Source organism: Pseudoduganella sp. jia 12 (assembly GCF_055502675.1).
Map to the genome: position 1 here is coordinate 397,365 of NZ_JBUXKP010000004.1, position 114,052 is coordinate 511,416.

At 66.3% G+C, this 114,052-nt stretch carries 103 protein-coding genes and 1 pseudogene (2 of these 104 only partly in view); 44 read left to right on the forward strand and 60 right to left on the reverse strand.

Annotation, left to right across the window (positions count from 1 at the left end; translation table 11 throughout):
- From ACY65G_RS11000 to ACY65G_RS11015, 4 genes are all read right to left on the reverse strand, one after another.
- Positions 1-1,014 carry the 5' portion of a voltage-gated chloride channel family protein gene (locus ACY65G_RS11000; RefSeq protein WP_464997389.1) on the reverse strand. Its footprint begins 243 nt before the window's first position, so the window shows 1,014 of its 1,257 coding nt (coding positions 1-1,014); its start codon is at positions 1,012-1,014; the stop codon falls past the left edge of the window.
- Positions 1,015-1,134: 120 nt separating this feature from the next.
- Positions 1,135-2,523, reverse strand: a complete 1,389-nt coding sequence (locus tag ACY65G_RS11005) for a multicopper oxidase family protein (RefSeq protein ID WP_464997390.1) — start codon at positions 2,521-2,523, stop codon at positions 1,135-1,137.
- Positions 2,507-4,066 carry a TolC family protein gene (locus tag ACY65G_RS11010; protein WP_464997391.1) on the reverse strand — a complete coding sequence of 520 codons (1,560 nt, stop codon included), beginning with the start codon at positions 4,064-4,066 and terminating at the stop codon, positions 2,507-2,509. The genes ACY65G_RS11005 and ACY65G_RS11010 overlap by 17 nt, the downstream gene beginning before the upstream one ends.
- Before the next feature lie 78 nt (positions 4,067-4,144).
- Positions 4,145-4,573 carry a hypothetical protein gene (locus ACY65G_RS11015; protein WP_464997392.1) on the reverse strand — a complete coding sequence of 143 codons (429 nt, stop codon included), beginning with the start codon at positions 4,571-4,573 and terminating at the stop codon, positions 4,145-4,147.
- 121 nt (positions 4,574-4,694) lie between these two features.
- Here ACY65G_RS11015 and ACY65G_RS11020 point away from each other — a divergent pair, with 121 nt between their 5' ends.
- A complete protein-coding gene (locus tag ACY65G_RS11020) occupies positions 4,695-5,564 on the forward strand; it encodes an EamA family transporter (protein ID WP_464997393.1) in 870 nt (289 codons plus the stop codon).
- Between the two features lie 13 nt (positions 5,565-5,577).
- On the opposite strand, the gene trbK is transcribed toward ACY65G_RS11020, so the two are convergent.
- Both trbK and ACY65G_RS11030 read right to left on the reverse strand, forming a co-directional pair.
- On the reverse strand, positions 5,578-5,802 hold the full coding sequence (trbK, locus tag ACY65G_RS11025; protein ID WP_464997394.1) for an entry exclusion lipoprotein TrbK: 225 nt from the start codon (positions 5,800-5,802) through the stop codon (positions 5,578-5,580).
- Between the two features lie 32 nt (positions 5,803-5,834).
- On the reverse strand, positions 5,835-7,292 hold the full coding sequence (locus ACY65G_RS11030; RefSeq protein WP_464997395.1) for a M20/M25/M40 family metallo-hydrolase: 1,458 nt from the start codon (positions 7,290-7,292) through the stop codon (positions 5,835-5,837).
- Between the two features lie 131 nt (positions 7,293-7,423).
- Between ACY65G_RS11030 and ACY65G_RS11035 the strand changes: the two genes are divergently transcribed.
- Both ACY65G_RS11035 and ACY65G_RS11040 read left to right on the forward strand, forming a co-directional pair.
- A complete protein-coding gene (locus ACY65G_RS11035) occupies positions 7,424-7,975 on the forward strand; it encodes a GNAT family N-acetyltransferase (RefSeq protein ID WP_464997396.1) in 552 nt (183 codons plus the stop codon).
- 137 nt (positions 7,976-8,112) lie between these two features.
- Positions 8,113-8,493, forward strand: a complete 381-nt coding sequence (locus ACY65G_RS11040) for a glycine zipper 2TM domain-containing protein (RefSeq protein WP_464997397.1) — start codon at positions 8,113-8,115, stop codon at positions 8,491-8,493.
- Here ACY65G_RS11040 and ACY65G_RS11045 read toward each other — a convergent pair.
- Positions 8,481-8,651, reverse strand: a complete 171-nt coding sequence (locus ACY65G_RS11045; protein ID WP_464997398.1) for a hypothetical protein — start codon at positions 8,649-8,651, stop codon at positions 8,481-8,483. The two genes, ACY65G_RS11040 and ACY65G_RS11045, sit on opposite strands and share 13 nt — an antisense overlap.
- Before the next feature lie 140 nt (positions 8,652-8,791).
- On the opposite strand from ACY65G_RS11045, the gene ACY65G_RS11050 reads away from it, so the two are divergent.
- The 8 genes from ACY65G_RS11050 (at position 8,792) to ACY65G_RS11085 (ending at position 19,067) form a co-directional block, all read left to right on the forward strand.
- Positions 8,792-9,805: a protein kinase domain-containing protein gene (locus tag ACY65G_RS11050; RefSeq protein ID WP_464997399.1), complete on the forward strand. Its 1,014-nt coding sequence runs from the start codon at positions 8,792-8,794 to the stop codon at positions 9,803-9,805.
- A complete protein-coding gene (locus ACY65G_RS11055; RefSeq protein WP_464997400.1) occupies positions 9,802-12,156 on the forward strand; it encodes an FtsW/RodA/SpoVE family cell cycle protein in 2,355 nt (784 codons plus the stop codon). Before ACY65G_RS11050 ends, ACY65G_RS11055 begins: the two co-directional genes overlap by 4 nt.
- Positions 12,157-12,159: 3 nt before the next feature.
- Positions 12,160-13,863, forward strand: a complete 1,704-nt coding sequence (locus ACY65G_RS11060) for a hypothetical protein (RefSeq protein ID WP_464997401.1) — start codon at positions 12,160-12,162, stop codon at positions 13,861-13,863.
- A 10-nt stretch (positions 13,864-13,873) separates the two neighbouring features.
- Positions 13,874-14,377 (forward strand): SH3 domain-containing protein, encoded by a 504-nt coding sequence (locus tag ACY65G_RS11065; RefSeq protein WP_464997402.1) that lies wholly within the window; start codon positions 13,874-13,876, stop codon positions 14,375-14,377.
- Positions 14,378-14,540: 163 nt separating this feature from the next.
- Positions 14,541-16,070 carry an FHA domain-containing protein gene (locus tag ACY65G_RS11070; protein ID WP_464997403.1) on the forward strand — a complete coding sequence of 510 codons (1,530 nt, stop codon included), beginning with the start codon at positions 14,541-14,543 and terminating at the stop codon, positions 16,068-16,070.
- Positions 16,071-16,211: 141 nt separating this feature from the next.
- The gene (locus ACY65G_RS11075) at positions 16,212-16,775 is read left to right on the forward strand and encodes an imm11 family protein (RefSeq protein ID WP_464997404.1); all 564 of its coding nucleotides are present in this window, start codon (positions 16,212-16,214) and stop codon (positions 16,773-16,775) included.
- Between the two features lie 215 nt (positions 16,776-16,990).
- The gene (locus ACY65G_RS11080) at positions 16,991-18,097 is read left to right on the forward strand and encodes a GTP pyrophosphokinase (RefSeq protein WP_464997405.1); all 1,107 of its coding nucleotides are present in this window, start codon (positions 16,991-16,993) and stop codon (positions 18,095-18,097) included.
- A gap of 241 nt (positions 18,098-18,338) precedes the next feature.
- A complete protein-coding gene (locus ACY65G_RS11085; protein ID WP_464997406.1) occupies positions 18,339-19,067 on the forward strand; it encodes a DUF6602 domain-containing protein in 729 nt (242 codons plus the stop codon).
- Between the two features lie 837 nt (positions 19,068-19,904).
- Here the strand turns inward: ACY65G_RS11085 and ACY65G_RS11090 are convergent.
- From ACY65G_RS11090 to ACY65G_RS11135, 10 genes are all read right to left on the reverse strand, one after another.
- The gene (locus ACY65G_RS11090; protein ID WP_464997407.1) at positions 19,905-20,222 is read right to left on the reverse strand and encodes a YdhR family protein; all 318 of its coding nucleotides are present in this window, start codon (positions 20,220-20,222) and stop codon (positions 19,905-19,907) included.
- Between the two features lie 22 nt (positions 20,223-20,244).
- A complete protein-coding gene (locus ACY65G_RS11095) occupies positions 20,245-21,138 on the reverse strand; it encodes a pirin family protein (protein ID WP_464997408.1) in 894 nt (297 codons plus the stop codon).
- Positions 21,135-21,539 (reverse strand): OsmC family protein, encoded by a 405-nt coding sequence (locus ACY65G_RS11100; RefSeq protein WP_464997409.1) that lies wholly within the window; start codon positions 21,537-21,539, stop codon positions 21,135-21,137. Before ACY65G_RS11100 ends, ACY65G_RS11095 begins: the two co-directional genes overlap by 4 nt.
- A gap of 86 nt (positions 21,540-21,625) precedes the next feature.
- A complete protein-coding gene (locus ACY65G_RS11105) occupies positions 21,626-24,019 on the reverse strand; it encodes an SUMF1/EgtB/PvdO family nonheme iron enzyme (RefSeq protein ID WP_464997410.1) in 2,394 nt (797 codons plus the stop codon).
- 18 nt (positions 24,020-24,037) lie between these two features.
- Complete coding sequence (locus ACY65G_RS11110; RefSeq protein WP_464997411.1) at positions 24,038-26,323, reverse strand: SPFH domain-containing protein; 2,286 nt, start codon at positions 26,321-26,323, stop codon at positions 24,038-24,040.
- 70 nt (positions 26,324-26,393) lie between these two features.
- Positions 26,394-27,431, reverse strand: a complete 1,038-nt coding sequence (locus ACY65G_RS11115; RefSeq protein ID WP_464997412.1) for a hypothetical protein — start codon at positions 27,429-27,431, stop codon at positions 26,394-26,396.
- Complete coding sequence (locus ACY65G_RS11120) at positions 27,428-28,465, reverse strand: hypothetical protein (protein ID WP_464997413.1); 1,038 nt, start codon at positions 28,463-28,465, stop codon at positions 27,428-27,430. The genes ACY65G_RS11115 and ACY65G_RS11120 overlap by 4 nt, the downstream gene beginning before the upstream one ends.
- Positions 28,462-28,992, reverse strand: a complete 531-nt coding sequence (locus tag ACY65G_RS11125) for a hypothetical protein (RefSeq protein ID WP_464997414.1) — start codon at positions 28,990-28,992, stop codon at positions 28,462-28,464. The genes ACY65G_RS11120 and ACY65G_RS11125 overlap by 4 nt, the downstream gene beginning before the upstream one ends.
- A complete protein-coding gene (locus ACY65G_RS11130) occupies positions 28,982-30,211 on the reverse strand; it encodes a hypothetical protein (protein WP_464997415.1) in 1,230 nt (409 codons plus the stop codon). The genes ACY65G_RS11125 and ACY65G_RS11130 overlap by 11 nt, the downstream gene beginning before the upstream one ends.
- 89 nt (positions 30,212-30,300) lie before the next feature.
- Entirely contained in the window at positions 30,301-33,414 is a 3,114-nt protein-coding gene (locus tag ACY65G_RS11135; RefSeq protein ID WP_464997416.1) for a penicillin-binding transpeptidase domain-containing protein, read from the reverse strand.
- 211 nt (positions 33,415-33,625) lie between these two features.
- Here ACY65G_RS11135 and ACY65G_RS11140 point away from each other — a divergent pair, with 211 nt between their 5' ends.
- Entirely contained in the window at positions 33,626-34,249 is a 624-nt protein-coding gene (locus ACY65G_RS11140; protein ID WP_464997417.1) for a YXWGXW repeat-containing protein, read from the forward strand.
- Positions 34,250-34,335: 86 nt separating this feature from the next.
- Positions 34,336-34,821, forward strand: a complete 486-nt coding sequence (locus tag ACY65G_RS11145; RefSeq protein WP_464997418.1) for a ribonuclease HI family protein — start codon at positions 34,336-34,338, stop codon at positions 34,819-34,821.
- 38 nt (positions 34,822-34,859) lie between these two features.
- Here the strand turns inward: ACY65G_RS11145 and ACY65G_RS11150 are convergent, their stop codons facing one another.
- Positions 34,860-36,449, reverse strand: coding sequence for a methyl-accepting chemotaxis protein (locus tag ACY65G_RS11150; protein ID WP_464997419.1), 1,590 nt, complete (start codon positions 36,447-36,449; stop codon positions 34,860-34,862).
- Positions 36,450-36,462: 13 nt separating this feature from the next.
- On the reverse strand, positions 36,463-36,936 hold the full coding sequence (locus ACY65G_RS11155) for a chemotaxis protein CheW (protein WP_464997420.1): 474 nt from the start codon (positions 36,934-36,936) through the stop codon (positions 36,463-36,465).
- Positions 36,937-37,116: 180 nt separating this feature from the next.
- Here ACY65G_RS11155 and ACY65G_RS11160 point away from each other — a divergent pair, with 180 nt between their 5' ends.
- The 6 genes from ACY65G_RS11160 to ACY65G_RS11185 all read left to right on the forward strand — a co-directional run bounded on the left by ACY65G_RS11160 (position 37,117) and on the right by ACY65G_RS11185 (position 45,029).
- Complete coding sequence (locus ACY65G_RS11160; RefSeq protein WP_464997421.1) at positions 37,117-37,776, forward strand: HD domain-containing protein; 660 nt, start codon at positions 37,117-37,119, stop codon at positions 37,774-37,776.
- A gap of 4 nt (positions 37,777-37,780) precedes the next feature.
- Complete coding sequence (locus tag ACY65G_RS11165; protein WP_464997422.1) at positions 37,781-39,679, forward strand: DUF3857 domain-containing transglutaminase family protein; 1,899 nt, start codon at positions 37,781-37,783, stop codon at positions 39,677-39,679.
- On the forward strand, positions 39,676-40,938 hold the full coding sequence (locus ACY65G_RS11170) for a TCR/Tet family MFS transporter (RefSeq protein WP_464997423.1): 1,263 nt from the start codon (positions 39,676-39,678) through the stop codon (positions 40,936-40,938). The genes ACY65G_RS11165 and ACY65G_RS11170 overlap by 4 nt, the downstream gene beginning before the upstream one ends.
- Before the next feature lie 274 nt (positions 40,939-41,212).
- The gene (locus tag ACY65G_RS11175; RefSeq protein WP_464997424.1) at positions 41,213-41,938 is read left to right on the forward strand and encodes a hypothetical protein; all 726 of its coding nucleotides are present in this window, start codon (positions 41,213-41,215) and stop codon (positions 41,936-41,938) included.
- 120 nt (positions 41,939-42,058) lie between these two features.
- Entirely contained in the window at positions 42,059-42,817 is a 759-nt protein-coding gene (locus ACY65G_RS11180) for a hypothetical protein (RefSeq protein ID WP_464997425.1), read from the forward strand.
- A gap of 268 nt (positions 42,818-43,085) precedes the next feature.
- Positions 43,086-45,029, forward strand: a complete 1,944-nt coding sequence (locus tag ACY65G_RS11185) for a metallophosphoesterase family protein (RefSeq protein ID WP_464997604.1) — start codon at positions 43,086-43,088, stop codon at positions 45,027-45,029.
- Between the two features lie 160 nt (positions 45,030-45,189).
- Here ACY65G_RS11185 and ACY65G_RS11190 read toward each other — a convergent pair whose 3' ends face one another.
- Together ACY65G_RS11190 and ACY65G_RS11195 are read right to left on the reverse strand one after the other, a co-directional pair.
- Positions 45,190-45,804 (reverse strand): hypothetical protein, encoded by a 615-nt coding sequence (locus tag ACY65G_RS11190; protein WP_464997426.1) that lies wholly within the window; start codon positions 45,802-45,804, stop codon positions 45,190-45,192.
- Positions 45,805-46,047: 243 nt separating this feature from the next.
- Positions 46,048-46,671, reverse strand: coding sequence for an SDR family oxidoreductase (locus tag ACY65G_RS11195; protein ID WP_464997427.1), 624 nt, complete (start codon positions 46,669-46,671; stop codon positions 46,048-46,050).
- 170 nt (positions 46,672-46,841) lie between these two features.
- Here ACY65G_RS11195 and ACY65G_RS11200 point away from each other — a divergent pair, with 170 nt between their 5' ends.
- Positions 46,842-47,786 (forward strand): AraC family transcriptional regulator, encoded by a 945-nt coding sequence (locus ACY65G_RS11200; RefSeq protein ID WP_464997428.1) that lies wholly within the window; start codon positions 46,842-46,844, stop codon positions 47,784-47,786.
- A gap of 142 nt (positions 47,787-47,928) precedes the next feature.
- On the opposite strand, the gene ACY65G_RS11205 is transcribed toward ACY65G_RS11200, so the two are convergent.
- Positions 47,929-49,857 carry a CocE/NonD family hydrolase gene (locus ACY65G_RS11205; RefSeq protein WP_464997429.1) on the reverse strand — a complete coding sequence of 643 codons (1,929 nt, stop codon included), beginning with the start codon at positions 49,855-49,857 and terminating at the stop codon, positions 47,929-47,931.
- A gap of 154 nt (positions 49,858-50,011) precedes the next feature.
- On the opposite strand from ACY65G_RS11205, the gene ACY65G_RS11210 reads away from it, so the two are divergent.
- Positions 50,012-50,470, forward strand: coding sequence for a YXWGXW repeat-containing protein (locus ACY65G_RS11210; protein WP_464997430.1), 459 nt, complete (start codon positions 50,012-50,014; stop codon positions 50,468-50,470).
- 465 nt (positions 50,471-50,935) lie between these two features.
- Here the strand turns inward: ACY65G_RS11210 and ACY65G_RS11215 are convergent, their stop codons facing one another.
- The 4 genes from ACY65G_RS11215 to ACY65G_RS11230 form a co-directional block, all read right to left on the reverse strand.
- Positions 50,936-52,084 (reverse strand): hypothetical protein, encoded by a 1,149-nt coding sequence (locus ACY65G_RS11215; protein WP_464997431.1) that lies wholly within the window; start codon positions 52,082-52,084, stop codon positions 50,936-50,938.
- Positions 52,085-52,086: 2 nt separating this feature from the next.
- Positions 52,087-52,662: a hypothetical protein gene (locus tag ACY65G_RS11220; protein ID WP_464997432.1), complete on the reverse strand. Its 576-nt coding sequence runs from the start codon at positions 52,660-52,662 to the stop codon at positions 52,087-52,089.
- Positions 52,659-53,225 (reverse strand): hypothetical protein, encoded by a 567-nt coding sequence (locus tag ACY65G_RS11225; protein ID WP_464997433.1) that lies wholly within the window; start codon positions 53,223-53,225, stop codon positions 52,659-52,661. Before ACY65G_RS11225 ends, ACY65G_RS11220 begins: the two co-directional genes overlap by 4 nt.
- A 427-nt stretch (positions 53,226-53,652) precedes the next feature.
- Positions 53,653-55,458, reverse strand: a complete 1,806-nt coding sequence (locus tag ACY65G_RS11230) for an SIR2 family NAD-dependent protein deacylase (protein WP_464997434.1) — start codon at positions 55,456-55,458, stop codon at positions 53,653-53,655.
- Between the two features lie 303 nt (positions 55,459-55,761).
- Between ACY65G_RS11230 and ACY65G_RS11235 the strand changes: the two genes are divergently transcribed.
- The 3 genes from ACY65G_RS11235 to ACY65G_RS11245 all read left to right on the forward strand — a co-directional run bounded on the left by ACY65G_RS11235 (position 55,762) and on the right by ACY65G_RS11245 (position 57,819).
- Positions 55,762-56,091, forward strand: coding sequence for a hypothetical protein (locus ACY65G_RS11235; RefSeq protein ID WP_464997435.1), 330 nt, complete (start codon positions 55,762-55,764; stop codon positions 56,089-56,091).
- Between the two features lie 348 nt (positions 56,092-56,439).
- Positions 56,440-57,504, forward strand: coding sequence for a tryptophan--tRNA ligase (gene trpS, locus ACY65G_RS11240; protein WP_464997436.1), 1,065 nt, complete (start codon positions 56,440-56,442; stop codon positions 57,502-57,504).
- Between the two features lie 12 nt (positions 57,505-57,516).
- Positions 57,517-57,819 carry a DUF1294 domain-containing protein gene (locus ACY65G_RS11245; RefSeq protein WP_464997437.1) on the forward strand — a complete coding sequence of 101 codons (303 nt, stop codon included), beginning with the start codon at positions 57,517-57,519 and terminating at the stop codon, positions 57,817-57,819.
- Positions 57,820-57,922: 103 nt separating this feature from the next.
- Here ACY65G_RS11245 and ACY65G_RS11250 read toward each other — a convergent pair whose 3' ends face one another.
- Positions 57,923-59,275: an erythromycin esterase family protein gene (locus ACY65G_RS11250; protein WP_464997438.1), complete on the reverse strand. Its 1,353-nt coding sequence runs from the start codon at positions 59,273-59,275 to the stop codon at positions 57,923-57,925.
- Positions 59,276-59,380: 105 nt separating this feature from the next.
- Here ACY65G_RS11250 and ACY65G_RS11255 point away from each other — a divergent pair, with 105 nt between their 5' ends.
- On the forward strand, positions 59,381-60,325 hold the full coding sequence (locus ACY65G_RS11255; protein ID WP_464997439.1) for a DMT family transporter: 945 nt from the start codon (positions 59,381-59,383) through the stop codon (positions 60,323-60,325).
- Between the two features lie 45 nt (positions 60,326-60,370).
- On the opposite strand, the gene ACY65G_RS11260 is transcribed toward ACY65G_RS11255, so the two are convergent.
- On the reverse strand, positions 60,371-60,979 hold the full coding sequence (locus ACY65G_RS11260; protein WP_464997440.1) for an LON peptidase substrate-binding domain-containing protein: 609 nt from the start codon (positions 60,977-60,979) through the stop codon (positions 60,371-60,373).
- A gap of 137 nt (positions 60,980-61,116) precedes the next feature.
- Between ACY65G_RS11260 and ACY65G_RS11265 the strand changes: the two genes are divergently transcribed.
- Positions 61,117-61,503 (forward strand): VOC family protein, encoded by a 387-nt coding sequence (locus tag ACY65G_RS11265; protein WP_464997441.1) that lies wholly within the window; start codon positions 61,117-61,119, stop codon positions 61,501-61,503.
- Positions 61,504-61,928: 425 nt separating this feature from the next.
- Here ACY65G_RS11265 and ACY65G_RS11270 read toward each other — a convergent pair whose 3' ends face one another.
- Positions 61,929-62,225: an H-NS histone family protein gene (locus ACY65G_RS11270; protein WP_464997442.1), complete on the reverse strand. Its 297-nt coding sequence runs from the start codon at positions 62,223-62,225 to the stop codon at positions 61,929-61,931.
- Between the two features lie 499 nt (positions 62,226-62,724).
- On the opposite strand from ACY65G_RS11270, the gene ACY65G_RS11275 reads away from it, so the two are divergent.
- Positions 62,725-62,850, forward strand: a complete 126-nt coding sequence (locus ACY65G_RS11275; protein WP_464997443.1) for a hypothetical protein — start codon at positions 62,725-62,727, stop codon at positions 62,848-62,850.
- 12 nt (positions 62,851-62,862) lie between these two features.
- Here the strand turns inward: ACY65G_RS11275 and ACY65G_RS11280 are convergent, their stop codons facing one another.
- The gene (locus ACY65G_RS11280; RefSeq protein WP_464997444.1) at positions 62,863-65,082 is read right to left on the reverse strand and encodes a TonB-dependent receptor plug domain-containing protein; all 2,220 of its coding nucleotides are present in this window, start codon (positions 65,080-65,082) and stop codon (positions 62,863-62,865) included.
- 174 nt (positions 65,083-65,256) lie between these two features.
- Between ACY65G_RS11280 and asd the strand changes: the two genes are divergently transcribed.
- Positions 65,257-66,111: an archaetidylserine decarboxylase gene (gene asd / locus ACY65G_RS11285; protein WP_464997445.1), complete on the forward strand. Its 855-nt coding sequence runs from the start codon at positions 65,257-65,259 to the stop codon at positions 66,109-66,111.
- Between the two features lie 99 nt (positions 66,112-66,210).
- On the opposite strand, the gene ACY65G_RS11290 is transcribed toward asd, so the two are convergent.
- A complete protein-coding gene (locus ACY65G_RS11290) occupies positions 66,211-67,107 on the reverse strand; it encodes a LysR family transcriptional regulator (RefSeq protein WP_464997446.1) in 897 nt (298 codons plus the stop codon).
- 122 nt (positions 67,108-67,229) lie between these two features.
- Between ACY65G_RS11290 and ACY65G_RS11295 the strand changes: the two genes are divergently transcribed.
- The 4 genes from ACY65G_RS11295 (at position 67,230) to ACY65G_RS11310 (ending at position 70,212) form a co-directional block, all read left to right on the forward strand.
- The gene (locus ACY65G_RS11295) at positions 67,230-67,826 is read left to right on the forward strand and encodes an FMN-dependent NADH-azoreductase (protein WP_464997447.1); all 597 of its coding nucleotides are present in this window, start codon (positions 67,230-67,232) and stop codon (positions 67,824-67,826) included.
- A gap of 36 nt (positions 67,827-67,862) precedes the next feature.
- Positions 67,863-68,747, forward strand: a complete 885-nt coding sequence (locus ACY65G_RS11300; RefSeq protein ID WP_464997448.1) for a pirin family protein — start codon at positions 67,863-67,865, stop codon at positions 68,745-68,747.
- Positions 68,748-68,779: 32 nt separating this feature from the next.
- Positions 68,780-69,244, forward strand: coding sequence for a hypothetical protein (locus ACY65G_RS11305; protein ID WP_464997449.1), 465 nt, complete (start codon positions 68,780-68,782; stop codon positions 69,242-69,244).
- A 320-nt stretch (positions 69,245-69,564) separates the two neighbouring features.
- Positions 69,565-70,212, forward strand: coding sequence for a PEPxxWA-CTERM sorting domain-containing protein (locus tag ACY65G_RS11310; RefSeq protein ID WP_464997605.1), 648 nt, complete (start codon positions 69,565-69,567; stop codon positions 70,210-70,212).
- Between the two features lie 64 nt (positions 70,213-70,276).
- Here the strand turns inward: ACY65G_RS11310 and ACY65G_RS11315 are convergent, their stop codons facing one another.
- Positions 70,277-71,413 (reverse strand): acyltransferase family protein, encoded by a 1,137-nt coding sequence (locus ACY65G_RS11315; RefSeq protein ID WP_464997450.1) that lies wholly within the window; start codon positions 71,411-71,413, stop codon positions 70,277-70,279.
- Between the two features lie 70 nt (positions 71,414-71,483).
- Here ACY65G_RS11315 and ACY65G_RS11320 point away from each other — a divergent pair, with 70 nt between their 5' ends.
- The gene (locus tag ACY65G_RS11320) at positions 71,484-72,437 is read left to right on the forward strand and encodes a M14 family metallopeptidase (protein WP_464997451.1); all 954 of its coding nucleotides are present in this window, start codon (positions 71,484-71,486) and stop codon (positions 72,435-72,437) included.
- Between the two features lie 31 nt (positions 72,438-72,468).
- Here ACY65G_RS11320 and sugE read toward each other — a convergent pair whose 3' ends face one another.
- A complete protein-coding gene (sugE, locus tag ACY65G_RS11325; protein WP_464997452.1) occupies positions 72,469-72,789 on the reverse strand; it encodes a quaternary ammonium compound efflux SMR transporter SugE in 321 nt (106 codons plus the stop codon).
- Positions 72,790-73,039: 250 nt separating this feature from the next.
- Between sugE and ACY65G_RS11330 the strand changes: the two genes are divergently transcribed.
- Both ACY65G_RS11330 and ACY65G_RS11335 read left to right on the forward strand, forming a co-directional pair.
- Positions 73,040-73,345: an ArsR/SmtB family transcription factor gene (locus tag ACY65G_RS11330; RefSeq protein ID WP_464997453.1), complete on the forward strand. Its 306-nt coding sequence runs from the start codon at positions 73,040-73,042 to the stop codon at positions 73,343-73,345.
- A 31-nt stretch (positions 73,346-73,376) separates the two neighbouring features.
- A complete protein-coding gene (locus ACY65G_RS11335) occupies positions 73,377-74,432 on the forward strand; it encodes an alkene reductase (RefSeq protein WP_464997454.1) in 1,056 nt (351 codons plus the stop codon).
- A 160-nt stretch (positions 74,433-74,592) separates the two neighbouring features.
- Here the strand turns inward: ACY65G_RS11335 and ACY65G_RS11340 are convergent, their stop codons facing one another.
- The 8 genes and pseudogenes from ACY65G_RS11340 to ACY65G_RS11375 all read right to left on the reverse strand — a co-directional run.
- A complete protein-coding gene (locus ACY65G_RS11340; protein ID WP_464997455.1) occupies positions 74,593-75,540 on the reverse strand; it encodes an MBL fold metallo-hydrolase in 948 nt (315 codons plus the stop codon).
- An 85-nt stretch (positions 75,541-75,625) separates the two neighbouring features.
- Positions 75,626-77,134, reverse strand: a complete 1,509-nt coding sequence (locus tag ACY65G_RS11345) for a serine/threonine-protein kinase (protein ID WP_464997456.1) — start codon at positions 77,132-77,134, stop codon at positions 75,626-75,628.
- 32 nt (positions 77,135-77,166) lie between these two features.
- Entirely contained in the window at positions 77,167-77,628 is a 462-nt protein-coding gene (locus ACY65G_RS11350) for a hypothetical protein (RefSeq protein WP_464997457.1), read from the reverse strand.
- 11 nt (positions 77,629-77,639) lie between these two features.
- Positions 77,640-78,461, reverse strand: a complete 822-nt coding sequence (locus ACY65G_RS11355) for a C39 family peptidase (RefSeq protein WP_464997458.1) — start codon at positions 78,459-78,461, stop codon at positions 77,640-77,642.
- Positions 78,458-78,955, reverse strand: coding sequence for a hypothetical protein (locus tag ACY65G_RS11360; protein ID WP_464997459.1), 498 nt, complete (start codon positions 78,953-78,955; stop codon positions 78,458-78,460). Before ACY65G_RS11360 ends, ACY65G_RS11355 begins: the two co-directional genes overlap by 4 nt.
- 94 nt (positions 78,956-79,049) lie before the next feature.
- On the reverse strand, positions 79,050-81,005 hold the full coding sequence (locus ACY65G_RS11365; RefSeq protein ID WP_464997460.1) for a hypothetical protein: 1,956 nt from the start codon (positions 81,003-81,005) through the stop codon (positions 79,050-79,052).
- 434 nt (positions 81,006-81,439) lie between these two features.
- Positions 81,440-82,513, reverse strand: a complete 1,074-nt coding sequence (locus ACY65G_RS11370) for a sigma-54 interaction domain-containing protein (protein ID WP_464997461.1) — start codon at positions 82,511-82,513, stop codon at positions 81,440-81,442.
- Between the two features lie 34 nt (positions 82,514-82,547).
- Positions 82,548-82,814 (reverse strand): annotated as a pseudogene (locus ACY65G_RS11375) (hypothetical protein); the annotation flags it as partial.
- 287 nt (positions 82,815-83,101) lie between these two features.
- On the opposite strand from ACY65G_RS11375, the gene ACY65G_RS11380 reads away from it, so the two are divergent.
- A complete protein-coding gene (locus tag ACY65G_RS11380; RefSeq protein WP_464997462.1) occupies positions 83,102-83,752 on the forward strand; it encodes a 1-acyl-sn-glycerol-3-phosphate acyltransferase in 651 nt (216 codons plus the stop codon).
- A 116-nt stretch (positions 83,753-83,868) separates the two neighbouring features.
- Here ACY65G_RS11380 and ACY65G_RS11385 read toward each other — a convergent pair whose 3' ends face one another.
- The 12 genes from ACY65G_RS11385 to ACY65G_RS11440 form a co-directional block, all read right to left on the reverse strand.
- On the reverse strand, positions 83,869-84,435 hold the full coding sequence (locus ACY65G_RS11385) for a HupE/UreJ family protein (RefSeq protein WP_464997463.1): 567 nt from the start codon (positions 84,433-84,435) through the stop codon (positions 83,869-83,871).
- 15 nt (positions 84,436-84,450) lie between these two features.
- Positions 84,451-85,086: an urease accessory protein UreG gene (gene ureG, locus ACY65G_RS11390; protein ID WP_464997464.1), complete on the reverse strand. Its 636-nt coding sequence runs from the start codon at positions 85,084-85,086 to the stop codon at positions 84,451-84,453.
- A 30-nt stretch (positions 85,087-85,116) separates the two neighbouring features.
- Positions 85,117-85,797: an urease accessory protein UreF gene (locus ACY65G_RS11395; RefSeq protein WP_464997606.1), complete on the reverse strand. Its 681-nt coding sequence runs from the start codon at positions 85,795-85,797 to the stop codon at positions 85,117-85,119.
- Complete coding sequence (gene ureE, locus ACY65G_RS11400) at positions 85,797-86,321, reverse strand: urease accessory protein UreE (protein ID WP_464997465.1); 525 nt, start codon at positions 86,319-86,321, stop codon at positions 85,797-85,799. Before ureE ends, ACY65G_RS11395 begins: the two co-directional genes overlap by 1 nt.
- Positions 86,322-86,334: 13 nt before the next feature.
- Positions 86,335-88,035, reverse strand: a complete 1,701-nt coding sequence (ureC, locus tag ACY65G_RS11405; RefSeq protein WP_464997466.1) for an urease subunit alpha — start codon at positions 88,033-88,035, stop codon at positions 86,335-86,337.
- A gap of 14 nt (positions 88,036-88,049) precedes the next feature.
- Entirely contained in the window at positions 88,050-88,388 is a 339-nt protein-coding gene (locus ACY65G_RS11410) for an urease subunit beta (RefSeq protein ID WP_464997467.1), read from the reverse strand.
- Between the two features lie 8 nt (positions 88,389-88,396).
- Positions 88,397-88,699 carry an urease subunit gamma gene (locus ACY65G_RS11415; RefSeq protein WP_464997468.1) on the reverse strand — a complete coding sequence of 101 codons (303 nt, stop codon included), beginning with the start codon at positions 88,697-88,699 and terminating at the stop codon, positions 88,397-88,399.
- 23 nt (positions 88,700-88,722) lie between these two features.
- Entirely contained in the window at positions 88,723-89,595 is an 873-nt protein-coding gene (locus ACY65G_RS11420; RefSeq protein WP_464997469.1) for an urease accessory protein UreD, read from the reverse strand.
- Between the two features lie 128 nt (positions 89,596-89,723).
- Positions 89,724-89,954: a hypothetical protein gene (locus ACY65G_RS11425; protein ID WP_131146250.1), complete on the reverse strand. Its 231-nt coding sequence runs from the start codon at positions 89,952-89,954 to the stop codon at positions 89,724-89,726.
- A gap of 208 nt (positions 89,955-90,162) precedes the next feature.
- Entirely contained in the window at positions 90,163-91,923 is a 1,761-nt protein-coding gene (locus ACY65G_RS11430; RefSeq protein WP_464997470.1) for a DUF885 domain-containing protein, read from the reverse strand.
- The gene (locus tag ACY65G_RS11435) at positions 91,920-93,557 is read right to left on the reverse strand and encodes a SulP family inorganic anion transporter (protein WP_464997471.1); all 1,638 of its coding nucleotides are present in this window, start codon (positions 93,555-93,557) and stop codon (positions 91,920-91,922) included. Before ACY65G_RS11435 ends, ACY65G_RS11430 begins: the two co-directional genes overlap by 4 nt.
- Before the next feature lie 111 nt (positions 93,558-93,668).
- Positions 93,669-94,244: a TetR/AcrR family transcriptional regulator gene (locus tag ACY65G_RS11440; RefSeq protein ID WP_464997472.1), complete on the reverse strand. Its 576-nt coding sequence runs from the start codon at positions 94,242-94,244 to the stop codon at positions 93,669-93,671.
- A 106-nt stretch (positions 94,245-94,350) separates the two neighbouring features.
- Here ACY65G_RS11440 and ACY65G_RS11445 point away from each other — a divergent pair, with 106 nt between their 5' ends.
- The 3 genes from ACY65G_RS11445 to ku all read left to right on the forward strand — a co-directional run bounded on the left by ACY65G_RS11445 (position 94,351) and on the right by ku (position 97,712).
- Positions 94,351-95,403 (forward strand): aldo/keto reductase, encoded by a 1,053-nt coding sequence (locus ACY65G_RS11445; protein WP_464997473.1) that lies wholly within the window; start codon positions 94,351-94,353, stop codon positions 95,401-95,403.
- 243 nt (positions 95,404-95,646) lie between these two features.
- Positions 95,647-96,639, forward strand: a complete 993-nt coding sequence (locus tag ACY65G_RS11450) for an SDR family oxidoreductase (protein WP_464997474.1) — start codon at positions 95,647-95,649, stop codon at positions 96,637-96,639.
- An 8-nt stretch (positions 96,640-96,647) separates the two neighbouring features.
- On the forward strand, positions 96,648-97,712 hold the full coding sequence (gene ku, locus ACY65G_RS11455) for a non-homologous end joining protein Ku (RefSeq protein WP_464997475.1): 1,065 nt from the start codon (positions 96,648-96,650) through the stop codon (positions 97,710-97,712).
- 97 nt (positions 97,713-97,809) lie between these two features.
- Here ku and ACY65G_RS11460 read toward each other — a convergent pair whose 3' ends face one another.
- Positions 97,810-98,487: a hypothetical protein gene (locus ACY65G_RS11460; protein ID WP_464997476.1), complete on the reverse strand. Its 678-nt coding sequence runs from the start codon at positions 98,485-98,487 to the stop codon at positions 97,810-97,812.
- Between the two features lie 406 nt (positions 98,488-98,893).
- Here ACY65G_RS11460 and ACY65G_RS11465 point away from each other — a divergent pair, with 406 nt between their 5' ends.
- The 3 genes from ACY65G_RS11465 to ACY65G_RS11475 all read left to right on the forward strand — a co-directional run bounded on the left by ACY65G_RS11465 (position 98,894) and on the right by ACY65G_RS11475 (position 101,743).
- On the forward strand, positions 98,894-99,355 hold the full coding sequence (locus ACY65G_RS11465) for a carboxymuconolactone decarboxylase family protein (protein WP_464997477.1): 462 nt from the start codon (positions 98,894-98,896) through the stop codon (positions 99,353-99,355).
- A 53-nt stretch (positions 99,356-99,408) separates the two neighbouring features.
- Complete coding sequence (locus tag ACY65G_RS11470; RefSeq protein WP_464997478.1) at positions 99,409-100,818, forward strand: HD domain-containing phosphohydrolase; 1,410 nt, start codon at positions 99,409-99,411, stop codon at positions 100,816-100,818.
- A gap of 112 nt (positions 100,819-100,930) precedes the next feature.
- Positions 100,931-101,743 (forward strand): isocitrate lyase/PEP mutase family protein, encoded by an 813-nt coding sequence (locus tag ACY65G_RS11475; protein ID WP_464997479.1) that lies wholly within the window; start codon positions 100,931-100,933, stop codon positions 101,741-101,743.
- Here ACY65G_RS11475 and ligD read toward each other — a convergent pair.
- Positions 101,728-104,511: a DNA ligase D gene (ligD, locus tag ACY65G_RS11480; protein WP_464997480.1), complete on the reverse strand. Its 2,784-nt coding sequence runs from the start codon at positions 104,509-104,511 to the stop codon at positions 101,728-101,730. The genes ACY65G_RS11475 and ligD overlap by 16 nt on opposite strands.
- Positions 104,512-104,722: 211 nt before the next feature.
- Here ligD and ACY65G_RS11485 point away from each other — a divergent pair, with 211 nt between their 5' ends.
- Both ACY65G_RS11485 and ACY65G_RS11490 read left to right on the forward strand, forming a co-directional pair.
- Positions 104,723-105,094 (forward strand): hypothetical protein, encoded by a 372-nt coding sequence (locus ACY65G_RS11485; protein WP_464997481.1) that lies wholly within the window; start codon positions 104,723-104,725, stop codon positions 105,092-105,094.
- Between the two features lie 210 nt (positions 105,095-105,304).
- The gene (locus tag ACY65G_RS11490; protein WP_464997482.1) at positions 105,305-106,573 is read left to right on the forward strand and encodes an MFS family transporter; all 1,269 of its coding nucleotides are present in this window, start codon (positions 105,305-105,307) and stop codon (positions 106,571-106,573) included.
- 7 nt (positions 106,574-106,580) lie between these two features.
- Here the strand turns inward: ACY65G_RS11490 and bla are convergent, their stop codons facing one another.
- The 5 genes from bla to ACY65G_RS11515 all read right to left on the reverse strand — a co-directional run.
- Positions 106,581-107,432 (reverse strand): subclass B3 metallo-beta-lactamase, encoded by an 852-nt coding sequence (gene bla / locus ACY65G_RS11495; protein ID WP_464997483.1) that lies wholly within the window; start codon positions 107,430-107,432, stop codon positions 106,581-106,583.
- 90 nt (positions 107,433-107,522) lie between these two features.
- A complete protein-coding gene (locus ACY65G_RS11500; RefSeq protein WP_464997484.1) occupies positions 107,523-108,179 on the reverse strand; it encodes a purine nucleoside phosphorylase YfiH/LACC1 family protein in 657 nt (218 codons plus the stop codon).
- 146 nt (positions 108,180-108,325) lie between these two features.
- Entirely contained in the window at positions 108,326-109,819 is a 1,494-nt protein-coding gene (locus ACY65G_RS11505; protein ID WP_464997485.1) for an efflux transporter outer membrane subunit, read from the reverse strand.
- 8 nt (positions 109,820-109,827) lie between these two features.
- A complete protein-coding gene (locus ACY65G_RS11510; protein ID WP_464997486.1) occupies positions 109,828-113,022 on the reverse strand; it encodes an efflux RND transporter permease subunit in 3,195 nt (1,064 codons plus the stop codon).
- A gap of 33 nt (positions 113,023-113,055) precedes the next feature.
- Positions 113,056-114,052, reverse strand: partial view of an efflux RND transporter periplasmic adaptor subunit gene (locus ACY65G_RS11515; RefSeq protein WP_464997487.1) — the 3' portion only. 221 nt of this gene lie beyond the right edge of the window; only the last 997 of its 1,218 coding nucleotides appear in the window; its start codon lies beyond the right edge, outside the window; the stop codon is at positions 113,056-113,058.

A 114,052-nucleotide genomic window follows, 5' to 3' on the forward strand; every position in this document is an offset into this window, starting at 1 on the left:
GTCCAGCAACGGCGCCATCGCATTGCCGAGCGTCGCGCCGATGTAGAACAGCGGCGTCACCTCGCCGCCCTTGAAGCCGGTGCCCAGCGACGCCACCGTAAACGCCAGCTTGCCCAGCGCATCCCCTATCGGCAGCGGATGCGCGAACGCTTCCATGATGACGGGAATGCCCAGCCCCACGTAGCGCTGCGTGCCCAGTGCCCATACCGCGCACGCGACAACGGCGCCGCCGATCAGCGGCCGCAACGGCGCGTAGGCGACATGGCGTTTCATGAACGCCGACAGCGCATGGGTGGCGCGGGCAAACAGCATGCCGGCCAGGCCGAAGGCGACGCCGGCGGCGAGGATCGCGGCGATCGTCCACGCCGTCAGAGGCGGCACCGCGGTCACAGCGTAATGCGTGTGGTGCACGCCCCAGGCGAGCCCCACCTGGTCGGCCAGGATCGCCGCGGCCATGCAGGGAAAGATCGCTTCGTAGCGCATGCGGCCGATCACCAGCACTTCGAGGCCGAAGATCGCGCCCGCCAGCGGCGTGCCGAACACGGAAGCAAAGCCCGCGCTGATGCCGGCCATCAGCAGGATGCGGCGGTCCGCGATGCCCAGTTTCGCCGCCTTCGTCAGCTGGTCGGCCAGCGTGCCACCCATCTGCACCGCCGTGCCTTCGCGGCCCACCGAGGCGCCGAACAGGTGCGAGATGACGGTTCCGCCGAGCACCAGCGGCGCCATGCGCAGCGGCACCACGTTCTTCGGGTCGTGGATCTCGTCGATCAGCAGGTTGTTCCCCGCCTCCACGCCGGCGCCCCAGCGCAGGTAGACCCAGCCCACCGCGAAACCGGCCAGCGGGAGCAGCCAGATGATCCACGAGTGGTGCTCACGCCAGGCCGTTGCGGCGTCGAGGGAGAACAGGAACAGGGCGGAGGCGGTGCCGGCCAGGATGGCGATCAGGAGCGAGACCAGGGACCATTTGACCAGGTAGCGGAGGGCGAGGACGAAGGAGTCGAGGTGGGCTTTCATCGGCCGGCCAATATAGCATGGGGCATCGCTGGCGTGGGAGAACCGGTGTCTGACACCGGTGTTCGGCAGCCAACAGCTACAGGCTGAAGTTACCGGTATGCGTGCGCACAACAGCAAGCATCAATGATGCTCATGCCCTCCCCCACGCTTCAATTCCAGCGGCTTGCCCTGCGCCGGCGCGAGCGCGGGCATGCCGGGGGCCTGGGGCGCGGGCGGCAACTCGCCCGTGTACTCGCGGGCGACCGTGCCCTTCGGATGCCGGTAGTGGCCCGGGTCGCGGTAGTCGCCGCGCGCCTGGCCTTCCCGCACCTTGACGAGAGTGAACATGCCGCCCATCTCGATCTCGCCGTACTGGCCGGTGCCGGTCATCATCGGCAGCGTGTTTTCCGGCAGCGGCATGCGCATGCTGCCCATCGAGCCGCCCTTGTCGCCCATCACCATGTAGCCGGGCACGAGGTTGTTGATCTTCTCGGCCACGCCGCGATGGTCAACGCCGATCAGCGTGGGCACGTCGTGCCCCATCGCGTTCATCGTGTGGTGCGACTTGTGGCAGTGGAAAGCCCAGTCGCCCGGGTTGTCGGCCACGAATTCGATGGCGCGCATCTGGCCCACGGCGATGTCGGTCGTCACCTCGGACCAGCGCGCCGACGGTTTCACCCAGCCGCCATCGGTGCCGGTCACTTCGAACGTGTGGCCGTGCAGGTGGATCGGGTGGTTCGTCATCGTAAGGTTGCCGGCGCGGATGCGCACGCGGTCGCCCTGGCGCACCACCATCGGGTCGATCGCCGGGAAGACGCGGCTGTTCATGGTCCACAGGTTAAAGTCCAGCATCGTGTTGACCTTGGGCGTATAGCTGCCCGGCTCGATATCGTAGGCGCCCAGCAGGAACACGAAGTCGCGGTCGACGGCATGCCGGCGGATATCCTTCGGGTGCGTGACCCAGAAGCCCATCATGCCCATCGCCATCTGCACCATCTCATCGGCGTGCGGGTGGTACATGAACGTGCCGGCGTGCTTCGCCACGAATTCGTACACGAACGTCTTGCCCGGCTGGATCGAAGGCTGCGTCACGCCGCTCACGCCATCCATGCCGTTCGGCAGGATCTGGCCGTGCCAGTGCACGCTCGTGTGCTCGGGCAGTTTATTGGTCACGAAGATGCGCACCCGGTCGCCCTCGACCACTTCGATCGTGGGGCCGGGGCTTTGCCCGTTGTAGCCCCACAGGTTCGCCGTCATGCCGGGCGCGACCTCGCGCACGACCGGTTCGGCCACGAGGTGGAACTCCTTGACGCCGTCCTTCATCCGCCACGGCAGGCTCCAGCCATTGAGCGTGACGACGGGGTTGTACGGCCGCCCATTCGGCGGCACGAGCGGCGCGGCGGTGGCGGCCGATGGGCCGACCGGCGCTTCCGGCAGCGTGGCGGCGCCGGCGCGGCTCACCATGCCGGCGCCCAGCAGCGTGGTGGCGCCGGCCAGGAAGGAGCGGCGGGAATTACTGGACGTGGTCATGGTGTGCTCCGTGTTCGTTGGCGGCCGGTGTTGCGGGTGTCGCCGGTGTTGCGGGTGTCGCGGGTGTGGTGGGTGCATCGGGTGTTGCGGGTGTCGCGGGTGTGGTGGGTGCATCGGGTGTCGCGGGTGTGGTGGGTGCATCGGGCGTCGCGGGTGTCGCGGACCTTGCAGCGGGCGTGGCGGGAACGGCGGGCGGGCGCCCGCCGATGGCGGTTTCCAGGCTGGCGTCGGCGATCCAGAACGCTTTCAATGCCTCGATCGCGGCGGCCACGGCCACCCGTTGTTCGCGCGCGTCGGCCAGCAGTTCGAAGGTGCTGAGCAGCATGCCGTTGTAGCGCAGCAGCGTCTCGTCCGAAAGCTGCTTCCTCAAGGGGATGACGACATCGCGGTAATGCCTGGCCAGCGCGTGGGAGGTGCGCCAGGCCTGGACTGCTTCGCGCGCCTCGCTGCGGGCGTCCACGGCCGCCTGTCCCAGCCGGTTCACCGACTGCATGTACACCGCTTCGGCTCGCCGCGTGCGCGCGGTGCCCCAGTCGAACAGCGGGATTTCCAGGGTCAGCTCGTAGCCGCGCTGTACGGGTTCGCCCCCTTCCCGCTCGCGCACGGCGCCCAGTTCGAGCACGTTGACGAAGCGGGTTGCGCGCACGAGGCCAAGCGACGCGGCCGTGTGCTCGACATCCCTCTTTGCGGCCTGCACATCGAGGCGGTCGCGCAAGGCCAGCGCTTCGACGTCGTCCAGGTGGGGCACCGCCGCCGGCAGGTCCGGCAACCGGTCCGGCAGCTGGTACCGGGCCTGGGCGCCGTCCAGCCCCAGCAGGCGCGTGAGCCGTTCCCTGGCCGACGTGGCGGCCTGCGACGCGCGCGACACGTCGGCCATCGCCTCCGCATGGAACGCCGCTTCGCGCGCCTGGTCGAAGGCGCTCCAGTTGCCGGCCTTGCGCATGCGTTGCGCCAGTTCGGCGCTGGCATCGGCGGCGCCGGCCACCTGCTTCGCATAGTCGACGGCCTGGGCGCCGCCCACCGCTTCATACCAGGCGCGCCGCGTGTCGGCCGCCACCTTCAATGCCTCGGCGGCCACGCGCAGCTTTGCTGCTTCGAACAGGCGGCCCTCGATGCGGGTCGCGAGCGGCGCCGTGATCAGGCTGGCCAGGTTGACGGCCAGCGAGCGCTCGATCGACGTGGTGCCGCCGCCGCGCTTGTGCTGGTAGCCGAACGCGGGATTCTGCAGCCGGCCGGCCTGCACCAGGTCGGCCTCGGCGATGCCGAGTTCCCAGTAGGTCGCCTGCAGGCCGCGGTTGTTGAGCAGCGCGATACGCACCGCGTCGTCCACCGCGAGCGGTTGCGCCAGCATCGGCTCGAGCTGCTCCGCCAGCGCGGCGCGGTCGGCATCGCCGCGCAGCAGTTTCGTGGCCGCGCCGGCGCGTGCCTGCGTGGCCCGTTCGACGGCGTCCATGCCGCCATCGGGAGAAAACGTGGCGCAGCCGGACAGGGCCAGCGCCAGGATCGGGACGGCAACAGCCGTCGCCATCGGGGATGATGTCATTGTTACCTCGTGCTTGGATTTTCCGGGACGACCCGCATGGTGCGGGCCGGGGGCCGGCCATGGTGGCCGGCGCTGGAATCAGGCGGAGGCGGATTTCGGCGGCCGCTCGAGGCCGGCCAGATCGACGGCGGCGGGTGCCGCGGGAACGAAGGGAACGGTGGCGCAGCGGCCATCCTGCAGGGGCGGCGCCGCGGGCAGCGCCGGCGCCAGCGGCGCCCCGGTGCAACAGGCGCCCGCGCTGGCGCACTTGGCATGCCCGGCGTGGGAAGCATCGCCATCGTGATGAGCACCATCGTGATGCGGCGCAGCTGCTTCCTGCTGCGCGGCGAGCATGGCCGCGTGATCGTGTTGGCCAGCCGCCTGCATCGGCTCCGGCATCGCTTCGTGGCTGGCCGCAGCCCGCGAAGGCTGCGGGCCGCACAGCAGCATCGTGGCCGAGGCGAAGCCCTGGAAGGGCACGCCAGCCAGCAGGAACCACAGCAGCAATGTACGGAGCAGCGCTTTCATGGGGCGCCATGGTAGCACGGGCAAGCGCCGGATGGCGGCGGGCGGGTATACTGTCCGGCCATCCCTGTCGCGCAGTCTCCCTGGACTGCGCATCGATCCGAGCGCACCACCCGCACGCCTCATGCAGCCAATTCCCCAATCCTCGCCCCGTTCCGACGCCCTTCCCTACGCCGCCCTGCTGCTGTCGCTCGTGTCGCTGACGGCCGGCGCCTCGCTTGCCAAGCAGCTGTTCCCGCTGATCGGCCCTGCCGGCGCGACGGCGCTGCGGCTCACGTTCGCCGCGCTGATCCTGTCCGCCGTGTTCAAGCCGTGGCGCATCCGCCTCGACGGCGAATGGCGTCCGCTGGCGCTGTACGGCGTGTCGCTGGGCGTGATGAACCTGACGTTCTATTCGTCGCTGGCCTATATTCCGCTGGGCGTGGCGATCGCGGTCGAGTTCATCGGGCCGCTGGCCGTGGCCGTGTTCACGTCGCGCCGGCGGCTGGATTTCGCCTGGATCGCGCTGGCCGTCGCGGGGCTGGCGCTGCTGCTGCCGATCAACCGGTCGGCCGCGGCGCTGGACTGGCGCGGCATCGCGCTGGCGCTGTGCGCGGGTGCCTGCTGGGCCGTATACATCCTGGCCGGCAAGCGGGCCGGCATGCGGCACGGGCCGGCCGCGTCGGCCTGCGGCATGTGGATCGGCGTGCTGGTGGCGGCGCCGTTCGGCTTTTACCAGGCCGGCGCCGCCATCCTGGCGCCGCACGTGCTGGCGCTGGGCCTGGGCGTGGCCATCGTGTCCAGCGCGATTCCGTATTCGCTGGAAATGGTGGCGCTGCGCCGGCTGCCGGCCAACACGTTCAGCATCCTGCTGAGCGCGGAACCGGCGTTCGGCGCGCTGATGGGCCTCGTGCTGCTGGGCGAGCGGCTGGCGCTGAACCAGTGGGCGGCCATCGGCGCGATCATCGCCGCCTCGGTGGGCGCGGCGATGAGCAGCCGCTTCGCGTCGAAGTGACGGGGCGACGCGGTCAGTTGGCGGGCGCGGCCGGCTTGAACTGTTCGCGGCGATCGCACCGTTCCTGGAACGCCTTGCGCACGGCCTCGTCGGCGATCTTGCCAACCTCGGCAGGCGCGCACGTGGCATCCGTCATCGTCATCTGCTGTGCCGTCAGCTGCGGGTCGACCTTGCTGCCGCAGCCGGCCAGCAGCAGGGCCATGGCGCACAGGGCGCCAATCGAATTCATGTGGTTCATCGCTATTCCATTCCGGGAGTGAGTGGGTGCCGTCAGTCGGCCTGCTCCGGCGCGCGGCCGATCGGCTGGTCCATGTTGGCAAGGTACCACGTCAGCGCCGACATCACGGCGACGTGCCGCTTCAGGTGATCCGGATCGACCTTGTCGAACGTGTCGGCCGGCGTGTGGTGATAGTTGAAGTAAACGCTCGAATCGACCAGCGGCGTGAACGACGGCACGCCATCGGCCTCCATCGCGTGCAGGTCGCCGGCGCCGATCACGTCGCGGCGCTGCAGCACGCCCGCGCCGATCGGCACCAGCGACGCCTGCAGCGGCGCGAACAGCTTTTCATATTGCGGGCGGATGCCGGCCTGCACGCCGAACGTGCGGCCTGCCACGCCGCCGTCGCTTTCGATGGCGGCGAACTGCTTGTCCAGCGAGGCCTTGTTGGCCTGGTGGTAAGTGGCCCCGCCGCGGCCGCCGTTTTCCTCGTTCATCCAGGCGATCATGCGGATCGTGCGGCGCGGCTTCAGGTTCAGCTTCATCAAGGTATCCAGCACGCCCATCGACGCCGTGACGCCCGTGGCGTCGTCATGCGCGCCGGTGGCCAGGTCCCACGAATCGAGGTGGCCGGACACGATGACGACCTCGTCGGCCTTGTCGGTGCCGGGCAGGTCGGCGATCACGTTGTAACTGTCCGCATCGGGCAGCGTTTGCGGCGTGAGCACCAGTTTCATCGTGACCGGGCCGCGCTTGCCCAGGCGGGCGATCAGCATAGCGTCTTCTGCCGTCACGGATGCGGCGGGGATGCGCTTGCCGTCTTCCAGGCGCGTGGTGCCGGTGTGCGTGAGGCGGTAGTCGGCGCCACCGACGGCGCGCACCAGCGCGGCGGCCGCGCCCAGGTCCGCCGCCATGGCGGGCCCGCGGGTGCGGAACGCGGAACCGCGGCGGTAGGCCGGGCCGCCCAGGCCCGCGTCGGCCATGCCCTGGTCGAACGCCACGTCGAACAGCACGATCTTGCCCTTGATCTCGGCGCCGCGTGCCTTCAGTTCATCAAGGTCGCGCACGATGACGACGGGCGCCGTCAGTCCTGCCGCCGGCGTGGCGCCGGAGCCGCCCAGCGCCGTCAGCACGATGTTCTGCACCACGCCCTGCGGCCGGCCCGTGTACTCCACCAGCTGGGCTTTTTCCTCGCCGCGCACCCAGTGCGGCACCTTCACGGGCTGCAGCGTGACCTTCGCGCCAAGCTTGCGCATCGTGTCGGCCACCTGCTGCACGGCCGCCGCGGCGCCCGGCGAGCCGGACAGGCGCGGGCCGACCAGGTCGGTCATGTCTTCCAGCTGGCGGTATGCCCAGTCGCTGCCCATCGCGGTATCGCGGATCTTGCCCAGGGTTGCGGGCGCATTTGCGTCGGCTCCGGCGCTGGCGGCATGCGAAAAGCCGGCGGCGAAAAGGCTGGACGTGAGGAGACTGGCGGCGATGGCGGTCAGCACTGGCTTGCGGATGTTCATGCGAAGTACCTGGATGAAGGTTCGAAGAAGCAGGACGATATCATTCGACAATATTGCAAAGCAACTTATAACTGGACTGTCGAATAAAGGTCTTGTTTGACCTTGCGGTTTTCCTCGCATAGCATGTGGGCATGCTGAAAGGACCACTCTGCACCGTGCGGCATCTGCTGAACACGGACCTGAACACGTTCATCGCGCTCGTGAACGACCTGCCGTCGCGCGGGGATTATTTTTCCAGCCAGTTCAAGTCGCCGGAAACGATGCGCAAGGAATTCATCCAGCATGGCTTCGTGACCGACGACAGCGAACTGTTCGTCGTCGAAGACGCCTACCGGCACATCGTCGGCGTCATCACCCACTTCAAGAGCCGCACGCCGACGACGCGCGAGATCGGCTACCGGCTGTTCGACACGGCCCTTGCCGGCCAGGGCTACACCACCGAGGCGCTGCGCATGGTGACGGATCACCTGTTCCGCGCACACACGTGGCATCGGCTCGAAGTGCTGGCGGCACCGGGCAACGTCGCTTCCGCGCGCGTGGCGCAAAAATGCGGCTTTACCGGCGAAGGCGTGCTGCGCGAGGCGTTCTTCATCAATGGCCGCTACCAGGACGTGCAGGTTCTGAGCCTGCTGCGGCACGAGTGGGAGCGGCTGCGGGCGCCCGCGAGAGACGCAAATCTGTAACAGTCCTGTTACCGGTCCGGGCCGGTTTGTAAGAATCTGTGTATTGACTGGCAATTGCGTACCGACCAGATAAAGTACACCTACATCAAACGGCAGACATCATTTCGGTGATGCCGGGCATAAGAGGGGGAAATAGCATGTTCATCAAAAAAATCATCGGAGTCGTCCTGCTGGGTGCCGCGGTCACGACGTCGTCCGCCGCCCTTGCCGCCGGCGACCGTGCCTTCAATACCGCCGCCGGCGCCGTCGTCGGTGCCGCCCTGGGCAGCCAGACCGGCAACGGCACGACCGGCACCGTGGTCGGTGGCGTGGTCGGTGGCCTGGTCGGCAATGCGCTGAGTTCCAAGGACCGCGACCGCCACGAGCGCGATTACTACCCCCGCGAGCGCGTGTATGTGCAGCAGCGGCCGGTGTACGTCGAGCGCCGCGTGGTGCACGAATACCGTGACGGCCACCGTGGCCGCGGCCATGGCCACGGCAGGGGCCATCGCAAGCATCGCCATCATCACCACGACTGATCCTGGATCGTTATCGAAAAAAGCCCGGCAAATGCCGGGCTTTTCGTTTGTGCCACGCCGGCACCGTGATTCGCATTGCCCGCAAGCGTATACAGCTCCATCGGCCCATTCGCCAGCGCATGGCGAACGACGTCGTACCACGACAGGTCGGCCAGCAAGGCCCCGATGACGTGGCGACGAAGCCGTGCACCAGCGGCACGGCACTGCAGCCTGCGAAGTCGCGCTGCACGACCGGCGCCACCGGTGGCCTTTCCCCCTCCCCCCGCTAGCCGGCAACGGACCATTCGACACCGACACCATGCCAGCTCGCGACACCACCATCGCCCTCGCCAGGGGCCACTACCGCCTGCGGGAGCAGGTCGGCGGCTCCGTCTACGGCACGATCTGGCGCGCGACATCGACAACGGCTGCAGCATCGGGCCACGCCGGCGCTCCGAACGTGGCGTTGAAATTCGTGAACGCGGAGCAGATGGCGCAGGCATTGCCGGCGCAGCGCGAACGGTGGATCGCCAGCGCGTGCAGCGAGATCGCGTTCCTCGAAGCGCTGCAGCCGTGGGATGGCCGCCACATCGTGCGCCTCGTCGACACGGGCTGGCATGACGGCTTGCCGGTACTGGCGCTCGAGCTGATGAGCGGCGACCTGGGGCGCCATGTCGCGCGGCGGCGGGCCCAGGGCGATGCGCCGGCGCTGCCCGAGGTGCTGGGCTGGATCGGCCAGTTGAACGGTGCGCTGGCGAAGGTGCACCAGCATGGCTGGCGCTACCTGGACCTGAAGCCCGCGAACGTGCTGGTGGATGGGGCGACCGGCACGGTGAAGCTGGCCGATTTCGGCACCAACCGCCTGCTCGCGGCGACGCAGTCGCACAGTTACTGCGGCACCGCGAACTGGCAGGCGCCGGAACAGTTCTTCCCCGCGCCCGGCGGCGGCTATGCGACGGGACGCCACAGCGACTACTTCGCGCTCGGTGCCCTGTACTTCTTCCTCGTGACGGGGACGGCACTGCGCTGGTGCACCGCATGTGGCCAGGCCTACCGGGAGCACCTGTCCGATGGCGCCACGGCGATGCTGGAAGCGGGCCCGCTGCCGCCCGTGCTGGCCGACGACGAAGCGGCGTGCTTCGCCGATGCGGTGCCGGCCATGGCGCGCGTGCCTGCGCTCCACCTGCTGTCGCTGCTGCTGGCCCGCGCGCCGGACGAACGCCCGCGCAACGCATTGCACATCAGCCGGATGGTCGATGGGGTGCGCGCCGGGCTCGGTGGTCGCGCGGCGCTCGTGCGCGCCAGCGCCGCCGCGCTGGAGGGGCGGCTGTGAGCGGCGCGATGGGCCGGCGCCTGCTGCTCTCGCTGCTGGCGGCGCTGTTCGCACTGCAGGTCCTGGCACTGCTGCGGGCGCCGGCAGCGTGGCTGCCCGCAGCCATCGCGATCCGCCTGGACAGCCCCGGTGCCGTCACGCTCGATGCCGCGCAGCTTGGCGCCGTCGGGGCCGCCGGTACCCGGCTCGCCGTCAGCCGGCATGCCGATGGTGCCTGGCGCCTGCGGGCTACCGGCCCGGCGCGGCCGCTGCTGCGGCGCGACGGCGCGGACGAACGCCTCGGCACCGCCGATCCGGCGAGTCTCCCGCACTTCCGAATCGACACCCGCGACTTCTACGTGCGGCCCGCTCCGGCCGGCAGCCTTGTGTTCACCGATGGCACAATCAATTGGCGCTTCGATGGCGCCACGGTGTTGCGCGACGGCGAACCGCAGCCGCAATGCCCGGGTGCGCCGTTGTCGGCGCATGCGGTGGCGCTGTGGAACCGCCTCGCTCCGTCCGCGCTGCAAACGGTCCGCCCGCTTGTCTTCGGCGGCAACCTACACTGCGGCAACCGGATCGGCGTCGCCGGGGTCGACGTCGGCGGCGCGTACGTGGCGCGCAACCGCGCAGGCCTGGTGCTGTCGGCAGGGTCGGCCCTCGTGCATGCCGGTGCCGCGAGCCTGCGCGACGACGAACGGCAACTCGAGGGCGTGCAGGCGCTGATCCTTGGCCGTACGCGTTACGACGTATCGTTCGCAGGGGGAACCCTGGTGCTCGCGCCGGCCCGGCGGGTGGCGATGTTCCCGGTACCCGAAACGACATTGCCGCCGCCAGTGGCGTGGCAGTGGACGCAGCGCAGCCTGTGGCAAGGCGGCACGGTTCCCTGGATACTCGCCGCCACCGCTGCGGCGGCCCTGCTGGCCGTGGCCCGGTTCGGAACACCAGCCCTTCCGCGGCGCGGCAATATCCTCGGTTCCCTCGTGGTTGCGCGCCGCCAGCACGCCGCCTTATATCGCCTCGGTCGGCGCTTGCACGGCCCGGCCGCCGCGCTGGTGCTTGCCGCGGGTTGCACCGCCCTGCTGCTCGAACGGGGTGGCGCTGTCGCCACCACCACCGTGCCCGCGGGCTGCTCGCTGCTTCTCGCGGCCTGCGCGGTGGGCACGTGGCTCGCGCAACCCGGTCGCCTTTCCGCCGCCACCGGCGCGGCACTGCTGCTGGTCGGCGCCGGCCTTCTCTGCCAGCTGAACCTCGGCCTGGCGGGCATGGAAACGGGCTGGCTGCGCCACTACGGCAAGACCGCCGCGCTGCTCGCGATCGGCAGCGGAGCGATCGGACTGTGGCGGCTGTATGGGGTGGCCGGGGTGGCGGGATCGACCATTTCCCAGCGCCACATCGAATGGCTGCTGGCCGGTGCTGCCGTCGGCGCACTGCTGCTGCTCGCCGCGCAGGTGCTGTGGGGCGACGAAACCGGCGTGTTCGACATGCAGCCGGTGGAAGCGGCCAAGCTCGTGCTGGCCTTGCTGACGGCGCACTGCCTCGCGCTGCGCATGGGCTGGCGCGCCGACCACCGCGAGCAGCCGGGTCATGGCGCGCGCTGGCTGCGCCTGGCCGCGCCGGCGCTGGTGTTCGTTGCGCTGCTGGGCTTCGCACTGGTGCAGGTCGACGATTATTCGCCGCTGATCCTGCTGCTGCTGTGGGCGGGCGCGATGACGCTTGCGTATGCGCTGGCGGCGCGACGCTGGGTGGTGGCCGGCCTGGTGGCCTGCGTGGCGCTGGCCGGCATCGCCGGCGTGACGGTGCTGCGCACCGGCGACCCGGGTCAGTTGCCGGCCACGTTCTATGGCGACCGCTTCCAGGTGTGGCTGGAGCCGGCACGCCATCCGCACACCGGCCAGCAGGTACAGCTGGGCGCCGCCGCGATCGCCGCCGGCGGCTGGCTGGGCGCGGACGGCATGCTGGGCCTCGCCTCCCTCGGCCATGCGGGCGGCGCCGTGATGGCGCTGCCCGCCGTGCAGGACGACTTCGCGCCATCGTTCCTGCTGCACCGGCACGGCTTGCTTGCTGCCTTGCTGCTGTGGTGCGCGCAGGCGGCGCTGGTGGCGGGGCTGGTGCTTGCCGGGGTGCGTTGCGGCCGGGCCGGCGCCGCGGCACGCGGCTTCCGGCAGGCCTGGCTGCTGCGCCTGCGGGCCTTCACGCTGTGCGGTGGCGCGGCCTTCGTGGCCGGGCACCTGCTGCTGTCATGGGGCACCAACCTGGCGATCCTGCCAGTCATGGGGCAGCCGATGAGTTTCCTCTCCGCGGGCGGCAGCCACCTGCTGTTTTTCCTTCTCCCCCTGCTAGGAATGGATGCCGGTTCAACACAGGAGTAAGCCATGCCGATCTATGTCCAACACGAAGTCCTGGGCCGCATTCCCGACGTGTTCAACGCGGAGGCCATCTGGCAAGCGCCGGGGCTGGCCCTGTTCGCGCGCCGCCCGCTGCTGCGCGACCTGCTGGAACGCTGCCCCCGCGAACAGCGCGGCAAGGCCGCCACGCGCTGCTTCACGCATGTGACGCTGCGGCTGCCGCAGGAGGATGTGGACGACGATTACCACCTCACCCGCGGCAACCGGGCGCGCGACCTGGCGCAAACGCTGGCCACGCTGCACCAGAAGGACTTCGGCGATTTGCTCGGCGCCGACCAGGTGCGCTACCACGTGACCGGTGGCGACGACCTGCAGCCCGGCGAGATCGAGGTGCGCTTCGGCCATGCCGTCTACCTGCCGGGGCCGGACGAGAAGGTGCTGTTCCACGTCAGCGCATCCACCGACCCCGCGGTATGGAAACCCGTCTGCCCCGTCTATCCGGACCAGCGGCTGGCCGTGATCGATGAAACGAATGCTGCCGGCTGGCCGTTCGGCGCGGCGGGCACGCTGTTGCTGATCAACGACGGCCCGGATGCGCAACCGGTGCTGCAGGTGCGCCCGAAGGATGCACTGGAATGCCGCGTCGACGAACGCCATGGCTGCTACAGCATCACCCGCAAGGGCGACCCCCAAGGCAGGCGCCTGCTGCTGAAGGTGGTGCGCGCCGGCAGCGCACCGGAGGCGCGGCAGGGCATGCAGCCGCGCATCGATCCAGCCATGGATCCCCGCATCGATCCAGTCCAGCCACCGATGGGCAAGCCCGCGGTCTGGCAATCGCGGCCCCGGCCGGCCGCGCCGGTCCGCGCGCGCGCCGGCATCGACGTCCGTCCCGCGCCCGACGATGGGACCGCCCTGCCCCAGGCTGCCGCGGTGCGCACGGCATTCGCCAGTGGCCAGACCGATGCCACGTTCGCACCCGGTACGCGCCAACGCCTGGTGCTGGCCGCGCTCGCGCTTCCCCGGCTCAGCCGCTACCGCGGAACGGGCGCCACGGCGCTGTCCGTGCCGTTCGACCGCACGCTGGCCGTGGCCATACATGACGAACATGCGGACGAACATGCGGACGCACATGCCGACGAACATGGGGGCGAACATGCCGAAGCCAGCGTGCTGACGCTCGTCGTGGATGCCGACGATTCGCTGCATGCCGTGACGCCGGCCGGCCGCGAACGCGTCGCCTTGCCGGCCACCTTCGCACCGGCCGGCGAGCGCAGCATCCAGGTACGGGCGGTACCGCCGCAACTCGCGGATCGCTACAGCGCGCTCGTTGCGCTGCCGGTGCCGGTGGCGGTGCCCGTCACGCAGGGCAGCTTCGGTCGCGGCACGCCCGAGCTGGGGGCGCTGCGCGTGCTCGACGTGCCCCGCCTGCTGGCAAGCGACCATGCTGCCGCGCCGGCCACGCCGGACCGCCTCGGCCTGTCGCGCAGCGCATTCGCGTTCGACGCGGGGCCTCAGGGCCTGTCGATCACGCGGCAATCCGCCACGCAGGCGCTGTTCCACCTGGACGAGGCACTGGGCTTCGTGGGCATAATCGGGGGAAACGCGGACGGAAACGCGGACGGAAACGCGGAAGGAAACGCGGACGGCACGGCGGACGGGAATGCGCCGTTCGTGCTGCCACCGGGGCACCACGTGGTGGCGGGCCACTACATACTGCGCTTCGACGCCTGAGGAGCGGCCGATGTCGTTCAACGATTTCCACGGCGCGCCAGCCTATGCGCTCGCGCTGGCGCTGACGCTGGTGCTGGCCGCGTTCCTGACGCCGGCGCGGTGGTGGCGGCGGCCCACCGTGCGCGGCGCGGTCATCCTCGGCGGCGGAACCTGGGCATTCGGCGCGCTGCTGCTGCATCTTGTCGCCGTGCCACCGATGGCTCGCGCCGGGCTGACTGACGTGTCGATGCAACAAGCTGCGTTGTCTTCGCCGGCGAATGTGCCGGCGAATTCGCCAACGCATTGGCCGAACGCGGGGCAGCCCTATCGTGTCCACCGCGACCTGAACGTGCGCGATGCGGCCGGTGTCGGCGCGGCGCGCATGACGGTGGTACCGGCCGGCTCGATCGTCATGCCAACCGGCGCGCACCGGGGCGACTGGTGGCAGATCCGCTATGGCGGCGCCGGCGGCGCGCAAGGCATGCGCACCGGCTGGGCCAGCAGCCTGTGGCTGCGGCGCGCGGCCGAGCAGTGACCGGAACGTTCCGGCAAGGTTGAGCAATCGCTACGGCGTGGCGGGGCCCGGCGCGATTGGGCGGGGAATACGGGGCGAAAAGTAGCGCTGTTCGGGGTAACGCCGAGTTGCCAACAGGATGCAAAAGCGCGTAAAGTCTCCCTTGTCCCATCCCTGGCCCCCCATGAACACTTGCCGCAACACCGATCACCCGCACTGCACCTTCTGGGTCGCGCCGGGCCAGCACGCCTGCGAGGCCGGCCATGACCAGCCGGCGGCGGCATCGGACGGGGCATCGAGCTACGAACTGCTGGCCGCCATGCGCAATGCCCGGATGCCGCAGGCCGGCGGGCAGGCCGATGCGCGGACCGCGGCGCCATCGAATACGGCCGGCAGCTACGCCTCGCCGATCCGCGTGCGGCCGCAGCTGCACATCAGCGGCTTCGATCCGCGCGCGGCCGGTGGCCGCCAGACACTCAAGATGGAACTGCGCGGCATGCCGGACGAGTGCGCGCCGCAGCTGGCGATCCGGCTGTCCTCGGAACTGATCCGGAACGGCGTGTCGGACCAGCGCTTCGTGCGCTCCGTCGATGGCGACTGGCGCCCCGTGTTCGCCGAATTCTCCTCGCGCGACCGCGAGCATGGCCAGTACCAGATCCACGCCGAGGTGCTGAGCCGCCATCCGGGCCAGCCGGGCCGCAAGTGGGAATGCACGTTCGTCATCCTGGTGCCCAGGCTCGACGCCACGCTGACCGAGATCCACCGCATCTTCCTGTCCACGCACAAAAACGTGCGCGTGATGGCGGACGACGCGTCGATCGCCCGTGTTTCGGGCCAGGGCGGCGACAGCATGGACATCGACGTCACGGCCCGCAATGCCGGCATCGCGCACCTGGACCTGGGGACACCGCAGGGCAAGGTGGACCTGGGCTTTTCCACCATCGCGTGGGATGAAGACCTGATCGAGATCGACATGCCGCATGCCGGCCCGTCGCACCCGCATCCGAGCCGCGCCGCCACGTTCGTGAACGCGGCACCGGAAGCCGGCGCGCAGCGCCACGTGCGCCTGTTCGCGCTGGACGAGTGCGTGTTCGGCCGCATGGAGATCGTCGACCCGGAAGCACACGCACTGTTGAACCACTATGGGACGGACGGCATCGACAGCGCCGGCCTGACGCGCCGCCTGTCCGGCAGGCACGCGGTGATCCGCCGCGGCACGCAGGGCTTTGAAATCGAGGACGTGTCGCGCTATGGCCTGCTGCTGGATGGCGTATGGCCCGGCAAGCACAAGCCGGTGCCGCTGCGGCTCGGCATGAGGATCGAGCTTTCCGCCAGCATCAAGGGCATCGTCATCCTCGAAGTGACGGCGCTGATGCCGCACGGCGTGATCCTGCACCGCATCGACGAAGGCGCGCACGCGGAATGTTTCGTCGTGCTGGCGCCGGACACGCATCCCGGCTACCCGCTGCGGCGCATGCAGGCGGCACCGGCTGCCGCCGCGCTGCCGCAGCTGTTCCACCATGACGGCGGCTTCTGGCACCTGGACGCGGTGACCGGCAAGGAAACCGCGCTGGGACCGCAGGCGCAGCTGGACAAGCTCAGCCGCGTGCCGGGGCACACCCGGTTTGCCGCCGAACCGTATCCCGAGACTTACATCATCCGCACCGGCGGCGTGGCCGCCGCGACGGTGGCCGGGGAAATGCATACCGCCTGATGGGAATGGGTCAGAACGCCTGACAACATCTCGTGATTATCCTGGTCCAACAACTACATACACTTTCATGATGCGACCGGCCGCTATCGGCCAATAGCGGTCTTTGGCAAGCGTTGTGCGATGGTCTTGGGGAGTCGAAAAATGATCAAACTTTTGCAGGTCGACACTAGTGGAAACGTCCCCTGTCCGGAGGCACACAACCCGATGCTGTCAGCGCTTCGTGGTTTGAAGACGATCGGCGGGACAAGTTTGGCAGGGAAGTTTCCTGACGTCTCATTGATCCTCACAGATAGTTATGAGTGCCCGCCAGGTTTAGTTGACTATTTCCGAGTCGGTTTGCTAAACGTCGTTTCGTCCAAGCTGAAAGATGTACTGCAGGCGATGAATGCTGAAATCGAATGTTTTCCAGCAACTGTCTTCTATCGCGATGTACCCTTGAGCGGCTACTTTGTAGCACACCCCCTGAAACGGTTCCAAGCGGTCGATCTGACGGCTTCAGACATCGAATTTAATGATGAGCTTTCAGCGGGGCCAGCACTGTCTGTGCGACGTTTAGTGCTGGACGAGTCGAAGTTTCTCGGGACTCGTCTTGCCGTTATCTCAGAGATTCAGCAAATAGGAGTGTCTGGTGACGTGTCCGCAGCAATCGTCGCCGCCGGTTGCATCGGATGTACATTTGTTGAGCCAGAAACGGTGCGTTACTAGAGTTTTTTAGCATCTGGGTTTAACGTCTGCTCTGGGTCGATTCCTGTCATACACTGGAGGGCAGCAATCGGCCAAGAGCAGCCGCTCGTACAGCCGCCAGTCCTTCAATACCGTCACCACATGCGTCCGCAATATGATGAGGCCCCCCGTGATACGACGCAAGTTGCCGAACGGTGGCTTGATTGTATTCTTGATAATTTTTTGATGCAGCGAAAATGACAGATAACCCAGATGCGATACCGGGTTGGTACCGCGATAACTCACCGGTCTACGAGAGTCTTGGTGGAGTTGTCGCAACAACGATCTCGGCCCTACTGAAATCGGAAAAGTTGGCTTACTTAGCCGTCTCCTCTCGTATCAAAACGTTAGAAAGCATCGTTGAAAAAGTAGAACGTAAAAATTATCAAAGCGTTCAAGAGATAACGGATATCGTTGGCGCCAGGATAATTACCTACATAGAGTCGGATGTGGCGAAGGTGTGCAAGTTGATCGAATTGGCTTTCAAGATCCATCTAGAGAAAAGTGTAGACAAGTCTAAAGAACTTCAAAGTAACGAGATCGGCTACAGATCTATACACTATATTTGCGAGCTCGGAGCTGAGCGGATTGCTTTACCCGAGTTGAAACAATATCAAGGCATACTGTTTGAGGTACAGGTCAGGACGGTTTTACAACATGCTTGGGCTGAGATCGAGCACGACCGCAGCTACAAGTTTGCGGGGGAATTACCGGCGGAGATTAAGCGCAGGCTAAATCTGCTGGCCGGCACACTTGAAATAGTGGACGGCCAATTCGACTCATTGGCTAAAGAGGTAGACGAGCACGAAAAGGCTAGCAAGAGATTAGCCGAATCTGGTGTATTACGTGGCGTCGAGCTTACATCGGCGGGCGTAGTTGAACTTCTACGCAGTATGCCGGATATACTTCACTTAGATGGTTTCGTAGCTAGTCGCGGAGCTTTCCCATCAGATGCTGTCGAAGAGCTACGCGCTTTCGGCATTGAGACTCTTGAGGAATTCAAACAATTGCTCACCCCAGATTTTCTAGAAAGTTATCAGTTGCATTATGAGAATCGCTGGGTTAGCGGGACCGTGTTCGTTCGTGCTGCTCTGACATTTAGTGATGTGGAACGATACTTTAAGCGCATCAAAAAGAGGGGATGGACTGGAATCAGCCCTAGAATGGCTGCATTGCTTGATGCACGTTATGGCGTGAAAAAGATTGACGAAATTTTAAAGGCGGAAAAGCTTGCTAGAGTGAGTTCAAAAGGTCCAGTTCGGCGTATGAAGCCGCCGCCACCTCTTCCAGAAAAGAAGATCTAGGTGTTGGCTCGAATGCGGCAGCGCGTTGGTCCCAGTTTTCATTCGACGTAAAGACGCGATTGCACAGCTAAAAACGCGACCAATGTCCCAGTCGCGCCGGTGGTTTTGAAGGCACCAGGTCCGTACCCTAAACCAGTGTGGTTGGCCGCTTTCGGCAACAGCAGACGTTAGGGGCCCAGCCTCTCCGTCCTGTGAAACTATAGGACCATTCATTTATATTGTATATCATGAAAGCTGACAAATGGACCCGGTAAGCCTTTTCAGTAGTAAGCTTAAGAACATTCATACAGTGCTCATGCAGGCGTACGAAAATACGAATGGCTTTACTACCCCTGTACAAGGTGACGAACGAGAAGTTGTGATTCGTGAGTTATTAGCACTGGTCTTACCCCAAAGCTATCGCTTGGGGAAAGGCCCGATTATCGATTCTTCAGGCGCAGAGACTGGACAGGTAGATGCGGTATTCGAAAAGCCTTTTTCGCTAAGCTTCCCTATCTCTTCTGATACCAATCGGTTGTATCTTGCAGATAGTGTAGCGGCAGCTTTTGAAATAAAATCGAATCTTTACCAACAAGCAGACGCATCCATGGCGAAAGCTGCTGAAATAAAAAAACTACGTCGGGAGCCGACCGAGGGTCCGATCGTACTTTATGACGAAATTTTTGTTCCAGTCTTTATTATCGGGTTTAAAGGCTATAAAAAAGTTATTGGCGTTCTAGAAAAATTTTTCCCGGATGCACGTGCCGCAGACCAGGTCAACGGGGTACTGATCATCGAAGATGGAGTGTTTGTTGGTCATTCACCTATGCGAGTTGTTGAAGGAAAAACTATTGACGCGGTTTATTACGAGTTGGAAAATGATCCGGCAGGAGCGCTACTCTGTTTTTTCTCATGCTTATCAGACACGCTGAGGCATCTTGAGGACAAGGAGATCAATTTGCTGAGTTATTCGAAATTACTAAAGCGTTGAAAAACGTGCCAAACAAATCCTTTAGCGGGCTCTGAGGAAAAGCAACGTACGCCGAGCTCTTATGAACGACCGCAACCGGTCAGAAGAGGACCTTCATAAGGGCTCGAATTGCCAGAAGCGGACTTCGCACCACGTAGCCTTTACCGTATGAAGTGGAAAAAGAATGTCGATCGACCCCTTGCTTGCTAATCTCAATGCTTTTGTGTCAAGCGAGGGGGTGAAAATGTCGAACAGCTCTATCAGTTTCTGGCGCCATTAGCTATCTTAACCCCCGGCTGAGCGCTTGCCTGCGGCACAGGCAATTTTTAGCTTGATTGAACGTTTTCCTGACGCTGAATTGGGCTCGCCTGGGCCACTGGTTCATGAGCTTGAGGCGATTCCAGGATATGAAGATTTTCTTATGGGCTCGCTTCAGCGACAACCTGAAGTTGTTACCGTCCGGATGGCGAACCGAATTCTTAACTCAGGACTTGCGCCCAATGCGCGGGCGACGTGGTTAGCGGTCCTTACTAGAGTACTGCGCCACCCAAATGCATCTGAGGTCATAAAGGAAGTAACTGCGGAATTCCTAAAACACCAGACTGCTTGAGCGTTTGAAAGTCCGCGAGTATGCCTGAAGCTCGAACGTCCGAAATGGGGCGTAAGCGGAAGTACATGACCGAAGTCCGGGCATAAGCTGACGGCGGTGTTCGCAGCCGGCAATGGCCCGAGCACATCTTCCTAACCACCTTTGGTCGCTTTTGGAAGCTCATCTTCCCCCTCACAGTCGCTCGCCGGAAGGCGGGCGGCTGCGAATCAACGATCTTGCAGCCCTGACGGGCCCTGTTCGACGACGCCTCAGCGATCTTCCGCGAAAACCTGCTGCGCCAGGTTGTCGACCGTCACCGGGCTGTCGAAGAATGACACGGTGGGATCGGTGCCGTATTTGTCGCCGACGAATGCCCGCCAGGCGTCGGTGTACAGCGCCTCGGCTTCTGCCCGCGAATTCCACAAGTACACGCCGCCGGCCGTCGCGCCGTCATCGGACAGCACGTAATGCTTCTTCAATAGCCCGGGAACGCCCTGGTATGTCGGCGCGGTGCCGAGGAAGATGCGCCGGGCTTCCTCGCGGGTGATCGGTTGCGGCAACTTGAACGCGGTGATGGCGATGATCATGTCGGCCTCCTTGTGGATTGGACTAAAGGTAGGTGCCCTGCGGCTTCGGCCGGTTCGGCAGCGGAATGCGCTCCGTTTCGCCCGGCACCTTGTCGAAACGGTCCGCCTCCCAGTCGTCCGCCGCCTGTGCCAGCCGTTCCTTCGAGGACGACACGAAGTTCCAGAACATGTAGCGGTGCCCGTCGAGTGGCGCGCCGCCGATGACGACGAAGCGCGCGCCTTCGGCCGATGTGACCCGGGGAGCGGCCGACGTGTCGAGCAGCGCCATCGCATTCGCGGCGACCGCGATGCCGTCCACTTCCACGCTGCCGGTGACAGGGTAGATCGCCGCCTCGGCGGGCAATGCGTGCAGCACCAGTTCCCGGCCGGGTTCCAGCGCCACGTCGAGGTACAGCGTTTCCATGTACGTGGGCACCGGCGACGTTTGCCCGAACGCAGTGCCGATCAGCACGCGCACGGTGGCGCCGTCGACCGGCAGCTCGGGAATGCCGGACGCGGGCGTGTGCGAGAAATTCGGTTCGTCTTCCTCGTTCGCCTGCGGCAGCGCGGCCCACAACTGCAGGCCGTGCATGCGGTGCGGATGCCCCTTGAGATCCGTGGGTGCGCGCTCGGAGTGGACGATGCCGCGGCCGGCCGTCATCCAGTTGATCGCGCCGGGCTCGATGCGCTGGTATGTGCCGATGCTGTCGCGGTGGTCCATCGCGCCTTCGAACAGGTACGTTACCGTGGCCAACCCGATATGCGGGTGCGGGCGCACGTCGTGGTTGGCATCGAGCGGCACGTCGAGCGGGCCGAAATGATCGAAGAAGATGAACGGGCCGACGGCCTGCTTGATGACGGAAGGCAGGTAGCGGCGCACGATGAAGCCGCCGCCCAGGTCCTTGTCGTGGCCCTTGATCAGGTGCGCGATGTTCATAGCGATCCCAGCGTGGTGGTCACTTCGGTCGTCACGGCCGTCATCAGCTTGTGCACGGGGCACTTCTCGGCCACGGAAAGCAGTTCGGCCCGCTGCGCTTCGGACAGGTCGCCCGTGAGGTGCAGCGTGACGGCCAGGCGGTATGTACCCTTCCGTTCTTCGCTGTCGTCGCGCGTGGTGGTGACCTGGATATCGTCGACGGGGATGTTCTTGCGCTTCGCATACCACAGCACCGTGAGCGCCTTGCACGAGGACAGCGCCGCGTCGTACAGGTCGTGCGGCGACGGGCCTGCATCCGCGCCGCCCTCTTCCTGCGACACGTCGGCCGGGATCAGGTGGTTACGCACGTGGACGATGTGGCGCATCGGTTGGGTGGCATCGCGGCGGACGGTGATGGTCATGCTGTTCCTTGCGGGAGGTTGAACTTCGTGCAATGTACACCTTTTCAGGCGTGCCTGCCCATCACCGAAAAGATGGACCCGACGGGTTACCCGAGCCGCCGCGCCACCCTGAAGCCCACCACATCATTGGCCAGCACGGCCGAGAAACCGTTCCGCACGGCCGAGCGCACATAGCGCGGCGGATACAGCCATGCGCCGCCACGTACCATGCGCCGGTCCGGGTCGCCGCCCCCTTCGCCCGCGCCGTTTCCCCCTGCCCACTCGCTGCCATCGAGGGGAGCGCCATCGTAGTCGTCATGCGCCGCGTCCTGCGTCCATTCCCAAACATTGCCGTGCATGTCGTACAGGCCCCATGCGTTCGGCTGGAAGCTGCCCACCTTGGTGGTGCCGCCGCGGAATTCGCCGCGCACTCCGTCGCCGAAGGTGAAGTGGCCGTCGTAGTTGGCCTGCGCGGTACCGATCGTGTCGCCGAACGAGAACGCGGTGCGCGTGCCGGCGCGGCACGCGTATTCCCATTCGGCTTCGCTTGGCAGGCGGTACAGGGCGCCCGTCATGATCGACAGCCAGCGCACGTATTGCTGTGCGTCGTGCCAGCTCACGTTGACGACGGGGTGCCAGTCGTCCTGCTCGAAGCCGGGCGACATCCAGTCGACGCCGAGCGCAGACTCCCACGCGGTGGCGCGCACGAAGCGGCGCCACTCGCCCACTGTGACGGGGTAGCGGCCCAGCGCGAACGAGCGCTCGATCGCCACCCAGTGCGTCGGCAGCTCGCGCGCCAGCCACGAAGGCTGCGACCCCGCCTTGCGCGCCATCGCGTGTTCGTGTTCGGTACCGCCCATCTGGAAGCGGCCGGTTGGAATCAGCACCAGGTCCGGGCCGACGGCGGTGCCGTCCAGGAAACGGTCGCGCAACACGCCGCTGGGGTCCGCCACGGGGCTGGCCGCCGTGGGCATCAGCGCCGCCAGCTCGGCGGCGTTGCGGGCCGCCTGGTCGCGGCGCGCGCGTTCCTGTTCCGCCTTGTAGGCCGCCTGCGCTTTCAGCAGCGTGGCTTTGCGCTGCCTTTCTTCCTCGATGGCGCGGGCCTTGGCGGCATCGGCTTCGCGGCGCGCCAGCAGTTGCTGGCGCAGCTGTTCCTTGCGCGCCTGGGCCGCCGCTTCCGCTTCGAGCCGGCGCTGCTTTTCAAGCTCGCGGCGCGCTTCGTCCTCGCGCAGCTTCTTCACCGCCGCGGCCTGCGCCTCGGCGCGCCGCCGTTCCGTCAGTGCCCGCTCCTGCGCCATCACCTGCTGCATCGCCAGGCGCCGCTGTTCCTGGGCCTCGGCGGCACGGGCCTGCTCCATCGCGCGCTGCTCGGCATGCAGCCGCTCCTGCGCTTCCTTCAGTTGCGCGCGCTGGCGTTCGTGCTCGCGCCGCTCGGCCGCCAGCTGCGCCGCGGCCGCCTGTGCCGCCAGCTCTTCCGGCGACGGGCCTGCAGCGCGGCGCAGCGCATCGAGCAATGCCGTCACGGTGGCGCAGCGCTCCTCGTGGTCGAACGCGAAACCCTGCTGCAGCACCTGCCACTGCGCGTCGTTCAAGCCGGGAGGCGCCGCGATCGACACCTGCGCGGAGCGGTTATCATCGAACGGCAGTGCGCCGGCCAGCATCTGGTAGACCATCACCGCCACCGCATACACGTCCAGTTTCGGCGTCGGGCTGGCTTGCGCGGTGCCGATCTCCGGTGCACGGTAGCCCGCCGTGCCGGCATTCGGCACCTGCGGCAGGCCGGCCCCGGCATCGCGCGAACGGGCGGCAATGCCGAAGTCGAGCAGCTTGATGTCGCCTTGCGCCGTGAGGAACACGTTGCCCGGCTTGAGGTCGCGGTGCACGAGATGGTGCCGGTCCCACGCGTATTGCAGCGCGCTGGCGACGGGCCGCAGGATGCGCTCCACCTCGCCGAACGGCACGGGGCCGTGCTCGGCCAGCCAGGCATCCAGGTCTTGCCCGTCCAGGCATTCCATGATGATGAAGTAGCTGGCCGTGGCCGGGTCGAGCGCCCATTCGTAGACGCGCACGATGTTGTCGTGCGCCAGCCGGCGCGCCTGGGTGGCTTCTTCGACCAGCAGGCGGGCGTGGGCGGGATTCTGCGTCAGCTGCGGCGGCAGGATCTTCACGGCCACCTGTTCGCTGTGACCCAGTTCGGCATGCGTGGCCAGGTCGGTGGCCTGCCACACCTGGCCCATGCCGCCCATGCCGATAAGCCGCTCGATCCGGTAGCGGCGGTGCTGCGGGCCGATTTCCTGGCCGGCCATCAGCCCCAGCTCGGTGCCCTGGCGTGGCTGCCCATGGGCATGCGGATTGCCCGGCACCTGCGGCGGCGCCGTGGCGCCGGGCGTGTACTCGGCGTCGAGGATCGCGTTCTTGCGCCGCTCGAATTCTTCCGCGGAGAGCAGCCCGTCGTCATGGAGGGCGCGCAGTTCGCGGATTTTTTCCCTTGCCGTCTGCATCGATATGCTGCCGTTCCTTCAGCGCCGTAGCGGCACGCCGCATTCCGCACAGAATTTGCCTCCCGGCTGGCCTGCCGGTACCGGGTGGCCGTTCACGCAGGCCGAAGGCCCGGCCGGCTGCGCCGGCGCGTGGTGGTGGTGCACCGGCGCGCCGGCCTGCGCGACACCCACGCCCAGCTGCATCTGCGACGCCAGCGCATTGGCGTGCGTGGCGTTCTGCAGCTTCAGCAGCTCGAGCTGGTGCTGGCGGTCCTTGTCCTGTTGCGCATCGGCGCGGGCCCGCTCTTCCGCCAGGCCCTGCTGCGCCATGCGCATCGCCTCGAGCGGGCTCACGCTGTTTTCGGCGCCCACCACCAGCGCCAGCGCCTGCAGCTGGTCGGCGCCCATGCCGGCCTGGGTCTGCACTTTCAGCAGTTGCGCCAGCGCCTGGGCATTGGCGGTGGGTGCCAGCGCCACCTTGCCCGTATCGGACAGACCGCCGATCGTGCCGATGCGCTCGATCTCGATGCGTGCCAGCTCGGCCGCATGGTCCTGCTGGGCCACGAGCGTTTCGTAGGCGGTGCGGGCACGGGCATAGCGCTCCTCGCGCTCCAGCTCCATGCGGCGCAATTCCTGCTGCCACTGCGCCTCGTGCTCGCGCAGTTTCAGCATCAGCCGGCTTTCTTCCGCCTCGTGCGCGATGGCGTGCGCCTGGCGCTGGGCGACGCCGTCGGCCTCGATCGTGCGCAGCAGCTTCTCATGCTGCGCGATCGCCTCGACGCTCGCGCCGTTGCGGCGCAACTCGTCCAGCCGCGCGGCGATGCCGGCCACTTCCACCTGCGACGACGCCTCCTTCACGGCCTCGCCGCGCGCCAGCTCGCGCGCTTTCGCCACGTGCAGCTCTTCCTCCCATTCGCGGATGCGCTCGGCCTCGCGCTTGCGCGCCAGGTTGGCCAGTGCGACCGCCTGCGTGCGGCCCTCGTGGTGCGCCGCCTCGATCTCGGCCTCGCGGCGCTGTGCCTCGAGGTGCGCCCGCTGCAGGCGTTGCGTTTCGGCGCGGCGCCGCCCTTCATCCTCGATGGCCAGCGCCGCGTCCATCTGGTTGCGGATCTGCTGCACGTGCAGCTGGTGCGTGAAGCGCTGTTTCGCCAGCGCGCGCTGTTCCACGGCTTCCTGCTGGGCCACTTCGAGCTCGGTGCGCATGCGGATCTGGGCCAGCCGCCGCACCTGCTCCCAGTCGGCCGCCTCACCGGAACGTGCCCCCGCCGTGCGTGCCAGCTCGTGTTCCAGCCCGGCGGCGGCAGCGCCGGCGCCCCGCTCCAGTGCGGCCTCCCGCGTGCGCGATTCGACGATGCGGGCATACAGGTCGATTTCACGCGCGCGGATCGCCTGCAGCCGCTCCGCCTCGCGCAGCGCCAGCTCGGCATTGTCCACGGCGGCCTCCTGCCGCAGCTCGGCGCGCCGGTAATCGTTGCGCGCCTGCTGTTCGACGCGGGCCAGTTCGCGCCAGGCTTCCTCGTCATACAGCTCGTCGAGATGCTTCGCATGCTCGAGCTGCACGTGGCGCTCGTCGGCCACCAGCCACAGGCTGCCCACGCGTGCGCGGTTGGCATCGTATTTGTCGTGGCGCAGCTGCAGCGTTTCCACCTGCACGGCGGCCAGCCCGAACTCGGCCAGGCGCAGCTTCAGCGCCGACTGCAGCCGCTCGTCCAGTTGCGCCCGCAGGTCCGGGTTCGCGCTCATTTCGCGGATCGACCGGGCGCCGATGAACTCGGCGGCGATCTGCCACACGGATTGCTGCAGCAATTCCTGCAGGTGGCGCGTGGTGACGGTGCCCGGCGCCGTCATGAAATGCTGGGCGAACGCGGCCACGTGCTCGACCTTAATGCCGACCGTGAAGTCGGCGCTCACGGCCAGGTGCTCGGCGGTATGCAGGTCGGAGAGATGGAACGTGACCGGCAGCGGCATGGTGCGGGTCACGAGGATTTCGGCATGCTGGTCGCGCAGCAGGTTGTTCAGGCGCTGGAAAAACCCTTCCAGCTCGTATTCGCCCTGCGGTACTTCGGTGGCGGTGCTGCCTTGGAGGATGTAAGCGCGCGTGGTGGGCGGCACGCGCAGCGTTTTCGTGAAGATGCCCGACAGTTCGCGCACGCCGAAATACACCGCCAGCTCGTCGGCGGCGGGAACCCAGCGGTTGTCGAGCAATACCGGCTCGCTGCGCGGCGCACCCAGCGACAGCCCGCATTGCGAGCAGTAGCCGGCGGCGCCGTTGCGTTGGCCGCAGCGCGGGCACTTCGCGCCGCCGATACCGAACATCTTGAACATGTTTCCTCCCATTTCCACCATGAGCTCCAGCCGATTCTAACAGGCGCCGGGATCCCCCCTGCCCCTGTTCCTATATGAGGCCGATCCGCTCCACGCAGGCGCACGAAGCCCCCTTTGCCCGCAGCGCGTCGCGCCAGCCCGGCGGCAATGCCTCGCGCCATGCGTCCGGCAGCAGGACCCGGTCGCCGGCACGGGCCTCGGCCAGGATCAGGGCCAGCTTGGCGTCGCGCCCCGCCACGGCATCGACCTGGCCGGCATGCCATGCCGCCGAGCAGCCCGTGGCGATCAGCCGGCCGCGCGGCACGAAGTCGCGGCCCCGCGCCAGGCGGTCGGCCATCACGAGTGCCAGCTGGTAGGAGTCGCCGGTAAAACGCGGTTCGCCGAAACGTACGGCGGTACGCCAGCGGCCCAGGCCACGGCCGTCGAAATGCCGGGCGCCCGCCAGCACGCCACGCACGCCCACCTGCACCGCCGCGTCGACGCCCGTCACCGCGATCGTGTCCTCCTCGTCGATACCGGCGTCGTCCAGCGGGCTGACGGCGACTTCGACCCACGCCAGCGCATCGTTGATGCCGCCGCTGTGGAGGGGGAACCAGCAGCGCACCGACGACACGGACGCGCCGGGGTCGGCATGCCCGGTCAACGCGCCGAGATGCGGCAGCCCGGAGCCGCCGAGCAACGGCTCCGTGTGCGCCGGCAGCGCGGCCGGTGCGTCGTGCCCGTCGATGCGGCCGAGCTGCCACGCATCCGACCAGCCCAGCGCGCAAGCCGGCTCGCTGGATGCCGGCGGGTGCGGGGACGACGACGGCAGCCATACGCCCCGTACCATCCGGTCCGCCAGCACGGCGGCCAGTTCCCAGTTGCGTTCGCCGTTGCCCGGCACGCCGTCGATGCCCAGCACCACCTGCACGCGGCTGTCGAGCCGCGCTTCGGTCAGGCGGGCCAGGCGCACCACTTGCGCCATCCGCTCGCCCAGCACGGGTGCGCCGGGCACCGCGCATTTGACGTCGGCCCGGTTCGCGCGCGGACGCACGGTGGCGGTCACGGTCAGGATGCTGCCGTCGCGCAGCACCGTGCGGCACGTGGCGGTGTCACGGCTGCCGTTCATGGTGCCGGCTCCCGGTGCTCGTCGGGCATCGCGCCGCGGCGTGCCGCCAGGTGGCAGGCGAGGTTTGCCAGGATGCGATCCAGGTCGTCGGCCCCTGGGCCGACGCGCATCCCGGCCAGCGCCGCCCACAGCTCGTCCAGCGCCTGCACGGCGGCCGCGCTGGCCACCGCGAGCCGATGCTGTTCGTCCATCGTGCGTGTCCGGCCGGGGGCCAGCCACGCCAGCGCGGGCATCGTGCTGACGTCCAGCGCCGCCAGCGCGAGCTGCCGGAGCTGCGCCTGCCGGGCCGCGAACGCCGGCGCCGGCAGCAGCCGCAACGCGCGCGCCACGTCCGGCAGTTCGAGGAACAGGCGGCGCAGCGCGACGGCATCGTCCGGCTTCGCACCCGCCGCGGGGGCCGCCGGCCATGCGGCAAGCGGTTCGGGTTCCGGAACGGGCGACACCGGCACGGATGCGGCACGGCGCCGCAGCACGGCGGCGAAGTCGACGTCGTCCAGCTCGACCGGCACGCAATCGTCCACCGTTACGCCGAAACGCATGTAGAGCAGCTCGTCCAGCCCGGCGCGGAACGCATGCCACTCATCGAGCGACGTGCAGGGAGGCAGCTCCAGCGTGCCCTGGTCCAGCGCGGCGCGCAGTGCCGCTTCGATACGTCCGGCAAATTCGGCCAGCCCAAGGCTGGCTGCCAGTTCCGCCACCTCACTGAACAGGAAGAGGTCGAAGCGCTGGCGCACGAGGCGCGAATCGGGCGCGTCGACGACGAATACCAGCCGCAGGCCCACTTCCGGCGCGCCCGCGAACGGCACCAGGACGACCGCGTGCGGGCCGGGCCGGAACCACCATGCCTGTTCTCCCTTGCCTGGCGCGGGCATGAGGGTTCCAGCCCCGCCGGGCGCAGCCGGGCGGCGCGCCTGGCCGTCCGCGCCGAACGCGATGACGGTCGCGCCGGGCGGCACAGGCCCGCCATCGCAGCGCGCCGCGACCGCATCGACGCCGCCATGCAGCGACGGCTCGCGCTTCGTCGTCACGGTCATCCGACGGCCGTCACCGCAAACGTGCCGCCGTAGCGCTGGAAATGCCCGGCCGGTGCCGCGTCGAACGGCCAGGGGCGTTCGCACTCGCCGTCCGCATCGAGCCGGCCCTGCAGCACGGTGGCGCCGTCGCCGTCCGTTACGCGCAGCAACGCCCGTTCGCGCAGCAGCCGGGGTGCCGCCGGCGCCGCCGCGTCCAGCGCCAGCACGACCTGCCAGCCGTCGCCGGCCGCAAGGAAGTGCAGCGTCCACAAGCCGTCGTCCGTCGCCAGCGCCGGCAGCGCGCCGCTGTCGGCCGCGCGCAGCATGCCGGTCGACGATTGCCATGCCCCGCGGCGGCGCGCCAGCGCCAGGTGCCGGAAACGCCGCAGCGTGACGGGCGAGCCGTTCAGCGCCGCCAGTTCGCCCTCGCTCAGGGGCCGGGTGCCATCCAGCGCCGCCAACAGCGTGCTGTCGGCCAGCATCAGCCGGTCGCCCGGCACGGCACGCGCCAGCAACAGCCGTTCACGCAGCCTGGCATCAAGGTTCATCTTCTTCTCCAGTGGGACTTGTCACGCCATTCAAGCCATATAACAGATCGAGGGCGGCATTGCGACGCTTGCGCAGCGTGGGCACGGACATGCCGCTTCGCTGCGCCAGGCGCTGCAGCGTCGGCAGTTCGCCCGTCTCCTCGTCCAGCCAGCCGTCGGGATAGCTGTCGTCCGCGGGGCCCAGCAGCTTCAGGCAGACGGCCAGCCGTACCGGGAGCGGAAGGCCGTCCAGGGTCGCCATGGCCGCCGCGCGCCCCGGCAATGCCTGGTAGCCGGGGGCGCCGGAAACGTCCTCTTCATCGTCCTCGCCGGGCGGAGGCTGGATGCGGTCCTCCTGGTCATTGCCCCCTTCGTTCGCCTCGTTCGCCACCCGCTCCAGGTCTTGCAGCCATGCCGCCGCATCTCCGCTGTCGTGCCGCCACCCGGCGTCGTCCCGGTTGCCGGACAATTCCTCGTAGTCGCCGATCTCGGCCAGCATCGCGGCGATCTTGTCGACGCTGTTGCGCAGGCTCGCGAAGCGCTTCGATTTCGTGTGCAGCGGCCCCGGTGCGCCGCGAAAGCGTTCCAGCGTGGCGCTCCAGTTGATCACCCACGCGGCCTTGCATTGCCCGATCGACTTCAGCTGGCGCACTTCGATCGGAATACCCTGCGCTTCCCGGCCCAGGATCGCCGCCACCTGCTGCGCGGTGCCCGGCCAGCCGGCAAACACCTGGGCGATCGCGGCATAGGCCATGTCGAGCATGCGATACGTCTGGATGCGGTTCGGCGTGCACGGCTGGCCGGTGGCGGCCATGTAGTGATCGGCATCGACCTTGTCGCGCAGCGTGGCGAACATGTCGTTGACTTTCTTGCGCAGCAGCGCATCGCCGGCGGCGTGTCGCCAGAACGGGCCGGCTTTCGCATGCTCGGCCGTTACTGCGGCCGCGAACACGGAAAAATACGCGGGCTGCGCCTGCAGTTCGCACAGCAGCGCGAATGCCAGGTCGGCCACGCTGTCGCCATAGCTGTTGCCGGCGGCGATGCCGCGCAGCGAGCGGCCGGCACCGCGCAGGGCATGCGCCACCACGTCGGTGTACCAGTCCAGCATGCCGGCATGCCGTGCCGGATCGAGCAGGTGCGCCAGCTCGCACTGCCGGAAAGCCAGCAGCGACGCATGGCCGAGCAGCTTCCTCACCTGTTCCCAGCCGGGTTCCTGGTAGCGCGTTCCTGGCAGCCTCATGTCATTGCTCGGCAAATCGATCGTTCGCCATGATGACATGGATGAGTGCCGCGCATTCGCCCGTGGATGCCCCGGTTTACCCGTTTCCTTTACCGTTTGCGCCCGTCCTCGCCCGCCAGTGCGCCCAGCAGCGCGGCCACGGCGGGCGCCGCGTGGCCGCCACCCGTACCGTCCGAATGGCTGGCGTAGACGGCAAAGGCCAGCCGGTGGCGCTGGCCCGGCAGCGTGCCCGGCTCCAGCCAGCCCATGAACCACACCGTGGCCGTGTCGTCGCCCGTGGGGGCGGTCCCCGTCTTGCCATACAGGCCGGCACGCACGGCGCGTGGCAAAGCCTGGAAAGCACCTGCCGCCGTGCCCGTGTCGATCACGCCCTTCATGCCGGCGCGGAGTCGGTCGAGCCGCACGTCCAGCTTTTCCGGGGATGCCGGGGCGGCGGTACGCCCGTCCAGTTCCACCAGCAGGCGCGGCGCGACGGTGGCGCCCTGCCCGACCGCGGCTGCCGCCAGAGCCATCTGCAGCGGCGTGGCCTGCATCCGCAAGCCGATGCTCATCTGGCGCAGCTCGTGGCGCGTGTGGATCGGGTCGATGCGCGCCGGCGTCGCCTGCAGGGCATCGTAACCGGTCCAGTGGAAATCCGGCGGCAGCAGGCCGCCGTCCAGCCGCAGCGGGCGCTCGAAGCCGAGCCGGCGCGCAGCGGCCAGGATCGGGCGGGCACCGTCGAGCGCGCCCGCTTCGAGCGACTGCAGGCCGGGCGCGCCGCCATCGGCACGGCCGAACAGCGTGCGGTCGGACAGTTCCCCCGTCCAGGCGAACCACGTGTTCAGGCTGAACGCCAGCGCCTGGGACAGGCCGAGCCGCCCCGCGTGAGCGCGGCGGTCCATGCCCTGTTCGCGGTAGTTCGTCACGTTGGCGCCAGGCGCGGTGGCGGGATACGTGGGCGCGCCGGTGGCGAAGTCGAACTGGCGCTCGCGCGCGAGCGCATTGATGGCCGGCAGCGGCAGGCCCGCCAGCAAGGCATCGAGCTGGCGATCCTCGCGGGCGGCCAGTTCCAGGCCCAGTGCGCTGACGACCTTGAACGTGGAACCGGGGCTGTGGTGGGCGCCGCCGTCGTGCTGCCAAGCCGGCAGGCGCAGCGCGCTGCCGGCCGGGTTGGCGCGGTCCAGCGCGCGCGCTTCCTGCCAGTTGCCGGCATCCACGCGGGGCTGGCCCGCGCCGGCGGCGGCCAGGATGTCGCCATTCTCCGCATCGAGCACGACAAAGCCGGCCCGCCGCTGCGGCGGTGCCGGCATGGCGCCTTCGCAGCGGCCTCCGTGCCATGCGCCTTGCCGCAGCGCCGTGCAGTCGAGCACCCGCCGGGCCAAGGCCTGCAGCGGCAGGTCGAGCGACAGGCGCGCGCGGGCGCCCGCCTGGCCAGCGCGCGCCAGCATGCCGGCGACGCCCGCTTCGTGGTCCGCCGCGAGGCCGAGCAGCGGTGCGAGGCCGGCATGCGTGGCAACCGCGGTGGCGGTGTCGCCGGTCCACAGCGGCGTGCCGTTGCGGTCCGCGACCAGGGCCGGAGCAGTGGCGCCGCGCGCCGGTTCCGCCGGCACGGGACGCGGCAGCGGTTGCCAGACGATGCGGTTCGCCACGACGCGCAGGTGCCGGTACTGGCGTTCGCCCGGCCGGTCCAGCGCGTGCGCATCGAGGGGGCCGACAGTCAGCACGATGCGCCGCGTGCCCGGATGCGGCTGCAGGCGCAGTTGCTGCACGTCGTCCGGCGCCGTGCAGGCGCGCCCGTCGCACGCGGCGCGCGCCTCGACCGTGGCGCCGTCGGCCCGCGCGAGGCGCCCTGCCAGCATCAAGTTCACCGTTTCACGGCCGGTTGCCGGTTGCGGCAGGTCGAGCGACAGCCGGCCCGTTGCGGCGCCGGCCGGCATCGACGCCAGCCGGGTCCATGGCTGCCAACCCTGCGGCAGCGCGGCAAACAGGCGGGCTGCCTGTGGCGGCGCGGCTTCCGTCACCGGGCCGTCGGCACGCCAGCGGTTTGCATCGCCGCTGCGCGTGCGCCAGGCCAGCAGGATGCGCTCGCTGTTGTACAGCGCGACCTGCTGGCGCAGGTAAGTGCCGTCCGCCTGCCGGTACAGGCGGCGCAGCAGCATCGACGCCGTATCGTCGAGGGGCACGTGGCGCCATGCGCCGAGGTCGGCCGCGCGCTGCCGTGCCGGCGCCGCCCGCCACGCCGGCAGGTCCTGGGGTGCCAGCACGATGGCGCCATCGTCCGCGAGCCGGACCAGGCCACGGGCCTGCAATGCCGCGAACAGGGATTCGTCTTCGAGCACCGGCGCCGGCATGGCCGGCACCGTGTAGCTGCCGGGCGCCAGCCATGCCGTGGCGGCGGCGCCGTGCAGGCCGAATGCCGTGATCCGGGCCCGGCCGCGCTGCGACGTGTCCGGTGCATACAGGCGCGCCACCAGTTCGCCGGCGCCGGAACATGTGGCGCCCGGCCGGCGCACCAGGTGCAATGCGCCGCCGGGCCAGGCCAGCCAGCCCTCGTCGCGTAGTGCCACCCTGCCGGCTGCGCCATGGACGACGCCTTCTCCGCCATCGCCGAGCCAGCGCGCCTGCCTGCCGGTCCACGTCAATTGCAGCGGCAAACCCGCAGTTCGCGCCAGCTGCAATGCCGGCATGGCCACCGTCGTGGCCGATGCGGGCGCCACCAGCAACTGTTGTTTACTTCTCACCGCGCTTGCCATCGTGCCTGCCGCCGTGCGCAGCGCCAAGCCCGGTCCAGCCGCGCGCTCCCACCGCGCCACGTCGGCGAAACGATACCCCAGGCTTACCGGCAACTGCCGCGCCGACGGGCACAGGTCGATCCGCACCGGGGAGCCCGGCTGCATGCGGCTCGCGACAGCGATCCCGCCGCCCGGCCGCGCCAGCAGCACGACGCCGGGCGTGGCCGCCACATCGAAGGTCGCACCCGGAACGATGGGCTGCAGCACCGCGGCGGCGCGCAGCGCATCGGCGCCCGCTGTCGCCGCCGCCGCCGTCGCGCCCAGCCTCGAGGCGTTCACGCCCAGCACCGCCGCGCCCAGCAGGACGAACGCCGCCACCACCAGGGGAATCCACGGCACCGCACGGGGGCCGCGCAGGTTCCTGCCACGGCGCCATGCGCGGCGGCGATGCTCGGCATATTCCCTGAACGGGGCGGTCGACGGTTGGGCCATGCCGGCCGCTAGCCGGGGGAAGCGGAAAGCCCGTGCTCGGGCCGGCGGAAACATCCTGGAAACATGCCGGAAACATGCAGGCCCGATCCTGCGTCATTTGTAAGAATCTGAAATGGCTTTTTGCCCTGGGACCCGCGCACGCTATAGTGGTTTCAACGGGGCGCCGGACGCCCGACACGGATAACAGATCCATACCATGCGGAGAAATACCATGATCAGGACTTCCTTCATCGCAGCAGCCGCCATCGCCCTCGGCGCCGCCGCCTTCGCGCCCACGCAGGCGTTTGCCCAGGTCGGCGTAAACATCGTCATCGGCTCGGCACCGCCGCCGCTGCGCTGGGAAGCGCAGCCCCAGCCGCGCCGCGGTTATGTCTGGGCCCCTGGTTACTGGGACTGGAACGGTCATCGCCACGTGTGGGTCGGCGGCCGCTACCTGGCGGAACGCCCGGGCTATGCCTATGCGTCGCCGCGCTGGGTGGAGTACGGCGGCAACTGGCGTTATGAACAGGCGCGCTGGAACCGTCACGGGCCACGTGGCGACCTCGATCGCGACGGCGTGCCGAACCGCTTCGACCGCGACCGCGACGGCGATGGCCGGGCGAACTGGGCAGACCGCGATCCGAACCACTACAACCGTGACCGCGGCTATTACGGGAACAACGGGCGGGGTCACGATCGCGGCTGGGAACGCGACCGGGGCCATGCGTACTACGGCCATGGCCCGCGCCGCGACCAGGACCGCGACGGCGTGCCGAACCGCTACGACCGCGACCGCGATGGCGACGGTGTACCGAACCGTTACGACCACCGTCCCGAAAATCCGCATCGCCGCTAGGCCGGGATAACGAAAGGCGCCACGGGCGCCTTTTTTTCGCCCGCCGGTGCTGGAATCGGCCTAGAATCGCCGCTTTGCTCGCGCCGATGACCGCTCCTTCGTTGACTCCCCGTTCCCTCGCCCAGGCCCGCGCCGCCGCCGAAAAGCTGGCGCGCCAGCCGGTGCCGCCATCGCCGTCCGCCTGGCACGGCTGGTTCGACGGTTCGGCCACGCCGAATCCCGGCCGCCTCGGCATCGGTGCGCTGCTGCTGGGGCCCGGTGGCGAACGGATCGAGATCAGCCGCCGCGCCGGCGAAGGCACCAGCGGCGATGCCGAATACCTGGCGCTGGTCGCGCTGCTGGAAACCGCGGTGGAAACGGGAATACGGGAACTGGCGGCCTATGGCGACAGCCAGGTGGTGGTGCAGGATGTGCTGATGGGCGACGTGCCCGGCGCGAAGGGACTCGAGGCGCACCGCGCACGCGCGCTGGAATTGATGGCGCGGCTGGAACGGGTGGCGGTGCGCTGGCTGCCGCGGCACCGCAACGGCGCTGCCGATGCGCTGTCGCAGCGTGCCATTGCCGGCGCCTGACGGGGCAGGAAAACCGCTCCGCCTCGCCCGGCTCTCTGCTACACGCGCGCCGGCAAGCGCGGCACCGTCCGGGCGGGCGCAGTCCCCGTATTGAACACGCTGACCACTTCGGACAGCGCATTGGCCTGGTGCTGCATCGATTCGGCGGCGGCAGCCGATTCCTCGACCAGCGCGGCGTTCTGCTGCGTGACCGCGTCCATTTGCACGATGGCGCCGTTCACTTCTTCGATCCCCGCACCCTGCTCGACGCTGGCGGCGGTGATTTCGCCGATCACATCGGACACGCGCCGCACGCTGGACACGATCTCGTCCATGGTACTGCCGGCCTGTGCCACGAGGCGGCTGCCTTCGGCCACTTCGGCAACGGAATCGCCGATCAGTTCCTTGATTTCCCGGGCCGCCGCGGCGCTGCGCTGCGCCAGGTTGCGCACTTCGCTGGCCACCACGGCGAAGCCACGTCCCTGTTCGCCCGCGCGCGCCGCCTCGACGGCCGCGTTCAGCGCCAGGATATTGGTCTGGAACGCGATGCCGTCGATCGTGCCGATGATGTCGACGATTTTCTTCGATGCCGTATCGATGGAAGTCATCCGTCCCACCACCTGCTGGACCACGTCTCCGCCACGGGCCGCCGCGCTGGCCGCGGCGGCGGCCATGCCGTTGGCCTGGCGCGCGTTGTCGGCATTGGTGCGCACGGTGGATGTCAGCTCTTCCATCGACGAAGCGGTTTCCTCCAGTGCGCCGGCCTGCTGCTCGGTGCGGGCCGACAGGTCGTGGTTGCCCGCTGCGATCTCGGTCGATGCCACCTTGATGCTCTCGGTACCGTTGCGCACCTCGGTCACGATGTTGAACAGCGCGGTGTTCATCTCGCCCAGCGCGCGCAGCAGCATGCCGGTCTCGTCGCTGCCGCCCGCCTCGATGCGGCCGGTCAGGTCGCCGGAAGCCACCCGCGTGGCGGCATCCACGGCCTGGCGCAGCGGGCGCGTGATGCCGACCGTCAGCCACCAGGCGCTGGCCGAGCCGAAGACCAGCGCAGCCAGCGCCAGCGCGATCACGATGGTACGGCTGCGCTCGTTGATACGGTCGATGTCAAGCGCCGTTTTGTCGATCTGGGCGCGCTCGAGCTTCAGCAGGTCCTTGACCATTTGCTGGTATTTCGCGGCGCCGGGCACGAACACGGTCTCGAACACCTTGCCGGCCTCGTCCAGCTGGCCGGCCGCTTTCAGCTTCGCCACCTCGTCGCGCGAGCCCAGGTAGATCTTGCGCTGTTCCATGATGCCCGCGAAGAGTGCCTTCTCGGCATCGGTGACGAGCAATGCCTCGATATTCTTCTGCAGCTCGGAAGAGGACGACGACGAACGCTTGCTTTCGCCGGCGAAATAAGCGACCAGCGATGTATCCGTGGACTTAGCGATCGCGGTCGTGCGGCGAACGGCGCTGTCGATATTGCTGTACCAGTCGCTGATCATGCGCTCCTTCGCCAGCGGCGAAGCCATCATCGCGTGCGTGGCCTGGGCCACGTCGTTGAGCCGCCACAGCGCGATGGCGGAGATGACGATCGCCAGGGCGATCGTTACGGCAAAGCCCAGTCCGAGCCGTTTGCCGATGGGAAGGTTGCGCAGGATATTCATGGCCAGGCTCCGGTCAGGCGGCGAGGCGCTCGACGAGACCCATTTCCTCGCTCGACATCATGCGGTCGATGTCGACCAGGATCAGCATGCGGTCGTCGATCGTGCCGAGGCCGATGATGTGCTCCGTGTTGAGCGACGAACCCAGGTCCGGCGTCGACTTGATCTGGTCCGGCGTCAGCGTCGTCACATCGGACACCGCGTCGACAACCATGCCGACCGTGCGGCCGCTGATGTTGAGGATGATGACGACCGTGAACGCGCCGTACTCCGGCGTGCCGAGCGCGAAGCGGATGCGCATGTCCACGATCGGCACGATCACGCCGCGCAGGTTGATCACGCCCTTCACATAATCCGGGGCGCTGGCGATGCGCGTCGGCGCTTCATAGTTGCGGATCTCGCTGACTTTCTGGATGTCGATGCCATATTCTTCCTTGCCCAGCGTGAAGGCGAGGTATTCGGCAGGATTGGTACTTGCGGTATCGGTCATTTTTATTCCTGTTCGGGACTAACGCAATGAATATGCGTCGATGCGAAATGTTACCGCATGAAAATTTTTACCGCATCAAAAATTCCACAAGGCAACTCAATCGAGCTCTTGAAATTGCCCAAATTACAGCTAAAGCGTTTCATTCATGGCACAATGGGCGCCCGCCGTATCGATTCGACCATGACAAAAACAACTTCACCGTTGGCCAGCTGGCACCCCAGGCTGGTCGCGCTCGCTGCCGCCATGCCCGGAGACGATGGCGCACATGACACCAGCCACCTGCATCGCGTGTGGCGCAACGCCACCGGGTTGCTGTCCGATCACCCGGAAGCCGATGCACTGGTGGTGATGGCCGCGTGCTACCTGCACGATATCGTCAATCTGCCGAAGAACCACCCGGAACGCCATTTCGCTTCGCGCCAGGCCGCGCAGCAGGCAACGCGCGAACTGGCCGCGGCGGGGTTCCCGGCGGAGCTGCTGCCGGGCGTGGGGCACGCCATCGAAACGCACAGTTTTTCCGCCGGCCTGGTGCCGGCGACGATCGAAGCGAAGATCGTGCAGGATGCCGACCGGCTCGATGCGCTGGGCGCCGTCGGACTGGCCCGCATGTTCTATACGGCGGGCCGCATGGGTTCCGCCCTGGCCCACGGCACCGACCCGGCCGGCCTGGCACGCCCGCTGGACGACAAGGCCTATTCGCTCGACCATATCGCCGTCAAGCTGGCCACGCTGCCCGGCACGATGCAGACTGCCGCAGGCCGGCGCCTCGGCGAGGAGCGCCTGCGCGCGCTGGTGGCGTTCCGCGACCAGTTCGTGGACGAATGGGCCCCGCCGGCCTGATTCCGTGACGACTCCCTTCGCCCGCCTGCTGCTTGCTGCGTCGCTCTGCATCGCCGCCCAGTGGGCGCACGCCGATGGCCAGGGCCATGTGCGCGCCGTGCGCGAACGCACCGACATCGTGATCCGGGCGGACCACACGGTGGAGCAGACGGTCGACTACACATGGCGCGCCGTCGATGCCGCCGGTGCCGGCTCGCTCGGCCAGCAATACGTCAACTGGGACACGCGCCGCCAGACGCTGGAGCTGCTGGCCGCCGAGACGATCCCCGCCAGCGGTACGCCGATTCCCGTGGAGCCGTCGGCCATCCAGGTGCAGGACGGCATCCTGGGCGGCGTGTCGTTCCCGGAAAAACGCCTGCTGCAGGTGACGTTCCCGCAACTGGCCGCTGGCGACGCGATCCGCCTGCGCTACCGGCTCGTGCAGAAGGTGCCGGAACTGCCGGGCGGCATGTCGCACGTGATGTTCCTGCGGGACGACGTGATCCGCGACGACAGCGAGATCACGGTGCGCTACCCGCGCGCGCTGTCGCTGAAGGTGGCGCAGTACGGCCTGGCGCAGGTGGACGAACAGCCTGCAGCGGCCGTCACGGGCGCGAGCGGCGTGCTGCGCTGGCGCTACCGCGGCACGGGCACCGGCACGCCCGAGCCGAACGCCGCCAATGGCTGGCGCCGCACGCCGCACCTGATGTTGTCCACGTTCGCCGGCTGGCAGGCACTGGCCGATGCCTACGAAAAAGGGGCTGCGCCGAAAGCCGCCGTCACGCCGGCGATCCGCGCGCTGGCCGATGACGTGGCAGGCCAGGCCGCGGGCCCGAAGGAAACCGCGCGCCTGTTGTACGACTGGGTGCGCGCCAACGTGCGCTACGTGGCCAGCTATGTCGGCGACGGCGGCTGGGTACCGAACGATGCCGGCACCGTGCTGCAGCGCCGCTACGGCGACTGCAAGGACCACGTGGTGCTGCTCGAAGCGCTGCTGGCGGCGCGCGGCATCGCCGCATCGCCCGTGCTGCTGCGCGCCGACGGCGAAAACTTCACGCTGCCCGATATCGCCGTGATGTGGTTCGACCACGCGATCACGTACCTGCCCGAACTGGACCTGTACCTCGACGCGACCGACGACGCGATGCCGTTCGGCCTGCTGCCCGACAACGATGCCGGCAAGCCCGCGCTGGCCACGCGGCTGGCACCGGCGCTGCGCAGCACCCCGCTGCCGGATCCGCAGGCGTTTCGCGTCGAGCGCAAGGTGACATTGCGGGTGGCACTGGACGGTTCGGCCGAACGCGTTACCGACATCGTCGGCCATGGCCGCAATGCCGTGGCCGTGCGCGAGTTCATCGACAGCGTGGGCGCCGGCGGCATGGCCGACTGGGTGCGCCGCACGATGGCATCGAACGGCTACGAGGGCGACGGCAACCTGGAAGCGCTGCCGCAACCGCACGCCGGTACGCTGGGCGTGCGCTACACGGAACGCATCCGCAACTATGTCAGCCAGCCGGAAGCCGGCGTGCTGTCGTTCCTGCCCGGCATGAACGGGCCGGTACCGCTGGCCGGATTCGCCGGCCGCTTCACGGAACGCGAGCGGCAATACGATGCGCGCTGCGAACCGTTCGCCGTGGAAGACGACATGACGATCGAACTGCCCGCCGCGATGCAGGTGCTGTATGTGCCGAAGAACCTGTCGATCCGCCAGGATGGCCTCGACTACGAGGCCACCTATTCCCGCGACGGCACCCGCTACCGCATGGCCCGACGCGTGGTTGCCGGCAACCCGCGCGGCTGGTGCACGCCGCAGGAATACCAGGCGCTGCGTCCGGCCATGAACCGCATCAGCCGCGCCATGCACGGCCGCCTCGTGTTCGTGCTGGACGACACGGAGGTGGCGGCGGCCACCGTGCGGCCATGAAGGACGAGACCGGCGGCACCGCCGCGGCATCGGCCGCGCCCACGACGCCAGCCGCGCCGGTGAGCCTGAACTTCGTTTTGTTGTGCGTGTTCATCGACATGCTCGGCGTGGGCCTGATCATTCCCGTGCTGCCCGTGCTGGTCGGCGAATTCGTCGCCGCGCGCGAGCAGCAGTCCATGTGGTACGGCCTGCTGGGCGCCACGTTCGGCCTCATGCAGTTCGTGTTCATGCCGATGCTGGGCGCGATCAGCGACAAGGTGGGCCGCCGGCCCGTGCTGCTGTATTCGATGGTGGGCATGTCGCTCAACTTCCTCGTCACCGCGCTGGCGCCCACGCTCGGCTGGCTATTGGTCGGGCGCGTGATCGGCGGCATGTCGGCGGCCAGCATGTCGGTGGCGTCGGCCTATGCGTCCGACGTGTCGACGCCGGACAACCGGGCGAAAAGCTTCGGCAAGATCGGCGCGGCGTTCGGCATGGGCTTCATTGCGGGTCCGATGCTGGGCGGGATCCTGGGCGGCATCGACCTGCACCTGCCGTTCTACGTGGCGGCGGGCATGGCAGCCGCCAACTTCGTCTATGGCTGGTTCTTCCTGCCCGAATCGCTGCCGGCTGGACGGCGTGGCGCGTTCGACCTGCGCAAGCTCAATCCGCTCGGCGGCCTGGCCAGGCTGTGGCGGCGCCGCGAGACCCGCGGCCTGGTGGCCGTGTTCGCACTGGTGGCGCTGGCGCAGACGATGCTCCACACCACGTGGGTGCTGTACACCACGTTCCGCTTCGGCTGGTCGACCACCCAGAACGGCATCGCCCTGTTCTGCGTGGGCGTGGCCAGCGTGATCGTGCAGGCCGGCCTGCTCGGCGTGCTGATGAAGCGCTTCGGCGAAGTGCGGCTGTCGCTGCTGGGACTCGGCTCCGGCGCCGTCACCTACCTGCTGTACGGGCTGGCCACGCAGGGCTGGATGATGTACGTGCTCATCCTGTGCAACCTGCTGGCGTTCGCCGCGGGACCGGCGCTGCAGGGCATCATCTCGAAGGCCACGCCGGCCACCGAGCAGGGGGAGCTGATGGGATCGCTGCATGCGATCAACAGCGTGGGCGTGGTCGTCATGCCGCTGGCCGGCGGCTTCATGCTGGCCGAGGTCAGCCACCTGCCGCCATCGGACTGGCGCATCGGCGTCACGTTCTTTGTCAGCGCCACGATGCAGGCCGTGGCGATCCTCGTGGCGCGGCGCTGGTTCCGCGATCATCACAAGGCGCTGTAAGGGAGCTGGACGGCGATGATCGGCGCCGGCGCTGGCATTTACCGTACAGGAAAGTCGCCCGGTGCCCGAGCCGCCGCCTGGCTTCGCTCTTGAATTCGTCGGAACACCAGTCCCGGAACTCGAACGCCAGCATCCACGAAGCGGACTCCGGGCCCACTACAGGCCGTCCGGCGGCAACGGGTGCGGATTGGCACCCTAACTGTTCAATCCCATGATTACCGTGGCGCCCGGCCACGATATATCATCTTCATTCGATAGATTCTACGAACAGTGGATGAATGCAGGTACCTGGGCAAAGCCGGCATGCGCAAGAAGGTTGGTCACCTGCGGTGCGATCGCTGCCGTTCACGCCATCCTTCTGGTCTCATATACCCCACGAAAACCGGCTGTCCTTGCCACTTCACCCGAACGGAACCGTACGATCTTCCTGGCTGCGCCGAGGCCCGCCCCGCTTGTCATCGAACGTGCAGGCCCCCGCAAGCCGTCGCAGAGCTTGCCGAAAAAAACGTTGCAGGCGACGGATCTGCCCGGCCAGCATGTCGCTGCCGACGAGGCTGGCGATTCCGACGAGAATACCGCTCCCGACGACGTTGCCGCCAAGGCCAATGTTCTGGCGATTGAACACACGGCCGATGTCGACCCGAACTGGACTACAGGCCAATCCGTGAAATCGCCACCCATTACCGATATCAAGGCTTATTCCCTGTCGCTGGCAGGAAAGGCCGATGCGGCATCCCGACAAGGAAAGCTGGCTGCCTTGGCCCCTGTCGATACTCCATTCAAGCGGATGCAAAGCAGGATGGCGCAGGCCGCCAGGGTTGGCGGAAACAGCACCACGACGGCAATTTCCTCATCAGGTGAACCGATAACCATCCTCACGCGCAATGGCAAGAGGCGTTGCTACGTTAAAGTTTCCACCAGTGTGGCGCCATCCGCTGTATTCGATAACAGGGGAAGCGGACGCTCCACCGAAGTTCAATGCCCGAAAGAGGTGCCATGATCTAGCGTCGGATGTCGGGGCCTTGACGCCATTTTATCGTCCGCAATGAGACGGTGCTGCCACTCGGGCCGGCCCGAAATATTGTGATCGAACTTCACCTTCACGAATTTTCATATCGCCATGCACGCATCCAGATTCCTCGGCCTCTTGTTCGTCTCCCTGCTCCATATTCCAGGGGAGGCCCCTGCGAACACCCGTGAACACGAAATACAACCTGATCCAGTCGCGGATTCGGTCGTCAATGTGACGGGAATCAGGGATCCGGATTGGAAGCCCTATAGTTCGATGCTCAAGGGCGTACGCCGTTTCGAGGAAAAGCATGACCTCGCCCCTGATGCCGAACTGCGATTCATCCTGGTGCCCCGCCGGCCAGGCGTCGATATGAACGCGCTTCAGCTCAAGCTGCAAAGCGACGAAGCCAGCCTGGACATCGCACTGGAACCAAAGAATATCTTTATTCTGCCCGTCGAACCTGGTCTGGCGCGGGACAAGGCCGAGCTGATGCTCAACCGAAAGGCCGGATCGGTGACATGGCTTCCCTATGTCAGAAGCCCCACGACAAGCGATACCGTCCGCCGCATGGGCGACCTGAGACTCGCGTGCGAAGTTCATTGGGCAATTGACAGGGAAACATTACCTTTTGCGGCGCGAACCTCGATCAGTGCCCTGGGTGGTCCATGTAATTTCGTTTCGCAAAAGGGCACCTACAGTTTCTCCGAGCCCAGGCGCATCGTCCGCGCGACGATCAGCCTCGACGGAAAGACCGAGTCCGTACCGGTGAACGGCTACTCGTTTACACCGCCTTTGCGGGAAGAGCGCTGGCGTAACGATAGCGTGATCGAGCTGCAGTTTGCGGAAGATCCTCCTGCCGGATCATGATCGTTGCGCGCTTCCGGGTCATGCCAGGAAAGCGTCGATCGATCGCTGGTGGATGGGATTAACGTTGAATCGGCGCTTCCCCGGTCCGCTTCCGAATGACAGGTGTCCTGCGAGCGGCAGCAATTCATCGGCGTGGGCCACTGGTCGTCAGGTGCGGCTATGCCGTCTGCATGCCCAAGCCATCCGGCGCGTCTGCTACACTCAGCTGTTATTTACCGGATAGTGCACCAGATTGATCCAGACTCCCTCCCCCGATGGCCTGCCTCCCGTGCTTGTTGGTCCCATCCTGCGCCGCCTCGAGCCGGGTCGGCTGGTGCTATGGCTGGTCGGCAGTGCACCGCTCGACCTGACGCTGGTGCTGGCGCCCAAGGAAAGCGTGCCGCGGCGCCTGCGGCTGGACGCGCGCAGCTGTCGCGTGGTGCGCGTCGGTCGCCACGCCTGCGTGCACCTGATCGATGTCGGGCTGCCCGAGCCACTGCCGCAAGACACGATCATCGAGTACGACCTGCTCGTCACGCTCGCCGATGGCAGCGAGGCAGGCATCGCGCACTGGGCCCCGCACCTGCTGCATGCCGGCGCGACGCGACCGGACATGGTGCTGCGCAGCCGCAGCGACAATATCCTGTTCGGCTCATGCCGCAAGCCGCATTTTCCGGCGCCTGACGGCCTGGCGCGCGCCGACGCCTTGCTGGCCGATACCGTGGAACGGCCAGACGAGCGGCCGGCCATGCTCATCATGTGTGGCGACCAGGTGTATGCGGACGACGTGGCAGGTCCGACGCTGGCGGCGATCCACGCGCTGATCCGGCGCCTGGGCCTGTATGCCGAATGCCTGGAAGGCGCGGCGGTCGCCGACAGCGAAGCGTTGTATCGCCATGAGGCCAGCTATTACCGGCGCGAAGAGCTGCTTCCGGCGTTCAACGCCAACGAAGCGCTGCGCGAACGCTTCTTCGGCGGCAAGGAAAAGCCGATCTTCACCACGGCGAATGCGCAGAATCACCTGATGACCCTGGCCGAGATGATGGCCATGTACCTGCTGGTCTGGTCGCCCGTGCCATGGCGGCTGGTGGCGGATGCGCCGCCGCCTGCGCTGGATCCCAAATATGCGGAGCGCTGGCGGCGCGAGTTGCAGGTCATGGAAGGATTCTGCGGCGCCCTGCCGCAGGCCGCACGGCTGCTGGCGCACGTGCAGACCCTGATGATCTTCGACGACCATGACGTCACCGACGACTGGAACCTGTCGGCCAAGTGGGAAGCCGCCGCCTACGGCCACCCGTTCTCGCGCCGCATCGTGGGCAATGCGCTGACCGCCTACATGCTGTGCCAGGGCTGGGGCAATCGCCCCGATGTGTTCACGAAGGCACTGGACGAACTGGACGCGTTGACCGCCACGGCGGCTGCCGATGACCGGCTGGATGCGCCGGTCCAGGACGCGCTGGTCGACCACCTGCTGTCGTTCCGCCAGTGGGATTTCGTCCTGCGGACCAAGCCCACGGTCATCGTGCTCGATACCCGCACCCGGCGCTGGCGCAATCGGCGCCACCCCGGCCATCCGTCTGGGCTGATGGACTGGGAAGCGCTGACCGAGCTGCAGCACGAGTTGCTGGACGAAACGGCCGCCGTCATCGTCTCGGCCGCGCCCATGTTCGGCGTCAAGCTGATCGAGGTGGTACAAAGGGTCGCCGCCTTTGCCGGCCAGGCCCTGATCGTCGACGCCGAGAACTGGATGGCGCATCGCGGCGCGGGCAGCAGCATGATCAATATCTTCCGCCATTCGCGCACCCCGGCCAACTACGTGATCCTGTCGGGCGATGTGCACTATTCCTTCGCCTACGATGTCGAAGTGCGCGAGTCGGACCGCACGCCGCATATCTGGCAGATCACCAGCAGCGGCATCAAGAACGAATTCCCGCGCCGCCTGCTCGACTGGCTCGATCGCCTCAATCGCTGGCTGTATTCGCCGCGTTCGCCGCTGAACTGGTTTACCCAGCGCCGCGATCTCGCCATCACGCCGCGCCTGCCCGACCAGCGCAAGCAGGGCGAACGCGTCTGGAACGGCGCCGGCGTCGGCCAGGTGTGGCTCGACGCGCAAGGGCGGCCGGCGCGCATCGTGCAGCACAACGCCGATGGCCGGCCGTCGACGCGGTTCCTGGCGCCGGAGCATGGCACATCCGCGGCGGCGGCGGCCGAGGATGCGTTGACGAAGCGTTAATTCGTGGCGACGGGCCTGGCCTTCTTGCAACTTACGCGGCGTGACGAGGAAGCAGGGAGTCCAGGCGGCTCGCCACCATGATGGCGAATGCGGGCATCGAAGCGGCAGGCGCTGGTCTGTCATCGTTACCGATGGACAGGGCGGGCGCGTGACGCGCGGCTCAAAGGTCGTCGTAAACCCCAAGTTCCTCGAGCTTGACGAAGGTCGGGTGCGTATTGACCAGAACCCTGTGCTTGCTTGCAGGCTGCGAAGCGCGCGCTTCCTGGGTATCCTGTCCGCGCTTTCGACCTGTTCCATTGGTCAGCAGCATATAGCCCTTGTATGCTGTGACTTGAGCGGTCTTGTTCCGTTTTTTGATGCGGCCGGTGAAATCGAGCGCGAACCGCGTGAAGTCCATATCGCCACCCTTGCAGACCCAGAGCCGGATGTCCGATACCGTTGTCGGCAAGCCCGCATTGACCAGCCGCCGGATGAGACCCGGCACATCGAGGGTGGTTCCGTTGACATCGCCATTGGAAGCTGCATAGCCTTCCGCCGCGTAGGATTGCTGCCATGGCGTATCGCCGTCGGCCTTGATGCGCTCGACTCCCCGCATGCCATGGCCCACGATGTACAGGCGATCGCCGCCATCGAGATCGCTCAACGAGTCGTCGCGGGCGCGCGCCGTGTAGCTCTTTTGCCGTTTGTGGTTGCGTGCCTGGGCATCCGTGGCGTATTGCGTGAGCTGCGGCATGAATGATCGGTTCGGCCAAGGAGAATACATCACGACTTGCATGGGCCACCTCCTGGAAGTTTGCGATCCCAGTATAGTCCTTTGACCGTTGGCGAACGTGGGCCATCGGGAAAAATCTGCGGAAATGCGGTTCTGTGTGCACAACGAGAACTGCAGGCCAGCGTCGCCAGAATGCGAACCGACACAATCCAGCAGCCGGAGCTGATCAGGCTTCTCGGAGCGAAAGCCGGCCGATTCCTGCGCGCAGCAACGCAGGCGGGAACCGGCGGGCAGGTGGCCAACCCATCATGCAGGACAGGCAACCAGCTCGTCCGCCTCCTCCACCGCTACACCGATCGCATCGGCCACGGCACCCGCGCCGCCGGCCAGGTCGGGCGCAATGACGGACACGTGGATATCCCGCTCTTCCTGCCGCAACGCTGCGGAAATCGCCAGCAAGGCGCCGGCCGTTGCGCCCTGCAGCGCTTGCGCCGGGCCGGGTTCCGCGCTCGATGCCAGGCTGACGACGTGGCCATGGCCGGCGCGCTGCATCAGCGGCAGCACGGCGGCAATCGCATACAGCGCGCCGCGCACGTTTACGTCGAGCATGCGGTCCCATTCCAGCAGTTTCAGCGCATCGAGCCGCGAAGGCGCGTGGACGCCGGCGGCGTTCACCAGCACGTCGATGCCGCCATGCCGGTGAAACGCGGCCAGCACGAAAGTCTGCACATCGTCGGCATCGGTCACGTCGACGATGTGGCATTCGGCACTCCCGCCGGCGGCGCGGATCTCGGCGGCCAGCAGCACCAGCCGGTCGATGCGCCGCGCGCCCAGCACCACGTGATGGCCCCGCGCCGCGAGCTCGCGCGCGGTGGCGGCGCCGATGCGGCCGGTGGCGCCCGTGATCAGTACGATTTTTTGTTCAGCCATGTGTGCCCTCCAGCATGATGTGGTGCGATGTCCAGCGATGTTGCCAGTGTAGGCCGGGAAGCCGGCAAGAGGTTGCGCGAAGGTTTCGAATCATTGCCTGATCCTCCACGCACGGCCACAGCGCGATGCGCCAAGGGCATAATTACTGCCTGAAACAACAGGAGAGGATCATGACGGCTACCGGACGGCAGGCGCGGATGGTGGAACTGATGGGCGTGCTGGCGCCGGACGAAGGGTACACGCTGTGCGGCCTGCCCGGCGTGAAATTCATGCGCGCCCACGCCGTGCGCCCGCGCGGCAAGGCGTTGTACGAGCCGTGCATCGTCATCGTCTGCCAGGGGCACAAGCGGGGCTACCTGGGCGGCGAAGTATTCGATTACCACGCGCAGCAATTCCTGGTGCTGTCGGTGCCGCTGCCGTTCGAGGGCGAGACCGTGCGCGCTTCGGAGGCCGAGCCGATGCTGGCGATCTCGATCCCGATCGACCTGCAACTGGCGGCCGAACTGGCCCTCGCCGTCGACGATGCACAGTCGGGCATCGCCGCGCACGCCGCGCCGCGCAGCATGATGGCCTCGAAGCTGGACGATGCCCTCGGCGACGCCGTGCTGCGCCTGCTCGGTGCGCTTACCAGCCCCGTCGAAACGCGGCTGCTGGGGCCCGGCATCCTGCGCGAAATCCTGTTCCGCGTGCTGACCGGCGAACAGGGCGGCGCGTTGCGCGCCGGCCTGGCCCACCAGACGCAATTCGCCAAGGTGGGCAAGGCGCTGCGGCGCATCCACGCCGATTACCACCGGCCGATCGACGTGGCCACGCTGGCCAGCGAGGCGGGGATGAGCCAGGCCGCGTTCCACGCCAGTTTCAAGGCGGTCACGCAGACGTCGCCCATGCAGTACCTGAAGACGACGCGGCTGCACAAGGCCCGGCTGCTGATGGTGCAGGATGGCTTGACCGCCGCCACCGCATGCGGGCGCGTCGGCTACGAGAGCAGCTCGCAGTTCTCGCGCGAATTCAAGCGCTTCTTCGGGCGCACGCCCGTCGAGGAAGCGCGGGAGATGCGCAGCCTGCTGGCGCAGGCGCCCGGGGCGCGCCCGACGCCTTACGTCAGCGCGCCGTAATGCCGAGCCTTCACGGTAGAGCTCGTGTCCACCTTGGGGGCAACCCCATTTTCGGACACGAGCTCAACAATACAAAAGCCGAGCTCGTGTCCGCTTTCGGGGTTGACCCCATGGTGGACACAGGCTGGGCAGTGGCGATGGGTCAGGGTGGAGTCGGCACCACCGGCAGCTCGATTGCGCTTTGCAGCGCCGGGGTGTGGTACACGCGCTGGGTGGCCTTCACGTAGTCGGCCGGCTGCGCATGGAAGATATTGGGCACGTAGCGCTGCGGGTTGCGGTCGTACAGCGGGAACCAGCTGGACTGGATCTGCACCATCAGCCGGTGGCCGGGCAGGATCACGTGGTTCACGTTCGGCAGCGCGAAGCGGTAGCGTTCCGGCTTGCCGGCCGCGATGGCCGCCGGCGTCTGCAGGCTGTCGCGGTAGCGGCCCCGGAAAATGTCCATCGACAGCGGCAGCTGGTAGCCGCCCAGTTCCGGCTGCGACGGCACCTCGTCGGGATAGACGTCGATCACTTTCACGACCCAGTCGGCATCCGTGCCGGAGGTGGACGCGAACAGGTTCACCATCGGCGCGCCGGCCAGGTGCAGCGGCTCGCGCAACGGCTCGGAGACGTAGGTCAGCACGTCGGGCCGGTCGGCCACGAAGCGCTGGTCGCTGACGAGCCAGGGGCGCCACACGTCCGGATCGCCCATGCGCACCGGCCGCGGCACGAACGGCACGGGCTTGGCGGGATCGGAGACGTATTCGTCGTACTCGCCGCCACCGGCCGGCGCCTTGAACGACAGCTTGAAGCCGTCGTCCAGGTAGACGGGTTGCGCGGGCGCCAAGCAACCGGTGGCGCATGCGAGGGGCCAGCGCTGCAGCCGCTGCCAGCGATTCGTGCCTGTCTGGTACGACAGCACGGGCGGCGTATCCGCCTTGGGCGCGCCGTCTTTCAAATGCTCGTCAAGGAAGGGCTGCATCACGTCGCGCCGGAATTCGAGCGCCGTATCGCCGGTGAATTTCAGCACGCCCAGCGACGAGCCCTCGTAGTTGACGCCGCTGTGCCGCCACGGCCCGACGACCAGGTAATTCAGGTCGTTACCCTTGTCCTGCGGCTCGAGCGCTTCGTACACGGCAAAGGCGCCGTAGATGTCTTCCTGGTCCCACTGCCCCGTCACCGTCATGGTCGGCACCTTCAGCTTGCGCGCGCCGAGCAGGCGGTCCAGCGCCTGGTGCTGCCAGTAGCTGTCATAGGCCGGATGCTCGAACAGTTTTTTCGTGTACGTGAGCTTGTCGAGGCCGAACTCGCGCGCATAGCCGGCAGCGGAGCCGGCGCGCAGCATGCCGTCGTAATCGTCGTAGACGCCGGTGGCCAGCGGTTCGCCGCGGCCGCGCACCGTGGTCTGGGCATTCACGAAGGCCAGCGACGGCATGCGGAACGCGCCGTTGTGGAACCAGTCGTCGCCGCGCCAGCCGTCGACCATGGGGCTCATCGGCACCGCTGCCTTCAGCGCGGGGTGCGGGTCGGCCAGCGCCATCAGCACGGTGAATCCTTCGTACGACGAACCGAGCATGCCGACCTTGCCGTTCGATTCCGGCACGTTCTTCACGAGCCAGTCGATGGTGTCCCACGCATCGGTGGCGTGGTCCGTTTTCGTGGCGTTCAGCGGGCCGCGCAGCGGGCGCGTCATCACATACTCCCCTTCGGAAGCATATTTGCCGCGCACGTCCTGGAACACCCGGATATAGCCGGCCTGGACGAACGTCTCGTCGCCCTGCGGCAGCGTGGCCAGCATGTTCGGGCTCCTGTTGCGCTGGGCCCGGCCGGCCGCGTTGTAGGGCGTACGCGTCAACAGCATCGGCGCCCGCTTCGCGCCCCCTGCCCCCTTCGGCACAACGATCACCGTGTACAGCTTGACGCCATCGCGCATGGGAATCATCACCGCGCGCTTCACGTAGTCCGCCGACGCCGCGGGCGGCTCGAACCTGCCGCCGATATCGGGCGCCATCGGCGGCGTCTGCGCCATCGCGCCGGCAACGGGGCCGGACATCATCAGGGACAAGGCGGTGGCAAGGCGCAGCGACATCGGTTCCTCCAGGGCTGGGTAATCGCCGATGGTACCGCGTGGTTTCCTTAATGGCAACGAAACAATTGCTTACAGAGAAGTTGGGTGCCGGCACACTGCCGTAACAACTGCAAGCCAATAATGAAGCCATACCGTTCACCACAAGGAGTACATCATGAAGAAACTGCTGATCGCCGCGATGTTTGCCGCTTCACTGGGTTCCATCGCCGCACCGGCCATGGCCGCCACGGACATCATCGTCGTGCGCAAGGCGCCGCCGCCACCGCGCCATGAAGCGGCGCCCGCGGTCCGCCACGGCTATGTGTGGACGCCCGGCTACTGGAAGTGGACCGGCCACCGCCATGCATGGGTGAAGGGCAAGTACGTGAAGGCGCGCGCCGGCTACCATTGGGCCGCCCCGAGCTGGCAGGAACGCGACGGCCGCTGGCAGTTCGCGCGTGGCTCGTGGCAGCGCGGCGACCGCGGGGTGGATCGCGATCGTGACGGGGTGCCGAACCGCTATGACCGCGATCGCGACAATGACGGTGTGCGCAACCGCCATGACCGCGACCGCGATAACGATGGCGTGCCGAACCGCCATGACGACCGGCCGGACAACCCGCGCCGCCATTGATGGCCCGTGCATGGCCTGCCTTGACGGGCCAGCATGAACTTGCAAGCATCGCCGGTACCAGAATCGAAGTAGACCTGCAGCCGTATGGTTTTCTTCGTTTTGGCGCCAGATATACAGTGTTCTTTTGTCGCGTAACGATGGCCAATCCGGGTCGTTTCCACGCTGATAGTTGACAGTGGTTCGTCTTGCTGCGCAGGTCGAAATATGCTCATAGGGGTCCGAGCAGAGGCTGAACCAGGACGGACGATTGCGTCTTGCCGAATTAACAATCCAGGACGTTGGCATTCAACGCCAGGCTTCGTCGGCGAAATACCTCAAGAAACGCCATAACGCTTGGCAGGAAGTGTCCGTCCAATCGTGGGAAGCCCGAACCGCAGGCGCCGACGCAGTTCGAACTAGCCTCTGGCGTTCAAGCGGAAGCTGGCGCAGCAGCCACGCGAACCCGAAGTGGCGGTCGCATAGCTGTCAGCGCCCAAGGCAGCGAAAAGTTCCTGGGCTCCATGAGCCGCCGTTCCATGCGGTTTCGACCGCCGGCGGTATCAGGGCCAGCAGATTATCGTCGACGATACCGCCAGCCTTGTCGCACTGCTTGAACAATTGCTGCGTTCCAAATACGAACAGCGAGGCCGATTCACCGCACACGGCAGGTGCGGAGTTACCGGGAGGATGCAGTTCGGCGGCATATGCCAAAAGGCGCAACGGGGCATAGAAGTATTCGTTCAACTCCATGAATGGATATTTGCCTGCTGGTATGTCAGTGCGCGGACGCCACCCGAATGTGACAGCAAAACCGATCAGATCGGCGGCTGCGCGACGCGCTAGCAGAACCGGGCCTTCCGCGAATTCATGTCCTTGAAGCGATTGCGTCACCAGGCTGATATGGCGTAACGCGCACACGTCTGCATTCCCTTCTTCCAACATCACGGGCCTTGCGCAGAACAGACTACCTGACCTGTGCAGCGATCGGAACTGCGAGATCAGGCCACGCTGCTCGGCGGCCGAGCGGTTTTTTACTGGGCAGCTTTCACCATTCACATGGGCGATTTCATGGCCGATCAAGGCGGCCATGACATAATCCGTGGCGGCGATAAACGCTTGCACTTCGGCAGGAATACGCGTACCGCTCGTATATCGGCCGACCGAATGGTAACGGACGTAACCGCTTTCCAGTTCCGGCAAAAGGCGATTGACCTTCTCGTCTTGCAACGCACCATCAGCGTACCTGATCGCCGTCTTGTTCCACTCGTGGAACTTGAGACGAAAATCGTCATACGAAATGAATCCGCTTTCGCGGTATTTGTATGCCATCCATGCGGCGGCGCGCAAAATGCGTTCGATGGCCGCTGCCCGGCAAATCATTACGCGCTCACTTGCGTAACACGTGGCGTCATCGATTGTTCCTTTACACGGAATGGTTCGAAACCCTACGCGCTTGTTTTCGCTTGCTGGAGCAATAGCGCGTTTGACAGCTTTGCTCATGGCAGCGCTAATCGTCTGCTCGGACCGGTCAACGCATAGCGCTATACCGAAATCGACATTCGTCATGGGTTGCGCGGCAAATGTCGGGGAGTGCGAAACCATCGATATGCAAAGCCAGGCGATCGAGGTACGCATGATCATCTCGATGCCAAGGTTCGAATCAGAACATCGTCACACTCCGCGACATGACGATCTATAGCAGCTGCCAGATTTTGCACTGTCTGGCCCTGAAGGCGAGCCAGGTCTGGCAGCCGTTTCAGGCTGCCGTGACAACTTTGGATGGAATCCACTGATGCCTTTTCCGGTCCACGCGCATCGCCCTTGTCAAAGTCGGCCTTACTGATGAAGGCGACAGCGAGCGTCACCGCCGCGGAAAGCAGTGCGGCGCCGATTGTCCAGAAATATGTACGGCGGCGATTCGCTTCCTCGTGACTCATGCGCTCACGCTCGAGCAGCAGCTTTTGCTGTTCGAGATGGGAGGGGGAAATAAGGTTGTCCGGGACTTCAACGACAGCCTGCACAGATGCCGGATTTCCTGTGCCAGTGTACAAAACACCGTCATTTAGCTTGGCATCGCGCAGTCGAGTTCCATTGGCTGCGCGTGCTGTTACGAGACGTACCTCAGGTAGCCTGAACGCATCGGATGCCCAAGTTGATGGATCGTTGTCATCGACATCGCATTCGACCAAGAATGTCAAGGCAGTTCTAGTCATGGATGTGTCTGCTTTGAAGTAGGGTTTGAATCGCACGCAATGGCAGCGCGCATGCTATCTTGCAGCGCTGCGACCTTGTACCGGTTCAGAAGTGCTTGGATTGCGGTAGGTTCGTGCCGGCTTCCGTCCGGCGAATAGAAAAAGAGCGTTGCCCGGGACCTGCGCGTGTCAGCCCGAAAGCGATAATGTAGCTGCAATAAACCTGGCGTCCCGGGTCCCATGCTTGCCGAAGCTAAAAGAGAGGCGGCTGTTCGGCTGGAACTAGTTATGGTCAATGAATACTCCTGAGTCCAGTCAATGAACACGGCAAGCAATTTGTCGGTACAGATGCTGACCTTATCGACGACAACATTTTGGAAATACCCTTCGGCGTCATAACCTCCACCACCGCGCGGGTCGTCTGGATCACGCGGAACGTCGAAATCATCCACGACGCCGATGCTGGTCAACGGAGTACGCAAGTCGCCAGATCTCTCTTGCGAGGAAACCGACGTCAGGAAGCAAGCCTGTGATACTGTCAGGCAAAACACCACAACTGACATCGATACGTTCTTGCGAGTCATGCCGCGTCCTTTGATATGTCCAGTTGTGCGCCCTGAAAGTCCGCCGAGTGATTTCTCGAACTGCCAAACCCACCATTAACGACCAAACATGCACTAAAGCCAAGGTATAGTCGTTTGGCGATTGCTGTCTACAAACTGCTGATCTGCAGGCGGCTAATGTCGGAACCACGCAACTTGGCTGCGTACCAAGCTCCTTTGCTCAACGGTGACTCCTGCGACATCTCTGATCCGCGTTGTAGCGCGCCATCCACACAAGCGGCAGCTGCCGCAGGCATCGGTCGACGACCTCGCTCCGACCCGCGCGCGATGCTGGAGCCCGGCCGCCGCCCTGCCTGCCTGCCAGACAACAGGGAGCTGGCGCAGGTTGACGGCATCATCAACCGGCTAAACAAGACAATGGGACCGAATGGTGAACTCAAGCATTGACCTAGGCTGGCATCGGCGGTGACTGCCGCTTCGTGGAACGGAAATCGACCACGAGCGTGCAGCCCGATACTAAACCGAAGTCGCGAACGGTAAGATCCAGCTCGGAAATTCGGTCAAACGCATCGGTGAGACGGGGCAAGGTATAGATGCGAGGCTTTCGCTTTCCGATTGCCACCGGAATCAAGCTGCCGACCGTTTCGTCGCCGTTGACCAGGCGGTGATGGCGTGCTATCTCCGTATCATCAAAAATTAGTTCAACCACCAGGCGGATCTCTGCCGCCTGGAGATGTTCACTTAGATCAATGTAGGAACCTTGTAACATGGCGACTGCGCCGGGTTCATTCACGTATACGCGGACTGTTACGAAGCCGGCAGGTAAGTTGTTGTCGTTGCGTTTCCTAGCGTTGTAATGCTCTCCATAGGTCCGCGCCATCTGTGCCAGTGAAATCCATGTATCGAAAAGTCTAAGATCGCCACCCGACAGCATTTGAACGTGTGCGGTACGTACCTGCCGCTTTTCCATCTCGTCAAGGAATGCGGAAAACGCTAGCCCGATGCTGCGTGCCGAACGGCGATCTCTGTTACGGCATTTTTCGCCCGACACTACCAGCTTGCGCGCGACGATACCGTACACATTGGGGTGTTGATCGAACGATATGATCCAGTCTGAATTCTCTAGCCAGTCCCAAGCATCAGGCTTATGGACACCAGCCGCTGCCCGGCCGACATTGCTTGGCATCGCTAGGCCTTTCGGCAAATCCGGATCCTTAACACTTTCCTTTCTTCCACAACTGATTGCAATCGCTTCGTCATCGGCGACGTTCCTGGGCAGGGGTTGCCGTAGCACGGTAAAGGTGGTGTCGGGGATACGGTCCGGCGCGGAACACGGCTGGAAGTCCCATCGGAAGGCGCGGGCCCGCTCGCCTTGGATGAAGGTGCGCAGTTGCGTAAGAAATTCCTCCACGTGTGGATCGTGGCCCTGATTCTCACGCACTTCATAGGTGTGGCAGATGATGTGGTAATGGCGTTGCAGGTATTCCGTGTCGATGCTGTCCTTTTTGATGAGGGCGAAGTGGGGTTGGACGGGTGGCCCCATCAGGTCAATGATTTCGTCGAACAATGAAAGGAAGTATGGTTCGGTCAGCCCGGAACCCAGGAATAGAAGCGATCTGTTACGGTAAATCTCGGCAAAGCAGCGTCGAAAGTGCGGGCTGCGGTGCGCAGCCTTGCGGTATTCGCCGTGGCCTACGACGATCTGGCTGCGCCCCCATGCGACATCAGATTCCGTTGGAAGGTGGTTTCGTAATTCCGCATCATCGTCGGAATGTTCCTGGTATCCGAGAAATCCCTGCAGAGCCCACAGGACCTCCTGCGTAGGCAGCTGCAGGTGTTGCAGTACGCGATGACAGTCCACTTCGGACCGGCCCAGCACATGTGGCAGGAAACGATTCTCGCCCCACACCGCGCGCAGGTAGAGATCATCATAGTTCGTCGTGCAAACCAGCGGCCAGTAGAGCGACGCCAGCAGTTGGGTCTTGCGGGGAATCTGTGGCGCCTGGTCAGCATAGATGATGCTTGCGATAATGGCGCCGACATTCTCGCCGCGGGAACGAAGAATATCCAACGCAGTCTGGCTACGGCGGACGAGATCCCCACTGGCTGAAGCATTAATGCCTGTTTCGACTTCCAATGCCTCAATCAGGGCCGTCCAGCTCAGGCAGGCCGGCAAGCTCATACCAGCGCCGATGAAAGGGACCAGCAGCCCCTTGTCATATTGTGTTGCGAGATTGGCAAAGGCGGATGTCATGGTAGTGCCTCTAGTCAGTTGAAGGAGACAATAATGTCCGGCCAGTGTGCGCCGACCGCCCGGCCATGTCTATTTGGCATTAAAGATGAGTTGCTATTCTGATACCGTAGCGCGTTGCAGCCTGCGGTTGTTGGTTACAGTACGGTTAAGGAGCGATCGCGCCGCCGAAGCATGAACTGCCTGCAGCACGACATGCCGCCCGTGTGGCTCACGAGTTGCTGTGCCTTGGCGTCGGACTCCTCCAACCGGCGAAAAAGGTTCAGGAATGCTTTGAGCTGCCCGGATGCATAGATCCACTGCGACATGGCACTGCGCGATCGCCGGGTTCAGGCGCCCCGGTGCGATACTGGCGCGATCGATCCGCTCGCCTTTGGCGCGAAGGTCTTCTCAATGATGGACCGACCGCTTCAGGAACGGATCGAGAAGGTCGACCCGCTCATGCCGATGCTGGAAACCGCGTGCATCGACGAGGTGATCACACCAAGCCAGCTGCTTATTGAGAAAACGCCGGATAAAAATGCCGTGTGCGGCGCGACGAAGACCATCCGCATTGTCCGGGCGACACGGGACGCCGCGCTGTCCTGGTACCGGCAAGTGCCCCGGACGCGCTGCATCGGCATGACGGCAGCGTAGGGCTTATGCAAGACGAGCCCCCGTTACAACAGCTCGCTCCCTGATCGGCTTGACATGCCTGATTGCCCGGACTACCTGCACCATGAATTCGTCTGTTATACAGCACCCTTACAGCAGAGGTTAGCTTGCATAAGTCGTTGATTCCGCGAGTCTTGACAGCCCGGCATGAACCTGCAACCATAGCGGGATGACTTTTCATCCATCCCATCCGCTTTCTTTCTCCTGGTGGCGCCGCTCCATGCCGTGCGGCCCCCGTTTGAAGTGATGTGATTTCAATATGACGCCGCCTCTGCCAAGGTGGCGTTTTTCATGGCGCATCCGGGCAGGGGCCAACCCCGAAGGAATGCAATGAGCCAGCCTGAAAATTCCGCAGCAGATTCCGCCGCAACCGCAGCATCCACCTCAGTTTCCACCTCTCCGGCCGTCATCCTGACGGGCGACCGCCCGACCGGCCCGCTGCACCTGGGCCACTATGTGGGCAGCCTGCGCAGCCGCGTGGGCTACCAGCACGACTACGAACAGTTCATCATGCTGGCCGACTCGCAGGCGCTGACCGACAACATGGACGACATCGACAAGGTGCGCCGCAATGTCGTCGAAGTGGCGCTGGATTACCTGGCGGTCGGCATCGACCCGGCCAAGTCGACGATCCTGATCCAGTCGCAGATCCCGGAACTGGCCGAGCTGACGTTCTATTACCTGAACATGGTCACCGTGGCGCGCCTGGAGCGCAATCCGACCGTGAAGGCGGAAATCGTGCTGCGCGGCTTCGAGCGCGACATCCCGGCCGGCTTCCTCACCTACCCCGCCTCGCAGGCGGCGGACATCTCGGCGTTCAAGGCCTCGATCGTCCCGGTGGGTGAAGACCAGATCCCGATGATCGAGCAGACCAACGAGATCGTGCGCCGTTTTAACAGGATCGCGAACCGCGACATCCTCGTCGAGTGCAAGGCCCTGGTGCCGGAAATCGGCCGCCTGCCGGGCATCGACGGCAAGGCAAAGATGAGCAAATCGCTCGGCAACACGATCAACCTGGGCGCCTCGGCCGACGAGATCACCGCCGCGGTGAAGAAGGTGTATACGGATCCGCTGCACCTGCGCGTGCAGGATCCCGGCCACCTGGAAGGCAACGTGGCCTTCATCTACCTGGATGCGTTCGATCCGGACAAGGCCGCGCTGGCGGAAATGAAGGCGCACTACGTGCGCGGCGGCCTGGGCGATTCGATCGTCAAGAAGCGCCTGGAAGCCGTGCTGCAGGAGCTGCTGGGCCCGATCCGCGCCCGCCGCGAGGAATTCGCCAAGGACAAGGGCCAGGTCATGCAGATGCTGAAGGAAGGCACCGCCCGCGCGCGCGAAGTGGCGGCAAGGACTGCCGATGAAGTGAAGGCCGCGCTGGGCCTGAATTATTTCTGAGTTTCGCTCCCTTTGTTTGCAGCCATCCTCGCGCTGGCTGGGTGGTACCTGTGCGCCAGCCTCGCCACCTTCGTCGCATACGCCATCGACAAGCGCGCCGCGCGCTCCGGCCGGCGCCGCACGCCCGAACGCACCTTGCTGCTGCTCGGGCTGGCCGGCGGCTGGCCGGGCGGCCTGCTGGCCCAGCGGCTGGTGCGGCACAAATCCAGCAAGATGGCGTTCCAGCGGAAGTTCCGGATCACCGCAGCACTGAATACCACGGCGCTCGCCCTCCTGTTGCTGCTCGCACAAACTGGGGACGTACCCCTGTTTTGAAGAAATTATTGCTCCCAAACAGGGCGGTCCGTCGATGCGGTAGTCTCCGGTGTTTTGAGGAATGATTGCCTTAAAACAGGGGTACGTCCCCAGTTTTTCCTGGCTACAACCCGCTCGGGTAGGTTTCCGGTACCTCGTCCTGTTTCCACAGCGCGGATCGTTCCAGCGGCCGCAGCGCGGTACTGCGGTCCACGTGCACCAGCGCGTCGAACTGCTTCGCGGCTTCCGCATGGAAGTAGTGGCTGTACCGTTCCGTATCAGGGCGGTAGATGACGCCGATGGCGCGCTCCAGGTAGCGCGACGGCAGTCGCGCCAGCATGCTGTCGTGCCCGCGGATCGGCAGCAGGAACTGCGCCATGCCGGTGGCGATCGATGTTTCGTGCATCAGCCGTTCCACGCTGTCCGGCCGCGATGGCACCACGTGCTTCAGTTCCGCCGGGCCATCCCATTCGGTGGCCGCGGTCACCGTGCCGGTATGGGTGGTGAAGCCGAGCAGGAAAACATCGTCCGGCCGGTAGCGTTCGCGCACCAGCTGGCCCAGGTTCAGCTGGCCGCCCTCGCCCATCTCGGTGGCACGGGCATCGCCCAGGTGTGAATTGTGCGCCCACACGACGATCTTGCCCGGCCTTCCCGTGCGCTGGCTGAGGTGTTCGCGCAGCGCTTCCAGTGTTTCCGCCATGTGCGAGTCGCGCACGTTCCACGACTCGTCGCGGCTCTGGAACATTGAGCGATAATAGGTTTCCGCGTTGCGGGCCACGCGCGCATTCTGCTGCGCATAGAACAGTTCATCGGGCACCTGCCCGCCTGGCTGCTGCATGTGCAGGCTGGCCTGGCGCGTCAGCTCCATCAATTGCCGCACCACTTCCTGCTCGCAATGCGGCTTCATGCCGAACGAGGTGGCGTAGCCATAGCGCTGCGGGTCCTCGGCCATGTGGTCGATGCAGCCATAGCGCTGGCGCGCGCGCTCGGCCGCCTCCGGATCTTCGCGGTCCAGGTACTCGATCACGGCGTGCATCGACTGCTGCAGGCTGTACAGGTCGAGCCCGTAGAAACCCACGCGGCGCGGGCTGCTGGCCACGTGCGCGTTGTGCAGCCGCAGCCAGTTCACCAGGTCGACGATCTCGTGGTTTCGCCACATCCACTGCGGAAAGCGTTTATAGCCGGATAGCGCGCCTTCGGCCGTCATGTCGTCGCCGCCGTGCTGCACATAGCGCGAAACGCGCAGGGCGTCCGGCCAGTCCGCCTCCACGGCGATGGCGTCGAAACCCTTTTCCACGATCAGCCGTTTGCTGATCTCGGCCCGCAGGCGATAGAACTCGCGGGTGCCGTGCGTGGCCTCGCCGAGCAGCACGATCGAGGCATCCCCGATCGATTCGAGGAGGTAGTCGAAATCCTCGGCGGCGGCGAACGGCCGTGCCTCGCCCTTCAGCGCACTGATGATGTTCTTGTCGGTCATGGTGGTCTCCTGCTTGATTCCTGACTAGGCATGTCCTGGGCACCATAGCGCACTCTGTGCGACACTGGCGCCCCTTATTTTCGGGAAATTTTCGGGAACCGACCGATGCGGACTGGAGTGCTGTGCGCCCTGCTGGCGGGCGCGATGTGGGGCATGGTGTTCATCGTGCCGGCGCTGCTGGCGGCCTTCTCGCCGCTGGAACTGGCCCTTGGCCGCTACGCGGCCTATGGCGCGATGGCATTCGTGCTGCTGCTGCCGAAGCTCTCTGGGCTTGCCTGCCGCCTCGACCGCGCCGACTGCGCGGCGCTGCTGCGGCACGCGCTGGCCGGGAATATCGTTTACTACATGCTGCTGGCGGCGGGTGTGAAGCTGGCCGGGGTGGCGCCCACCTCGCTGATCGTGGGCGTGCTGCCGATCACCGTCACGCTGATGGGGAGGCACGACCATGGCGCCGTGCCGCTGGCGCGGCTGGCGCTGCCCCTGCTCGTCGTGGCCGCCGGCATCGCCTGCATCAATGTCGACGTGTTCACCCATGCACACGCATCGGGCCGGCCGGCGTGGCAGACGGCTGCCGGCCTCGCCTGCGCGGCCGGTGCCCTGCTGTGCTGGACGTGGTATGCCGTCGACAATGCCCGCTACCTGAAAGCCAATGCGCATTTCAGTAGTGCCGAATGGGCGGCGCTGTACGGCCTGGCCACCGGCATCGTTGCGCTGATCATCGCCGCGATCGCGTTCGTGCTACGGCAGGGCGAAACGGCCGCCGCCGATACTCACCGCGACTGGGGATTGTTCTGGACGTGTAACGCGCTGCTGGCCCTGGGTGCCTCGGTGATCGGCAACCAGTTGTGGAACGCGGCCAGCCGACGGGTGCCGGTCACGCTGTCGGGGCAGTTGATCCTGTTCGAGACGCTGTTCGCGCTGCTGTACGGCTTTATCTACCGCCAGGCGTGGCCGCGGCCACTCGAAGCGGCGGCAATCGCGCTGCTGGTCGCAGGCGTGATGTGGTCGGTGCGGGTGCACGCGGCCGGGGAGCGGATCACGCCGCCGTAGACAGCATCGCGCCCGCCAAGACAGGTCGGATCGGGTCGGGTCAGGTCAAGTCAGGTAACCGCTGTCGGCCAGCGCATCCTGCACCAGTTCGAGTCGCAGCAGTGGATTGTCCTGCGCAAGCAATAGCTGCTTCTGTGGCAGGTCGAGATCGAGCAGCTCGCACCAGCGGTTGGCGACCCAGCCGCTTTCGTCGAGCCGATACGGCGAGCCCATCGGCATCTGCGCAGCCGTCAGGCCACGCTGCTGCAGGGACCGGATCAGCGAACCGAGCGCGTCAGCCACATCCTGCTGTTCCGCCGGCACCGGCACGGTCATGTCATCCGGCAGGCGTTCGATGTTTCCCATCCATAGCCCATGCTTCAACTGGTCCGCCGACGCGATCCGGAAGCGGTGCGTGCCGAGGCAGGTAATGTGCAGCAGGCCGGGCAATGGCGCAGTCCAGTCGACGATCCGTGCCAGCGTGCCGATCGGGGCGATGGCTTCCGGCTGGCCGGGCTTGCGCACTTCCTCGCCTTGGGCCAGCGCCACCACGCCGAATTCCTCCGAGTCGGCGATGCAACGCTTGATCATGTCGAGATAACGCACCTCGAACACCTGCAAGGCGAGCCGGCCGTCGGGAAACAACACCGTATTGAGCGGAAACAATGGAATCATGCGGCATCTTGGCACACATCGGACCGGCATGGCGCCCACCTGGCATCCTCCGGTCAACGGAACATTATCGAGGTCAACAGCGCGCTATCACCTGCGCAAGCGCGGTACGCTGCCCGGGTCAACCCAAGGAGAACATCATGCTGGCAAATACCGAAGTGATGGCAACGATCGCCGTGCGCGATATCGCACAAGCGCGGACATTTTACGGCGATATGCTGGGGCTGCAGGAAAATCCTGGCGGTGGCGATACCGATGGCGAAGTCCTGTCTTATCTGAGCGGCAGTGCGCTACTGATGGTCTACCGGTCGGAGTTTGCCGGTACCAATAAAGCGACTTCGGCAACGTGGACAGTTGGTGACGAAATCGAAGAGATCGTCGACGCATTGAAAGCGAAAGGCGTGGCATTCGAACATTACGAGATGCCGGGGCTGCAACTGGCCGGCGACATACACGTGGGCGACGGGATGAAGGTAGCCTGGTTCAAAGACCCGGATGGGAATATCCTGAGTATCGCCGGCAGTTGAGCCAGCGCGGGAAAAGAAACCTCGCCAGGGCGGCGTAAAAACAACAGCGATAACGAGCGAGAACGAGCGAGAACAACAGTGGGAACCGCGCTGTGAAGAATGCCCGGAACGACATGGGAACAACTCAGCCGGCGGAGAATGACACATTGCAAGGCCGACTCGCTGCAAGGATAGAATGCCTCCTTCGTGCATCGTGCGCACGACATCGCTGCGATATTGCGGGACGTTTCGTCCGATTCGCTCACTTATTATGGCTGTAACAGGACTGGGCAATGCCCCAACGAGCCACCGGAGCGGGACGCACTGGCAGAAATCGTTCCAGCTGTTCACTGATTAATCGGGTCATGAACAAGCCGGCGATATGTAGTGCCGGGCACGCTTTAAAAGTTTGCACCGCCCCGGGAGCCGGGGCGGTATCGCCGGCATTATTGCCTGATCAGGAAATCTTCCTTCTTGCGGCCTTCCAACCATTTCGGAGCGCGGCCGCGGCCCGTCCACGTCTGGCCCGTCGCTTCGTCACGGTATTTCATCGGCACCGGGGCGCGCGCCTTGACGGGCTTGGCCGATTTGACGGCCGGGCCCAGATCGGCCAGCGTCAGGTTGTGTTCACGCATGATCGTGGCGATGCGTTCCTTTGCTTCCGTGATCTCGTTGCGACGGGCCAATTCAGCCTGCTTCTGCAATTCCGCGATCTTTGCCTGGTATTCCTGGTAAGTCGTCATCTCAAATCCTTTGTAGGTGAAAAAGTGCGCGTGACAATCTGTGAGAATTCAATGTCCCGTCAATTTACCATAACACGCCGGACACATTCCACATTTATTCACAATAAATGACGTGCAAGCTTACGCGAGAATAAATTTTCTCACTTAAACTCACGATGATGAATACCATCCCAATCGCGATCGATGTCACGGACGCCGCACCGCGCACGAACCCATCACTGTTGCCGGCACCGTTCGCGAAAATGACGAAGCCGCATCGAGCAGCCGCTCGACGATTTATTCGGTCTCGGGAATTTCTGCGTCAACCGCTGCACGCTGGCACCAGCGAGTATCTCGGGCCTGTTGCACCAGCATGACAGGCAGGACGAATTAGTTTATCTGCTTGCAGGCGTTGCGGGTCTCGTTACCGATGAGGGGAAATGGTACTGACACCCGGCATGTGCGCCGGGTTCAAGGCCGGCGGCCGCGCGCACCGGCTGGAAACCGCTCGGCGGAACCGGTGGTATTCCTGGAGATCGGCGATCGCGCTGCGGGCGATACCGTGCTCTATCCGCGCGACGATCTTGCCGCGCTATTTGAAAACGGTGCCTGGCGATTCACGCACAAGGATGGAACGCCGTATTAAGCCGGCGTGCTGTCAGAAGCGCATTTCCAGCGTCGCCCTGCCCTGCGCATAGCCCGCGTAGATGCTGGTGCGGCGCAGCGTGCCATTCCCGTCGAGGTAGGCCGAGTCGCCCACCGAATCCTGGCCAAGCACGTTCGAGACCGCCACGCGCAGCTGGTATTGCGGATTGAATTTCCATAGCGCATACACGTCGAGGTCGCGCCGCACGCTCTGGTAGCCGGTCTGGTTGACGTCGATGCGCACCGGGCCGCCGTCGCGGAAGGCAAAGCTGGCGCCCGTGGTCAGCTTGCCGTCGGGCGAGCGGTAATCCGCGCCGAACGTGGCAGACAACGGGGTCTGCTGGTCCAGGCGGTTGTCCGGCCCCGGCACCACGTCCACCCGCGACCAGTTGCGCGCCACGCTGGCACGCAGGTCCACGCCGGGCGCATCGTCCATCACGGCCGCCAGCGGGAACTTGGCTTCCAGCTCGATGCTGCGGGTGACGGCATTGCCGTCGTTGACGGGCGTGGCGATCCAGCGGCCATTCTCGAGGAACAGACCCTGCCGCGTATAGCCGCTGATGCGCCGCATCGAGGCCGCCGCCGACAGCAGCGCATTCTCGCCCCAGTAATGCTCGTACGACGCGTCGATGCCGGACGCCAGCTCCGGCTGCAGTTCCGGGTTGCCGCGACGGTCCGGTTCCGTCTGGCTGTTGTTCGTGGACGTGAAGCGGCGCGGCACGAGGTTGTTCGGGCTCGGCGCCTTGTAGGTGCGGGTCAGCGCCAGGCGCACCTGGTCGCGGCTGTCCGGCAGCTTGTACAGCGTTTGCGCCAGCGGGCTCCACACGCTGTTGGTCTGGCTCACCGTGTCGAAGCTGTCGCCCTCGCTGGTGGTCTCGATGCCTTCCCAACGCAGGCCGGCATAGACAGACCAGCGCGGGGTGATGTTCCACTCATCCTGCGCGTACAGCGCCAGGCGGGTCACCTTCGCTTCGTAGCCCTCATCCGAATCGGCGGCGACAAAGCCCGGCAGGTCGGCCTCGTCCTCGATGCGCGAATCGTCGCGCAGCGTCACGCCCGCGTCCCAGCCCATCGACAGCGCATGATCTTCCAGCCAGGGCGCGGAATACTTGCCCTGCGTGGAAAAGCCTTGCTCCTTCGTTTCGCTGAGAACGGTCGCGTCGCGCCCCAGCACGGCGGCGCGGTAGTCGAATTCGTGCCACGTGCCTTCCGACCGCATGCCGCTGATGCCCGCCTTGGCATCGAGCTTGCCGCCCTCGCCCAGCCGCTTTACCCAGTTCAGGTCGGTGCGGGCGAACAGGCTGCGGTTCTTGTTGAACATGTCGCGCACGTCGAAGCGCGGCGGCGTGCCCAGTTCGGTATCGACTTCCTGGTAGCCGTGGTAGCGGTTGCGGTTGAAGTTCACGAAGGTTTGCGATGTCAGCGAATCGCCGCCGCCCAGGTTCCAGTTGACGCGCGGGGCCAGGTTCATGCCTTCCCAGCGCCCGCCATCCTGCTGGCGGGTGTGGCGCACCATACGCAGTTCGCCGGCCGGGTCCACGAGCGTTTCCTCCACCGGCGATACGCGGTCATAGGTGCCGCGCCAGAAATTCCCGCTGAGCGAATACGACAGCGCGCCATCCTTGTCCGACAGTTGCAGGCTGCCGCTCGGGCTGTTCTGGTCCGCACTCTTCGCCGCGCTCAGCTTGAATTCGCGCTGGGCCGTCTTGACGGCGCGTTTCAGCACGATGTTGATCGTGCCGGCGATGGACTGCGTGGAAAACTCGGCGCTGGCAGCGCGCACGATTTCGATGCGCTCGATGACGTCCGGCGACAGCGTTTCGATGGAAAACCCCGCCGGTGCACGCTCGCCATTGAGCAGGATCTGCGTGTAGCCGCTACCCAGGCCGCGCATGCGGATATCGTTGCCGCCCCGCCCGGAGCCGCCGACCGTCACGCCGGGAATGCGCTTGAAGACGTCGGTGATCGCCGTATCGCCGTAGCGCTTGATTTCCTCGTCGGAGATCACGACCTTGCTGGCGGTATCGTCACGGCGAGGATCGTAGGCTGCTGCCGAGCCCTTGACTTCCACCGTCTGCATCGGTTCAGCGGGCTTCTGCGCCTCTCCCTGCGCGCGCTGCTCCGCGGTGTCGGGCATCGTCTGGACGGTATCGGCCAATGCGGGTAGTGCAACGGCAATGGCAGCCGACAGCGCGGCGAGTTTCAGAGGGCAGAAAAAGTCGGATGAACGCATGGGAAAACGTTTTATGAAGAATTAAAAAGCGATAAATTGCACGTGGTAGCGCTATTTTGCCCAACTTTCCATCGTACGGGTTACCGGGAAAGAAATATTTCCATTGGTCCCGGCGCCATGGGTCCGGCAGGCGCGGCTATAATGCGCCCTTGAACTTTTCGGGAATTCCATACCGTGTCCGACCGCCTTGCCGTCCTGCCGCAATACCTGCTCCCGAAGGGGGCGCTGACCAATTTCGCCGGCCGGGTGGCGGGCGCGAAAGGCGGTGCGATGACGACGCGCCTGATCCGCTGGTTCGTCGGCAAATACGGCGTCAACATGGACGAAGCGGAAAACGCCGATATCGCCAGCTACCACAGTTTCAACGAATTCTTTACCCGTGCCCTGAAACCCGGCGTGCGCCCGATCGCGGACGTGCCGTTCGTCTGCCCTGTGGATGGCCGCATCAGCCAGTTCGGCGCGATCGAGGACGACCAGATTTTCCAGGCCAAGGGCCATCGCTTCACGACAACCGCGCTGGTGGGCGGCGACCGGGCGCTGGCGGACCTGTTCCAGCATGGCAGCTTCGCCAACCTGTACCTGTCGCCGCGCGATTACCACCGCATCCACATGCCCTGCGACGGCAAGCTGACGCGGATGATCTACGTTCCCGGCAGCCTGTTCTCCGTGAACCCCACGACCGCGCGCGGCATTCCCGGCCTGTTTGCGCGAAACGAACGCGTGGTGTGCGTGTTCGACACGGCGCACGGCCCGTTCGTGATGACGCTGGTGGGCGCGACGATCGTCGGCAGCATGGCCACCGTGTGGCACGGCGTCGTCAACCCGCCGCGCCAGGCCGAGATTCGCGAATGGTCGTACCTGGACCAGCACATCATGCTGAAAAAAGGCGAGGAACTGGGCCGCTTCCTGCTCGGCTCGACCGTCGTCATGCTGTTCCCGAAAGACACCCTCGCCTTCAATCCAGGCTGGCAACCGGCCGGCGCCGTGCGACTGGGCGAACCGATGGCCAGCCTTCCCCACCAGAAATAATTTCCTGGAAAATGGGGTACGTCCCCATTTTTCAGGAAACATTGCCGGGAATGGCAGCATTCCCGGTTCGCGGAAATCTTTTCCGAAAACCGGTGTCGGTCACCGGTTATCGTAATGCGCTTCGAGCATGTCGAGGAAGGCCCGGGTCTTGGCTGGCATGAGCCGGCGGCCCGGAAAGACTGCGTAGCCGGTAACGGCCGGGAACGCCCACTCGGGCAGCACCTTCACGAGCGCACCGGCAGCCACCAGGGGTGCGGCGTAGCGATCCGTACAGCTGGCGATGCCGGCCCCGGCAGCCGCGAGCCGGGCCAGCAATTCGGGTGAATTGCCGGTCATCCGCACAGGCACCTCGCGCTCCCACTTCGCCTTTGCGCGCAACAGCGTCCACTGTGCCAGGCCGGAGGCCGACCGCGACAATCCCAGCAGGTCGTGCCGGAACAGTTCGTCCGGGTGGGAAGGCAGGCCGCGCAATACCGTGTAGGACGGCGACGCATACAGCGACCATGTGCTCAGCACCACCGGCCGGGCGGCCAGCGTGGCGTCGTCCGGCAGCGTACCCATGCGCACCGCCAGGTCGAAGCCTTCGGCCACCAGGTCGACGCGCCGCGGCGACAGGTCGAACTGCAGCGAAATCCCGGGGTAGCGCGCCATGAAAGCCGGCAGCAGGGAGCCCATCACCTCGTTGGCGAAATCGGCCGGCATCGATACCTTCAGCAAGCCATTCGGCGCGCCCTGCCGGTGCTGCGCCAGCGCACCTGCCGCTTCCGTTTCCTCCGCCACCTTGCGCGCGTGTTCGAGCAGGCTCGCGCCGAATTCCGTCAGCACCAGCCGGCGCGTCGTTCGCTGCAGCAGGCGCTCGCCGAGCCGCGCTTCCAGCAGCGACAGCCGCCGCGAGACCGTGGACTTCGGCAATCCCGTGCGCACCGCTGCCTGGCTGAAGCTGCCCGTTTCCACGATGCGCGCGAACAGCAGCAGGTCGCCGGGATCAAGTTCCATGCCGTAATTCCTTATTGTTCCATTGATGGACGAATGTTATCCATTTTACCGTCTTTATCGATATGAATGGAACGCGTAAAGTTCATACATCGCAGCAATCCACCAATTCAAAGGAGCACACCATGAACATCCTGCAAATCAATTCCAGCGCACGCAGCAACGGTTCCGAGTCCACCCGTCTGGCCGACACCATCGTCGCGAAGCTGAACGCGGACGGCAACGCCACCGTGGTGCGCCGCGACCTGGCCGCACAGCCGCACCCGGTGCTGGACGAAGCCGCCCTGCAGGCTCTGTTCACGCCAGCCGACCAGCGCACCCCGGAACAGGCTGCCCGCGTGGCGCTCGACGATGCGTTGATCGCCCAGGCGCAAGCGGCGGATGTCATCGTGATCGGCGCGCCGATGTACAACTTTGGCATCACCGTGCAACTGAAAAGCTGGTTCGACGCGATCGCCCGTGCCGGCGTCACGTTCAAGTATGGCCCGACCGGTCCGGTGGGCCTGCTGACCGGCAAGAAAGTCTATGTCGCACTGACCCGGGGCGGCATGCACAAGGATGCGCCGTCCGACGTCCAGCTGCCGCACCTGAAGATGTTCCTGGGCTTCGTTGGCCTGACCGACGTGCAGTTCGTGTACTCGGAAGGTCATGGCATGGGTGCCGACGCCGTGGCCCGTGCCCGCGCCGAAGCGGACGAACAGGTCAACGCCGTCCTCGTGTAAGCAGTGAACCTCGTCCAACCATCACAGGAGAGCATCATGAGCAATACCGCAGATACCGTCACCCGCCCGCGCAGCGTGGAGCGCGTGATCCAGGGCCAGGCCGTGATGGATGGCGCCGGCGTGAAGATCAACCGCGTGCTCACGCAGCCGCTGCAGCGCCGCCTCGACCCGTTCCTGATGCTGGACAATTTCGGCTCGGAAGAAGCCAGCGACTACCTGGCCGGCTTTCCCGACCACCCGCATCGCGGCTTCGAGACGGTGACCTACATGCTCGAAGGCCGCATGCGCCACCGCGACAGCGCCGGCAACGAGGGCTTGCTGGAAAGCGGCGGCGTGCAATGGATGACGGCCGGCCGTGGCGTGATCCATTCCGAGATGCCGGAACAGGAGGCAGGCCTGATGGAAGGCTTCCAGCTGTGGCTGAACCTTCCCGCGAAGGACAAGCTGATGAAGCCCTGGTACAAGGATTTCAAGGCAGCCGAGATTCCCGTGTTCACCACGCCCGATGGGGCACTGGTGCGCGTGATCGCCGGTACCAGCCACGGGGTCGCCGGCGCCGTGCAGCGCGACGTGACCGAACCGCTGTACCTGGACATCGAATTGCCCGCCGGCGCCGCCTTTACGCAGGCGCTGCCGGCAGGCCATAACGCTTTCCTGTACCCGTACCGGGGCAGCGTGACCGTGGCCGGCAAGGCGGTGGGCGAACGCAGCATGGCGATCCTGGCGAACGAGGCGCAGGCCGACGGCGTTGCCGTGGCGGCCGGGGAAGCGGCGCGCTTCATCCTGATCGCCGGCCGGCCCCTCAACGAGCCGATCGCGCAATATGGCCCGTTCGTGATGAACACGCAGCAGGAGATCCACCAGGCGGTGCAGGACTTCCGCGCCGGGCTGCTCGGCGAAGAAGCCCACGGCGCCACCTGACCGTAACGGCGCGGTCGCGCTAGAATGCGCGCATGACCACGCTGATCGACCTGTTAAAACGGCTGAGCCGGGCCCTGGGCCTCGACACGGCCGACTCTTTCCCCCCGGGCCACGTCCACGCGCGCACGCGCTGGAACGCGGCCTATTTCGACATCGCCTCCGATGTCAAGCCCGACGACATGGAGCGCCGCATCTGCGATGCGATCGCCAACACGCCGCTCGTCTTCGCCCACATCACCAATCCCACGCCGCGCATGCAGCGTGCGCTGTTCGGCGTGCTGGAACAGCGCGTGCGGCTGAATCACCAGCGCGAGGCGGCCCAGCTGGCCGCGTTGCTGATCGGCGCCTACCGCAGCCCGCACATCGTGGAAGCCATGCCGGGCCTGAAAGCGGCGATCGCCGCCACCGAACACGATGAAGCACCGGCGCGGATCCGCGCCGTGCTCGAATTCATGACGCAGCGCGATGCGCCGTTCGATGTGATCGACATGCATTGAACCGCCGCTGTGCCGGAGAAAGCACGGGAGAAAGTACGAGAGAAAATACGGGAGAACGTACGGGAGAACGTACGGGAGCGGCGCGGGGAAAGCCCATGACAAGCATGTTGCAAGCTGCCGGGACGTGGTCTATTCTCGAACAGGCAACTCCCAATGTTATTTCATGTTACCCGCCCGCACGATTGAAAAGATGTGATTAATTTATTTTTAATTATTTATTGCTAAGTAATCTCGACGGTATTAAATTTGAGGCTAGTTCTACCCGAACTACATACAGAGAAGTCTTCCTTAACCATTGTTTTTGGAGCTATATCGTGCGTATGTCCCTCTCCGTCAAAACCGCTGTCGCTTCCGCCGTCCTGCTGCTCTCCGCTGGTGCCGCCCAGGCCGATATCACCGCCTACACCTCCCAATCCTCGTATCTCGCCGCCGTCGGCAATACTGGCGTCGACACGTACGACGACCTGGACTTCGAGCCGACCGAAGGGCCGGTGATCCGCAGCGCCGGCGATTATTCCTACGAGCTGAGCACCGGGCCGGAAGATATCGCATTGTGGGGAGCGAGCGACGACGGCAGCGACTTCTGGGTAACGCCAGGCTGGAGCGGCGACAACCTGACCTTCACGCTGAGCGGCCCGGTCTCGGGCGCGGGCGGCTTCTTCTTCGGTTCGGACGTGTTCGGCTTCTCGACGGCGGTGGACGGCATCACGATCACGGCCACGGACACCAGCGGTGCGACGCTGACCTACACGATCGAAGCGCCGGATCCCGGTTCCTTCGTTGGTTTCGTCTCGAACGTGCAGCTGACGTCGCTGGTCGTGGAAGCCGGCGACCCGGCGGGCGTCTTCGCCACGGTGAACGACCTGCATCTGTCGGTGTCGGCCGTGCCGGAACCATCGACCTACGCGATGATGCTGGCCGGCCTCGGCCTGGCAGGCTTCGCGGCACGCCGCCAGCGCAAGTCCTAAGACTTACTGTGGTGGCATGAACGGCGGTCCACGAGGCCGCCGTTTTCGTTATTGCCGAAACGCGTCACCCGACCTGCGCCGGCACGGCTGCCGGCAGTGCCGGGCGCGCGGAAGCCGGCACGAACTTTTCACGCAACAGCATGAAAGGCGTTTCCACGATCGTGTACAGCGCCCAGCCGGCCGCCAGACTGGCCAGCACGAGGAGCGCGATGCCGGTACTGCTGCCCGGATCGATACCCACCGGCCGCAATGCCTTTGCCAGCACCACGCACAACTGCTTGTGCGTGAGATAGATCGCATACGACCATACCGCCACGCTGCCCGCCCCCGGCACGCGCACCCGCGCCAGCAGCGACCCGGGGCTCAGCGCCGCCAGCACCAGCAAGGCAAAGCCCAGCGCCAGCAGCGGATAGCCGGCCACGGTGATCGCCTGGCCGAAATGGTCGTCCAGGAAAAGCTTCCAGGCCATCGCGGTGATGGCAAGGCCGGCCGCGAGCGTCCAGTTGCCGAACGATGTGATCCGTGCCCACAGCGGCGCATGGCATTGCCGGATCATCGCCAGCGCCACGCCGGCCAGCAATTCGTCGAAGCGGCACAGCGTGGCGTAGTAGACCTCGGTGTAGAACGCGCCGTTGCCCCAGTGCGGCGGCCGCGCCTCTTGCCAGCCCAGCTCGCGAAACACCATGCCGGCCGCGACACCGCAGGCCAGCGCGAACCAGCCCAGCGCCACGGCCCCGCGGCAGCGCGCGATCACCAGCGCCACGACCGGCAGCACGAAGTAAAACTGCTCTTCCACGCACAGCGACCACGAGTGGGAAAACCGGGTGCCCGGTACCAGGCCGAAATTGAGCGTGAAGGTCAGGTATTGCCACCACGGCGCATGGCGCGTGCCGTCGATGAAAGGCGGCCAGAATGCATACAGTGCCAGCACCACGTAGTAGTTGGGCAGCGTGCGCAACAGCCGTCGCGCCGCGAACCTTCCCATCGAGAATGTGCCGCCACGCAGCCCGGCCAGGATCTGGTTGCCGATCAGGTAGCCGGACAGGGCAAAGAACAGGTCCACCCCGGTCCAGCCGATCCGGCTGACAAAGCCGAACGTGGCCTCGTCCGTGACAAAGCTCATGTAGTGGTTGGCAAAGACAAGGACGATCGCGAGCGCGCGCAGCGTGTCCAGGCCGGGCTGGCGGTTGGATATCGGCATGGCCGGCATTGTACCGCCACGGTCCTGCCGGGCGCTAAAATGGCGGCACCCTACCATCCCGAGGACCAGCATGAGCCGCGCACTGCACTTCCGATCCCTCCACTATGCCGGCCAGGCCCCTGGCCCCCGGCTGATCGTCACGGGCGCCGTGCACGGCAACGAAACGGCCGGCACGCGCGGTATCGAACGGGTAATGGCGCAACTGGACAGCGGCGACCTCGCGATCGTCCATGGCAGCGTGACGTTCGTGCCGGTCGTCAATCCGCTCGCTTACCTGAAGGGCGAGCGGGCCGGCGAACGCAACCTGAACCGCAACCTGTTCCCCAAGGCCGACCCGCAGGATTTCGAAGACCGCGTCGCCAACTGGCTGTGCCCGCTGCTGGCGGCGCATGACGTGCTGCTGGACCTGCACTCGTTCCACTCGCCGGGCGAACCGTTCGTCATGGTGGGGCCGCGCGACAACGAGGGCCCGCTGGAACCCTTCCGGCATGAGCGGGAAGAACGGGCGCTGGCGCGGGTGCTGGGCGTGCGGCGTTTCGTCGATGGCTGGCTGCGCATCTATGGCGCCGGCGTGCAGCGGCGCCTGCGGGGCGATAGCCAGCTGGAAACCGTGCTGCGCTATGGCGTGGGCACCACCGAATTCATGCGCAGCACCGGTGGCTACGCGCTGACGCTCGAGTGCGGCCAGCATGGCGATCCCCAGGCGCCGGACGTGGCATACCGCGCCATCCTGCAGACGCTGGCGCACCTGGGGCTCGTCGATGCGCCGCGCCCCCAGCCCATTGCGCACGACCGGATGGAGGTGCTGTCGATGAGCGAAGTACACGACAAGAGCGACGACGCGGACACGTTCTCCCGGCCATGGGCCAGCTTCGATCGCATGCGGCAGGGTGAGGAGATCGGCCGCCGCGCCGACGGTACGCCCGTGCTGGCTGGCTTCGACGCCGTGATCCTGTTCCCGGACAGTGCGGCGCGCGCCGGCAACGAGTGGTATTACCTTGCCCGCGTGAATCCCGACTTTTAACCCGAACCTTTAAAGCCGGGCAATAGCCGCGTTACTGCGGCGACAGGATCTTCAGGCCAAGGATGCCGGCCACGATCAGCAGGATACAGACGAGCCGGGCAGCCTCGGACGGTTCGCCCAGTACGACAATGCCGTAGATGGCGGTGCCGATCGTGCCGATGCCGGTCCACACGGCGTAGGCGGTGCCGAGCGGCAGGTCGCGCAAGGCCAGGCCCAACAGGCCCACGCTGCCGGCCATTGCCGTCAAGGTCAGGACACTGGGGACCAGGCGGGTAAAACCAGCGGTGTACTTCAGGCCGACGGCCCACGCAACCTCGAGCAAACCTGCCACGAACAGCACGATCCAGGACATGGATATCTCCAGAGCTTGGCAAGGTCGTCCCTGCCGACAATGACGCCCGCCGTCCGGCAACCGGCGGAAAGGGGTCGTCCCCTCGGGCAGGCCCGGAGTATATCATTGCAATATTTCATTTGTAGATCCCGGTTTTGAAGCGCTTCCTGCAAGGGTTGAACTTATATCGTATGATCCCGATATATGTATCGGATTCAACCGATATATGGTTTGCATCATAGCGATCGAAGAATACGGATCCGACCACATCATGACCGAACTCGACATCGACGCCATCCACAAGGCCCTGGCCAATCCGGTACGCCGCGACATCCTCGCGTGGCTGAAGGCGCCGGAGGCCTACTTCGCCGACCAGCTCCACCCGCTCAGCCTGGGCGTGTGCGCAGGCAAGATCGACGAACGTTGCGGGCTGTCGCAGTCGACGGTATCGGGCCACCTGGCGATCCTGCAAAAGGCGGGCCTCGTGACGGTGACGCGCTTTGGACAATGGAATATGTTCAAACGCAATGACGCGGTCATCTCGGCATTCCTCGATCACATCCACACCGGCCTGTAGCAACGGCCGGCACTCTTTACAGGAAACGATAATGACTACACTCTTCGACCCCATCACCATTGGCGACCTGACGCTGAAAAACCGCGTCGTCATGGCCCCCCTCACCCGCGCCCGCGCCGTCGGCCCCGGCCGTGTGCCGAACGCGCTGATGGCCGAGTACTACGCGCAACGCGCCGGCGCCGGGCTGATCCTGTCGGAAGCCACGTCGGTCACGCCGCAAGGTGTCGGCTACGAGAACACGCCGGGCATCTGGTCGGACGAACAGGTGGTCGGCTGGAAGCAGGTGACCGAGGCGGTGCATGCGAAAGGCGGCAAGATCTTCCTGCAACTGTGGCACGTGGGCCGCATTTCCGACCCGAGCCTGCTGGACGGCGCCGCGCCCGTGGCACCCAGCGCGATCGCGCCGAAAGGCCATGTCAGCCTGCTGCGTCCGATGCGCCCCTATGCGGTGCCGCGCGCGCTGGAAACGGATGAGATTCCCGGGGTCGTCGCGGCCTACCGCAAGGGTGCGGAGAATGCCAAACTCGCCGGCTTCGATGGCGTGGAAGTCCACGGCGCCAATGGCTACCTGCTCGACCAGTTCCTGCAGGACAGCACGAACCAGCGCACCGATGCCTATGGCGGCTCCATCGAAAACCGCGCCCGCCTGCTGCTGGAAGTAACCGACGCCGCCATCGAGGTCTGGGGTGCGGACCGCGTTGGCATGCATCTGGCGCCACGCCGCGACAGCCACGACATGGGCGATTCCGACCCGGCCGGCACGTTCGGCTACGTGGCGCGCGAGCTGGGCAAGCGCAAGATCGCCTTCATTTGCTCGCGAGAAGCCGTGGGCGAGGACAGCCTGGGCCCGCTGCTGAAACAGGCGTTCGGCGGCGTGTACATCGCCAACGAACAATTCAGCCTGGAAGCGGCGCAGGAAGCGTTGAACAATGGCACGGCCGACGCGATCGCCTGGGGCAAGGACTTCATCGCCAACCCGGACTTGCCGGAACGCCTGCGAACCGGCGCTCCACTGAACGCGCAGCGCCCCGAGCTGTTCTATGCGCCGGGTGCCGAAGGGTACGTCGACTATCCGGCGCTCGCCTGAGGCCTGGCCGGCGCTTCTCAGGCCCGGCCTTGGTCTCGTTTCGGTGTCTGACACCATTTCCGCAGGAAATGGCTGTCGGACACCGGTCTCTCAAGTGCACGGCTGTCGTAGGCCAGTCTGCTGACTTCGCCTGATGGTTTCCGGCACGGCCAGCGACCGCTTACCGGGGCACGCTGTAGTTCACCGGCACGAACTGGTAACCCTTGCCGCTGCCGCGCAAATGCCCCAGGCCGGGGAACGGCAGGTGGGCGGCACCGACCAGGTAGCCGCCCTTTGCCGCATCGGCGAAGGCCGCCTTGCGCGATGCCAGCGCGGCCTTCGTGTCGCTGTCGAACTCGATCGTCACCGACGGGTCCTCGAATTGGATGAATTGCGCATGCAGCAGGTCGCCGACCAGCACCAGTTTCTCGCCGCGGCTTTCCACGACATAGCTGGTGTGGCCCGGCGTATGGCCATAGCTGGACGTGGCGCGGATGCCCGGTACCAGTTCCGTAGTGCCTTCGAATGGCTTGAAGCGGTTCGCGCTGGCATATGCGGCCAGCGAAGCCTGGGCGCCCTGGAAATATCCCTTCTTGTCTTCCGGCGCCGCATCCTGCTTCGCCTTGCTCAGCCAGAAATCCGCATCGTGCTTGTCGGCACGCACCACCGCGTTCGGGAACGCGGCCTTGTCGGCGCTGACGAGGCCGCCCACGTGGTCGGGGTGCAGGTGCGTGATGTAGATCTCGTCCACCTGCTCCGGCTGGTAGCCGGCCGCTTTCAGGGTTGCCAGCAGCTTGCCCAGGGTGGGGCCGAACAGGCCGCCGGCGCCGGTATCCACCAGCACCAGCTTGCTGCCCGTGTTGATCAGGAACGTGTTGACCGACGTTTCGACCGGCGCCTTCAGGAAGTGCTTCGACAACGCTCCTTGCAACGTCGCCGGCTTTTCATGCAGCAGCTTGTCCATCGGCAGGTCGACGGTCCCGTCGGACAGCACGGTCACCTCGAAATCGCCGATCATCATGCGGTAGTAGCCGGGTGCCTGGCTCTTGACCATCGGCGCGGCGGCAAAGGCGGCGCCGGCGGTGGCGAACAGCGTGGCGGCCATCAGGGTACGGGTGAAATGGGTCATGGCGTAGCGTTTCGATATGTTGCGGGAATGCCAGATTACCCGAAACCCCGCCATCCTGCCGGCGCCCCTCCCTTCCGGCAGGCAATCAGAAGGCAAGCGGGAGCCGCACCGACAGCGAAACGTCCGGCGTGTCGCGTGTCAGCCCGGCCCCCACGGTGACGTTCACGGTGCGCCTGTCGTTCAGCCGGTAGGAGAACCCCATCAGCAAGGTGCCCAGTTGCGTGCGCACCGATCCCGGCACAGTGACGCCGTTCTGCTTCGTGCGTCCCATGGAGCTGTGGTCGTAGCCCAGGCTGAGCGATGCCTTGTCGTTCAATGCCAGCCCGATGCCGAAATTGAAGCCGATCACGCCCCCCGGCGCCACGTCGCCCAGCGGCTCCATTGCGCCATCGAGCACGCGGCGCGACACGTTGCTGCGCTTGATGTTGTGCAGGTAGCTGACACTGCCGAAGAAGATGGCCGGATCGCTGGGAAACAGCCACGTCAGACTGGGCTGCACGCCATGGAAACCGGAGCCGGTCGGCAACGCCAGCGGCAGGCCGGTCCCCGTGGCATTTTCACCCACGCAGCGCCGGGTGCAATCGGTGACGACTTCGAACGGGTCGCGGCCCGTGCGTGTCTTGACCCGCAAGCCCGCCACGTAATACGGCTTGTCGATGCCGCCGTCGTTCAGCTGGTGGCGCAGCGAAATTTCCAGGTCGCCGATGGCACGGCCGCTCGTGTCGAACACGCGCTCGACGGCCGTGCCGGTGAACAGTTCACGGCTGACGGTGGAATCCGAGCGGTAGACATAAGGCACGCGCACCTCGACTTCGGTGCGGTTGGTGAGGCCGCGGCGTGCCGTCAGCGCCGCCGTGAACGTGTTGCGCTTGACTTCGCGCACGTCAATCAGGCCGATCAGCAGTGCGGGGATGATCGTGTACCCCACCAGCGCCACGCGGTTGCTGGATGAATAGCCGAACCCGAACGACGGTTCGAGCACGGTGCTGCCGCGTGCCGTCAGCACGCCTGGCGCCTCGAACAGGGGCGCCACCTCGGGTGGGCGCGAGTCGCGCGCGGGCGCCTGGCCGACAGCGGCAGGCTTCGCTGCCGGGGCGGCAGGCGCTGGCGCCGCTTGCTCCCCCATGCCCGCGTCTGCTTGTGCGCCTGCTTGTGCGCCTGCTTGTACGAGCGGTTGTGCCCCCGCTGGCGCGACCGGTCGTGCGCCAGGCTGCGGCAACGCCGGCTGCGGTTGCGATTGCGCGGCCGGCCCGCCACCACGGATGGTGGCCAACAACGCCGGATGCAGCGGGCGCGGGAGCGCGCTCGAGACCAGCGGCCCGGCGCGATCGGCCGATGCCGCTTCCCATCCATCCACCCTGGGCTGCGCGGACGGCGCACCGTCGCGCGACACTGCCAGCGTTTCGCGCAATTGCCGCAACAGCGCACGCTGCGCCACCAGCTCCTGCCTCAACCGGTGCAGCTCGGCGGAAAGCTCGGCGGTCGTGGGCTCATCGCCCGGCGGCAGCGGCGGCGGTGCCTCCTGCGCCAGCGCGCTCAACATCATCAGGGACAGGCCGGCCGAACCGGCGCGCAGGGTCTGGGCGAACCGCATGCGAACTCCTAGGACTTGGTGGACAAAGCCGCTCAGCGCGGCAGGATGGCGGTGGACAGCGACTGGCGCAGGCTGTCCCCGAAATGCATATCCTTCAGGATCGACAGGCTGTTGACGGTGGCATCGATCGTGGTCTGGCTGCGGATCAACTGGTCGCTGGCGCTGTTTTGCAGCAGCAGGTCCGCCAGCGGCCGGGCGGCCCCTGCCAGCGCGCCGCCCTCGCCCACCCGCGCAACCTGGAATGCCGACAGGGCGGCATCCGCCGTCGACAACTGGCCGCTGGCGATGACGTTGCCGTTCAGGCTGAGTACCCGGTCGATGGACAGCGATACCAGCACGCCATTGCCCGTGTCGAAGCCGCCCCGCGCCTCGGCCAGTACATGCTCGCCGACCGGCACCCAGCCCGCGGGTGCCTCCGCGGCGATCGCCGGAACGGCCAGGCAAGCCGCGGCCAGCATGCACGCGCCGGCCCAGGGCGAACATGGCATCTTCATGTGTTGTCTCCTCAAAAATCGCCGGCGTCGAACTTCGGCAACGTCACGCGCTGCAGGCTGTCGCGCTGCAGTGCGTCGCCGGGCAGCAGGCGCGGTGCGGACGCCCAGTCGGAACGCTCATTGAAGCGCGCTTTGCCCGGACGGTCATGGATCACGAACAAGAGTTGGTTCAGCCAGATCGCCTCGAAGGCGGCACGCGACAGTGCCCGCGTGCCGCCGGACGGATCGCCGAACAGCACCCGTCCTTCCCGCACGCCCTTGACCACGACAAAATGCCGGTAGCCATGTTCGGCCACCAGCACGATCGCGGGAAACTCGGCCTTCACCAGGTTGTCGAGCGGTTGCTGGAATCCATCGGCGGTGAACCCGTGCGCGGCCAGGAAGCGCTTCATGTCGAGCAGCGAAAAACCTTCCTGGCGAATGCGCCGCTGGTCGCCACCGGCGAACATTTCCGCGAAGACCTGCTGCTCGCCGACGGGGTAGCCGTAGTGATGCGTCAGCATCGTGGCAAGCGCCGCCGAGCCGCAACTGAAGTCGTATTGCTGGCGCACCGTGGACAGGTAACGGGCTTCTTTCAGGCTGGTGACCCGCATCGACACGGGACCGCTACCGGCGAACGGCAGTTCGGCGGCAGCGACGGGCAGGCCCGGCAGGAGCGCCGGCCACAACGCAAGCGTTATCGCCGCGCGCGCGCAAAGCCGCAGCGCGAACGAGCGCACGCCTTCCAGGCCGGACAGGTGCGCCATCGATGACATGAATGCCACCGACAGGCGTGTCGTCCCGATCCGCCCGCCCGGGGCCGGCATGGCTGCCATCACCGCCATGGCGTTCATCGGATCTGCACGTTGACGATGGTGGCATTCTGGATCAGCACATTGGCGCCGGAGTTCTGGATCACCATCGGCAATCCCGACGCATTGCTGAACGCACCATCGGTGATGTGGTTCGCTCCCGTAACGACATTGACGGCGGTATTGCCGCCGACCGTGCCGCTCAGGCCCATGTCGCTCCACGGGGTTTCGGTACCGCCCCTCAGGCTGTCCAGGCTGGCATCGCCCAGTGCGCCGGCGGCATCCCGCGAGTGCGGCTTGCCCTGCACGACGGCTGGCAAGCGCGCCACCTTGTCAGGCAGCGGCAAAACCTGCGCCGTCACGGCGAACGCGCGCGACTCCGGTCCCGCCCCAGGGTGGGCCGATGCCGCCGGCAAGGCTGCCGCCAGCAACACCGCGCCGGCAATCCGGGCGGCGCGCCACGCCGGCCCCGCCATGCGTTTTCCTCCTGCCGGGAAGCCCGGCTTCTTTCCCGTTCGGGTCGTTCGATCGTGCATGATGCCTCCAGTGCTGTGCATGCGGGACGTGTGGGACGTGTGGGACGTGCGGACCGCCGGCCAAGGCCCCGGCTGTCCGCACGCACATGGCCGCTTAGCGGCCTACGCCCAGGTTGGCCTGCACGTTGACACTCTGTTGCACGAGCGAGCTGATGCCGCTGTTCTGGCTGATCACGGAAATGCCCGCCGCCGATTGCGCCACGCCGCTCATCGTGTTGGACATATTGAAGGTGCCGGCGTTGACGGTGTTGGTGCCGCCAGCGCCGCCCGTGCCGCCAGCGCCGGCACCGCCCGTTGCCGCACCGGCCGTGGTGGCACCGGTGGCGCCTCCGGCCCCGCCGGTACCTGCGCCGCCCGCACCGCCCACGCCGCCGTCACCGGCCGTGGCACTGCCATTGCTTGCGCTGCCGCCCGTGCCCGCGCCACCTGTGCCGGCGCCGGCCGTCGCCGTGCCGCCCGTGCCCGCACCACCCGCGGCACCGGCCCCCGCCGTGTTCGACGCGGCACCGCTCGCCGCACCGGCACCGCCGGCTGCCCCGGCAGCCCCGGCACCGGCGGTGCTGCTGCCGCTGCCGCCAGTGGCGCCATTGCCACCGATACCGCCGGTACCCGCTGCCCCGGCACCGCCGGCCGTGCTGGCCGTGGCACCCGCACCGCCGCCGCCGGAAGTGTTCGTGCCGCCGGCCGCGCCGGCGCCCGCGGTGTTGGAGGCGGCAGCGCCGGCACCGCCCGCGCCACCGGCTCCACCAGTGGCACCCGCGCCGCCGGCTGCGCCGGCACCGCCTGCGCCGCCTGTTTGCGTGCCGCCGCTCGCCGTGGCGGCGCCCGTCGTGCCCGCGCCACCGCTGGCGGTACCGCCCGCGCCGGCCCCGCCCGTGCCGCCCGCGCCGCCACCGGCGCCGCCGGTTGCCGCGCCGGAGGTGCTGCTGGCGGTCTGGTCACCGGTGCTCGGCGGCGGTTCGCCGGACGGCGTGCCGCTCGCGTTGCTGGCGCTCGCCGCACCGCTCGTGCCCGCGCCGCCATAGCCGGCCGTGCCGGCGCCGGTGCCGCCCGGCCCGTTGCCCCCGGTCGCGTTGCCGGCCGTGGCCGTGCTGCCCACGTCCGCGCCGCCCGACGATGAGCCGCCGCCCATGGCGCCGCCGCCGCCGGCACCACCGGCACCGCCCAGGCCGCCCAAACCGCCGGTACCGCCGGCGCCGCCTGATGCCGCGCCGGTGGCGCCACCGTTACCACCCGCGGCGCCGGTCGCATTGCCGCTGCCGCCGCCCGAACCGCCAGTTGCCGCGCCGGCCAGGCCGCCGGCACCGCCCATTCCCGCACCGCCCGCCGCACCGCTGCCTCCGGCACCGCCATAGCCATCGGAGCTGGCGCCACCCGCGCCGCCGTAGCCGCCTGCGCCGCCGGCACCGCCGGCCCCCGACGTGGCGCCCGTTGCCAGGCCGCCGGCGCCGCCGGCGCCACCGGTTGTCGCGCCATTCGAAGCGTTGCCACCGGTCGCCATGCCACCCGCGCCCGCGCCGCCGGTTGCGCTGCCGTTGGTGGCCACGCCGCCAACGCCGCCGGCCGCGCCCGCCGCGCCGGCACCGCTCCCGCCCGCGCCTGCCATGGCGTCGGCGTTACCGCCCGTGGCGGCGCCACCGACGCCGGCGGCGCCGGCACCGCCATTGGCACCGCCATTGTTGGTGGCCACGTTGCCGATGTGCTGGACGGTGTTGCCGCTGACGGTGCCGGTCAGCGTGCTGACTGCCGTGGCAGTCGACGTATTGAATGCATTGTCGAGATTCGAAGTCGCCGTGGCGCCGTTATTGGCGGAAGCGGCGCCGGCAGCCAGCGCGGACGCGTAACCAGTGCTGTTGTTATTGTTATTGGCCTGGGTGTTGTCACGGTTGGAGCTGGAATCACTGGTACTGTTGTCGATCGTTGCCGTGGATGCATCGTTGGCATGGGCTCCTGCGCCGCTTTGCGTCACCGCGGACGTGGGCTCGGCGGTCTGGGCAAACGCCCCGCTGCAGGCTAACGCGATGGCCGTGGCAAGCATGGTTTTCTTCATTTGGTTCCTCGCTGAAGTAGTGGGCTGGTCCGGTCGGGCTTTCGAACTTCGGGCTTTCGACCTTTGGGCTATCGAGCTTTGGGCTATCGAGCTTCGGCTATCGAACTTTCGGCCCGGAGTGACCGGTATTGCGCAGGTCGCATCTGCGATTCCTGCGTTCTCGACTAATCGCAAGCTTGGTGCCATGCGGCCGAGGGCGCGCTAAGTATTTGAAATCGTTGACTTTTCACCACATGACAATGGCTCTGCGGAAGCGCTGTGTCACTCTGGTGTAACAAGCAGGCAGAGCTTTCGATGCAAGGTTCCCGCTGGGCTCACCCTGCGGTAGGCCGGTCAGGCACTGTCACACCTGTGTTACAGCGCGATGTGCGGCGAACGCGGCCATTTAATTGGCGTCGTTCGCCGCAGCCCAGGCGCGCGCGCCTCGCCGCACATCAAGGCTCGCGCTTGCGCTCCGGGGGGGCGATGCTGTGCTTGGCCATGAGGCGGTAGATGGTCATGCGCGAGACACCGAGTTCCCGCGCCACGTGCGTGATGCTCTTGCCGGCGCCGAGGCCGGCTTCAATGGCCCGGCGTTCGGCCTGCACGCGCGCGCCGTTCAGGGCCAGCGCCGGGATCGTGGCGGCATCCAGGCCAAGGTCGTGCGGCATGATCAGCCGGCCTTCCGCCATCACGGCCGCGCGGCGCACCCGGTTGTGCAGTTCGCGCACGTTGCCGGGCCAGTGATGGGCGCGCAGCGCTTCCAGTGCTCCATGGGAAAAGCCCCGTACGTACGCCGGGCGTTCGCGGGCATGGTCGTGGAAGAAGGTTTCGGCCAGCACCGGAACGTCCTCGCGGCGCTCGCGCAGCGGCGGCATCTCCAGGGCCAGCACGTTGAGGCGATAGAACAGGTCTTCGCGGAACATGCCGCGGGCAACGGCGGCGTCGAGCCGGACATGGGATGCCGCGATCACGCGCACGTCCACCGGCAGCGGGCGCGTGCCCCCCACGCGGTAGATCGTTTTTTCCTGCAGGAAGCGCAGCAGGTTCGCCTGCATGTCGAGGGGCAAGTCGCCGATTTCATCGAGGAAGACCGAGCCGCCCGCGGCCGACTCGATCAGGCCGGCACGCGCCTTGCCCGCGCCCGTGAATGCGCCACGCTCATGGCCGAACAGCTCCGACTGCACCAGCCCGGCGGGGATCGCGCCGCAATTGATCGGCACGAATGGGCCACGTGCACGCGCGGAACCTTCATGCACCGCGCGCGCCGCGAGCTCCTTGCCGGTACCGCTTTCGCCCCAGATCAGCACTGGCGCATCGGCGGCCGCCACCTTGCGCAATTGCCTGCGCAGGCGGGCGATCGCCTCGCTGTTTCCGGTGAGCCGCGACGCATGCGGTTCGGTTGCATGGTGCTGGGCCTCGCCAGCCATCGGACCCAGGCTCGCCATGCCGAACGCGTGACCAAGCGTCTGCCTCAACCGCGCCGTGTCGACCGGCATCGTGTGAAAATCGAAGGCAATGGTCGGCAACGAGCTTGCGACAGCCGGCGTCCTCCAGCGCATGTACGGTGCAGACCGCCACCCATCGCGTGCGGTAGTGCTCGCGCAGCAGGAGGTCGAACGTCTCGACGCCGCCCGGCTTGCCGGGCGCGCTGTCGATTTTTTTATCGAGCACGACCAGGCCAACCGGTACGGGATGCGCGCGTAACGCGCCCCGCGCCCCGGCCAGGTCGCGGACGAAGCGGACGGTGAAACCATTGGCGGCGGCCTCCAGCATGGCCATGGTGGAGGCATCGGGTGCGGGAACGCACAGTAATTGTTGTTGTACCATTTTGATACCTTCCTTTTCTCAGTGGCAAAGCCGATCCAGCCGGGGATGCGGCGCCGATCATGCACTCAGGCAATATGGATGCCGCCCGGCGGCGCCTTGCCGCGCCGGATGGGCGCGGATAGAATGCCGTCCGCGGTTTCACAAAGTGAAAAGCGAAACATGTGCCAGGCACTGCAAGCGCACCCACTGTGGGCGAAGGCAAGGTCGGTAACGTGGTCGCTGAAGGCAAGGTTGCCAAGGAAAAAGTTGCTTGGGCAAGGTCAGAAAATGCAAGGTCAGGAAACGTCATGAACGACAAAGAAACCAGCCAGGAACACACGAACGAGCATCGGCTGGCGCCCGGGCATCTGCCAACACTCAGACAGCGCCTGGCCTTGCGAGTTCTGCATTTATTCGGCTGGCGGATGAAGTTCCGCCCGCTCCCCGGGCCGCGCGGCATCGCCGTGGTCTATCCGCATACGTCCAACTGGGATTTCGTGATCGGACTGGTCAGCAAATGGGCGATGGACCTGCCATTCCGCTGGCTGGCGAAAGATTCGATGTTCCGCATCCCGGTGCTGGGCACGTGGTTCCGTTCGCTGGGCGGCCAGCCGGTCGACCGCAGCGCGCCACAGGGCATGATCCGGGCGCAGGCGGAACGCATGCATGCGGAAAGCTGGTACTGGCTGGTAATCACGCCGGAGGGCACGCGTGGCTACCGGCCCAACTGGAAGAGCGGCTTCTACCACCTTGCACTAGAGGCGAAGGTGCCCCTCGTGCTGGTGAGCCTGGATTACCCGAACAAGACGCTCGATTTCACGCAGCACCTGTGGCTGACGGGCGACCAGGAGCAGGACCTGGCCGCCATCCGGGCCGCCTATGCGGGTCGCCAGGGCAAGCATCCCGAATGGGCCGCCCCCATCGTGCTCGGCGAACGGCGCAAGGAGGCGCGGGACTAAAGTAAAAAATAGGGACGGACCGGGACGCCGGTCCGTCCCAAATTTTGGAATTTCCTGGAAAACAGGGTCTGTCCCTAGTTTTGGGTCCCTGATTCTGCGTCCCTGATTCCGCAGACTTAATTGAGCGCCAGCATGCCCAGGCCGGCGGCGGCGATGGCGCCCCCGGTGAGGCGAGCCAGTGGCAGCCTGCCGATGAACCGGCCCGCACCCAGCAACAGCGCGCTCATGCCGAGATAGCCTGCGGCACTGGCGGCATGGGGCAATTCCAGGCCGTGGGCGTTGCCGTGCAGGACGGCGAAGGTACCCAGCAGCGTTGCGCCAGCCCACAGCGGCAGCCGGACCGCGGCGGCGACGAGTGCTCCGGTCAGCATCACCGTCAGCGCGATGCCGCCCTCCAGCCCCGGAATGTGCAGCCCCGCCATGCCGGCGGCCGCGCCGGCTCCCATCATCGCCACGAACACGGCCGGCAAGGCCAGCGGGTGTGGTGACGGCGAAGGCGCAAAGGCCGAACCCCGTGCCTGCCGCACGCTCCAGATGCCGGCCGCGACGAGGGCCAGCAGGTGGTCGATGCCGGTCAGCGGATGCAGCACGCCGTCGGCGAAGCCCATCCCGGCATGCCCCGGATGGGCGAGCGCCGGCAGGCTGGCGGCCAGCAGGATGGCGGTGGCGAACATTTTTTTCATTGAATCTCCTCGAAACTATTTGTTAAGCGCCGGAGCCTGACCCAGCAGGCCCTGCTCGCGGATGAATGCGATCACGGTCTCCACCCCGTCGCCGCTGCGCAGGTTGGTGAACACGAAAGGGCGGTTGCCGCGCATGCGTTTCGCATCCGCCGCCATCACGTCCAGGTTGGCGCCCACGTGCGGCGCCAGGTCGGTCTTGTTGATGATCAGCAGGTCCGACCGCGTGATGCCCGGGCCGCCCTTGCGCGGGATCTTCTCGCCGCCGGCCACGTCGATCACGTAGATCGTCAGGTCGGACAGTTCCGGGCTGAACGTGGCCGCCAGGTTGTCGCCGCCCGATTCGACGAGGATCAGTTCCAGGTCGGGGAAATCGGCCTGCATCCGCGCAATGGCTTCCAGGTTGATCGACGCATCCTCGCGGATGGCCGTGTGCGGGCAGCCGCCCGTTTCCACGCCCATCAGCCGCTCGGCCGGCAGCGCCTCGGCGCGCAGCAGGATTTCCATGTCCTCGCGCGTGTAGATGTCGTTCGTGATGACGGCCATGTCGACCGCGTCGCGCATGCCCTTGCACAGCATTTCGCACAGCGCGGTCTTGCCCGAGCCGACCGGCCCGCCGATGCCCACGCGCAGCGGGTTGGATTGCACCACCATGTTCTTCTCCTCGTTATTCAAGACCGGATATCAGGAACGATAAACCCGGCTGTACTGAACCTCGTGCCGCATCGACAGCAGCGACAGGCCCGGCGTCCAGTTCGATAATTCATGCTCAGCCAGCGATTGCGCGCACAGCGCCGCCGCCTCGATGTCCGTTCGCAGCGACAGCAGCAGCCGCTGCCCGGCCACCTGCCCCAGCGGTACCGACTTCACGCATACGAGCACCTGGTTTTCCACCCACGAGAACAGCAGGGCCAGCAGCGCCTCCTCATGGGGAATCCCCAATGCCGACACGGCGCACGCGTAGGCCGCCACCAGCGGCACCTCGCCGCCCTCCTTCAGCATGGCCAGCGCGCCCTCGTCGGCGATGCCCAGTTCCTCGATCAGCCGGGCCAGCGAATAGCCCATCTGCACCGTCTCGGCCCGAAACTCCGCCGTATCGCGCGACGCGATGGCGCGCTCCGACAGTTCCGCCACGCGCTGCGCATCGCGCGCCGTGAACGCTTCCATCAGCTTCCAGCACAGCGGTGCTTCCCACAGCGCGACCACTTCGTGCAACTGGCGGGCGATCCACGCATGCGCGCTGGCGGCATCCTTGACGATGCCCTGTTCCAGCGCCGCCTCCAGACCCTGCGAATAGCTGTAGGCGCCGATCGGCAACTGCGGGCTGGCGAATTGCAGCAGGTGCAGCAACTGGGCGGCCGCGATCATGACGCAGCCTCCTTCGGGTCGGAAGGCCGATGGATCTTCTGCCGCAGCGGCACCGGCGCGAGCGGACCATGGCCGTGATCGTGGTGATGATGGCCGCCACCGGCCGAATAGGCGCCGGACTCCGGCTCGAATGGGGCCGATTCCTCGACCACCGTGGCGCCCAGTCCGTGCAGCATGTCCTTCAGCACCGCATCGGCGCGGATCCTCAGGAAGCCGTCGGCCACCTGTGCCTGCGTGTGGCGGTTCCCCAGGTGGAAGGCACAGCGCAGCAACGCCAGTGCATCGGGCGCGGTCACGCGGTAGGTCGCCTCCGGCGCCGCCACCACGCGCACCACGCGGTCTTCCTCGCCGGTCAGCAGGTCGCCGTCGCGCAGCACGGTGCCGCGCACGGTGAAGATGGCGACTTCCTCGCCCGTATCGAGCGTGGCGCGCAGCCGGCATTTCTCACGCAGTTCGTAGGGCAGCACGAGCGACGCGTCGACGCGCCCGGCGTTGGTGATTTTCGTGTGCAGTGTCAGCATGGGAGACGATAAGTTAAAAGAGGAAATAGCGCTGCGCCATCGGCAGGATGTCCGCCGGTTCGCAGACCAGCAGCCGGCCGTCGGCACGCACTTCATAGGTTTCGGGATCGACTTCCATCACCGGCGTGGCGCCGTTGTGGATCATGTCGCGTTTGCGGACGTTGCGGGTGTTCTTCACGGCGATGAGCGGCTTGTTCAGCTGCAGCCGCTCGCCGATGCCGGCGTCGAACGCGGCCTGCGAAACAAAGGTGAACGATTTTTTCAGCCCGCCGCCGAACGCACCGAACATCATGCGGTAGTGCACGGGCTGCGGCGTAGGGATCGACGCGTTCGGATCGCCCATCTGCGCCGCCGCGATCATGCCGCCTTTCAGGATCATCGACGGCTTGACGCCGAAGAACGCCGGCTTCCACAGCACGATGTCGGCAATCTTGCCCACCTCCAGCGAGCCCACCACGTGCGACACGCCGTGCGTGATGGCCGGGTTGATCGTGTACTTGGCAATGTAGCGTTTTACGCGGAAGTTATCGCTGCGGGAGGAATCCTCCGGCAGCGGGCCGCGCTGCACCTTCATCTTGTGCGCCGTCTGCCACGTGCGCAGCACCACTTCGCCCACGCGGCCCATCGCCTGCGAGTCGGACGACATCATCGAGATCGCCCCGATGTCGTGCAGGATGTCCTCGGCGGCGATCGTCTCGCGCCGGATGCGCGACTCCGCGAACGCCACGTCTTCCGCAATGGCCGGGTCGAGGTGGTGGCACACCATCAGCATGTCGAGGTGTTCGTCGAGCGTGTTGACGGTGAACGGCCGCGTGGGGTTCGTCGACGACGGCAGCACGTTCGATTCGCCGACGGCGGCAATGATGTCCGGCGCATGCCCGCCACCGGCGCCCTCCGTGTGGAACGTGTGGATCGTGCGGTCCTTGAACGCGGCCAGCGTCTCTTCGAGGAAGCCGCCCTCGTTCAGCGTGTCGCTGTGCAGCGCCACCTGCACGTCCATCCGGTCGGCCACGGAAAGGCAATTGTCGATGGCGGCCGGCGTGCTGCCCCAGTCCTCATGCAGCTTCATGCCGATGGCGCCCGCCTCCACCTGCTCTTCCAGCGGCCGCGGCAGCGACACGTTGCCCTTGCCGAGGAAGCCCAGGTTCATCGGGAAGGCGTCGGCCGCCTGCAGCATCGAGTGGATGTGCCACGGGCCCGGCGTGCAGGTGGTGGCCGCCGTGCCGACGGCCGGGCCGGTGCCGCCGCCCAGCATCGTCGTCACGCCGCTCATCAGCGCCTCCTCGATCTGCTGCGGGCAGATGAAGTGGATGTGGCTGTCGATGCCGCCGGCCGTGACGATCATGCCTTCGCCGGCGATGATCTCGGTGGCGCCGCCGATGGCCATCGTCACGCCCGGCTGGATGTCCGGGTTGCCGGCCTTGCCGATGCCGGCGATGCGGCCGTTCTTCAGGCCGATGTCGGCCTTCACGATGCCCCAGTGGTCGACGATCACCGCGTTCGTGATCACGGTATCCATCACATCGGCGTGCACGCGCTGCGACTGGCCCATGCCGTCGCGGATCACCTTGCCGCCGCCGAATTTCACTTCTTCGCCATAGATGGCGTAGTCCTTCTCGATCTCGATGAACAGCTCCGTGTCCGCGAGGCGGATGCGGTCACCCGTGGTGGGCCCGTACATCTCCGCATAGGCGCGGCGGGAAATAGTTGCCATCTGATCTCCTTTGTTTATGTTGGATCCGGCTCGCCGTCCGGCTTGTCCTTCAGCTTGCCCATGACCTGGCCGGCGAAGCCGTAGACTTCGCGGTCGCCGGAAACGGCCACTAGTTCGACGGTGCGCTGCTGGCCCGGCTCGAAGCGCACGGCGGTGCCGGCCGCGATATTGAGCCGCTTGCCGTAGGCCTTCCAGCGCTCGAACGACAGCGCGTTGTTCGCTTCGAAGAAATGGAAATGGGAGCCGACCTGGATCGGCCGGTCGCCCACGTTGGACACGACGATCGTCACCGTTTCACGGCCGTCGTTGATCGGCAGGTCGCCGTCCTCTAATCGGTATTCGCCCGGGATCATGTTTCACCTCACGGTATCGGGTTGTGGACGGTCACGAGCTTGCTCCCGTCCGGGAAAGTCGCTTCGACCTGGATGTCGGGGATCATCTCGGGGATGCCGTCCATCACCTGGTCGCGGGTCAGTATGTGTGCGCCCTCGGACATCAGCTGCGCGACGGTTTTGCCGTCGCGCGCGCCTTCCATGATGGCTGCCGTGATCAGCGCCACCGCTTCGGGGTAATTGAGTTTCAGGCCGCGTGCGAGGCGGCGTTCGGCCAGCAGGCCGGCGGTAAAAATGAGCAGCTTGTCTTTTTCGCGGGGAGTCAAATCCATGGGAATCTTTCTGGGAATGCGCGTCAGGTGCGCCAGCTGCGCAGGTCGATGGCGGCGCGGCCGAGCACCGCCGGCCGCACGATGCGCCAGGCGGCCAGCATCAGTTCGCGCGCGGCTTCGCTGTCCTGCCCCAGCCAGCGCACGCACAGCACATGTTTCAGTTGCGTGACACCGAAGCACGGCCCATCGGCCAGCGCGCGCAGTGCGGCCACGGTGTCGCCTGACACCGGCTTGCCGACGGCCAGCAGCATCGCCGACACCGTGCGGCCATCCAGGCCCAGCGGACTGGCCAGCGTGGCCGGCGTCAGCGCGCCCTGCTCCCACCACAGTAGCCGGCCGCCGCGGCGCACCGACGTGCGCTGGGTCACGCGGCCCTTGGCGAACGATTCGCCGGACGCGCGCCGGCCCAGGCACAGGATCTCGCAGCCGAGATAACTGGCATCCGCCGCCAGCGTAACGTGATGGTCGAGTTCGACGTGAGCGTCGTTGAAGAAAATGGTTTCCTGCGGCAGCCATTCGAGCGAGCCGCCGGCGTCGACCGACAGGCCGATGCGCTGGCGCGAGACGCGGCCATTGGCGCGATACCACTTGGCGGCACCGGGCGACGTCAGCAGCGCGTGCGTATTGGCGTTCAGGTGGGCATCGACCGCCAGTTCGTCGCCGCCGACAACGCCGCCGGGCGGGTGCACCACGATGGCGTGGCAAATGGACGCATCTTCGGGATACAGCGGTTTCTGGACGCGCAGCGGGCCACTGTGCTCGCGGCGGGTCAGGCGGGTGGTATCGCTATCGCGGGTAAACGCCAGCGTGAGATGCGCCCGCCATGGGGCATGCTGCGCGCAGGGCGGGATCGGGGCGAGGTCGTTCCCGTAGAAGCGTTCCGGACAGTCGGGCATGGGAGATCAATAAACAATAACCCTGTGCTATGAGCAAGTTGTGTGCCAGCATTTTGGGTGCATCACGCCCCACGGATGCACCACGGCAGAGCGTACGCACCGCCGTGGTGCAAACTAACGGGAAATTCTCACCGCAGCTCGACAGGCTCGCTTTCGTCCAGCGTGTACCGCACGTTGCGCAAGCCATTCACGCGCAGCAGTTCACGCACCGTCAGGCCGGCGGGATCGGCGCTCTGGCGGTTCTGCCGGTGTTCGTTGCGGATGATTTCGCCGGCGATTTCAATGTCGCGCAGGCGGTAAGGCGTGTTGACGACCAGCGGTTGGTCGGCGTCGTTGTACCAGATCTGGTAAAGCGGCATGGCGGTATTCCGGTAAGGTTGAGAAGAGATGCTGTTGAGAACGGTTGCACCATTATGACGACAAATCGGCAACGTTGCGCATAAAGATTCATTAACGAAGCAAACTTGCAACATGATGGTGCGAGCACCATCTTTCAATGCACCGGCGTGGCCGGGCAAGCTGCTTGCGGGTATCTACTGACGATACCGGTCCTGGCCATCGACGGCCTCACCCGTACGGCCCTTTACCACCCTCCCCGATGAACCGGTCGATCCTGGCCTTCAGCACAGGCAGCGGCACGGAACCCAGTTCGAGCACCGTGTCATGGAAGGCGCGGATGTCGAATTTCGCGCCGAGCGCGGCTTCGGCCTTCTTGCGCGCTTCGACGATCGCCATCTGTCCCAGGTAATACGATAGCGCCTGGCCCGGCCACGAGATATACCGGTCCACTTCCGTTGCCACTTCGTGGCGCGACAGGGCCGTGTTGTCCATCAGGTAGCGCTGCGCCTGTTCGCGGGTCCAGCCTTTCGCATGGACGCCCGTGTCCACGACGAGGCGGGACGCGCGCCAGGCCTGGTAGCTCAGCATGCCGAACACCTCGTAAGGTGTTTCATAGATGCCCATCTCCGTACCGAGCCGCTCGGAGTACAGCGCCCAGCCTTCGCCATAGGCCGAGATGTAGGCGTTGCGGAATGCGGGCCGGCCGCCCTGCTCCATCGCCACCGGCATCTGGAAGGCATGGCCGGGCGCGGATTCGTGCAGCGTCAGCGCGGGCAGGCTGTACAGCGCGCGCGATGGCAGGTCGTAGGTGTTGACGAGGTAGACGCCCGGGCCGCCGCGGCCCGACGTGTAGTACGGCGCCTGGTCCGGCGGCACGGGGATGATGGCGAAGCGGCTGCGCGGCAACCGGCCGAAATACTGCCCGGCCTTGCCGTCGAATTTTTTCGCGACCCAGGCGGCGCGCATCAGCAGCTCTTCCGGCGTCTTCGCATAAAAGCGCGGGTCGGTGCGCAGGAAGCTCAGGAAGGCCGGCAGGTCGCCGTCGAATTTCACCTCCTTCATCACCTGCGCCATCTCCGCGCGGATCTTCGCCATTTCCGCCAGGCCGATGCGGTGGATCTCGTCGGCACTCAGGGTGGTTGTCGTGTACTCCACGATCTTCGACTGGTAGTAGGCCTTGCCATCGGGCAGGCGCTCGGCGGCCAGGCTTTCCGTTGCGCGCGGCAGGTACTCGGTGCGCATGAAGCGCAGCAGTTCCGCGTGGGCCGGAATGACATTTTGCTCGATCGCCGTGACGGCCGCGGCGCGCAGGCGCGCCTGCTCGGCCGCCGGCATCGTCGCGGGCATGTCCTTGAACGGCGCGTAGAACGGCGTTGCCTCGGGTCTGGCCTCGGCGATGCCGGCGATCGTCGCGTCGCGGCCGGCCAGCGTTACCTTCGGCGGCGTGAAGCCGCGTGCCAGGCCGGCGCGCATGTTGGCGACCTGTTCGCGGAAATAACGCGGCACGTCGTTCAGCTGGGCCACGTAATGGGTGTAATCCTGCTGCGTGCGGAACGGCTTGCGTGCCTCGTACGTCATGTTGAACCAGAACGAGGAATCGGCGTTCAGCGGTTTTTCATATTCGCGGTAGCGCACGTTCGCAGCCAGTGCCGCCACCTGCGCGCGGTACACGGCGTAGTTCACCCGTTCGGGCGCCGACAGGTCCGCATCGGGCACGCCGTCGAGCTGCTGCAGCACACGCTCCCAGCGCGCGCGGCGCGCCGCCTGCGTGGCGGCATCCACCTGCGGCAAGGCCGCGGCGATGCCGTCCGTCTCATCTTCCTCGTTTTCCAGGCGCTGCTGCTGGCGCCATTGCCATTCGCTTTCGTAGATGGCGCGCAGCCGGGCATCGGCATCGCCGGGCGCCGCGTGGGCCGGCACGTGCACCAGCAGACAGGAGAGAAGGAAACTCGGCAGGCTGGCGGCAATGGCCGCGCCGGATCGTTTCATGATGGGTCCTTGTTATTGAGATAGTCACTGGCCATGGCGGTACTGAGGAACAGCTTGCCGTTCAGCTGGTCCAGCAGCGTGCTGTCGCGCAGCCGGTCCATCACCGGGCCCTTCACTTCGGCCAGGTGCAGGCCGATGCCGCGCGCACGCAGGCTGGCATTGAGTTCGGACAACGCGAACAGCGCCGTGGTGTCGATCGAGCTGACGGCCAGCATCGTCAGCACGAGATGCCGCGTGGCCGGATTGTCGCGCAGTTCATCCTCGATCCGTTCGTTGACGGCTTCCACGTTGCCGAAGAACAGGTTGGCGTCGATGCGCAGGATCAGCACCGCCTCGGAACGCGTGGCCGCATAGCGGTCGACGTTGCGGAAGTGCTCCGTGCCGGGAATCCTACCGAGCACGGCGATGTGCGGCCGGCTGGCGCGCCAGATCAGCGTGCCCATCGACAGCACGACGCCCACGATGACGCCCGCCTCCACGCCCAGCGCCAGCACACCGATGCACGTGACCAGCCAGGCCAGCGCATCGCCGCGGTCGTAGCGCCATGCCGTTTTCAGCGTATCGATTTCCAGCATGCCGAGCACGGCAACGATGATCGTCGCCGCCAGCGTCGGCAGCGGCAGCAATGCCAGCCAGCCGGTGGGCAGCACCAGCGCACAGGCCAGCAGCACGGCGGAAATGACGCTGGCCAGCGGCGTGTTGGCGCCGGCGGCGAAGTTGACGGCCGAGCGCGACAGGCTGCCCGTGACGGGAAACGCGCCGGACACCATGCTGGCCACGTTGGCCGCGCCCAGCCCCACCAGCTCGCGGTTCGACACGAGCTTCTCGCCGCGCTTTTGCGCCAGCGTCTGCGCCGCGCTCATGCTCATCAGGAAGACGACGAAGCCGATCAGCAGACCCGGTTGCAGCAGGTCGCGCCAGTGCGACGGCGAAGTGGCCAGGTTCAGTTGCGGCAGCCCGGTGGGCACCGGCCCGGTCAGGCGGATGCCGTGCCCGCCCCAGGCCGCAACGGCGGCGGTGGCGGCCAGCACCACGACCATCGGCGCCAGTTTCGACAGCACGTCCGCCGCGGCGGCGGCCATGCCGGCACGCTTCAGCAGTTTCGCCAGGTGGCTGCGCGCCAGCAGCAACAGCGCCAGCGACACACAGCCCAGGACCGCGCTCGGACCATGCGGCTGCTGCAACGGTCCGCCCAGCAGCGGTTTCACCTGGCCCCAGGCAATGACGAGCGACGAGCCGACGGTGAAGCCGCTCATCACGGGCCGCGAGAAGAAATTGGCGAGAAAGCCCAGCCGCAGCAGGCCGCACAGCAGCAGCACGGCGCCCGCCACGAGCGCCAGCTGGGCCGCCAGCACGCTGTGCAGTCCCGGCGCGCCGGCCGCGAGCGGCCCGATCACCGCGCCCGTCATCAGGGACACGATCGCCATCGGGCCCACCGACTGCGTCATGCTGCTGCCGAACAGCGCATACACGAGCGGCGGCAGGATGCTCGCGTACAGCCCGGCCACCGGCGGCAACCCGGCCACCAGCGCATAGGCCATGCCCTGCGGCACCAGCATCATGGCCACGACGATCCCCGCGCCGATATCGCCGGGCAGCGCCGCGCGGCGGTAATGTCTGAGCCAGTCGAGCATGCTGATGAAACCTGTTATGACGTGTGAAGGCGCAAGCCTATCACGGCAGAGTTCGTGTCCACCATGGGGTCAGGCCCGAAATCGGACACGAGCCCTGCCGGGCCACTGTCGTCATGCAGGCGGCAATGCCAGCGCAGCGGCCACCGTCGCCAGGATTTCCTGCGACAGGGCCTTATCCGATACGGCCCGCGCCAGCACCATGCCGCCGATCATCGCGGCATAGGTGGCGATCGCATGGCGGCGACGTTCGTCGTCGCTGTCCCCGGGCGATGCCGCCGCCAGCAGCGCCAACTGGGCTTGCGTGCGCTCCGTCACCGCATCGCGCACGGCCGGTCCGGCGCGTGAAATGTCGGCACCGAGCGCGGAGATCGCGCAGCCCTGCCCCGGGTTGTCGCGGTGCGCGGGCGACAGGTACGAGCGCACCACCGCCCCCAGCGCATCGCCGGGGTGCTGCGCCATCAGCGCTTGCCAGCCGCCGCCCGCCCCGTCGAGCGCACGGCCCACGGCTTCGCCCAGCAGCGCTTCCTTCGAATCGAAGTGGCCATAGAAGCCGCCGTGCGTGAGGCCCGCCGTCTTCATCAGGTCCGCCACGCCGATGCCGTCGAATCCCATCTCGCGAAACAGCCTTGCCGCCGTGTCCACGATGCGTTCCCGGTTTTGCGCCGCCTGTTCGCGTGTCACTTTCATGCCCGCCTCCCAAAAAGATGCTTGACATTATACATGATGGTCGTAATATATGACGCATACATGACGACCGTCATTTAAACAAAGCGATCACCGTGAAGGAATCACCATGCGTTATAAAAGTTTCGGCCGCCGCAGCGGCCTGCGCGTTTCCGAACTGGCGCTGGGCACCGGCAATTTCGGCACTGGCTGGGGCTACGGCAGCGAGCGCGATGAGGCCAAGGCCGTGTTCGACCGCTATGCTGCGGCCGGCGGCAACTTCATCGACACGGCCGATGGCTACCAGGGCGGCCAGTCGGAGGTACTGGTGGGCGACTTCATCGCCGCCGAGCGCGACCACTTCGTGCTGGCCACCAAGTTCACGCTGTCCGGCCCCGGCGGCGTCAGCGGCACCGGCAACAGCCGCAAGGCAATGGTGCAATCCGTCGAGGCCAGCCTGAAGCGGCTGAAAACGGATCGCATCGACCTCTACTGGGCGCATTTCGCCGATGCCCACACGCCCGTCGAGGAAATCCTGCGCGCATTCGACGACCTGGTCCGGGCCGGCAAGATCCTGTATGCCGGGCTGTCCAACTTCCCCGCGTGGCGCATCGCCCGCGCCGACGCGATCGCCGAGCTGCGCGGCTGGACGCCGCTGGCCGGCGTGCAGATGGAATACAGCCTGGCCGAACGGGGCGCGGACCGCGAACTGCTGCCGATGATCGAAGGCCTCGGCCTGGGCGGCGCGCTGTGGTCTCCGCTCGGCGGGGGGCTGCTGACAGGCAAATACCGCAACAACGAGCAGGGCCGGCTGCAGGGCTTCGGCGGGCGGCTCGTGCACCTGGAAGACTCCGCGCGGGCCACCGCCACGCTGGACGCCGTGCTGGCCGTCGCCGCCGAGGTCGACGCGCCGCCGGCCCAGGTGGCGATCGCGTGGCTGCTGCACCGCGATGCCGCGTCGGCCACGGCGCTGGTACCGATCCTCGGCCCGCGCACGCTGGCCCAGCTCGACGGCACCCTTGGTGCGCTGGACGTCAAGCTGTCACCGGAGCAGTTCCACCGCCTCGACAGCGCCAGCGCCATTTCCCTCGGCGCCCCGTACGACACCATCGTCCAGACCGCCGACGCCATCGCCGGCGGCAACGCGGCGCTGCTGCTGCCACGCAAGGTGCCGGTCGCCTGACCTGCATAAGTGTGCTGACAAGCAAAACAGGGGACGTACCCCTGTTTCCAAGAAACTTCCTGCGAACAAAGCAGGCGTTCGATCATTGACGGCAATGGCATTGCCTGGAAACAGGGGTCCGTCCCCTGTTTCCAGGCAATGCTTGCAGAATCCGGACGCCCGACTGCCTTTTGTGCGGAAGCGCACTGTAAGGAATGGCATGGACGCCAATACTGTGCCCTCGATCATTGGGAGAACCGTGAAATGTCCAATTCCGAAAACAAGGCACAAGACGTAGGCAACCTGCAGCGGGATATCCAGCAGCAGCAGGACAGCAAGGATGCCGCCCAGTCGCAGGGCGGCAGCGAGCAGAAGGAAGAGCAGGCGGTGCAGGCGGGTACCCATGCGTTCCCGGAAACGCCGCTGCCCGACCAGCACCTCGACAAGCCCGGCATCGAAGCCGAGATGGAACTGAAGCCGCAATTCCTGGCGCCCGGCTACAAGGGCAGCGGCAAGCTCGAAGGCATGAGCGCGATCGTGACGGGCGGCGATTCCGGCATCGGCCGCGCGGTGGCCGTGCTGTATGCGCGCGAAGGCGCCGACGTGGCGCTGGTCTACCTGCCCGACGAACAGCAGGATGCCGAGGAAACGCGGCGCCACATCGAGGCCGAGGGCCGCCGTGCGCTGCTGATCCCGGGCGACGTGCGCGAAATGGCATTCTGCAGCCGCGCCGTGGAAGAAACCGTGAAGGCATTCGGCAAGCTCGATATCCTCGTCAACAACGCCGCGTTCCAGGAACATGCCGACTCGCTCGAGGACATCACCGAAGAGCGCTTCGACCTGACGATGAAAACCAATATCTACGGTTACTTCCACATGGCGAAGGCGGCCCTGCCCCACCTGAAGAAAGGCGCGTCGATCATCAATACCGGTTCCGTCGTGGGCCTGCGCGGTTCGTCCAAGCTGCTCGACTATTCGTCCACGAAAGGCGCGATCCACGCGTTCACGATGTCGCTGGCCTCGAACCTGATCGAGAAAGGCATCCGCGTCAACGCGGTGGCCCCCGGCCCCGTGTGGACGCCGCTGAACCCGGCCGACCAGACGCCGGACAAGATCAAGGAATTCGGCGCCAGCACCGACATGAAGCGCCCCGCCCAGCCGGAAGAGCTGTCGCCTGCGTATGTGTTCCTGGCGTCGCCCGCCACTGCCAGCTACATCAGCGGCATCGTGCTGCCGGTCACCGGCAGCATCGGCTAGGAGGCGCCATGGCCCGCTCGCTCTGGAAAGGCGCCATCAGCTTCGGCCTGGTCCATATCCCGGTCGACTTGTACTCGGCCGTGAAGCAGAACGAGCTGGACCTGACCATGCTCGACAAGCGCGACTTCTCGCCCATCGGCTTCAAGCGCTACAACAAGGGCAGCGGCAAGGAAGTCGCGTGGGACAACATCATCAAGGGCTACGAGTACACCTCCGGCGAATACGTGGTGCTGTCCGACGAAGACCTGAAGCGGGCCAACGTGAAGGCCACCCAGACGATCGACATCATCTCCTTCGTCAACGCCGAGGACGTGCCGCTGACCTACTACGAGACGCCGTACTACCTGGCGCCCGGCCGCGGCGGCGCCAAGGTGTATGCATTGCTGCGCGAGACGCTGCGCCGCGCCGGCCGCATCGGCATCGCCACGGTGGTGATCCGCACCAAGCAGCACCTGTGCGCGCTGGTGGCCAGCGAAGACGGCATCATCATGAACACGCTGCGCTACGCGGACGAGATCCGCGATACCGAAGGCCTGGAGCTGCCCGGCAAGGGCCTGAAGGCCGCCGGCATCTCGGACAAGGAACTCAAGATGGCGCTGTCGCTCGTCGAAGGCATGAGCGAGGACTGGGACCCGAGCCTGTACCACGACACCTACAAGGAAGACGTGCTGGCGCTGGTCGAGAAAAAGGTGAAGGCCGGGCAGACGAAATCGATCACGATGCCGTCGAAGGAAACGGAGTCCAAGCCGGCTTCCAATGTCATCGACCTGGTGGCATTGCTGAAGCAATCGCTCGGCAACAAGCCGGGCAAGGGCAGGAAGGCGGCTGCCGACGAGGACGAAGACGATAGCGACAGCGTCGAGGAATCCGGCGACGAGGAGGATGCACCGGCGCCGAAGAAGAAGACGGCGCCGCGCTCGGCCACCTCGCGTTCCGGCACTGGTCGCAGCGGGGGCGGCGCGGCACGCGCGGCGCCGAAGACCGGGGCGGCCAAGGCTGCCGCGTCGAAGCCCGCGGCGCCGAAGAAAACGGCGGCGAAATCCTCCCCGGCGACGCGCAAAAAAGCTGCCTGAAAAGCGCAGCTTGAAAAGTGCAGCTTGAAAAGTGCAGCTTGAAAAGTGCAGCTTGAAACGCGCGGCTTGAAAAGCCGCGTGGAAGCAGGCCTGCCGATCAGCGCTGGAACACGTACGTAAGGCCGACCGTCGCGAAACGGCGGCGGCCATCGCAATCGTGCAGTTCGCCATAGCCGGCGTCGAGATCGAGCACATCCTGCACTACCGTCCAGCGCGCGCCCGCCTGCCAGCCGCGGCTCGATCCCCGTTCTCCGAACGTCTCGAACGTGAGGCCGCCGCGCCCGCGCGTGGTTTCCAGCGCCGCGGCCCATGTGCCCGCATGCTGGTGCGACATGCCGTGCCGGATCGCGCCGGCATTCACGTGTGCGGTCGCCCATGACGCGAGCGGCACGCTGGCGATGAGGTTCACGGTCTGGTCGCGCGAGGTTTCCGGGCCGGCAATGCGCTGTTCCGACACCGCGGCGCCCAGGCCGAAGCTGTCTTCCGACAAGGGGCGCAATACCGTCTTTGCGCCGATCACGATGGCACGGTGGAATTCCCCGCCGCTGCGCACATTGCCCGCACCGATCCCCGCTTCCCAGTTTTCCGCCACATTGCACGTGGGCGCCAGCCAGCGCTGGCCCGGCCCCCGGCTGGCCGATGCTTCGACCTGGCAATCGCCCGGCGCCAGCACCGACGCGTCGTCGGTCACGAGCGGACGTCCGGCGTGCGCGGCCAGCGGCAGTAACAACAGGGGTATGGCGGCACACAGCCGCGCGAATCGCGTACGGGTCAATTCAGGCATCGGATCAACAAGGAAAGTCGGGACAACGACCGGGCGGTCGGGCGATTCGGGCAGGGGTCGGGGCCGAAGGATTGCACCATGATAGTGCTTTCCGGCAATATTAACATCGACCGACAGCCTCCGCACCACTTCCGAATTTCCATGTGGCAACCATGCGACAAGCCATTGCCTGCTCGAAATCAAGGCGGACGAAAATTACCTCTTTAAATCAGGTAATTAGCAAGCGAGCGCAGCGCTGGTGCACAAGCTTATCCACAGATTTTGTTAACAACTCTGCGCCCTTGCGCAAGTTTTGGGGAGTATTCGCCCGCGCTGTCACAAGCGATCGCGCCGTGCCGTCTAAGGGTGGAAGGCTGCGCACTGTGCGCATCCCCGCATCACTTGATAAGGAAACCCCATGTCCCAGCCACGCATTCCCCTGTTTTCCGTCGCCCAAAAGAGCCTGCAGGCGATGATCGCCCTGTCGCAGGCCGCCAAGACCAGCTCGCTCGGCGAACGCATCGTCGAACTGGTCAACCTGCGCGTGTCGCAAACCAATGGCTGCGGCGTTTGCGTCGACATGCACTGGCGCGACCTGGTGCGCCAGGGCGCCGATCCACGCCACCTGAACACGGTGGCGGCGTGGCGCGAATCGCCGTTCTTCGATGCCCGCGAACGGGCCGCGCTGCGCTGGGCCGACGCGCTCAATGCCTTGCCGCAGCACGACGACACCGATGCGGCCTATGGCGAATTGCGCGAGCACTTCGACGAAACGCAGGTCGCCGAACTGGGTTATGCGATCGCCGTGATCCGCGGTTGGAACGTGATCAACCTGTCGCTTCGCAATCCGATTCCGGTCAACCCGCCGCCGGGCATGTAGAAGCGCGGCCTGCGCCCTTGCCGGTGGCGCCTCGCGCCGCTACAGTACCGGCCATGATGCGATCCGACACCCTGGCCCTGGACGATGCCGTGAGCGCGCTGGCGATGACCGGCGACCTCGCGATGGGCCAGCAGGCCGGCCATTCCGCGCGCGTGGCGCAACTGGCGGCACGCGTGGCCGCCGCCGATGGCGCCGGGGCCGATGGCGTGGCAGCGGCCCGGCTGGTCGCGCGGCTGCGCTGGTGCGGCGCCACCGCCAGTGCGGCGGGATTCGCCCGTCTGCTCGGCGACGACGTGGCCGGGCGCGGCGCCATGCTGGCGCGCACCCTGCCCCGTCCCCACCCGCTCACGTTCGCAGGTGTCGAACCGCTGGCGCGGGCGCAATGCGAGGTCGCTACTTGCGTGGCACGGCTGCTGGGTCTTCCTCCCGCGGTCGAGGAAGGTCTGCGGCATGCCTTCGAGCATGCCGATGGCGGCGGCCTGCCGGCGCGGCTGGCGGGCGATCGCATACCGCCCGTCGTCTTCCACGTGGCGCTGGCCGGCGACCTGGATGTGCTGTCGCGCGCGCATGGCCTCGACGAGGCGCTGCGGCGCATCGGCCGCCTGGGCGGGCGCAAATATCCGGCCGAACTGGTGCGGCGCATGGTGCCGCATGCGCGCGACTGGCTCGACGCGCCGGATGAGGCCACCCCGCCGCTGCCCGGCGAAGCCAGCCTGGCACTGGTCGCACACGTCATGGAACTGAAGCTGCCGTGGCTCACCGGCCATGCGCGCCGCGTCGCCGCCCTGGCACGTGGCGCCGCGGTACTCGCTGGCCTGCCGGAAGCGGATGTGCAATGCCTGGAGCAGGCCGCGCTGGTCCACGGCATCGGCCGCGCGGTCATTCCGAATCCGGTCTGGGAACGCCATGGCCGGCTGCGCCAGGCCGACTGGCACGCCGTGCGTCGCGCGCCATACTGGACATCGCAACTGGCGATCCATGCGCCGGCGCTGGCCGATGCGGCGCACCTGGCCGCGCATGCCTATGAGCGCCTCGATGGCAGCGGCTACTTCCGCAGGCTGCGCGCCGAAGCACTGGCCCCGGCGCACCGGCTGCTCGCCGCCGCGACGGCCTGGGCGGCCTTGCGTGCGCCCCGGCCATGGCGCGCACCTTACGGACCTGCCGCCGCCACCACCCTGCTGGCGGCACAGGCGGGCCGCTTCGACGCGCATGCCGTGGAAGCCGTGATCGCCGCCGCCCGGGCCAGCCGGCCCGCCGCGCCACCGCGCACGGGGCTGCTGACGGACCGCGAGATCGAGGTGCTGCGGCAGGTCGGCAGTGGCGCCCCGCCGTGTGAAGCGGCACGAGCCCTGCGCATCAGCGCGGGTGCAGTGCGCACGCATGTCGACAGCATCTTCGCCAAGCTCGAATGCTCCACGCGGCCGGCGGCCGTGCTGAAGGCGCTCGCATTGGGCCTGGTCTGAGTCGTCGCCGCGTCCGGTGCGTCCACCCATCCCGATGGCGAAGCGTAAATCGGACAACGGCTGCCTGTAACGCCGCATTACTCTTAAAATGATCGATTTGACAAGGAGATCCATGGACACCCTCTTCCACGCACTGCACCGCCAGTCGCAACCGCTGATCCTGACAAACGCCTGGGACGCCGGCAGCGCCCGGCTCATCGCCAGCCTGGGCGCGCAGGCGATCGCCACGACCAGTGCCGGCGTGGCCTGGTCGCTGGGTTACCGGGATGGCGACCAGTTGCCGCTGGACGAGCACGTGGCCTGCGTGCGGCGCATCCGCCGCGTGATCGACGTGCCGCTCAGCGTGGACATCGAAGGCGGCTATTCGGACGATCCGGCGGCCGTTGGCGCCTGCGTGGCGCGCTTCATCGACGCAGGCGCGGTCGGCATCAACCTGCAGGACGGATCGGCGCCGCCGGAGCTGCTGTGCCGGAAGGTGGAGGCGGCGCGCGCTGCGGCGGCACGGGCCGGGGTGAACCTGTACATCAATATCCGCTGCGACGTGTTCGCGCGCCAGCTCGTGCCGGCGGAAGCGCTTGTCGAGGAAACGCTGCGGCGCGCCCGGTGGTACCGGGAGGCTGGAGCGGACGGGCTGTTCCCGCTGGCCGTCACGGACACGGCGCAGATCGCGGCACTGGCCGCCGGCACGGACCTGCTGCTGAACGCGATTGCCTGGCCCGGGCTGGTGCCGGTCGCGGAACTGGCCGCGCTGGGCGTGCGGCGCGTGAGCACCGGCTCGTGGCTGCCGCAAACGCTGTGGGCGCACGCCTCCCGCGTGGCGGGCGGTTTCCTGGCGCATGGCCGGTCGGGCGTGATGGTCGATGAGGCGGAAGCCTACGGCACCATCAACGGATTGCTGCCCGCACCGGATCAGCCGGGCTTGTAGCCCAGCTGCTTCATTGCCTTGGTGATGCTGGCGGCGCTCTTCGCGTAGTCCGCCCATGGTGTGTTGCCGTGGTCGAGCCGCGTATGCGCGGTGGCCACGGTCCAATGGTCGCCCCCCTTCAGGTGTTCGAGCTCGCTCCAGGCCACGGGAACCGAGATGCCCATGCCGGGCCGTGCGCGCGCCGACCAGGCGGCGGCCGTGGTGGCACCGCGGCCATTGCGCAGGTAATCGATGAAGATCTTGCCGACGCGGTTCTTCGGCCCGCTCTTGAACGCGAAGCGGTCCGGCAGCGTGCGCGACATGTGCTCGACGATAAAGCTGGAAAACCCTTTCACCACGTCCCAGCCATGCTGCGGTTTCAGCGGCACCACGACGTGCAGGCCCTTGCCGCCGCTCGTCTTCAGGAATGCCGGCAATCCCAATTCCTCCAGGAAGGCGCGCATCAGCTGCGCCGCTTCCTGGATCTGTTGCCACGACACACCCTGGCCGGGGTCGAGGTCGAATACCATGCGGTTCGGCTTCTCGTAATTCTTTGCGAACGCGTTCTGTGTGTGGAACTCGACCACGTTCCATTGCGCGCACGACAGCAGGCCCTGCACGTTGGGCACTTCGAGCATGGTCGGGTGCTCCGGGTCGAGCTCCTGCGGCAACTGCTTCACGCCGGGCAGCTTGCCCACCTCCGAATGCTTCTGGAAGAACAGCTCGCCACCGACGCCGGACGGCGCCCGCACCAGCGCCAGCGGCCGGCCCTTCAGGTGCTCCAGCATCAGGCCGGACACGAGCGCGTAGTAGCGTACCAGGCCGATCTTCGTCATGCCGCTGGCCGGGTCGATGCACCGGTCGGGGTTCGTGACCTTCAGCGTCGTCGGCAGCTTGCTGTCCACGTCGGAGTCGGCCACGGGATCGGCCTTCGCTGCCCTGCCTGCGCCGGTTGCCTTGGGCTTGGTGGCCTTGGTGGCCTTGGTGGCCTTGGTGGCCGTTGTGGAACGCTTCGCGCCCTTCGGTTCGGATTGGGGTTGCATGACATCCTCCACATGGGTAGCCTGCTCGCGGCGGATGCTCGCCGCCTTCTTGTCGGTGCGCAGGCCATGAAACACGGAATGGCGGATCGAGCCGCTGCCCGTCCACTCGCCGAACGTTACTTCGGCCACGAGCGTGGGCTTGACCCAGTGCGCCTTTTTCTCGATCGCCTTGGTGGGCGCGAAGGGGTTCGTGTCGCTGGCCACCTTCTTCAGCTTGGCGATGATGTCGCGCAGCGATGTGTCGTTGAAGCCGGCGCCCACGTTGCCGGCGTAGTGCAACGTGCCCTCGTCGTCGTAGTACCCCAGCAGCAGCGAGCCGATGCCCACGCGGGAACCCTTCGGATCCGTGTAGCCGCCGATGACGAATTCCTGGCGCTGCGCGCATTTCAGCTTGATCCAGTCGCCCGACCGGCGCGATGTGTACAGCGCGTCGCGCCGCTTGCCGATGATGCCTTCCAGGCCCAGGCGGCAGGCCGCGGCGACGATTTCCTCGGGCGGCGCCGCCAGCTCGGCGGAGAAGCGTACCTTGCCGGTCGTGTCGTCGCCCAGCACCGTGTGCAACAGCTCGCGCCGCTGGGCCAGCGGCACGTCGCGCAGGTCGTGGCCGTCGAGGTACGGCGCGTCGAAAACAAAGAACACGATGTTCTTTGTCTTTTCCCCGTCGAACGCCTGCTGCAGCAGGCCGAAGTTCGGCCGGCCGTTCGCATCGTGGACGACGATCTCGCCGTCGTACCACCCGTCCGGCAGCTGCATCGTTTCCAGCGTGGCGCGCAGCGGTTCGAGCTTGCCGGTCCAGTTATTGCCGTTGCGCGTCCACAGTTCGATCGAGTCGCCTTCGATGCGGGCCAGCAGGCGGTAGCCATCGAACTTCAGTTCGAAGATCCAGTTTCCCGGGTCGGCGGGCGGACCGTCGACCAGCGTGGCCAGTTCGGGCGACAGCGTGGCCGGCAGCTTCACGGTGGCCAGCGGGTCCGTGCTGCCGCGGGCACCGGCCTTCACGGCGGCCTTCCTTGCCGGAGCCTTCGCCGCCGACTTTGTCGCAGGGGCCTTTGCTGCCGTCTTCGCTGTCGCCGTCTTCGCTGCCGCCGTCTTCGCTGTCGCCTTCTTTGCCGCGGCCTTGCGTGCAGGCTTGCCCTGATGCGCCAGCGCGGTGCTTTCCGCTTCCTGTGCCTCGGGAGTCAACGGTTCGGCCGTCGGCATGCCGAGCGCCTTCACGCTGTCGGGCATCTCATCGATGACGGAAAACTCGGCGGCGGACCGCACGTAGTCGTCTTTTTCCTTGATCAGCAGCCACGGCTCCTGCTTTTCGCCGGACCGCCGCATGCGCACCAGCACCCAGCGGCCGTGCATCTTGTGGCCGCGCAGCTCGAACTTCAGGTTACCGTCGCGGTAGCCCTTGCGCGGGTCGCCGATCGGGTGCCACGTGCCCTTGTCCCAGATGATCACCTTGCCGGCGCCATACTGTTTTTCCGGGATCGTGCCCTCGAAATCGTTGTAGGAGATCGGGTGGTCTTCCACATGCACGGCCATGCGCTTGTCGTGGCTGTCGTAGCTGGGGCCCTTCGGCACGGCCCAGCTCTTCATGGTGCCGTCGAGTTCGAGGCGGAAGTCGTAGTGCAGGCGCGTGGCCCAGTGCTTCTGGATCACGAATGTCAGCGCTTCCTGCCCTTCTTCACCGCCTTCGGCCGGTTCGGGCGTGATCGTGAAGTTGCGCTTGGCCTTGTAGAGTTTGAGGGCGTCGGTCATGGCGCTACTCTAGGCCGACCGGCGCGGGACGTTCGGTACGTTGAATAACAAAAGCGCGGTGGAAGGCCCTGACTTGTAACAGATGTAAAGACAGTCAACCCATGCGGGGAGGCTGGCGTTTTCTGCCCAGTGACACCGATGTGCAGCGTGTCATAGCGATGAGTTGGACCAAGTTGGATTACTACGCAAGACAACCGAAAAGGACTTCGCCATGAAAAAAGCAATCGTTACCCAAGTCGCCGCCACCCTGATCGCGGGCCTGTTCGCCGGCGCCGCAATGGCCCAGTCCACCGCACCGGCTACGTCGCCGGCCGCCGCAGCGCACGCCGAAGCGGCGCATGCAAAAGAAGCGGCGAAAGAACAGAAGGAAGTCGCCAAGGCCGATGCCAAGGCGGCCAAGGAAACGGCGAAGGCCGACGCCAAGGTCGCGAAGGAAAAGGCCGAGGCGAAGAAGGACGTTGCCGAAGCCAAGGCGGATGCCAAGGAAAAAAAGGCCAAGGCCACTGAAAAAGCCGCCAAGGCAAAGGCCGAAGCCAGGGAAGATGCGCATGACAGCCTGACGCACGCCCCGCAAACGAAGTGATAACCGTAGCTACTCTCAGAGCATATAACGGCGTATAACCGCGTCACAGCACGCACCAGAGCACATAACAATACCGGCTCCCTTGCCCGCGCCACGTGCGCGGGTTTTTTTTGCCCTCCCGTTCTCCAGGGTACGGCCTCCGCCAATCGGGCGCGCTTCCTCCCGATGCGACCGCTATCATGACAACCGTTTGTTGAACCAGGTTTGATCATGAGCGACCACAAAATCCACAACCCCATCGTAGCCATCGTCGGTGCCTCGTCCGGCAACCTCGTCGAGTGGTACGACTTCTATGCGTATTCGTTCACGTCGCTGTACTTCGCCGCGGCGTTCTTCCCGAAAGGCGACGCCACGTCGCAGCTGCTCAACACCGCCGGCATCTTTGCCGTGGGCTTCTTCATGCGCCCGCTCGGCGGCTGGCTGTTCGGGCGCATCGCCGACCGGCTGGGCCGGCGCACGTCGATGATGGCCTCCGTGCTGCTGATGTGCTTCGGCTCCCTGATGGTGGGCCTGCTGCCCACCTATGCCAGCATCGGCTACTGGGCGCCGTTCCTGTTGCTGCTGGCGCGGCTGATCCAGGGCCTGTCGGTGGGCGGCGAGTACGGCACCAGCGCCACCTACATGAGCGAGGTGGCGGTATCCGGCAAGCGCGGCTTCTATGCCTCGTTCCAGTACGTGACGCTGATCGGCGGCCAGCTGCTCGCCACGCTCGTGCTAGTCGCGCTGCTGCAATTCCTCACGCCCGACGAGATGCGGGCCTGGGGCTGGCGCATCCCGTTCTTCATCGGCGCCGCCGCCGCGCTGGTGGCGCTGTTCCTGCGGCGCGCCCTGGTGGAAACGGCGACCGAGGCAAGCAAGAGCGAAAAGGCCGGCACCATCCGCGGCGTGCTGGAACACCCGCGCGCGCTGTTGACGGTGCTGGGCTACACGGCCGGCGGCTCGCTGGCGTTCTACACGTACACCACGTACATGCAGAAATACCTCGTCAACACGGCGCACATGAATGCCGAGACGGCCACGCTGGTGATGACGGCCGTGCTGTTCTGCTTCATGCTGATCCAGCCCGCCTTCGGCGCGCTGTCGGACCGGATCGGCCGGCGCACGATGATGATCATCTTCGGCTCGCTGACGACGCTCGCCACGGTACCGCTGCTGACGGCCATCGGGCAGGTGCAGTCGCCGGTGCAGGCCTTCGCCCTCGTGCTGGCGGCGCTGGTGTGCGTGAGCTTCTACACGTCGATCAGCGGCATCGTCAAGGCCGAGATGTTCCCGCCGGAGATCCGCGCGCTGGCCGTCGGCCTGTCGTACGCCATCGGCAACGCCGCCTTTGGCGGCACCGCCGAATACGTGGCCCTGCTGTTCAAGTCGCAGGGGCACGAGAGCGCGTTCTTCTGGTATGTGGCCATTATCTGCGCGATCGCGCTGGCCGCGTCGTGGATCATGCCGGACTCGCGCCGGCATGGCTACCTGAAGGCTTGAGGGCCGGCTACAACGGCGCTTCTTCCTTCAGCTGTTTGGCCAGCCGCTTGCTGCCCAGGTCTGCATAGTTGCGGCACGCGTCGGGATCGATGAAGGCCGCGTTGCCGAGCTGCGCGGCCTTTTCCTTGCGCTCCCAGAGCCCGGCGAATTCCGGGTGGGCGGAAACCAGCACGTCGCATTTGAACGCGGCGACCTTCGCGATCGACGCTTCGAGCTGCGCCTTCGCTTCCGGCCATCGCTTGTCGCCGCCAAAGCGGAAGCCGTTCACGCCGAACGCGTTCAGGCTGTCGGCATAGACCATGTTCGCCGTGCGGCCGTTCTCGACCGATTGCCACGTCCACGACAGGCCGCCCGGCGTGTGGCCCGGCGTGTCGTGCGCGGTAATCGCCAGCGGGCCGAGCGTGATCACTTCGCCGTCGCGTACCGCGCGCGTCTTCGCGACAGGGACCATGTCGAACAGGCTGCCATATTGGGGGTCCGCCGGGGCGGGCTTGCCGCTGGCCAGCACTTTCGCGCTCTTCACGCTGCCGACGACGGTGGCCCCCGTCATCTCCTGCAGCGCGGCGGCGCCGCCCACGTGGTCGTGATGCTCGTGCGAGGTGAGGATGTACTTCACGTCCTCGACCTTGAAGCCGAGCTTGCGGATGCTGGCCGCGATCGCCGCAGGCGATTTCGGCGTCCCGGCATCGATGAGGATGTGGCCGGCGGGCGACGTGACCAGCACGGCGCCGACGCCATGCGGGCCGACGTAATACGAATTGCCGTACAGGGCGAACGGCTCCTGCGGTGCATCCCAGTCGGCGGCGTGCGCCGGCACTGCCATGGCAAGCAATGCTGCGGCGATGAAGGTCTTCTGCATGGTATTTCCCGTTGGTGGTGATTGGACGGGAACCATTCTAGGTGCCGGCTGTTCGCCAGGCCATCGCTGCCAACCCGCAGAGCGGGGAATTCATCCCACGATGACCAGGCCGGCGTGCTGCTGCGAGTTGCGGTCGCCGCGCCGATAGCTGCGGAAGACCAGGTTGCCGGCGCCATCGCGCGCGCAACAGGTGCAGCCGCCCACTTGGTCGATCGCCGTGATCCCCGCCTGGCGCAGCTGGTGATCGGCGACCACGCGCAGGTCCAGATGGCGGTGGCGCGGCAGCAGTTCCCCGGCCGGGATGGCCTCGAACTGCTGCGCGAACCGCTGCGCCAGGTCTTCGCTCACTTCATAGCACGCCGCGCAGATCGTCGGCCCCACCGCCGCCACCCAGCCCTCCCCCGCTCCCAGCTCATCGAGCACCCGCGGAACGATGCCGTCGGCAAGCCCGCGCCATCCCGCGTGCACCGCCGCGACATGGCCGCCATCGCGGCGCGCCAGCAGCAGCGGCACGCAGTCGGCCGTGATGACCGACACCGGCATGCCCGGCTGTTCCGTATGGAAAGCATCCGCCTCGCCCACGCGCTGGCGCTCTTCGACGATCCGCACCGCCCGCGTGCCGTGCACCTGCTTCTTTTGCGGGCGCAGCTCCCAGACCGGCTGCAAGACCCGCGGCACGAGTTCGGCCTGCGTCCCGAAACCATGGATGACATTAGGAATACTGCTGAGCAATGCGCTGGTGATCACGAGGCCTCCTGGCGTTTCGACCGCCGCATGATAGCGAAGAAATATTGCCTGGTGTTTTGTGGTCGTGGCGTTTGCCAGCTCGGGAGTGCGGATAAAAAAACGGCGGCCCGGGGTGGGGGCCGCCGTGAAGGACAACGCTAAGGGTCTTAGTTGCTCGCTTGCGCGCTGTTGACGGGCGTGTCCCAGCCGCCGCCGAGGGCGCGGATCAGGGCGACCGTGGTGATGGCGCGGTCGCCGCGCAGTTGCACGGCGGTGCGTTCGACGGCGGCGAGGTTGCGCTGGGCGTCCAGCAGCTCCAGGTAGCTGGAGCGGCCGGCGTCGTACAGCTTCTGCGCCAGGTCGGCCGAGCGGCGGGCGGAGACAACGGCGTCGTCGATCTGTGCCGTCTGGCCGGACAGGATGCGCAAGCCGGCCAGGTTGTCTTCCACTTCGGCGAACGCGGTCAGCACGGTCTGCCGGTACGTACCGACGGATTCCTCCAGCACCGCCTCGCTGCGGGTGATGTTGGCGCGGTTGCGGCCGCCGTCGATGACGGGCATCGACAGCAGCGCGCCCAGCAGCCAGGAGCGGCTGGACCAGCGGAACACGTCGGCAAATGCCGGGCCCACGCCGCCGCCGTCAGCACTGATGGTCAGCGCCGGGAACATCGCCGAGCGGGCCACGCCGATGCGGGCGTTCGACGCCTCCATCGCGCGCTGGGCGGCGGCGATGTCCGGCCGGCGCTCGAGCAGCGACGATGGCAGGCCGCCCGGGATGGCCGGCAGTGCGCCAACGTCGGACAGCGGATTGACGCCGGCGGCGAACGATGCCGCCGGGCGGCCCAGCAGCACGGCCAGCGCATGCTCGGCGTTCGTGCGCTGCCGCTGCAGGCCGATCGCCTCGGCGCGCGACGTGGCCAGTTCCGTCTTGGCGCGCGACAGATCGAACTCGCCGATGTCGCCCAGGTCGAAGCGGCGCTGGTTGACCTTGACGTTCTCTTCGCGCAGCCGGACCGTCTGGTCCAGGGTTACCAGTTCGGCGTCCGTGGCGCGCAGCCGGAACCAGGTCTGGGCCACGTCGGCCTGCAGCGCCAGCAGCACGGAGCGGTAATTCGCTTCGACCGTTGCCGCGTCATTGCGCGCCGCCGCCACGTTCGACGACACGCGGCCGAACAGGTCCACTTCATAGCTGGCCGTCAACCGGGCACTGTAGTTCGTCGACGGCGCCACGTCCGTTCCCTGCGGCAGGCCGGACTCCCGCGGCGACAGGCGGCCACGGTTCGCACCGACGCCCACGCCCACCTGCGGAATGCGGTCCGCTTCGGCGATCCCGGCGATGGCCCTGGCCTGCTTGACGCGGGCGGCGGCCACGGCCAGGTTGGCGTTGCTGCGCGTGGCCTCGGCCATCAGTTCATTGAGGCCCGCGTCGTTGAAGGCCAGCCACCACTCGCCGCGCGGCTGCTGCTCGGCCGGCTGCGCCTCCTTCCAGCGCGTGCCGTCGGCGGCCACTTTCACAGCATCGGCAGGCTGCGCTGCGGACTGGGTTTCCTTGAACGCCACCGGCACGTCGACGGCGGGCTGCTTGAATTCCGGCGCGGCGCAGGCGGTCAAGACCAGGGCTGCCACCAGCGGGGCCAGGCCCCGCGCAGTCAATTTGGTCATCAGGTTGTTCATCCGTGGGTTCCTTCCATTTTCACCAGCGATACGCCTTCTTCGTGGACCGGCGTGTTTTTCTTTTCCATGCGCTTGGCCAGCGTGCGCAGCAGCACGTAGAACACCGGCGTGAGGAACAGGCCGAAGAACGTGACGCCCAGCATGCCGGCAAACACGGCGACACCCATCGCATGGCGCATCTCGGCGCCCGCGCCACTGGAGAACACCAGCGGCAGCACGCCCATGATGAATGCGATCGACGTCATGAGGATGGGGCGCAGACGCAGGCGGCAAGCCTCCAGTGCGGCGTCGACGACGCTGCGCCCGTGATCTTCCAGCTCCCGCGCAAATTCCACGATCAGGATCGCGTTCTTCGACGCGAGACCGACCAGCACGAACAGCGCGATCTGGGTAAAGATGTTGTTGTCGCCCCCGGTCAGCTTCACCCCCACCAGGGCGCACAGGATCGACATCGGCACGATCAGGATCACGGCCAGCGGCAGCGTCCAGCTTTCGTACTGCGCGGCGAGCACGAGGAACACGAGCAGCACGCACAGGGGGAACACATAGATCATCGTGTTGCCGGCGATGATGTCCTGGTACGTCAGGTCGGTCCATTCATAAGCGATCCCCTTCGGCAGCGTGTCACGCAGGATCTCGTCCATGATCGCCTGCGCCTGGCCGGACGACACGCCCGCTGCCGGGCCGCCGTTCAGGTCAGCCGCCACGTAGTTGTTGTAGCGCTGCACGCGGTCCGGGCCATACGTATCCTTCACGCGCATCAGCGACGACAGCGGGATCATCTCGCCCTTGTCGTTCTTCACCTTCAGCTGCGCGATCTGCTCGGGCTGCGAACGGAACTGCGCGTCGGCCTGCACGCGCACCTGGTAGGTGCGGCCGAACTGGTTGAAGTCGTTCACGTACAGCGAGCCGAGGTTGATCTGCAAGGTCTGGTAGATCGTCTGCAGCGGCACGCCCAGCTGCTTGGCTTTTACGCGGTCGACGTCGGCGAACAGTTGCGGCACGTTGATCTGGTAGCCGGAGAATACGCCCTGCAGCCGCGGTTCCTGCGCCGCCTTGGCCTGCACGGCCTGCACCGCCTTGAACAGCTCGTCGTAGCCCAGGTTGCCCCGGTCTTCGATCATCAGCTTGAAGCCGCCCGTGGTACCCAGGCCATTGACCGGCGGCGGCGGCAGCACCATCACGAACGCATCCTGCACGGCGCCCATGCGCTTGTTCATCTCGCCGGCGATCGCCTCGGCGGACAGCGACTTGTCCTTGCGCTTGTCGAACGGCTCCAGTCCCAGGAACACGATGCCCGCGTTCGGTGCGTTGGTGAAGCCGTTGATCGACAGGCCCGGGAACGAGATCGAGTTTTCCACGCCGGGGATGTCTTCCGCGATCTTCGACATCTTGCGGATCACTTCATCGGTGCGGTCCAGCGAGGCGGCGTCCGGCAATTGCGCGAAACCGATCAGGTACTGCTTGTCCTGCGCCGGCACGAAGCCCGGCGGCACGGCCTTGAACATGAACAGGCCGGCGGCACCCAGCAGCGCGTACACGACCAGCGACGCGCCCTTGTGGCGCAGCACGCCCTTCACGCCATGCTCGTACTTGTGGGCGGACTTGTTGAAGAACTTGTTGAACACGCGGAAGAAACCGCCGAATACCTTGTCCATGCCACGCGTCAGCACGTCCTTCGGTTCATGGTGGCCCTTCAGCAGCGCGGCGGACAAAGCCGGCGCCAGCGTCAGCGACGAGAACGCGGAGATCACGGTCGAAATGGCGATGGTCAGCGCGAACTGGCGGTAGAACTGGCCCGTCAGCCCGGACACGAACGCGATCGGCACGAACACGGCGCACAGCACCAGCGCGATCGCGATGATGGGGCCAGACACTTCCTTCATGGCCTGGATCGTCGCATCGCGCGGGGTCAGGCCGTTCTCGATATTGCGCTCGACGTTTTCCACCACCACGATCGCATCGTCGACCACGATGCCGATCGCCAGCACGAGGCCGAACAGCGACAGCGTGTTGATCGAGAAGCCGAACATCATCATCACGGCGAAGGTACCCACCACCGAGACCGGCACGGCCAGCAGCGGAATGATGGAGGCGCGCCACGTCTGCAGGAAGATGATCACCACCAGGGCAACCAGGATCACCGCCTCGATCAGCGTGTGGATCACGGAGTCGATCGACTCGCGCACGAACTGGGTCGGGTCGTACACGATGCTGTATTCGACGCCTTCCGGGAAATCTTTCGACAGCCGTTCCATCGTTGCCCGCACGTCCGTTGACAGTTGCAGCGCATTGGCGTTGGGTGCCTCGAAGATGGGGATCGCCACTGCCGACTTGTTGTTCAGCAGCGAACGCAGCGCATAGGAGTTCGAGCCCATTTCCAGGCGTGCCAGGTCCGACAGGCGCGTGACGGCGCCGTCGGCATTGGTCTTGACGACGATGTCGCCGAATTCCTCGACCGTCGACAGGCGGCCCTGCGTCTTCACGGTGAGCTGGAAGTCGGCATCCTTGGACGGGCCCTGGCCGATGACGCCGGCCGCCACCTGCACGTTCTGCTCGCGGACCGCATCGACGACGTCGCCCGCGGTCAGGCCGCGCGCCGCCACCTTTTGCGGATCGAGCCAGATGCGCATCGCGTAGTCGCCGGAGCCGAACAGCTGCACGTCGCCCATGCCCTTGATGCGGGCCAGCTGGTCCTTGATGTTCAGCACCGCGTAATTGCGCAGGTACAGGTCGTCGTAACGGCCATCCGGCGAATTCAGGTGGACCACCATCGTCAGGTTCGGCGACGACTTGACGGTGGTCACGCCGATCTGGCGCACCTCTTCCGGCAGGCGCGGCAGCGCACGCTGCACGCGGTTTTGCACGGCCGTCTCGGCCTGCTCGACGTTGGTGCCGATCGCGAAGGTCACGGTCAGCTGCAGGGCGCCGTCGCTGGTGTTCTGCGACGACATGTACAGCATGTTTTCAACGCCGTTGATCTGTTCCTCGAGCGGTGCGGCCACCGTTTCGGCGATGATCTTCGGATCCGCGCCCGGATACTGGGCACGCACCACGACGGAAGGCGGGACCACGTCCGGGTATTCGGAGATGGGCAGCTTGAAGATGGAAATCAGGCCGGCGACGAACACGATGATCGACAGCACGGCCGCGAAGATCGGTTTGTCGACGAAAAAGCGTGAGAAGTTCATGGCTATTCCTTGTTCTTGTGCGAGGGTCGACGCTTACAGCGCGGCGACGTCGGCGCCCTTCTTGTTTTCCTGGGCCTTGGCCACCGTGGCATCCATCGGCACGATCTGTGGCGACACGGGTGCACCGGGGCGCACGCGCTGCAGGCCGTTGACGACGATCTTTTCGTTGGGCTTCAGGCCTTCCTTCACCACGCGCAGGCCATCGATGGTCGGCCCCAGTTTCACGGCGCGGTACTCGGCCTTGTTGTCGGCACCGATCACGAACACGAACTTGCGGTTCTGGTCCGTGCCCACGGCGCGGTCGTTGATCAGCACCGCGTTGCTGGCCGCGTTGCCGCCACCCAGCTGCACGCGGGCGAACAGGCCCGGCACCAGGGCGCGGTCCTTGTTGTCGAAGGTGGCGCGCATGCGCACGGAGCCCGTCTGCGTGTCGAGCTGGTTGTCGACGAATTCCAGCTTGCCTTCGTGCGGGAAGCCTTCCTCGTTGGCCAGGCCCACCTTCACCACGACCGGCTCGCCCTTGTGGTTTTGCGTGCCCACGCGCAGGTAGGTGTCTTCGTCGCCATCGAAGCTCGCGTAGATCTTGTCGAGCGAAACGACGGAGGTCAGCACCGCCGACGCGTCCACCAGGTTGCCCAATGTGATTTCGGCTTTCGAGACGCGGCCATTGATCGGCGACGTGACCTTCGTGTACGACAGGTTCAGCTTTGCCGCCGCATACTGGGCCTGTGCCGCGCGGGCGGCCGCCTCCAGTTCCTTCTGGCCCGATGCGCGCTCATCGAACTCGCGCTGCGCAATGGCCTTGTCGGCCAGCAGCTTCTCGGCGCGGGTCAGTTCCAGGCGGGCGAGTTCGGCGCGGGCGCGGGCCGAGTTGGCCGCCGCTTCGGCGCGGTCCGCCTCGGCCTGGTACGGGCGGGGGTCGATCACGAACAGCACGTCGCCCTTCTTCACTTCGCTGCCCGGCTTGAAGTTCACCTCGGTGATGAAGCCGGACACGCGCGAGCGGATGTCCACATGGTCGATCGCTTCG

Coding starts and splice junctions, on each gene's coding strand:
- ACY65G_RS11125 (WP_464997414.1), bottom strand. CDS start 28,992: ATGAACCTTGATGCCAGGCTGCGTGAACGGCTGTTGCTGGCGCGTGCC.
- ACY65G_RS11470 (WP_464997478.1), top strand. CDS start 99,409: ATGATGCGATCCGACACCCTGGCCCTGGACGATGCCGTGAGCGCGCTG.
- ACY65G_RS11235 (WP_464997435.1), top strand. CDS start 55,762: ATGGCACTGCGCGATCGCCGGGTTCAGGCGCCCCGGTGCGATACTGGC.
- ACY65G_RS11215 (WP_464997431.1), bottom strand. CDS start 52,084: ATGCGTACCTCGATCGCCTGGCTTTGCATATCGATGGTTTCGCACTCC.
- ACY65G_RS11090 (WP_464997407.1), bottom strand. CDS start 20,222: ATGATCATCGCCATCACCGCGTTCAAGTTGCCGCAACCGATCACCCGC.
- ACY65G_RS11085 (WP_464997406.1), top strand. CDS start 18,339: ATGGACCCGGTAAGCCTTTTCAGTAGTAAGCTTAAGAACATTCATACA.
- ACY65G_RS11280 (WP_464997444.1), bottom strand. CDS start 65,082: ATGCGTTCATCCGACTTTTTCTGCCCTCTGAAACTCGCCGCGCTGTCG.
- ACY65G_RS11225 (WP_464997433.1), bottom strand. CDS start 53,225: ATGACTCGCAAGAACGTATCGATGTCAGTTGTGGTGTTTTGCCTGACA.
- ACY65G_RS11435 (WP_464997471.1), bottom strand. CDS start 93,557: ATGCTCGACTGGCTCAGACATTACCGCCGCGCGGCGCTGCCCGGCGAT.
- ACY65G_RS11335 (WP_464997454.1), top strand. CDS start 73,377: ATGACTACACTCTTCGACCCCATCACCATTGGCGACCTGACGCTGAAA.
- ACY65G_RS11070 (WP_464997403.1), top strand. CDS start 14,541: ATGAACACTTGCCGCAACACCGATCACCCGCACTGCACCTTCTGGGTC.
- sugE (WP_464997452.1), bottom strand. CDS start 72,789: ATGTCCTGGATCGTGCTGTTCGTGGCAGGTTTGCTCGAGGTTGCGTGG.
- ACY65G_RS11015 (WP_464997392.1), bottom strand. CDS start 4,573: ATGAAAGCGCTGCTCCGTACATTGCTGCTGTGGTTCCTGCTGGCTGGC.
- ureG (WP_464997464.1), bottom strand. CDS start 85,086: ATGGTGGTGCAATCCAACCCGCTGCGCGTGGGCATCGGCGGGCCGGTC.
- ACY65G_RS11075 (WP_464997404.1), top strand. CDS start 16,212: ATGATCAAACTTTTGCAGGTCGACACTAGTGGAAACGTCCCCTGTCCG.
- ACY65G_RS11310 (WP_464997605.1), top strand. CDS start 69,565: ATGTCCCTCTCCGTCAAAACCGCTGTCGCTTCCGCCGTCCTGCTGCTC.
- ACY65G_RS11020 (WP_464997393.1), top strand. CDS start 4,695: ATGCAGCCAATTCCCCAATCCTCGCCCCGTTCCGACGCCCTTCCCTAC.
- ACY65G_RS11305 (WP_464997449.1), top strand. CDS start 68,780: ATGACCACGCTGATCGACCTGTTAAAACGGCTGAGCCGGGCCCTGGGC.
- ACY65G_RS11180 (WP_464997425.1), top strand. CDS start 42,059: ATGCACGCATCCAGATTCCTCGGCCTCTTGTTCGTCTCCCTGCTCCAT.
- ACY65G_RS11255 (WP_464997439.1), top strand. CDS start 59,381: ATGCGGACTGGAGTGCTGTGCGCCCTGCTGGCGGGCGCGATGTGGGGC.
- ACY65G_RS11445 (WP_464997473.1), top strand. CDS start 94,351: ATGCGTTATAAAAGTTTCGGCCGCCGCAGCGGCCTGCGCGTTTCCGAA.
- ACY65G_RS11465 (WP_464997477.1), top strand. CDS start 98,894: ATGTCCCAGCCACGCATTCCCCTGTTTTCCGTCGCCCAAAAGAGCCTG.
- ACY65G_RS11350 (WP_464997457.1), bottom strand. CDS start 77,628: ATGAAGATGCCATGTTCGCCCTGGGCCGGCGCGTGCATGCTGGCCGCG.
- ACY65G_RS11320 (WP_464997451.1), top strand. CDS start 71,484: ATGAGCCGCGCACTGCACTTCCGATCCCTCCACTATGCCGGCCAGGCC.
- ACY65G_RS11220 (WP_464997432.1), bottom strand. CDS start 52,662: ATGACTAGAACTGCCTTGACATTCTTGGTCGAATGCGATGTCGATGAC.
- ACY65G_RS11210 (WP_464997430.1), top strand. CDS start 50,012: ATGAAGAAACTGCTGATCGCCGCGATGTTTGCCGCTTCACTGGGTTCC.
- ACY65G_RS11095 (WP_464997408.1), bottom strand. CDS start 21,138: ATGAACATCGCGCACCTGATCAAGGGCCACGACAAGGACCTGGGCGGC.
- ACY65G_RS11430 (WP_464997470.1), bottom strand. CDS start 91,923: ATGAAACGATCCGGCGCGGCCATTGCCGCCAGCCTGCCGAGTTTCCTT.
- ACY65G_RS11080 (WP_464997405.1), top strand. CDS start 16,991: ATGACAGATAACCCAGATGCGATACCGGGTTGGTACCGCGATAACTCA.
- ACY65G_RS11175 (WP_464997424.1), top strand. CDS start 41,213: ATGAATGCAGGTACCTGGGCAAAGCCGGCATGCGCAAGAAGGTTGGTC.
- ACY65G_RS11030 (WP_464997395.1), bottom strand. CDS start 7,292: ATGAACATCCGCAAGCCAGTGCTGACCGCCATCGCCGCCAGTCTCCTC.
- ACY65G_RS11505 (WP_464997485.1), bottom strand. CDS start 109,819: ATGACCAAATTGACTGCGCGGGGCCTGGCCCCGCTGGTGGCAGCCCTG.
- ACY65G_RS11250 (WP_464997438.1), bottom strand. CDS start 59,275: ATGACCGACAAGAACATCATCAGTGCGCTGAAGGGCGAGGCACGGCCG.
- ACY65G_RS11140 (WP_464997417.1), top strand. CDS start 33,626: ATGATCAGGACTTCCTTCATCGCAGCAGCCGCCATCGCCCTCGGCGCC.
- ACY65G_RS11160 (WP_464997421.1), top strand. CDS start 37,117: ATGACAAAAACAACTTCACCGTTGGCCAGCTGGCACCCCAGGCTGGTC.
- ACY65G_RS11100 (WP_464997409.1), bottom strand. CDS start 21,539: ATGACCATCACCGTCCGCCGCGATGCCACCCAACCGATGCGCCACATC.
- ligD (WP_464997480.1), bottom strand. CDS start 104,511: ATGACCGACGCCCTCAAACTCTACAAGGCCAAGCGCAACTTCACGATC.
- trbK (WP_464997394.1), bottom strand. CDS start 5,802: ATGAACCACATGAATTCGATTGGCGCCCTGTGCGCCATGGCCCTGCTG.
- ACY65G_RS11060 (WP_464997401.1), top strand. CDS start 12,160: ATGCCGATCTATGTCCAACACGAAGTCCTGGGCCGCATTCCCGACGTG.
- ACY65G_RS11420 (WP_464997469.1), bottom strand. CDS start 89,595: ATGCCCGACTGTCCGGAACGCTTCTACGGGAACGACCTCGCCCCGATC.
- ACY65G_RS11170 (WP_464997423.1), top strand. CDS start 39,676: ATGAAGGACGAGACCGGCGGCACCGCCGCGGCATCGGCCGCGCCCACG.
- ACY65G_RS11295 (WP_464997447.1), top strand. CDS start 67,230: ATGAACATCCTGCAAATCAATTCCAGCGCACGCAGCAACGGTTCCGAG.
- ACY65G_RS11040 (WP_464997397.1), top strand. CDS start 8,113: ATGTTCATCAAAAAAATCATCGGAGTCGTCCTGCTGGGTGCCGCGGTC.
- ACY65G_RS11490 (WP_464997482.1), top strand. CDS start 105,305: ATGAGCGACCACAAAATCCACAACCCCATCGTAGCCATCGTCGGTGCC.
- ACY65G_RS11130 (WP_464997415.1), bottom strand. CDS start 30,211: ATGAGGCTGCCAGGAACGCGCTACCAGGAACCCGGCTGGGAACAGGTG.
- ureE (WP_464997465.1), bottom strand. CDS start 86,321: ATGCTGACACTGCACACGAAAATCACCAACGCCGGGCGCGTCGACGCG.
- ACY65G_RS11355 (WP_464997458.1), bottom strand. CDS start 78,461: ATGAACGCCATGGCGGTGATGGCAGCCATGCCGGCCCCGGGCGGGCGG.
- ACY65G_RS11200 (WP_464997428.1), top strand. CDS start 46,842: ATGACGGCTACCGGACGGCAGGCGCGGATGGTGGAACTGATGGGCGTG.
- ACY65G_RS11135 (WP_464997416.1), bottom strand. CDS start 33,414: ATGGCCCAACCGTCGACCGCCCCGTTCAGGGAATATGCCGAGCATCGC.
- ACY65G_RS11120 (WP_464997413.1), bottom strand. CDS start 28,465: ATGACCGTGACGACGAAGCGCGAGCCGTCGCTGCATGGCGGCGTCGAT.
- ACY65G_RS11475 (WP_464997479.1), top strand. CDS start 100,931: ATGGACACCCTCTTCCACGCACTGCACCGCCAGTCGCAACCGCTGATC.
- trpS (WP_464997436.1), top strand. CDS start 56,440: ATGAGCCAGCCTGAAAATTCCGCAGCAGATTCCGCCGCAACCGCAGCA.
- ACY65G_RS11145 (WP_464997418.1), top strand. CDS start 34,336: ATGACCGCTCCTTCGTTGACTCCCCGTTCCCTCGCCCAGGCCCGCGCC.
- ACY65G_RS11195 (WP_464997427.1), bottom strand. CDS start 46,671: ATGGCTGAACAAAAAATCGTACTGATCACGGGCGCCACCGGCCGCATC.
- ACY65G_RS11450 (WP_464997474.1), top strand. CDS start 95,647: ATGTCCAATTCCGAAAACAAGGCACAAGACGTAGGCAACCTGCAGCGG.
- ACY65G_RS11150 (WP_464997419.1), bottom strand. CDS start 36,449: ATGAATATCCTGCGCAACCTTCCCATCGGCAAACGGCTCGGACTGGGC.
- ACY65G_RS11035 (WP_464997396.1), top strand. CDS start 7,424: ATGCTGAAAGGACCACTCTGCACCGTGCGGCATCTGCTGAACACGGAC.
- ACY65G_RS11205 (WP_464997429.1), bottom strand. CDS start 49,857: ATGTCGCTGCGCCTTGCCACCGCCTTGTCCCTGATGATGTCCGGCCCC.
- ACY65G_RS11270 (WP_464997442.1), bottom strand. CDS start 62,225: ATGACGACTTACCAGGAATACCAGGCAAAGATCGCGGAATTGCAGAAG.
- ACY65G_RS11010 (WP_464997391.1), bottom strand. CDS start 4,066: ATGACATCATCCCCGATGGCGACGGCTGTTGCCGTCCCGATCCTGGCG.
- ku (WP_464997475.1), top strand. CDS start 96,648: ATGGCCCGCTCGCTCTGGAAAGGCGCCATCAGCTTCGGCCTGGTCCAT.
- ACY65G_RS11330 (WP_464997453.1), top strand. CDS start 73,040: ATGACCGAACTCGACATCGACGCCATCCACAAGGCCCTGGCCAATCCG.
- ACY65G_RS11265 (WP_464997441.1), top strand. CDS start 61,117: ATGCTGGCAAATACCGAAGTGATGGCAACGATCGCCGTGCGCGATATC.
- ACY65G_RS11110 (WP_464997411.1), bottom strand. CDS start 26,323: ATGTTCAAGATGTTCGGTATCGGCGGCGCGAAGTGCCCGCGCTGCGGC.
- ACY65G_RS11065 (WP_464997402.1), top strand. CDS start 13,874: ATGTCGTTCAACGATTTCCACGGCGCGCCAGCCTATGCGCTCGCGCTG.
- ACY65G_RS11290 (WP_464997446.1), bottom strand. CDS start 67,107: ATGGAACTTGATCCCGGCGACCTGCTGCTGTTCGCGCGCATCGTGGAA.
- ACY65G_RS11410 (WP_464997467.1), bottom strand. CDS start 88,388: ATGATCCCGGGCGAATACCGATTAGAGGACGGCGACCTGCCGATCAAC.
- ACY65G_RS11380 (WP_464997462.1), top strand. CDS start 83,102: ATGAACGACAAAGAAACCAGCCAGGAACACACGAACGAGCATCGGCTG.
- ACY65G_RS11510 (WP_464997486.1), bottom strand. CDS start 113,022: ATGAACTTCTCACGCTTTTTCGTCGACAAACCGATCTTCGCGGCCGTG.
- ACY65G_RS11190 (WP_464997426.1), bottom strand. CDS start 45,804: ATGCAAGTCGTGATGTATTCTCCTTGGCCGAACCGATCATTCATGCCG.
- ACY65G_RS11340 (WP_464997455.1), bottom strand. CDS start 75,540: ATGACCCATTTCACCCGTACCCTGATGGCCGCCACGCTGTTCGCCACC.
- ureC (WP_464997466.1), bottom strand. CDS start 88,035: ATGGCAACTATTTCCCGCCGCGCCTATGCGGAGATGTACGGGCCCACC.
- ACY65G_RS11300 (WP_464997448.1), top strand. CDS start 67,863: ATGAGCAATACCGCAGATACCGTCACCCGCCCGCGCAGCGTGGAGCGC.
- ACY65G_RS11230 (WP_464997434.1), bottom strand. CDS start 55,458: ATGACATCCGCCTTTGCCAATCTCGCAACACAATATGACAAGGGGCTG.
- ACY65G_RS11005 (WP_464997390.1), bottom strand. CDS start 2,523: ATGACCACGTCCAGTAATTCCCGCCGCTCCTTCCTGGCCGGCGCCACC.
- ACY65G_RS11365 (WP_464997460.1), bottom strand. CDS start 81,005: ATGAAGAAAACCATGCTTGCCACGGCCATCGCGTTAGCCTGCAGCGGG.
- bla (WP_464997483.1), bottom strand. CDS start 107,432: ATGCAGAAGACCTTCATCGCCGCAGCATTGCTTGCCATGGCAGTGCCG.
- ACY65G_RS11415 (WP_464997468.1), bottom strand. CDS start 88,699: ATGGATTTGACTCCCCGCGAAAAAGACAAGCTGCTCATTTTTACCGCC.
- ACY65G_RS11425 (WP_131146250.1), bottom strand. CDS start 89,954: ATGCCGCTTTACCAGATCTGGTACAACGACGCCGACCAACCGCTGGTC.
- ACY65G_RS11115 (WP_464997412.1), bottom strand. CDS start 27,431: ATGAACGGCAGCCGTGACACCGCCACGTGCCGCACGGTGCTGCGCGAC.
- ACY65G_RS11485 (WP_464997481.1), top strand. CDS start 104,723: ATGAAAAAAGCAATCGTTACCCAAGTCGCCGCCACCCTGATCGCGGGC.
- ACY65G_RS11155 (WP_464997420.1), bottom strand. CDS start 36,936: ATGACCGATACCGCAAGTACCAATCCTGCCGAATACCTCGCCTTCACG.
- ACY65G_RS11105 (WP_464997410.1), bottom strand. CDS start 24,019: ATGCAGACGGCAAGGGAAAAAATCCGCGAACTGCGCGCCCTCCATGAC.
- ACY65G_RS11050 (WP_464997399.1), top strand. CDS start 8,792: ATGCCAGCTCGCGACACCACCATCGCCCTCGCCAGGGGCCACTACCGC.
- ACY65G_RS11440 (WP_464997472.1), bottom strand. CDS start 94,244: ATGAAAGTGACACGCGAACAGGCGGCGCAAAACCGGGAACGCATCGTG.
- ACY65G_RS11345 (WP_464997456.1), bottom strand. CDS start 77,134: ATGCGGTTCGCCCAGACCCTGCGCGCCGGTTCGGCCGGCCTGTCCCTG.
- ACY65G_RS11260 (WP_464997440.1), bottom strand. CDS start 60,979: ATGATTCCATTGTTTCCGCTCAATACGGTGTTGTTTCCCGACGGCCGG.
- ACY65G_RS11385 (WP_464997463.1), bottom strand. CDS start 84,435: ATGAAAAAAATGTTCGCCACCGCCATCCTGCTGGCCGCCAGCCTGCCG.
- ACY65G_RS11315 (WP_464997450.1), bottom strand. CDS start 71,413: ATGCCGATATCCAACCGCCAGCCCGGCCTGGACACGCTGCGCGCGCTC.
- ACY65G_RS11360 (WP_464997459.1), bottom strand. CDS start 78,955: ATGCACGATCGAACGACCCGAACGGGAAAGAAGCCGGGCTTCCCGGCA.